Genomic DNA, 115343 nt, shown 5'->3' with positions numbered 1-115343 from the left:
GTCGGAAGAACATTTTCCTTCCGGCGTTAAACGCTCGCCTTCGCTTTTCTATGTGGACGCTTCGTTTTGTTCAGTTTTCAAGGAACATTTTCCGTTAAAACGACTTTTTCATTCTAATATTTTCATTCTCTGTTGTCAACTGTTTTTTTATCAACGTCTCGCAACAATCGCGGTTGCGACGACGTTTTATAATATATCATCTCCTTTTTTGTAAGTCAATAACATTTTTTATTTTTTATGATAACAAAAAAATAAACAGCCCTTTTACCGGTGAAAAGCAAGGCTGTCATGTTTTCAAAAACAAAAACGTCGCCCTCCAGCATGCAAAAAATGCATGTTCTCTTCCTGCTATTCGTTTTGCACTGAATAATAACGATGATATATATGACGACTTTTTGTCGGTATCTCTTTCACGGACAAAACTTTTTTCTCTGCTAAATATTCCAACATGATAATAAGATCTACCGAATACGGGGAAAGCTCCGGATGCTCTACAATTTCGGCAATGCTCCACGCCCCTTCTTTCTCACCTAACACTTTATACAAATGGGCGGCTCCTGATGAAATTCGTGAATGGATCAAAAATTCGTTTGCTAAAAATAAAAGCTCTAACCGTTTTTGCAACGGTTCTTCACTGCTCACAAGCTCCTCATACAACTTATAAATTTGTCCATCTATTTGTTTTACTTGGTCCCATACCGTTACTTCCGGATAAAATCCTTGTTCGATCACAGCAAGTCTTGCTAGGTGATGTAACGCATGAATAACATGATTATATGCATCTAATAATTGCCCTGCTTCAAAAAATGCCCTTCCATCCATATAGCGGCGAATCAGCTTTGCAAATTCTAACCCCATTTTTAATTGCCGCGTTTCCTCCGGAAATTCCTTCATACGGTTTCTCAGATGATGGATATAATCATTTCGGTCAAACAAAACTTTTCCATTGAATATCCAGTCAATCACTTTTCGATGGGAACCGAGAAGAAGCCATTCATTTAGCTTTGCTTCACTAACTGCATATAAGGCCGCTTTTTCTTCACCTAATGCATAATGTTTCATAAAGACGGGAGCATTCCCATCAGTGGTAATTACTAATAAAACCCTATCAAACGTATCAGTGACCGCTGAATTATTTACTTTCTTTTCAATCATTAAAATTCCTAATGTATCGCGGCGGCTAGCCCATTCTTGGTAGATGGGACGAAGCAAATCCTCCATAATCGTTTCCTCCATCTCCTTTATGCTGTCATTGCTTATTCGACAAAAATCGAAAAAATCCTCTTTATTGTTTTGCCCAACAGGCCAAAAACATGCATTGGGAAGAAAAATGTTAAAATTAACGGATTTTCTGCACTTTATGATATAGTGGTGTATATAGGAGGGACAAGCATGGGCATTAAATATTCAAGCAAAATCAACAAAATTCGTACATTCGCCTTAAGCTTAATCTTTGTCGGCATTTTTGTCATGTATATAGGTATATTTTTCCGCACCTCTCCTTTAGTAATGACACTGTTTATGATCTTAGGACTCCTTTTTATCATCGCTAGCGCGGTCGTTTATTTTTGGATTGGAACATTATCAACAAGAGCTGTACAGGTGGTATGCCCTTCTTGCGGCAAAGTGACAAAAATGCTTGGCAGAGTAGACTTATGTATGTTTTGCAGCGAACCGTTAACATTAGATCCGGAGTTAGAGGGTAAAGAGTTTGATGAAAAGTATAACAGAAAAAAAAGAAAAAGCTGATAGCTATTTCCCTGCTATCAGCTTTTTAATGTTGGCGATGTCCGTTTTTCTGGCAGTCCGGACATGTTCCGTAGATCTCCATACGGTGATGATCCACTTTGAATCCGGTTACATGTGCAGCGAGCTGCTCCACTTCATCCAGCGCTGGATAGTGAAAATCGACAATTTTGCCGCATTGTTCACAAATAACGTGGTAATGGTTTGATGTGACGAAATCAAAGCGGCTTGATGCATCACCATACGTTAATTCTTTTACTAATCCGATCTCTTTAAAAACGCGCAAATTGTTATAGACGGTTGCTACGCTCATGTTTGGAAATTTTCCTTCCAGCGCTTTATATATTTCATCTGCTGTCGGGTGTGACATCGAATTAATCAAATATTCCAATATCGCATGACGTTGCGGAGTGATGCGTATGCCCGTCTGCTTTAACATATCAAGCGCTTCTTTTAACTGTTGGTTGTCAGACACCGTCATGCACCTCGCTTCCTAACAAAATAAAAAGAATTATTATTTTATAATTTTTATAATTAGTCTACAAGTATTTTATATCATTTGTCAATATTCATACCATTAATATATGAAACCGCCATATTTTTTTTACATTTTTCCCGAAAAGTCTCCCTTCCTCTAAACGGAGTAAAGAAGGGAGAGGAATCGGGAAGTCTTTGATCCCCCCAAAAACGAACATATGTGCTATAATCAAACTATCCTATCACGCAAAAAAAGAAGGGATTCTCATGCTTCGTGGCCAAAAAGTATTCTTCCGGGCATCGAAAGTGGATTTGGAACGATTGTACTCTGCAATCGGGAATCCGCCCGTGTGTGGAACGAATGCCTCCGCTTAGCCAAAGAATACTTCCTCCAACATGGATGTTGGATCACCAAAAGCAAACAAAAAGAAAGTTCCATCTTCACAGCCAATCGGTTCAAGCGGTCTACCACAAATATCTCTTCGCAAGGCAAGCTGCGCACCAAGCCATCCAACAAGGACATGCTGCCCGCTACCCCTACAAGAATAAAGAAGTACTTCCCTACGAAATGGTCAAAAGATGGATTCAAAGTGTATGAAAACAGAAAAATCGAATTGTCCATGGGCATTCATCACGGAAAACGGGAAAAGCCGATCGTCGTGTATGCGTCGCATCTACCAAAGGGAACGATCAAAGAAATCGAATGCTGCTTTGATCATGGTCTTTATTTAGCCGTGACGTATGAAGATGGACAAAAGGAAAAAGCGTATGAACCAGGAAAGGCCGTTGGAGTCGATCTTGGAGAAGTGCATACCATTGGAGCATTTTGCGAACACGGTCAGGCTATTCTCATCACCGGAAGAAAAGTACGCTCCCTTCACCGGTTGCGGAATAAAAAACTGGCGGAGATTCAGCGTCGTCAATCCAAGTGTCAAAAAGGACCCCGTCAATGGAAAAGTACGAACAGGCGAAAAAATCTGTATTATCCAAATCCGAAAGACAGCTACGGATGCGTTGCATCAAACGACGAAACAGTTTGTCGACTGGTGCTTAAAGCAGTCCGCCTCCGATGTGTATATCGGAAACGTCAAAGGAGTAGAGCGGAACACAAGAAAGAATATACAAGCAGACATGTCCTGTCTGCCAAAAGAGACAAAAAGTGTCTTCCCGCCTGTTTGTGTGCCGGTGTGGGTATGAGGAACATCGTGACGTTCACGGCGCGAGAAATATCTTAAGCAAGGCGCTGCATGGCACCTTTGTTCATTGGGACGTGCAAACGAAGCTGACATATCTACGGATTGCGTAAGCAAGAGGTAGTAGAAGGGTTGGACCGCCCTATCGGTGCAAAGGCGATATTTTACTTGACCCATCCAGAAGGCTTCCGATGCATTCATCGAGTGGAAGGAGGCCGCCTTCTTCCACGCGGAAGCTTCTTTGATGGAGATGGTAAGAAACTCCTGCCTCTTCATGGAATGAAGGTAGGAGAGGTTCATCAAAAAAAAATGTGCGGAAGAACGTTCCGCACCCATGTCACCCTTTCATTCATTTGAGGAGGTTACTATCCATTATACGTAGCCTTTTTTGTTTTGTATGGACTTCTACCCAATTAACGGTACGTTAATGCAAATTTTTAGAAATATACTCGAGCGCCTCCTCGACATGACCCTTTACTTTGACACCTCTCCATTCTTTTACCAACTTGCCGTCGCGATCGATAATAAACGTGGATCTCTCGATGCCCATGTATTCTTTGCCAAAGTTTTTCTTCAGCTTCCAAACGCCGTACATTTCCGCTACCTTGTGATGCTCATCAGCAAGCAACAAAAACGGCAGTTCGTACTTTTCAATAAACTTTTTATGCCGCTCGAGCGGATCGGTGCTAACCCCTAAAATAACCGTGTCCAACTTGGCAAACTGCTCGTAATGATCACGAAAATCGCATGCTTCTGTCGTGCACCCCGGCGTCATGTCTTTCGGATAAAAATATAGTACGACATGTTTACCGCGGAAATCCGAAAGGGAAACCATTTCCCCGTTGCTTGCCGGCAATGTGAAATCCGGTGCCTGTTGGCCAATTTGCAAAGCCATACTTTTCCCTCCGCAATATATTTTTCTTTTAGCGTAACGGAAGGAATGATAAATTGCAACGATTACCGCTTATCCCAGTCAACCATCGTTCTAACAACAAGCACAGCAGGCATAATATAACCTAACAAAGCTTCAATGATGGCAAGCCATCTTCCAATCCCCATTGGCGTAATGTCTCCATATCCGACTGACAATAACGTCATCCCGCTTAAATAAAGGCTGTCTTGAAGGATAGAAAAGCATTCGTTAGCTGTTTGATTGGCAGATGGAGCAAATACGTTATGCCCATTAATTTGGAGCACCATATATATCAGAGCGAAACCTAGCATCATTGTGATATACCATTGGATAAGAACAAATAAATTTTCTAAGGAAATACGACGGGTCGTTTTTATACTTGTCGTCCAAATAGACGCAACGCTGGCAAGTAACACCGTCGCTACAATTCCAATGAACACGTACTCCATCGCTCCCACCTCGCATACTTGTCCATAACCATATATACAAAAACAAAAAGCCGATTATTCATATAATAAGTGGATTAGATATAATAAAAAAAGATTAATGAAAGAATGAAGGGGAGAAAACAATGCATACGATTTTGATTGTCGAAGACGATGATAAAATCGCATCCATGCTGAAGGAGCGTATGGAAAAATATGAATATCGCGCACATATGCGGAACAGTTTGACGATATTAAAAAGGAATTTATAAAGTTCCGTCCTCATCTTGTACTGCTCGACATTAATCTACCTCGATTTGACGGTTTTTAAAGGAAAACAAATTATGTTTGCCGCCCAACATAGCGATAAAACGACAACAGTTTCATTAACAAAACCAATTAATCAATTTGGTTACTATTTTTTGATTCGTTCGCTTTACACGAAAAAGATGGAGCAAGTAATGTAAAATTAAACGTTTTGCGGCCTTTTCCAGGTATATAAATCGGAAAAAGGCCGCAGAATCATCTTTTTTCGACTATACACAACACAGTGCTTAACTTAATAAACAAACTATCATTATCTAAATTCTAATGATCGAAAGAACATATGTCCAGACTCCCACAAACAATAGCAGGATCAAGCTATAATAGATCGTCATTTTAAACAAGTTAGATTCTCTGCCAGTCTCTTGCACCGCGGCTGTTGCAATCGCGATAGATTGCGGAGAAATGAGTTTTCCCATAACTCCCCCGCTTGTGTTGGCAGCAAGCAATAACGAAGAGTTTGTCCCTATTTGCGTTCCTGTAACGACTTGTAAATGGCCAAATAAAGCATTGTTGCTCACGACAGATCCTGTTATAAACACACCAAGCCACCCTAATAACGGGGAAACGAACGGAAATGCATTTCCCGTCTTTGCTAATGCTAAACCAATCGCAGAGGATAAACCCGCATAGTTAGCCAAGTTGGCAAATCCCATGATAAAACAAATAGTTAATACAGGAATCCATAGTTCTTTACATGTTTCTTTTAAACTTTGTACTCCTTCGGCGAACGTAATGTTTTTGCTAAACATACCTGTGAACAGCACCGCTAATAAAATTGCTGTACCTGTTGCTGACACAAGATCCAGCTTAAATATTGCATCTAACGCAGTCTGTGTCGGCGCCACCGGAGGAATTTTTACAACTTCTCCATGCAAAAACGGCACTTTAAATAAAAGCGTAGTTTGATGAAACATTCCACCTTCAGCAAACAAAGCTTTAAAACTCGGCAGACTCCATATAATAACGATTACCGTTAAAATATAAAAAGGAGACCATGCATGGATGACCTTTTTCAAGCTGTATTTAGATTTTTCAACAACTTTCCCATCCTGATTCACCCGATATATCTGTGACGGCTGCCATTTTTTTAAGAAAATAGTTAGTGCTCCCATACTGACAAGTGCTGCTAAAATATTAGCTAACTCAGGACCGAATACAATGATTGTCAATGTTTGTACAATGGTATAGCTTCCGCTTACCACTAAAAGAGCAGGCAATGTTTCTCTAATACCTTTCGATTTATCTAAAATAAACACTAATAAGAACGGAATAAGAAACGTAATAAATGGTAAAATCCATGCAAGTGTGCGAGATAACTCAATCGAAGTTAAATCCCCCATTTGTGCTCCGACAATAACCGGAATTCCAATTGCTCCAAACGCGCCAGATGCAGCATTGGCAATTAAACAAAGAGCAGCTGCTTTTAATGGATGAAACCCGAGTTCAGCAAGTAAAGCAGCAGAAATAGCAATCGGAACACCAAATCCCGCGGCTCCTTCTAAAAATGCGTTAAAGCTAAAACCAATGAGCAACAGTTGAAGCCGCTGATCTTCAGAAATGTTTGCGATACTCCCACGGATAATGTCAAATTTCCCTGTTTTCACAGCGATTTTATATAGCCAGACAGCCATGATCACAATATAGCCAATGGGCCATAAACCGTTCGCGATTCCATAGATGGAAGCGGCAAGCGCCTTTGAAACCGGCATATGAAAAAACCAAACAGCTGTCACTAATCCAAAACAAAGAGTGAGAAAAGCGGCTTTTATTCCCTTCATCTTAAACACCGTTAAACATAATAAAAATAAAACAATTGGAAGCGCCGCAATGAATGCAGAAAGATACGCATTATGAAAAGGATTGTAATGTTGTATCCACATGATGTTCACCTTGTTGTTATTCTAAGTCAGTATTTATTGCTTTACCTCATCAAAATAACGGGAAAGAATGTCTTTTAATACGGTTACGCTATGATGAAATTGCTGTTGTTCTGTTTCATTTAGCTTCAATTCCATTACCTCGCGAATACCGTTTCGGTTGATAATGGCAGGTACGCCGATATAAACATTTTGCTCGTTATATTGGCCGTCCAGATAAGCGGAAACGGTGAGTATCGCATTTTCATTGTGCAAAATAGCGCGTGTAATGCGGACTAGCCCCATCGCAATGCCGTAATACGTCGCGCCTTTTTTCTCAATAATTTGATATGCCGCGTCACGAACATTGATAAAGATATTTTCTAAATCCTCTTTTCGGTAGCTATCGTTTTGCGACAATATTTGCTCAACTGGAATACTTCCAATTTCCGCACGGCTCCAAACAGGCAGCTCTGTATCCCCATGTTCTCCGATAATATACGCATGCACATTGGTTGGAGCTACTTGAAAGTATTCACTCAGCAAAAAGCGGAATCTTGCCGTATCCAGAATCGTTCCCGAGCCGATCACCCGTTCTTTCGGTAAGCCGCTGAATTTCCAAGTAGCATACGTTAAGATATCTACTGGATTCGTTGCAACAAGAAAAACGCCATCAAACCCTGATCTCATCACAGAATCGACAATCGTTTTAAAGATATTTATGTTCTTGTCAACAAGATCGAGTCTTGTTTCCCCTGGTTTTTGGTTAGCACCTGCACAAATCACCACCAAATCGGCATCTCGACAATCTTGATAATCTCCATGCCATATATTCATTGGCTTCGGCGCAAATACTTTTCCGTGATTGAAGTCCATCACGTCGCCCTCCGCCTTCTCTTTATTCACATCAATCAACACTAGTTCATCCGCTATTCCTTGATTCATAAGGGCAAACGCATAGCTGGAACCAACGAATCCTGTTCCTACAAGCGCCACTCGATTCATGCATTGTCTTTTCATCGTTGTCTGTCATCCTTTCCAAAAATCAATTTGTGAAATTATTCACAAATGTATTGTCCATTATTTCACAAACTTTATCAAGTATCAACTATAAGAGAAATTTGTCTTTTTTGTTAACAGTTTGCTCACACAACAACATCCAATAAACGAAAAAACGGTCTGTCATTATTAACCTCCGTAATACCCTATAAAAAATAAGAGGGCGGATCCGTTAAAGGAATTTTTACTTCCTTTTGGATTCACCCTCTTTCTCAATTCCCCGCACCCCGATATCGCTTTACTCCTGCGTTCCATAAAACGACCGCAATCGCAAAAAAGATAACACCCATGATTGGAGTAAAAAATGCATAGCCGTACCATTCTTTTTTACCAAGAAAATACGATGCGGGATATACGCCAACAAACGCAAACGGCAAAATCCACGTTAAAATATAGCGGATAACGCGATGATAAATATCAATTGGATAGCGCCCGTAGTTGCTGATATTGTACATCATCGGCATGATCGATGTACGAGCATCAGACCAAAAACTAATAGTTGCCAATGACACAAATACTCCCGCGTAAATAAACGCTCCCCCTAAAACAAACAGAATAAACATCAAAATGTCATACCAATGAAACGAAAGAGATAAACGCGCACTTGCATACGCCATAATGATGATGCCCGTTACTCCGCCAAGCAACGATTCAAGTTCCATCCGCTCGAGAATAATTTGAAACAAGCTGTGCACCGGGCGCGTCAACACGCGATCCATTTCTCCACGCACAATATAGCGCTCATTAAAATCCCACAAATTAAAAAATGCTCCGAACACCGCATATGGCACTAAGAAAAAGCCGTAAATAAATAAAATTTCATCGCGCGTCCAGCCGTGCAATAACGACGTATGCCCAAACACAACGAGAAGAAAAACAAGATTGACCGCTTGTGACATCAAATCAGAAATAAACTCCACCAGCAAATCGGCACGATATTGCAGCTTTGTTTTCATGTATTGTGCCATATATTGAAAAAAGATCGATACGTAAAACACGACTCACCCTCCTTGAATGACAAGCTGTTTTTTCGCCGCTCGCCACAACAGCTGAATCGGGATGAGCAACAGCACACACCATACAAGCTGAAACAAAAGGCCATGGAGGATTGCTTGCCCTTGAAAACTTCCTGTTACAATCATACTCGGAATATAGCTAATTCCTTGAAACGGAAAGTATTTCATTGCCTCTTGCGCCCAATCTGGATAAAAGCTGATTGGCAAAATAAGTCCGGAAAACAAGTCGATCACAAATCGCTTTGCCCGCAATAACCCTTCATTGTTAAGGGTAAAAAATGCTATGATGCCGGCAAGCAAATTTAATTCTGAATTAATAACAAAACTAAGGGCAATCGACAAAGTGAAAAACATCCATGTATGAACATCGGCTGGAAAACGAAGCGGCAAAAATAAAGCGACAAGAAAAATTCCCGGAAGAGAAAGAAACAACAAACGAAAGATTCCTTCCCCTAATCCTTGCATCGTTTTCATTCCGAGATAACTGTAAGGACGAATCAGCTCTGTCGCCACTCTTCCTTCTTTAATCTCCATGGCGATTTCACGGTCGATATTATTGAAATAAAACGCCCGCGCCATCCATGAGATGGCGACATACGTGGTCATTTGAGCCATCGACATTCCTTGCATCGTCGATTTGCTGCCGTAAATCGCTGACCAGAGAAAATAGTACGCGGCGATATTAATGGTGTAAATAAGAATGCCCGTATAATAATTGGTCCGGTAAGCAAGCATCATTAAAAAGCGGATGCGGATCATCTCAATATATTTATCCATGCACAACACCTTCTTCATAGATGTTGCGGATAATTTCTTCTGTAGAAATTTCATTAATGTTCATATCTTGAATCGAATAGCGGGAGACAACGCGACTGATCACTTCCGGCAATAACGCGGAAGGCACTTGTGCTGTCCAGACATTGTCTTGCTCCCCTTTTTTCCATATCACTTGCAGACCATTCGTTAGTTCTCGTAACGCATGAAACGTGATTTCGCCCGCAAACGTAAACTGGATTTGCTTTCCTTCTCCCCATTTTTCTTTGAGACGCTTAAGAGAACCATCGTAAATGATTTTGCCTTCATCAAGCATAATGACACGCTCGCATAACGCTTCGATATCGGAAATATCATGTGTCGTCAATAAAATCGTCGTGTTGTATTTTTCATTAATTTCTTTTAAAAACTGGCGGATTTTCAGTTTTACAAGCACATCGAGGCCAATGGTCGGCTCATCCAAAAACAACAACGGCGGATTATGAATGAGCGCCGCTGCCAGTTCACAGCGCATCCGCTGCCCGAGCGACAGCTTGCGCACCGGCTTGTCCAAGAGCGGGCCGATATCTAGGGCCTCAATAATATGTTCCATATGTTGCCGATAATCTTCATCGGAAACGCGATACACTTTTTTCAAGAGCCGAAACGATTCTTGCACCGCAATGTCCCACCACAATTGGGAACGCTGTCCGAATACCACACCGATCGTCCGCACGAACTTTTCCCGCTCTTTATGCGGATTCATGCCGTTGACGATCACTTTTCCCGCCGTCGGCGTCAAAATTCCCGTCAGCATTTTAATGGTCGTCGATTTTCCTGCGCCGTTTTCGCCGATATAGCCAACGATTTCCCCTTGCTTTACGGTAAACGAAATATCATTCACCGCACGAATGATTTTATGGTTTCGCGTAAATAAATCGCGAAACGCACCGATTAAGCCGGAGCGGCTTGAATACGATTTAAACTCTTTTCGTAAGTTTTCCACTTCGATGGCGTTCATAGTTCTCCTCCCTGTATATAGACACAGAAAAAGGTATGAAATTCCTTTTTTCGTAAAGCGGAATGATTTTCGCTACGTATTGCATTATACATAAACACGCCGATATTTCATCTTTTTTGTTTTGTTATCATTTTCCATTCGTGTATCGTCCAATCACCACCATGCGAAGCGCCAAAAAGCTCCAATCACTATAAATATGTTAGAATAGGAAGGTAAAAGACTATGAGGATCACAGGAGGCTTTAGAACATGAATTTTACGAAATCGGAACAATTGTATCAGGAAGCGCTCAAGCATATCGTCGGCGGCGTAAACAGCCCATCCCGTTCGTATAAAGCGGTCGGCGGCGGAGCGCCGGTCGTCATGGAGCGGGCGCAAGGCGCTTATTTTTGGGACGTCGACGGCAACAAATATATTGACTATTTGGCGGCATACGGACCGATTATTACAGGCCACGCCCATCCACACATCACGAAAGCGATTCAGCGCGCTGCAGAGACAGGCGTCCTTTATGGCACTCCAACTCCTCATGAAATTACGTTCGCGAAAATGCTAAAAGAAGCGATCCCATCCTTAGAAAAAGTACGTTTTGTTAACTCAGGGACGGAAGCGGTCATGACGACGATTCGCGTTGCGCGCGCCTATACCGGCCGTGATAAAATCGTTAAATTTGCTGGCTGCTACCACGGACATTCCGATCTTGTCCTTGTCGCTGCCGGCTCTGGTCCGTCGACGTTAGGAACCCCAGATTCTGCCGGCGTGCCAAAAAGCATTGCCCAAGAAGTAATTACTGTACCGTACAACGATGTTGACTCATTCAAACAAGCGATGGAAATATGGGGAGGCCAAGTCGCCGCCGTGCTTGTCGAACCGATCGTTGGCAACTTTGGCATCGTTACACCAAAACCTGGCTTTTTAGAAGCGATCAATGAGATCGCTCATCAGGCAGGGGCACTTGTCATTTACGATGAAGTCATCACGGCATTCCGCTTTATGTACGGCGGGGCGCAAAATTTATTAGGGATTGAACCTGATTTAACGGCAATGGGCAAAATTATCGGCGGCGGTCTGCCGATCGGCGCCTATGGCGGCCGTCAAGACATTATGGAACAAGTCGCCCCACTCGGTCCGGCCTACCAAGCGGGGACAATGGCAGGCAACCCTGCTTCTATCCTTGCCGGCATCGCCTGCCTTGAAGTACTGCAGCAAGACGGCGTGTATGAATACCTTGATAAACTTGGTGCGATGTTAGAAGAAGGCATTCTTCACCATGCCGACAAATATGGCATTCCAGTAACAATCAACCGGTTAAAAGGCGCACTTACCGTTTACTTTACGACCGAAAAAGTCGAAAACTATGAACAAGCACAGCGAAGCGACGGCGAAATGTTCGCGAAGTTCTTTAAACTCATGTTAAAACAAGGCATCAACCTCGCTCCTTCGAAATATGAAGCGTGGTTTGTCACGCTCGCACATACAGAAGGCGACATTGAATATACGCTTCAGGCGGTAGAAAACGCATTTAAACAATTAAAAAATGCATAATTATACAAACCATCCAGGAAAGATCCTCTTCTGGATGGTTTGCTATATTATATGAAAACGGTTACAAACACACAATAAAAAACTTGACAATTTTGTGAATAATATATCCAATAAAGTGAATAATTAATTGATTTGAACTTTCCGACATGGTATGATAAGTTATAAATTCTGAAAATTAAGACGTGATTTGCCGCTTACCATTCGGAAATCCGTCACTGACATTATCAAGATGAAGCGGGGATCGGTTTTATAACGGGCTGACAGGACACGTATTTGTCCATGAAAATCTAGCGGAACAAGAGGAAGCATCTATACGAAGATGCAGTGCGCTAAAGCATGCCGATTCCGTTGTACAGAGGTTTAGGGAATACAACAGGAGGTGAACGGCGAAGGCGGGTTCCTTCCCGCTGGATCACGCCACTTGCATATGAAACAACGCTGGAATCCGAATCTTTTCAAAAACTTTCATCAGGCCGAGCATGACGCCTGTGGTATTGTCGCCGCCATTGAAAAGCAGCGCATCCCGACGCGCGAAAACATTATGACATGCATTGATGCACTTGTCAAAATGAACCACCGCGCCGGCTTTATTAACGGCGAAGGAGACGGCGTCGGCATTCATATGGATATTCCGAGAAAACTGTGGATGGAAAAACTCGCAAATGCCGGCCAAAACCCGGAGATTGCCAATGACGAAAGCTTTGCCGTCGGCCATGTTTTCATCCATCGATCTGCAGATGTAGACAATGTCAAAGCACAAATCAAACAGCTTTGTAAATGTTATGGTTTCTCATTGATTTTTGAATCGGACCGAGTCACTTCATCGAACGCATTAGGTCCAATCGCGCTTCGACAAGAACCGGTATTTTGGCAAATCGCCTTGCTGCCAAACGACAAGATGCAACTTTCGAAACGGTTATTTGATCTCGCTATTGACATCGAGCAAGATGAACATGTCCATGTCGCCTCTTTAAGCAATTTCCACGTTGTCTATAAAGTGATGGGAGCCGGAGATATTTTGCCAAAATACTATCATGACTTGGCCCACCCGTTTATCGCATCGACCATGACATTAGGGCATAACCGTTACTCGACCAATACGCTGTCTAACTTTTTCCGCGTTCAGCCGTTTAGCGTATTAGGACATAACGGAGAAATCAACACGATCGCAAAGCTGCGCGAGGAAGCGGTGATGATCGGCGTTCCGCTGACAAAAGACGGCAGCGATTCCCAAGATTTAAGCCGCACGATAGAAACGCTTATTTGCCGCTATGGCTATAGCTTATTTGAAGCGATGGATATACTATTCCCGCCTATTTTGAATGAAATCAAGAAATATCCGCCACACTTGCAAGATTTATATGCATACATCCGCGAGGCGTGGGGACATTTCGCCCAAGGGCCGGCGGCGATTATCTCCCGCTACGCCGACGAAGCAGTATTCAGCGTCGATGCCCTTGGTTTGCGACCGCTGTGGAAATTAGAAACGGAAAAGCGGTTTGTGTTTACGTCCGAACCGGGAATTATCCCGACATGCGAATATACTGGCGACCCCAAACCGCTTGCGCCGGGGGAAAAAATCGGTTTGATGTGGTCCGGCAGCGGAGCCATTCAAGTGTTGGAATATGAGCAATTCCAAGAAGAAGTATACACTCGTTTTTCAGGGCGGTTTGATATCGCAAACTTTCGAAAACGCCTCGATATTCCGAAACTAGAAAACTATACATTTTCCCCCGCTCCGACTAAAGTGCATAACAGGCAATATGCGGCATTTGGCTGGGACAGGGAGCATATTCAGCTGTTAGAGCAAATGGCAGAAAAAGGTGCGGAGCCGATTCGCTCACTTGGTCATGACGCGCCGCTGGCAGCGATTGATCCGAACCGCAAAAATCTTGCCGACTTTATTAAAGAAAGCGTCGCTGTTGTCACCAATCCGGCGATTGACCGCGACCGTGAGATGGAACATTTCTCCACAAGAACCGTCATCGGAAAACGGCCATCTCTCGTAAAAAAAGCAGAATCTTCCTATGTAATCGAGCTTGGCTCGCCGATTCTCATCGAGGGAAAAATCGGCAGTGATTGTTTAGCGGAACTAGGCCATCCTTCGTATGATCAAATCGTTCATTCGTTCCAAGAAAAACAGCTAACGCACATCTTGTCAACGACATTTACAAGCGAAGAAACAATTCCAGAAGCGCTAGCGCGTCTTGCCGCTGAAGCATGTAAAGCGGTCCGTTCCGGCAAAACCTTGCTCGTTTTAGACGATGCAGAGGCACACCAAAACGGAAACTTATGGATTGACCCGTTGCTTGTTACATCGGCGATTGATCAAGCGCTGACAAAACAAGATTTGGGCCGCGACTGTTCGCTTTTGCTTCGTTCCGGTGCGATTCGCTCTCTTCACGATGTGATCGTCGCCTATGGGTTAGGAGCAAACGCCATCAGCCCGTATCTCATGTTTGCGACGGTTGCGGCAGAAGAATCGATTACGCCTGTAGTAAACTTATTTAAAGCACTGAATAAAGGATTAGAAAAAGTCATTTCTACCATCGGCATTCATGAATTGCGCGGTTACAGCCGTCTCTTCTCGTCGATCGGACTGCATGATGAAATCGCCGATGTGTTAAACATCATCAACTTCTTTGGTTCAGATTCATTGCAATACGATTTCGCGGCACTAAAACAAGACGCCATCGCCCGCGCCGAAGACTACGCCAACGAAAACGCCAAGCCAAGAAAAACGTTCCACCTCTTCCCGCGCATTTGGAAGGCGATTGGTGAAGTCGCACAAACAGGATCGTATGACAGCTACCGGGAAAAAGCAAACGAGCTGGAAAGCGAAACGCCGACAACCATTCGCCACTTGCTGGATATGAAAAAATCCAACAAGCCGGTTCCGGTCGAAAAAGTCGATATTAGTGTCGGTGAACATAGCCTGCCGTTTGTCATTGCTTCGATGTCGTTCGGCTCGCAAAATGAAGTGGCGTTCCGTGCTTATGCGGAAGCGGCAGACCGATTAAATATGGTCAGCCTCAACGGCGAAGGCGGCGAAATTAAAGATATGCTCGGCAAATACCCGCGTACGCGCGGCCAGCAAATCGCCTCCGGCCGTTTCGGAGTCAACGCGGAGCTGTTGAACTCTTCGAATCTGCTCGAAATTAAAATCGGCCAAGGGGCAAAACCAGGCGAAGGCGGACACCTTCCAGGTTCAAAAGTGACGGCAAAAATCGCCGAAGCGCGGAACGCGACAATCGGTTCCGACTTAATTTCGCCGTCCAATAACCACGACATTTATTCGATCGAAGATTTAGCGCAAATGATTGCCGAGTTGAAAACAGCAAACGACAAGGCAAAAGTTGCCGTTAAAGTGCCGGTCGTGCCAAACATTGGAACGATTGCCGTCGGCATCGCCAAAGCAGGGGCGGATATTATTACATTAAGCGGCTTTGACGGCGGAACCGGGGCGGCGCGCATCCATGCCCTGCAGCATGTCGGCCTGCCGGTGGAAATCGGAGTAAAAGCGGCCCATAACGCGCTCATAGAAGCCGGCTTACGACATAAAGTCGAAATTTGGGCAGACGGCGGCATCAAGAGCGCGCTGGACGTTCTTAAAGTGATGCTGCTTGGGGCAAACCGCATCGGCTTCGGTACATTATCGATGATCGCGATCGGCTGCACGACCTGCCGCGGCTGTCATTTAGATACGTGCCACGTCGGCATTGCTACGCAAATTGAATCGGTAGCACAAGCAAAAGAGCATGGGCTGCGCCGTTTCGTACCGCGGCAATTCGAGGCGGCGGTGCAAGGATTAGTCAACTTATTCACCGCTTTTGGAAACGAGCTAAAAGCGTTAACAGCCGTTCTCGGGGTTACTCGTCTGCAAGATGTTGTCGGCCGCTCTGACTTATTGGAACAAACAAGAGGGCTGGGGCAAATGAATCTAGCAAACCTGCTCGAAGTGCTCGAGGTCGAGCAGCTAGCGCCAAAAGAAGCAGCCGCAAACGCGGAAGAACCAGCATTGCTCGTGGCCGCTGGAGCGGAATATCTCGATTATCATGCAGAAGATTTGCACCGCTCCCGTGAATTTACGACTGTGACATCGGAACAGCGCGTTCTTGGCAGCCGTGTTTCATGCCACCGCGTGCGCGGACGTCTGGATGGTTCGTACAAAAAATTGCCAAACGTCACCTTGTGCTATACGAAAGGCTCGATCCCAGGGAACGGCCTTGGAGCTTATAACACTCATGGTATTCACATTCATGTTGACGGCGGCGGCCAAGATGGCGTCGGAAAAACCTCATTTGGCGGCAGCATCTTGATTTTTAAAGCAAAAGGAAAAGACGGAAAATTTTATAATGGGTCTGTCGGTAAAGGGTTTGGATACGGTGCGCAAAAAGGGCTTCTCGTCGTGCAAGGAAACGCCGATGCACGTGCCGGCATCCGCCTCTCCGGCGCCGATATGATCATCGGCGGCCAAGTAACCGTTCCGCTTCCAGATGAAGAACACGGAAACATCGGAACACGCTCCAATATTAAAGGGTTTGCTTTTGAATACATGACAAATGGACGCGGTCTCGTCCTTGGCGACCCAGGCCCATGGATTTGCGCCGGTATGACAGGCGGTGTCGTCTACTTGCGCCATCAGCCTGAAATGGGCTTAACCAAAGCGGCGTTAGAGCGCCGCATCGCCAAAGGAGCGCAAGTACGCCTCGAGCCATTAAACGAACGCGGCAAAGCAGATGTCGAAGAACTGTTATCGACATACATTGAACTGTTAAAAGAACATGATCAGCACGAAGAAGCGCAATCATTACAGCCGCTTCTTAAAAACGTAGAAGACCATTTCTTCCAAATCATCCCGACAAAAGAACAAGCAGACCCTTCGATTTCGACGGAATGACGAAAAGAGCATCCTGCTCACGGCGGGATGCTCTTTTTTGATTTGCTCTTACATCCATTGTTCTCTCCTGCCGACACTTCTTTATCGATCGTTTCATAGTATATTGTTGCTGTGCCCTTACTAGCCTATCATCAAAGATTGTCATATTTATTTTTTTACCTTTTGCATCGATAAATGTTATTGTATATTTGCACCCCTTGTTATCCGTTGTTTGTTTTTTTCGCTTCATTTCATGTTTCTAGCAAACGTCTTATTTTGCGTAAATCGTTGACAGTGACGCTTTTCCCTAACTTCCCTTCCTTGATTTGCAAAGAAACAATTTTTTCATGCAAAAAGGACTTCATCGTAACAGGCGCGGCGCAGCCAACACGACCAATCATGCCAACAGCCACCATCCATTTCACAAGAGAATCTCTCCTGCCATTTTTGAACCAAAATCCCCGGACACATTCCCCTTCTATCATGCGAAACATTTAGGCAGAGAGGTTCATATATTCCATGTATATTTCCTGCTTGATATCATATATAAAAGCGTGTATAGTACTAAATTGTTTACGAGAACGAAAGAGGAGAGGTTTGAAGATACTATGAAGCTCGGTGCCCGCATTTTTAAAACGGGAATCGCCGTTACATTGGCGCTTTTCCTCGCAGCACTGCTACACTTGCCTTCTCCCGTATTCGCGGGAATTTCGGCTGTGTTTGCGATGCAGCCGACAATCTACCGCTCTTACCTTTCATTGGTCGAACAAGTGCAGGCGAATATCATCGGGGCCGTCTTGGCAATCATCGCCGTCCTGTTATTTGGACGCGATCCATTTATTATCGGCCTTACGCTGATGATTGTGATCGCCCTATGCTTAAAAATGCGCCTAGAATCTACCATTTCAGTGGCGATGGTTACGGTTATTGCGATTATGGAATATACGGATAAACAGTTTATCGAATTTGCCGTTATCCGCTTTCTCACCATTATGCTTGGCATATTTGCTGCTTTTGTTGTCAATTTAATCTTTCTACCGCCAAAATATGAAAAGAAACTATATGAGAAAATTACCGAAAACACGGAAAACATTTTAAAGTGGATTCGCATCCATACGAGACACGCATCGGAACATCACATTTTAAAAGAAGATATTGAAAAAATGAAAGAAAATATGACAAAGCTTGAACATCTTTACTTAATGTATAAAGAAGAGCGCACGTATTTTCGTAAAAATCGCTTCCAAAAATCGCGAAAGCTCGTGTTATACAGGCAAATGATCGTCGCGACTAACCGAGCGCTCGAGACATTAAAACTTCTCCATCGTTTTGAAAACGAACTGTATCACATGCCGCTCGAATTCCAGCAAATCATCCGTTCACAGTTAGATTGCCTGCTTCATTATCACGAACAAATACTATTAAAGTTTATTGGCAAAGTAAAACACCTGCCGCATACTGACACAGTCAATGAAACACATCATGAAAGAATGCGGCTCATTGAGGCGTTTTATGCGCATCACCATCAATCGCACGAATATTATCTTTTCTCGTTGGTTGGCACGATTATCGATTATAGCGAGCAGTTGGAACGTCTTGATAAGCTGATTGACAGCTTCCATCATTATCATCATGATTCTTCCTTAGCGAAAACTTTAGTCAATGACTAAAAGGCTATCTCCGCTGGAGAGATAGCCTTTTTCGTTAACTTTTCATGCGCGGGTCTAGCGCGTCGCGCAACCCGTCGCCCATTAAGTTAAAGCCAAGCACCGTAAGCATAATGGCCAGCCCCGGAAAAATCATCGTCCATGGCGCCTGTGTCAAAAAGTCTTTCGAATCAGCAAGCATTTTCCCCCACTCCGGGTTTGGCGGCTGCGCCCCTAATCCTAAAAATCCAAGAGCGGCCGCTTCAATGATGGCCGTCGCAATCGCCAACGTCCCCTGTACAATAATCGGCGCCATGCTGTTCGGCAAAACATGGTGGAACAAAATGCGCGTATCACTCATTCCGATTGCTTTTGCCGCCATGATGTATTCTTCTTGTTTAATGCTTAAGACGCGCGAGCGGATCAAGCGCCCAAAGTTCGGAATGTTGATGACGGCAATCGCAATTAATGCATTTTGCAAAGACGGCCCGAGCACGGCGACAATACCAATAGCCAACAAAATGCTTGGAAAGGCGAGCATAATATCAAACAAACGCGAAATAATGCCGTCGATCCAGCGCCCGTAATACCCGGCGATAATACCGAGCAGCGAGCCGACAATGACTGAGCCAAGTACAGAGAAAAAACCGACCCATAGCGAGATTCTCGCCCCGTAAAGGACACGCGAGAGAATATCCCTTCCAAAATCGTCCGTTCCAAATAAATGTTTCGATGACGGCGGCTGCAGCCGCTCTGCTAAATTTGGCTCTTTAAAGTCATAAGGTGCCAGCAGTGGAGCAAAAATGGCCAGCAAGATAAAAAAGACGACGATGCCAAGTCCGATAAGAGCAATTTTATTTTTGCGAAATCGGCGCCATCCTTCTTTCCATAGGGAAGCAGACTCTGTTTTCTCTTGCACCGTATGCATCGGTGTTTGATTGCGTGCTAGTTCCGCCATATCCGCTTTCCCCCTTCCTTAGTTATATTTGATGCGTGGATCGATCATCGCATAAAGCAGATCGACGATTAAGTTAATAAAAATAAAGATGGTAGCGATCACCAAAATTCCCGACTGAATAACCGGATAATCGCGATAGCCAATCGCGTCGTAAATGTAGCGTCCAATGCCAGGCCAGCTGAAAATCGTTTCCGTTAAAATCGCGCCGCCAAGCAATAGGCCTGTTTGCAAACCAATAACGGTCAACACTGGAATGATGGCATTTTTCAATGAATGCTTATACACGACCCAAAACATGCTTAACCCTTTTGCTCTTGCCGTGCGGATGTAATCCGATTTCATCACTTCGAGCATGCTCGAGCGCGTAATCCGGGCGATAATCGCCATTGGAATCGTCGCCAAGGCGACGCTTGGCAAAATTAAATGCTGCACGACTTGCATAAACTGCTCCGTATTTCCTGCTAGAAGCGTATCAAGCAAATACAGGTGGGTAATCGGCTCAATCGGATTTCTCACGTCTTCCCTTCCTGATGTCGGCAGCCAATCTAACTGAATCGCAAACACCCACTGTTCCATCAGGCCAAGCCAGAAAATCGGCATCGAAACGCCGATAAGCGCCAGCACCATCGCGATATAGTCAAACCAGGAATTTTGAAACCAAGCACTAATAATGCCAGCATTGACCCCGATGACGACTGCGATGATCATCGCGGCAAGCGACAGCTCTAGCGTCGCCGCTAAATACGGCCAAATTTCATCCGATATCGCGGCACCGGTGCGGATCGACTCTCCTAAATCTCCATGCAGCAGGCTGCCTAAATATTTAATGTACTGCACATACCAAGGTTGATCTAAGCCCAGCTTATGCGTTAACGCGGCAACCGCTTCCTTCGTCGCTTTTTGTCCTAAAATAACTTGCGCGGGATTGCCCGGTATCGCGCGAATCATGAAAAAAACAACAAGTGACATTCCCAACAATACAGGGATGACCATGAGTATTCTTCTGACTGCATATGAAAGCACTTCTCTCCCTCCTTTTGCCGATCATGAAAAAGAGGGGAGGATGCACTCCTTTCCCCTCCGCATATCGTTATTTGAATTCGACTTTTGTAAATTTATCGGAGCCAGTTGGATGCGGCTTAAACCCTTTAATGTTTGCTTTGCCGGCAAGCAGCGGTGTCGAGTGAACGAGCGGAATCCATGGAGCATCCTCTTTAATAATCTCTTGTGCCTTTTTGTACAGTTCATTTCGTTTGTTTTCGTCACTGACTGTTTGCGCCTCAACTAAAATTCTATGAAGCTCATCATTCGAATAATACGTATAGTTGTTGCTCCCGATGCTGTCTTTGTCGAGCAGCGCGTACAAGAAGTTGTCGGCGTCGCCGTTATCGCCGGTCCAGCCAAGCAAGAATGCATCGGCTTCTCCTTTGGCCAATTTATCTAAGTAAGTAGCCCATTCATACGTAACGATTTTCGCTTTGACGCCGATTTTCGCAAAATTCGCTTGCAGCGCCTCAGCGATTTTTTTTCCGTCCGGCATATATGGACGCGGCACCGGCATTGCCCATAGCTCCATTTCGAAGCCGTTTGGATATCCTGCTTTTGCGAGCAATTCTTTCGCTTTATTTAAATCAAACGGATAGTCTTGAATGGCATCATTATAGCCAGGAATGCTTGGCGGCATCGGGTTTTTCGCCGGTTCCGCCTGGCCGGCGTAGAACGCGTCAATAATCGCCTTTTTGTCCACTGCATAGTTCAATGCTTGACGGACTAATTTGTTTTTCAACGGCCCTCTCGTCGCCGTCAACCCGACGTAACCGACGTTCATCGACGGACGTTTGAAAATCTGAAAATCTTTATTTCCTTCCACTTGTTTCAAATCAGATGGATTCAAATCTTCCATCAAATCAATTTCACCTTTTAACAACGCATTGAGACGCGCAGAGTTATCTGGAATGGAAACAAAGATTAATTGATTCAGCTTCGGATACCCTTTTTCCCAATAATCTTTATTTTTTTCTAAAACAATGCGCTCGTTGCGCTTCCATTCTTTAAAAATGAACGGGCCGGTTCCAACTGGATTTTCCCCAAATTTGTCTCCATATTTTTTAATCGCTGCCGGGCTGGCGATCGCAAACGGCGGCATGGCAATATTTTTCAAAAACGGCGCCTGTGGACGCTTCAACACAAATTGAACCGTGTAGTCGTCCACTGCCTTTACTTCTTTAATGACATGGCTTTCGTCGTTTTTATAACCGCCAAACATCGAGCCGTAATACGGAAATTTGTCCGCGTTGCCATTGGCCCAACGTTCAAAGTTAAAGACCACCGCTTCAGCGTTAAAATCCGTTCCATCATGGAATTTCACACCTTTGCGGAGCTTAAACGTATAGGTCAGCCCGTCTTTGGAAATCGTCCATTCAGTCGCCAATGCCGGTTTTACCGTCGTATCTTCGTCATTATAGTCTAACAGCGTGTCAAAAATATTTTTCGTTACCTTTAACGATTCCCCATCCGTAACCGTAGCCGGGTCAAGCGAGACAGAATCGCCGCCGCGTCCGTAGACGAGCGTATCTTGTGATGATGACTTGTCTTTTGCGCCGCTGCTTGTTTTTTCCGACTTTCCGCAGCCGATAAGCGCCATTGACACCGCAAGCATCAAGGCAAGCAATGTCATCCACGTTTTTCTCCTCATTCTTTGTTCCCCCTTAAATGAAATTTCTATCATTTCGTTGGTTGCCATCCTGTTAATACAAGTGGCAAGCAACGTAATGCCCTTTTTCTACTTCTTTCATCTCCGGCCGCTTTTGCTTGCAGATATCCATGCAAGCGCTGCAGCGCGTATGAAACGCGCATCCTTGCGGCGGATTGGCCGGGTTTGGCAAATCTCCTGATAAAAGCTGGCGTTCTCTTTTATACTCCGGGTCCGGAATCGGCACAGCAGAAAGAAGCGCCTGCGTATACGGATGTTTTGGCGATTGATATAATTGATCGCTATCGGCCAATTCCACTAGGCGTCCTAAATACATCACGCCGACGCGGTCGCTGATATGGCGGACAACCCCTAAATCATGGGCGATAAAAATATAGGTAAGTCCAAATTCTTTTTGTAAATCTTCTAGTAAATTTAATACTTGCGCCTGAATCGACACATCGAGTGCAGACACTGGCTCATCGGCGATAATCAGCTTCGGATTGGTCATCAAAGCGCGCGCGATGCCGATGCGTTGCCGCTGCCCGCCGCTGAACTGATGAGGATAGCGCTTGGCATGATATTGTCCAAGCCCGACCACTTCCAGCATCTCCCGAACGCGCTTTTTCCGCTCCTCTTTGGAGCCTATTCCATGTACGATTAGCGGCTCTTCCAAAATTTTTTCCACCGTATGGCGCGGATTCAAAGAGGCGAAAGGATCCTGAAAAATCATTTGCATATCGCGCCGCATTTTCCGCAATTCTGCTTTAGGCAATGTCGTTACTTCTTTTCCTTCAAAAATGATCGACCCTGCTGTCGGTTCAATTAAACGGAGGAGCATCCGCCCTGTCGTTGACTTGCCACAGCCGCTTTCCCCGACAATGCCAAGCGTTTCCCCTTTATAGACGGTAAAAGTAACATCATCGACTGCTTTCACTTCGCCAACTTTTTTGCCAAACACTCCTCCCGTAATCGGAAAATACTTTTTAAGCCCTTTCACTTGCAACAGCGGCTCGCTCACGATTTTGTCCCTCCTCTCCGAGCGGCAAAAAACAGCGGACGCGATGGCCGCGTTCTCCTGCTTCGTATAGTTCTGGATCTTCTTGAAGGCAACGGGAAAAAGCATGCTCGCACCTTGCCGCAAACCGACATCCTTGGCGAACCGACCCCGGCTTCGGCACATTGCCTGGAATGGAATATAACCGTTCTTTTTTGTCGCGAATGTCGGGAACCGATTGAATCAGGCCGATCGTATACGGATGTTTCGGATTTTTAAAAATCGTCCGCACATCGCCCTCTTCCACAATCTTTCCCGAATACATGACAATCACACGGTCGCATATTTCAGCGACTACTCCCAAGTCGTGTGTAATCATCATGATCGAGGTGTGAAAGTTTTTATTCAGCTCTTTCATCAACGCCAAAATTTGTGCCTGAATCGTCACATCGAGTGCCGTAGTCGGCTCGTCGGCAATGAGCAGCGCCGGATTGCACACCATCGCCATCGCAATCATCACACGCTGGCGCATCCCGCCGGAGAGCTGGTGCGGATATTCGTCGATGATTTGCTCCGCGCGCGGCAGGCCGACCAGCTTTAACATCTCGACGGCTCTTGCTTTCGCTTCTTTCTTGCTCACCTTCATATGTATTCGAATCGCCTCTATTAACTGATTGCCAATCGTAAACAGCGGATTTAAGGATGTCATTGGCTCTTGAAAAATCACCGCGATTCCATTGCCGCGAATCTGCTTCATCCGTTTTTCGGAGGCATGAACGAGATTTTCTCCTTTAAAAAGAATTTCACCATCGATAATGCGCCCGACCCCTTTCGGCAACAAGCCCATAATCGACAGCGAGGTGACGCTTTTTCCGCATCCCGATTCGCCGACGACTCCTAAAATTTCACCTTCATTTATGTAAAAATCAACGCCATCAACGGCGGGAATTTCTCCTTCATCCGTAAAAAAAGACGTTTTTAACCCTCTCACTTCCAGCACACGTGCATCTGCCATTATTTCACCTCCTATCCCGATTGAACCGAATTGATAAAATATTTTTATTTTAATTAAAATTATGCCACGCAATTTTTCATAATACAATATAATATTATAAAAAATTAAAATTATCGAAATAGATGGAACAATAATAAAAAACGGTCTTACAGTGCGTAAAACCGTTTTTATCTTTTATTTTCCAATAATATAAATATTTTTCTTTTACTTATTGATGGAGTTGCTGGATTGTAAATAAATGGTAATAACTCCCTTGTTTCGCCATTAATTCCTCGTGGGTGCCGCTTTCGACAATCTTGCCGTTTTCAATAAGGAAAATGCGATCCGCATGCGTAATCGTCGAAAGGCGATGGGCAACAATAAACGTTGTGCGATTTTTGGCAAGCCGTTCCAGCGCCTCTTGAATGTAATGCTCATTTTCGAGATCGAGCGCCGATGTCGCTTCATCGAAAATAAGCAAAGGCGGATTTTTTAGAAAGACGCGGGCGATAGCGATCCGCTGTTTTTGCCCTCCGGACAATTTTATGCCGCGCTCCCCGACTTTTGTGTCATATCCATCCGGCAGGCTCATAATAAAATCATGAGCATTGGCGGCTTTTGCGGCGGCAATGACCTCTTCATCCGTCGCATCCGGCTTTCCGAGCAAAATGTTGTCTTTCACTGAGTCGCTGAATAAAAAGCTGTCCTGAAAAACGATGCCGATTTTATCACGAAGACTGCGCACGCGTATATCGCGAATATCGATGCCATCCAATAAAATCCTCCCCTCTGTCACATCATAAAAGCGCGGGATCAGGCTTACTAACGTAGATTTTCCGCCTCCGCTCATGCCGACAAGGGCGATCGTTTCCCCTGCTTTCACGGAAAACGAAATATCGCGCAGCACCGGCGTTCCATTTTTATGATAAGCAAACGTAACGTGATCAAATACAATATCGCCTTTTACTTCTCGACAATCGACCGCGTTTGGCGCATCTGTAACATCATACGGCTCATCGAAAAACTCAAACATTCGATCCATCGAAGCGAACGACTGCGTTAAGGTCGTTGACGAATTCACAAGACGGCGCAGCGGGCTGTACAGCCGGTCGATATATCCGACGAAAGCAACCATCGTTCCGACGGTAATATGGCCGAGCAGCACTTGGTAACCAGCATAAATAATCACCACGATCGGAGCGATATCGGTGACCGTGTTGACAACCGCAAACGATTTGGCGTTCCAGCTCGTATGCATCAGCGCCTTCGTTAAAAAATGGTTGTTTTGCGCAGAAAACCGCTTCTGCTCCGCTTCTTCGATCGCGAAACTTTTAATGACCGACATTCCTTGCACCCGCTCATGCAAATAAGCTTGAAGCTCTGCCAAAGCTTGGGAGCGCATTCTTGTCCGCTGCCGGAGACGCCCGAAAAAATATTTTACTGAAAATGCATAAATCGGCAGCGTACTAATGGAAACAAGCGTTAATTTCATATCCATCTTCATCATAATAACAAGTGCAATTATAATTGTTGCCATATCTAACCAGAGATTCATCAGTCCCGTAATAATAAAATCTTTTGTCTGTTCGACATCGTTAATGACGCGCGAAATAATTTCACCGGTGCGGTGATTCGAATAATATGTAAAACTTAGTTTTTGCATATGTGTAAACAACTGGTTGCGAATGTCATACAGCACTTTGCTCGCCGTCCACTGGGCAAAATATTGCCGATAATATTCGACAATCGGACGAATTAGAACAAAAATAACCAACATAATCACAAGCGCCCACCAAAGCCGGGTGGTTTTCACCGACATTGGTATCGCCTCATTTCCAATGATTTCATCCACCACATATTTCAGCAGCAATGGAATAAGAAGCGGGATCGCAAACTTAATAATGCCGATGATCATTGTAGCGATAATATACCACTTGTATGGGCGGACAAATTGCATATAGCGGCGAATACTTTCCATAAAAATCCCCCTTAAAAGCAGAAAAACCTGTTTGCGGCGACGAACAGGCTTTTTGCTTTCTTCTTTTTTATTCACTTTCGATATGACTGAAACTTTTCATACCACTTGTCAATAAAATCAGGCGCAAACGGGCCCTTTCGTTCTTGAATCCAGCTGATCAGCTTTTTTACGTTATTTTTTAAAATACGGTCGATCACATCGGGATAATTCATCTCTTTGCGGTGCCATTCATACTCATCTTCATCAAGCAAAATATATGTCATATCCGGGAATACCTTAATATCCAAATCATAATCGATATATTTGAGCGCTTCCTCATCCCATACAAATGGCGAACTTAAGTTGCAATAATAATAAACCCCGTCATCGCGAACCATCCCAATAATGTTAAACCAATGTTTAGCATGAAAAAAACAGATGGCTGGCTCGCGCGTCACCCATGTCCGGCCGTCCGCTTCCGTCACCAGTGTTTTGTCATTCGCCCCAATAATATATGTAGAAGCTCCTTTTAGCACCAATGTTTTTTCCCATATACGGTGAATCATCCCATTATGTTTATAACTATGGATTTGAATAATCTCTCCATCTACAGGATATCCAGACATCATTCTCCCTACTTTCTCATGGGAACTTCTCTTTCCTATTATAACGATTGGACAGATAATTGAAAACAAAAGAGAGCCATCCTACCAAGCTGAAGATGGCTCGCATGTGCGGCGATACTGGTTTTGATAAGAAAGAATAACTTCTTCCGTTTGCCTTTCAAACGTTTGTTGAATTTCCTTTAACTGTTGTTTCATCTGTTGGATTTCTTCCTGAATCGATTGAAGTTTTGCTTCTTGCTGTAGTTCGATCAATTGTTTTTTAATTTCTTGGCAGCGCTCGATTTCCGACTGTAGAAACAAGAGCTGCTCCATTGTTTTTAATTGTTCATTCACTAAACGTTCAAACAACTCCATGATCGTTTTCTCCCTTCCCCTGTGATTCCGCTGGTAAGCGTGCGTCAAAACTGTAAGCACTTTTCCATATTGTGCAGCCGCTAGCTGTTTATATATTTCGGGGAAGGGCTTGTAAATTCCTTTGACTATATATGTAAAGTTGTGGCAACTTTTGTCGTCGCTCCGATCATATTGCAGTTGCAACTTACGTTGGCGTTTTCGCGGTGAGGCAACATGAAATAAGCAGAGGCTTCGCGCCGCCTCCGCTTTTTTTTTTTGCCTAACTTCAGCGGCTAGCTCTCTTGCGCAAAATAACCTTCTCCCTTGAAGTGCAAGCACTTCAGCGGGCGAAGAACATTTCGCTTCGAGAGCTATTCTCGCCGCTTCCGCTTTTTTAACTGTCTAGCTCGGCTCGCAAACCGCTCGGGGTCAAATAACCTTCTCTCTCGGGGTGACAAGCACCCCTGCGTGCGAAGAACATTTGCCCGTCGCGGTTAAACGGCTCGCCTTCACTTTTCTATGTTACTTGCTGGAGTTTTGCGCTTTACGAGCTTCCGCTTGCGCGTTTTGTTGTTGTACTTGTTGCACGTTAGTTTCTGCAGCAAATTCAGTGCCGAATTGGCCTGCTTGTGCAGATTGTGCGTTTTGTTGTCTTACTTCTTGGATGTTAGTGCCTGCAGCTGTTTTGTTTGGTTGTTGTTTTGCCACTGTTATCACCTCCACGTGACTTACTGTGCCCAGGAGGCGATAGTTTTATCCATTCAAATTACAAAAGTAAAGATCTTCCACCATCCACAATGATCGTTTGACCGCGGATCATTTCTGCATCATCGGACAGCAAAAACATTACTGCATTAACAATATCTTCTGGTTTTACCATGCGACCGGCAGGTGTTTTTGCGATAGCGTCAGACAACAACTCTTCACGGTTTGGAAAATGTTTCAACGCATCTGTGTCGACTGCACCGCCTGATACAGCATTGACAGAAATATTTTTCGGTGCTAGTTCGACCGCTAAATAGCGCGTCAGTGATTCAACCGCCGCCTTCGAAACACCGACAGCCGTATAATTTTCCAGATAGCGGATTGCCCCCAATGAACTGATGCTGACGATTTTGCCGCCGCCGACTTTTTCCATTCGTTTTGCCGCCTCTTGGGCGCAAAATAAAAGCGCTTTGCTGTTAATATCCATTGTCCAATTCCAATGCGACTCCTCAAGTTCCATCGCCGGCCGCAGCACGCCTGAGGCGGCGTTATTAATAAGAACATCCACACGTCCAAATACTTCATCCACTTGCGCGAACATCTCTTGAATTTTTTCGACTTTGCCCACATTTGCTTTCACGACAAGCGCTTTTCGTCCTAACGCTTCGATTTCCTGTGCCGTTTGTAACGCTGCTTCTTTACTGCGCGCATAGTTTACAACAATATCATATCCTTCTTTTGCAAGACGAAGGGCAATCGCTTTGCCGATTCCACGGCTGCTTCCTGTAACTACCGCCACTTTTTCGCTCATATTTTTCTCTCCTTTATGCATAAATGAATAAGTACTTTTTAAAACTAGAAAAAAAAGGGGGCTTTTATCATGTACGTTGGTCGTGATATGACAGAGCTGTCCATGATTCCAAAATCGGAATGGACGGACAGCGAACTTGCTTATTTCCATCATTCCTTTCAGCAAATCGCTCCATATTTAAACGCGGAAGGCCAGACGATCCATCGTGAAATCATCGAAGAAATCGAGGCGCGCGGCGGGCTAAGAAACAGCGAAGCCACGTATACACAAGGCACGAGACAGACGTATGACTAAAACGGGTGGAACAATCCGCCTGTTTTCTGTTTATACTCTTCCCAAACGCGCTGATGGGAAACGGGAAACGCGTACGATTCGATCTCCTTCTCACCCACCAGCTTCAGCTGTTCCGTTTCAGTAAATTTGCCGGCTATTTTTCCGTCATAAACCGTAATATCCCAAATCAAGTGGGAAAATGCATGCTCTAGTGCAAGGAACGGTTGGCCAAGCTGTGCCTGGACCCCATATTGTTCCTTTAAAAATGCTTCCAGACGCTCTTCTGGACTCGCTTGTCCGTCCGCCGCTTCACAGTTTGGAAATTCCCATAAGTTCGCGAGCAGGCCTTCGCTTCCGCGCTTATGGATCAATACCTTTCCATTTTCGTCCTTCAACACCGCAGCGATGATCGGCACTTGTTTTACGTTCGTTTTTTTGGTTTTGACCGGCAGCTCTGTCTGCACTCCTTCGGCAAACGCGCGGCAATGCGCCTGCACCGGGCAGAGCAGGCAGGCGGGGTTGCGCGGTGTGCAAATAAGCGCCCCTAACTCCATCAACGCCTGGTTAAAATACGAAGGGTTTTCGCGTGAAATAATTTGCCGGACAATCGCTTCAAACAGCTTTCTCGTTCCTGTTTTAGCAATATCTTCCCAGACAAGAAAAATCCGTGATAATACCCGCATCACATTGCCGTCGACCGCCGGTTCAGGAATGCCGTAGGCGATGCTTAGCACCGCACCGGTCGTATACGGTCCGACCCCTTTTAATTTCGCAAATTGTTCGCGGTTAGCAGGAATTTTTCCGCCGTATTGCTCTTTCACTTCTTTTACCGCCGCATGCAAATTGCGGACGCGCGAGTAATAGCCGAGCCCTTCCCACGCTTTCATCACTTCTTCTTCATCCGCTTCCGCAAGCGCTTCAAGCGTCGGAAACTGCTCGATAAACTTTTGAAAATACGGAATGACCGTATCCACTTTTGTTTGCTGAAGCATCACTTCTGACACCCATACTTTATACGGATCGTTATCTTTACGCCACGGCAGGTCGCGCTGTTCTTTTTCAAACCAGCCGATTAAATCTTGCTGAAACTGTTTGATGGCAAATCCGCCAAGCAATGTTTGTTCTTTCACCTTATTTCCTCCATGATGCCCTTATGTCCGTTTTGCATGTTTATTATAACAAAAAACACCTGATTGCGCCTTTCGCAGCATCAGGTATTTCACTGTTATTATCTTGCTTCTTTTTTGACTACTTTCACATGAGCAACGTTTTGTTTCGCATGGTCCTTCACATATACAAACCAGTATAATAACGCGACAAAGATGCTTCCGCCAACGGCGTTGCCAAGGAAGACAGGAACGAAATTTCGGAACCAGTCTGTCCATGCCGCATGGCCCTCAAAAATCGCCGCAGGAATAACGAACATATTGGCGACGACGTGCTGAAAGCCGATGGCGACAAACGCCATGACCGGAAACCAAATCGCAAGTATTTTGCCGCCAATATCTTCCGCGCCGTATGACAGCCAAACCGCCAACGTCACCAGCCAGTTACAGCCAATCCCTGAAATAAACGCCTGTATAAATGTATCGTGAAGCTTCGCATTGGCAATGGCAACCGTCTTGGCTAAAAACGGACCTTCCGCCGTTAAACCGACGACATGGCCAAACAAATAGGCGACAAAGACCGCGCCAAGGAAATTGCTTACAGTAATCCAAAACCAGCCTTTGATTAGCTTCCCCAACGTAATCGTTTTTGCTAACGCCGCCAAAGTCATTGACATCATATTCCCCGTCAGCAGCTCGCCGCCTGCAATAATCACCAGCACAAGCCCTAACGGAAACACCGCCGCCCCTAAAAAATTGGCAAAGCTTCCCCATTGCGGCGGAACGTTGCCAATTACGCGAATGTCCAATAAAAATCCAAGTGCAATAAACGCTCCTGCCAAAAAACCAAGAACGATTTGTGATAATAACGGTAAATTCGCTTTCCGCGTTCCCGCTTCAATGGCGAGTTGCGCAATTTGTGACGGATTGCGGTAAGCCATTGTTTGATCCCCCACTTAGTTCCATGATTAGTTATCAAATTGCAATGTTTTTTCTTCTAACCCCGCTATTTTATTCGGATGGGTGTATACATTAAACGTATGGCCGCGAAGAAATCCTACCACCGTAATGCCTAAATCATTTGCCAGTTCAAGCGCTAACGTCGTCGGCGCCGATTTCGACAAAATCATGCCGATTCCCATTTTAGAAACCTTTAACAACACTTCGGATGATACTCTGCCGCTAAAAGCGATCACTTTATCTGACAATGGCAATCCTTGCTGCAGGCAATATCCATAAATTTTATCGAGCGCATTATGTCTGCCGATATCCGAGCGAACAATGACTAATTCGTTTGGCGTACAAAGTGCCGCATTATGAATGCCGCCGGTTGCCTGGAAATCCGTTGATTGCTCCTGCAATAGCTGCATCAGGCGGATGCATTGCTCTACCCGGATGTTCGTGCTGTGAACAATCGTCTTTGCCGTCTTCATGTCATTATAAAAGTAAAATTGTCGGCTTTTTCCGCAGCAGGAACCAATAAAACGCTTAGCGTAAAACTCTTTTTGAATCGACTGTTTCGTGACCAGCTCCACGTAAGCAAACCCGCGATGTTCATCCACAGCTATCGCTTTTATTTCCTTGCTGGAGCGAATAATCCCTTCTGAAGCTAAAAAACCAATCACTAATTCCTCTAAATGCGTCGGGGTGCAGACCATCGTCGCAAACTCTTGTCCGTCAACGACAATCGTAAGCGGAAATTCCACGGCAATTTCATCATCGACTTCTTCAAAATGATTGCCACGATACTTGATAATGTTTTGCCGCCGCATAACAAAGCTTTCCATCCAATCCCCCCTCGTTCCTAATTTCGCAAAAAGAAAACCGCCATCTTTTCTATGACGAAGGCATATGCATCCTTCTCTATCCATAGAAAAGTGGCGGTAGTTTCCACACAGCATTTCTGTGATAAAACCAACGCTCTCATCACACTACAAACGGAAACTTAACTACCAATAGCCCTTTCGCTATTGTATAGCCGAGCTTCCTACCGTATTCATCATGTTAATCTACTTTTAGCATAACATGAAAGCGCATTAAAAAACAATACAGAAATCATTATATGTTATTGCCTAATCGGTTTTTCAAATACAAACACAGAAACGGCAATATCTTCTTCGACTTTAATATCATTGAACAAATATAACAGCTTCGATCCGGCCAGCTCCTCGAGACCTTCCGGAACTTTTTGCGCATATACCTCCTGAATCATCCGCGTGCGGGCGGTATGCACCATCTCTTTTCCTTCCGGCGACCGGGCAATAAATTTTTCTGTCGGCGTTAAATTTCCTTGCAATATCGTGACAGCGAGATTATCAACAAAATAAGTTTTAATCCGTTCCGGCCCTTTTCCAAACAGCTGTTTGCGAACTTTTCGCACCAAATCATTAAATGCTGCTTCTTTTTTCGACATAGGAAAGCCCCCTTTCCAGCTCTGATTCATTTGCAAAAAACAGAGGCCAGCGGTTGTTTTATGAACTATATAGTACTATAATTATAATAAAACAACATATACATAGTGGAAAAATAATAAGGATATCCTTGTTATTTTTCTACTAGTCTATTTTTAGGATGCGGATTGGTTCTTTTAGTATCATTATGCTAAAAAACTACTCCACCATGACTGAGCACAGCTTTCATTCATGGTGGAGTTTTTATTTTAGGAGGAGGTATCACGCATGAGCGAACCCTGGGTCACGATTACGATCAACGGAAGCGATTACAACGCCAAACAAGGAATGACCATTTTACAGGTCATTAATGAAAACAACATTCCCCATCCGCAAGTTTGCTATACTCCCGAACTGGGAGCCATTCAAACATGTGACACATGTATTGTCGAAGTAGACGGAAAATTAGTGCGCGCCTGTTCCACTCCTGTAAAAGATGGCATGAACGTCGAGCTCTCTTCGCCGCGGGCGAAAGCAGCGCAAAAAGAAGCGATGGACCGTATTTTAGAAAACCACCTATTATATTGTACGGTCTGTGATAACAATAACGGAAACTGCAAATTGCACAATACGGCGGAACTGATGGGAATTGAGCATCAATCGTATCCATATCGCCCAAAAGTAGACCCATCGGAAGTCGACATGTCCCATCCGTTCTATCGCTATGATCCAAACCAATGCATCGCCTGTGGTCAATGCGTGGAAGTATGTCAAAACTTACAAGTGAACGAAACATTATCGATCGACTGGGAAGCGGAACGTCCTCGTGTCATTTGGGATAACGGTGTTCCAATTAATGAATCTTCCTGTGTTAGCTGCGGACAATGCGTTACCGTTTGTCCATGCAATGCATTAATGGAAAAATCGATGTTAGGCGAGGCCGGTTTTATGACCGGTTTAGATAAAGAACTTTTAAATCCGATGATCGATTTTGTAAAAGAAGTCGAACCTGGCTACAGCAGTATTTTTGCCATTTCTGAAATCGAAGCGGCGATGCGGGAACAGCGTATCAAAAAGACGAAAACGGTTTGTACGTTCTGCGGTGTCGGCTGTTCATTTGAAGTATGGACGAAGGGACGGAAAATTTTAAAAATCCAGCCTGTCTCCGAAGCGCCGGTCAACGCGATTTCCACATGTGTAAAAGGGAAATTTGGCTGGGATTTCGTCAACAGCGAAGAGCGCCTAACCAAACCGCTCATTCGTAAAGGCGATGCGTTCGTAGAATCCACATGGGAAGAAGCGCTTTCGCTCGTTGCGGAAAAACTTGGCGAAATCAAGCAAAAATACGGCGGCAACGCCATCGGCTTTATTTCGTCGTCGAAAATATCTAATGAAGAAAACTATTTAATGCAAAAATTGGCTCGACAAGTGTTTGAAACGAACAATGTCGATAACTGTTCGCGCTATTGTCAATCGCCAGCAACGGACGGCCTGTTCCGCACGGTAGGAATGGGCGGCGATTCCGGAACGATTCAAGATATCGCATCCGCAGGATTAGTGATTATTATCGGCGCTAACCCGGCAGAAGGACACCCTGTTTTGGCGACTCGCGTCAAACGCGCACATAAGCTATTCGGCCAAAAATTAATTGTCGCCGACTTGCGCAAAAATGAAATGGCGGAACGCGCCGATCTATTTATCCGACCAAAACAAGGCACTGACCAAGTATGGTTGATGGCCGTCACGAAATATATCATCGACCAAGGCTGGCATAATGAAAAATTCATTCGTGAACGCGTTCATTTCTTCGATGAATTCAAAGAAGTGCTCGAAAAATATACGCTCGATTACGCGGAAGAAGTAACAGGCGTTGCGAAAGAAGACTTAATTCGCATCGCTGAAATGATCCATGAGGCGGATGGCACGTGCGTCCTCTGGGGAATGGGCGTTACACAAAACACGGGAGGAAGCGATACGTCCGCGGCCATCTCGAACTTATTGCTCGCAACAGGTAACTACGGGCGCCCAGGCGCTGGAGCGTTCCCGCTGCGCGGTCATAACAACGTGCAAGGCGCTTGCGATATGGGCTCTCTGCCTGGCTGGCTTCCAGGATATCAACATATTACGGATGACGTTGCGCGGGCAAAATTTGAAAAAGCATACGGTGTTCGCATTGATGGAAAACCAGGACTTGATAATATTCAAATGCTCGAAGCTGCGGAACAAGGAAAATTAAAAGCAATGTATATCGTCGGTGAAGATATGGCGTTTGTTGACTGCAACGCCAATCATGTCCAAAAAGTGCTTTCAGAGCTAGATTTCGTGGTGGTACAGGACATTTTCTTATCGAAAACAGCGCAATTTGCTGACGTTGTTTTACCAGCAGCGCCAAGCTTAGAAAAAGAAGGAACATTTACCAATACGGAACGGCGCATTCAACGTTTCTACCAAGCGCTTGAACCGCTCGGCGATTCCAAACCAGACTGGTGGATCATTCAAGAAATCGCGAAACGGATGGGCGCTGATTGGAACTACTCTGGTCCGAAAGAAATCATGGATGAAATTGCAAGCCTCGCACCGCTATTCTCGCAGGCGCAATACGAAAACTTGGAAGGATGGAACAGCCTCTGCTGGGGTAGCTATGACGGTGCGCATACGCCAATTCTTTATAAAGAACGCTTTAACTTTCCAGACGGAAAAGCACGCTTTGCGCTTGCCGATTGGGTACAACCAGTAGAGTATCCGGAAGAATACGATTTGCTTGTCAATAACGGGCGATTGCTCGAACATTTCCATGAAGGAAACTTAACATACAAATCGCAAGGCATTCAGAAAAAATTCCCGGAAGTGTTCGTCGAGGTATCGCCGGAATTGGCAAAAGAACGCGGCATCAAAGACGGTTCGCTCGTTCGTTTAGAATCACCGTTTGGCCAAGTAAAAGTGCGGGTGCTGGTCACGGATCGCGTCAAAGGAAAAGAGTTATTCTTACCAATGCACTCGGCAACAAACGAAAGTGCCATTAACATCCTTACCGGTCCTGCTACTGACCATCGCACAAATACGCCGGCATACAAGCAAACAAAAGTACGGATGCAAGTGTTAGAAGTCGATGGAACGCCACCGCTTCCACGTACAAACCCGCGCTTTAAAAAGCGGAATCCGAGAAGAGGCGTCGAAGTCGAGCGAAAATGGCAGCGTCCTGACTACGTTCCTCTAACAGACGAATGGAAGGAGGCAGAGCCGCGTGGCTAAACCAATTACAACGATTCAAAAACAAATGGTGACGGAGGAAGAAAAGCGGGAGAAAACGATCGAGGAGCTTAAAGCTTCTCTGACGGAAAAGGAAAAAGCGGTTCACGAACTGCTTGCCATCGTAGGGGAGCTGCACAAAAGCGGCCTCCTCGAAGCCGCCAACGCGATGCTGAAAGCAAGGGAAGACATCGCGAAAATCGTCATTGGGCAAGCGAATCGCAAGCCAGTGACAACAATGATTAACCATGTGATCGGGATTGCGCAGCTGTTCGCCAATCTCGATCCGCAATTAACCTCTAAATTATTGGAAAGCACCGCTTCCGGCTTTGCCGAAGCCTATAAACAAACAAAAGAAACCGATAAAAAAATCGGCATTTTTGATCTGCTAAAAGCAATAAATGATCCTGACATTAACCGCGCCATCCGTTTTATTCTTTCCTCTTTAAAAGAAATTGGAAAACGTCTGCATGACGACAAAAGCTAAACATTCGCCTATTTCAGCCATCTTTCCTGAACAGGAAAGATGGCTTTAGTATTTCCACCCCTCGCTAATGAATACGAAATATGTTACACTGGCAATACATCATTCCCTTTTCATACGCTCACTTGTCCAATGATCGGAAACGGACTGGGTATACTAATGAACGAGACTAACAAAGGAGGCTTACTTCGTTTGGATACAGGTACGCACATTTTGATGGGGGTAGCACTAGGCAGCATTGCCACATTAGACCCCGCTGTCGCACATGATCCTTTTTTGTCTCACGCTGTACTGATTGGAACATTAGCCGGCTCCCAAGCACCGGATATCGATACCGTGCTGAAATTGCGCAACAATGCCAAATATATTCGTAACCATCGCGGCATTACTCATTCCATCCCTGCCGTATCGTTATGGCCGCTCCTGATTACCGCGATTATCGCTTTTCTTTATCCAGCGGTCAACTTATTTCACCTATGGCTATGGACGTTCATTGCTGTCGTGTTTCACGTGTTTGTCGACATTTTCAACGCTTATGGCACCCAGGCGCTGCGTCCGTTTACAAAAAAGTGGATTGCGCTCGGCGTGATTAATACATTCGACCCAATCATTTTTGCCCTGCATCTCATAGGGGTCGGCCTTTTGTTTCTTGACGTTCATCCTGGTTATACGTTTTTAGCAATTTACGGTGTCATCGCCGTTTATTATATGATACGATTCCGCCAGCAGGCAGCGATTAAAAAAGCCGTCCGCGCCGAAATGAACGATGTCGAACAGATTATTACCGTTCCGACGTTCCGCTTCCGAGAGTGGCATTTAGCAATTACGGCAAAAGATTACTTTTATGTCGGACGGGCAAAAAACGGGCGCATCTATATATTGGATCAATTTGAAAAATGCCCTCTTCCCGACGATCCCGTCATCGAAGCGGCCAAGCGGGATGAAAACGTTGCCGCCTTTTTATCTTTTTCCCCTGTTTATCGCTGGGAGCTTCATGAATATGATGATTATTATGAAGTGCGCCTTACCGATTTACGCTACCGAAGCAAAGGCCACTACCCATTTGTGGCCATAGCACAATTGGATCGCAATTTAAATGTTATCAGTTCCTACACAGGATGGGTGTTTAGCGAAGGAAAGCTGCGGAAAAAACTGGATCTCGCGCCAAACTAAACAAAACCGGCGGACGCTTTAAAAGCACCCGCCTATTTTTAATGCTTTGGGTAATCATTGCGATTTAGTAAATGTTTGTATTTGGGGTTGTTTGTTTGGAACTCATGCAGCGTTGCACCGTAGCGGTCGATCCATTGCCGAACGACTTTTTCGGTCAGCTCCTTTCCTCTGTACTCGTGTCCGGCGCGGGCGTATGTCGTTTCGAAATCTTCCCAAAGCAATTCGACCCATGTTCGCGCCTGGGCATAAGCAAGGGACGGGTTTTTCTCAAGCAAATAATTCGTAAGCCGTTCAAAATATTCGTGCATCGCCATTTTTTTCACCTCTTGTCCCAACAATTTGCATACATAAGCCGGCCAAGTTGCATCATAATAAGAATACGTGTTGGCCATCAACACGAGCAAGAAAAAAGGAGGAAATGTGCAATGCGGAATAAAAAGCACAATTTCCCAAACCAAAACAATAACAAATTCGAGGGAGAACCGCGAGCAAAAGCGGAATATGCTTCCAAACGGGCAAACGGCACGATAAACACCCATCCGCAAGAACGGATGCGCGCCTCTGGCGAACGCGGAGATTATTTTTAAAAATCTTCCTTGATGTTGAGGGGTGTTCGACAATGGGTCACCATTCGCGCAAAAAGTTTTATGATAACTTCTACTCTAACCCTTTTCAGCAGCCATGGGCAAACCCGAAACATGCCCACTCTCAAGTAAACGGGGAGACGCAGCAGACACTCGATTTAATTATCCTGGAACGCCAGACGCGAAAACAGTCGTAGCTGATGAAACCTAGAGAATTCCTTCATTCTCTAGGTTCTTTTTTACCTATTCGACTTGCGGAGCAGCGAAATCGGCAATGCCTCTTCTTCCCCATTTCCTTTTAGACGATAGCCCCAAGCAAACACACCTTTTAAATAACGCACTTTAAAATACTCTCCCGGATCGCCTTCAATTTCATATATCTCACCAGGCTGGAAATCGTTCGGGTCAAGCAAATACGCTTTGGCCATGGCAATTTTTCTTTCATATACGGCGTATTCGTTAACCATCCCCATCCGTTCTGCTTTGCGTGCTTTTTCTGTTAATGCGGCGATTTCTTGCTGAAGTTCTTGTTTTGTCATTTCACTATATCGTTTTTGTTCCCCAAGAGTGCTCATTGTTTGTTCCTCCTTTGAATTGTATTATATGATAAAAACGTCAATCGAACAGAATGGAGAGACAGATAATGGACATTATTGCGATTACCGGAGCTGGAACTGGGTTAGGAAAAGAATTGGCGTTGCAATACGCCAAGCAAGGGCATACGATTATTGCCATTGGCCGGCGGCTATCTCCGCTTATGGATGTCGTTTGGCACATTGAACATAGCGGCGGAAAAGCATTTGCCTATCCGCTTGACATCCGCTGCTATGAAGAAGTGACCCACACGGTAAATGAGATTGTAAAGCAACATCGTGTTACACGTTTGGTAAATAACGCCGGCATCGGCTATTTTGGTCCGCTTTCTTCCCTTTCCCAGCAGCAAATTGACGAGATGATTCAAACGAATGTTAATGGCACCATTTATATGACAAAAGCATTTTTGCCGCATCTTCTCGCCATGCCAAAAGCAAAAATTGTAAATATTATTTCCACCGCCGGTTTGCGCGGCAAAGTAAACGAAGCCGTTTATGCGGCGACCAAATTTGCGATTCGCGGTTTTAGCGAAAGCTTAGTGAAAGAACTGGAAGGAACCAATGTTTCCGTTACCGCCGTATATATGGGCGGCATGGACACACCGTTTTGGAACGGAAGCGACCATATAAAAGACCGCTCGCGGCTGCGCCCGCCAAAGGAAATCGCAAAGCAAATTATTGCCTGCGAAAACGGTCAAACGGAAATCATTTTATCTTAACGTTCCTGCTCGCTTTTTAATTGTCTTAAAAACTGCTCGATCATCTCGAGTGGGAAACCTTTGCGGTACAGTGCCTGCTTCATTTTTTGCTCATACAGCGGGCTTTCGTATTTTTCATAGCGGCGATGCGCTTTTCTTCCTTGATACTGTAAAGCTTCCCACTCCTGTTCCTCCTTTTCATCACGTTCTGACGACAGCACCTCATCGATGACTTCCTGTGGAAATCCTTTTCGATATAAAAGCTGCGCGACCTGATATTTCCATTGCCGCAACGACTGCTTCGCCCGTTGTTTTTTTGCCTTTTCATAAAGTGAGCGCGCCGTTTCCACTTGTTCGGTAAAGGAGTAAACAGCCAGGCTTTGTTCAATCCATTTCGCCGCGATCCCCATTTTTTCCAGCTCGTTGCGGATTACATACGGGCCTTTCGCCGATGTTTGCTTTTGCGTGCGCACATAGGCGAAAGCGAATTCGCGGTCATCGACATATTTGTTTTCTCTCAACTTATGCAGCACTTCTGCAATCACATCTTCGGGTGCACCTTTTTTCTTCAGGTGTTGGATTACCTCGTGTTCAGACCGCATGCGGTGCGATAAAAAATATAAAGCCTGATTATATGTTTTTTTGACTTGATCCGCATATACTATTTCTTGTAAGGAATCCTCATCGATCTCCATTCCTTTTTTCAAGCGAAATTGAAGCAACACGTCTCGATCAACGGTAAAAACATCTATTTCTCCATTTTCTTTTTGCATCGTGACACGAAAACGTTCGTGGCTGTTTGGCTGAACGGCTATATTCGTGATAATTCCCATCGGTTTTTCCCTCCGCTTTTATCGTATCATAAGAAGGAATGTTGCACATAAAAAACGAAATGAATAATGCAATGTCAAAAAATAGGGAGGGAATTGGATGCATATCGCCATTGCCGGCGGCACCGGTTTCATTGGGCAAGCGCTCACTAATTACTTTGCGGCGCAAGGACACCGGATTTATGTCTTAACTCGACGCCCTAGACCATCTTCCTCTGCAACCATCCACTATCTTGCATGGGCGCCTGATACCCGCCCCAACATGGATGTTCCTGCCTTTGATGTCGTCATTAATTTAGCCGGCGAGCCAATTAACCGCAAAAGATGGACAAAAACACAGAAAGAGCGTATCGTTAATAGCCGCATATCGACCACGGCATCCATCATCGAACTAATGAAATCGCTGTCAATCCCTCCGAAAGCATTTATTAACGCTAGTGCAATCGGGATTTATGGAACCTCTCTTACCGCTTCTTTTACCGAAGAAAGCCCTGTTGCCGGCAGCGATTTTCTCGCCCAAACAGCAATAAAGTGGGAACAAGCAGCCAAGCAGGCCGAAACAATCGGCGTCCGCACCATAATGGCGCGATTGGGTGTCGTTCTTGGCAAAAACGGCGGCGCGCTTCCAAAAATGGTTCTTCCTTATCGCTTTTACATCGGCGGTCCCATCGGCACAGGACAGCAATGGCTTTCTTGGATCCATATTGACGATGTTGTTCGCGCCATCGCCTATATGATCGATCATGAGGAGCTCGCGGGACCGATCAATATTACCGCCCCATCTCCAGTCCGTATGGAACAGTTCGGGGAAACGGTCGCCCGTACACTTCACCGCCCTCATTGGCTTCGTGTACCAAATGCGATGCTGCGCGCCCTTCTTGGTGAAATGAGTATGCTTGTGACCGAAGGACAGCAAGTAATTCCGAAAAAACTGATGGAAGCTGGGTTTATCTTTTCCTTCCCTACGCTGGAAAAAAGTTTAGCCGATTTATTAGCCGCATAACTATTTCGCTGTCGAAAATTAAAAAAATATCCATAAAAAATTAACAAAAGACCTATTTCTTTTTTCTTTATCATCGTGTATGATGATGAAGACTTCATCCACTCATTACCTATAACCATATAGCGACGCGACAAAGGGGAAGGCAAATGGTGCGCCACCAGCGGATCCCGCTGGTTCTAGTGGGTTCGATTCCCACCCCGAAATTTTTTGATGAATATATATTAAAAAATTTCGAGGGTGGTTTTGCCCACAGGTAAACTGCCCTCGGTAAGGAGGGAAAAGCATTGCTAAAAAAACGTGAACTGCAAGATTGTCATGTGCTTTACGAGCTGATGGTGCACCCAGAGGTCTTCCCTTTCGTGCGCCAAAAAGCGGGCTCGTACGAAGAATTTTTGTTTATGACGAAACAAGTGATCGAAGCAGAAGAGCGCGGGGAACTTATCTCTCGCACCATTTTAGACGAATGGGGCAATCCGATCGGCACGATTAGCTTATTCGATATACAAGATAACACCGGATTTTTAGGCACATGGCTAGGAAAGCCGTATCATGGGCAAGGGTACAATCGTCGTGCGAAAGAAGCATTTTTCCATGAACTATTTTATGAACTTTCCATCGAAACGGTATTTATGCGCATTCGCAAGATAAACACCCGCTCCATTAAAGCGGCGGAAAAACTGCCGTACGTCACTTCGGCAAACGAGACAAGAAAAAGCCTGCTCGAACAAATTGGAGCGGATATATACAATCTATACGAAATTACAAAAGATAATTATACGCTATATACGCTTCGCCATCCTTCTTTAATCGAAGAGGAACAACGTAAAGAAGCGTAACGGGGCTGACGAAGGCAGCCTTTTTTATTCACGTGCATAAAAAAGCAGGGCGGCGGGCAAACTAAAAATAAACAAATTTTTATAAAAGTGAGGGGCAGAATATGACGGAAAAACGAAGACGTGAAAAAACAAAAAGCACGTTAACAAGCGCACAAGAAGTGAGCTATGCCCACGACTTTAAACTGGCTGACCAGGCAGGCGGCTACACGGCAAAAAAAGCAAAGCATTAGAAAACATTGTTATTTATACTTTTCAATAAGGCCCGCCATCCTAAGTAATGAATCGTACGATTCACATTATGGCTTAGGAGGCATAGACAATGGGCCGATCTCGCGGACAAAAAACACGCGATAAAAATAAAGCTACTTTGCCGCAAGTTCCGAAACAGCTAAAATCCGACGGACTCGATGTCGAATACTCCCGAGAATTTGCTGATCACGAAGACCTTGAAGCACAAGCGCGCGCCCAAGCCGCAGGAATTCGCCAAAGCAAAGCGCGCAAAAAATAACATTCGCAAGGCAGCGGTTGACGCTGCCTTTATGTTTTCTCCTCTTCGAACTGCAAAACATCGCTATACTGTTTATAGAACAGGCCGAGCTCCCCTTTATAATTTTCCTTCCATGGCTTATCTTTTCCGCAATAATGAATAAATACAGTGTTTTCCTGAATCCAGTGCAAATCATGTTTCGGATTTGGCAGCAGCTGAATCATATCATAATAGCGGGCATCATAATTATAACGATAGCCATCAACTGGTTTAATTTTGTCCCAATATAAGCCGTTCAGAACATCTTGGTCAGGAAGCACAAGCTTAAAGCGATTATCGCGGATAAACTGATAAATATCTTCTAGACGAACCTCTTTTCTCATCAACGGCAAGTTCATCATCATCACACCAGTATTAAAATATCCCTTTGCATTCGGCGTTTTCAGCCTCAGCTTATTAAATAAATTCGCTACTTTCGTGGAGTGGGTATGCTCCGCGGCGATAAACATATTTCCTTCAAAATCCATATCGTACAATTCGTCGATTGGATTAATGGCGACAATGTCGGGGTCAAGATACAAAACACGGTCTAAATGCGGCGGCAAAAACTGATGAGCGGCAAGCCGATAGTACATCTCCGCCGTGTAATGACGAAATACAGGCGCATCGGCAAACAAATCTGGATCTACAAAAATCGGCGCGAGCTGATGTCCTTGCCTCTCCACAAACTGTTTTAATAATTCGATTTCTATCTCGGGGATGCGGGAATACAATAAATAAAACGTAAATGACCGGTTGTTATTGCGAAACAAAGAATTCATCAGCACTTTGAGCGGAGGAAGATAATTGGCGTCTAGCGTCACAAGAACATGAAACATCAACTATCACTTCCTTGTCCATATCGTTCAGTAAAAACTAGACCATTCCCTCCTTACAATTATATATAAATATCGCTTGATGTTTCTTCTTTTTCATGGTTTCCGGTAAATTTTTTAGTAACGCAAAGGAAACGCGTTTGATGCTTATGTGCAAGACATCGTTCAATAGGCTAAAATAGCTATCCGATGAAGAGGCAATTCCCTTATGGATGGAAAATAAAAAAGCAGCTATAGGCTGCCAGCTAGTACATTAGCCACGGTGCGGACGGGAAAATCGTCGAAATAGTTTCATGATCAACAAAGATATCACCAAAGCCAGCACGGCAGATATAAACAGCATGCCAAAGTTTGGTCCGACAAATTGCACTTCCGCTGGTGCCTGTGCGGCTTCTGACCATAGTTTTGCCGGATCAGGCGTATACAGCCACGTCAAGACAATTCCAGATCCTATTTGAATCGCCATAAAACTAAACAAAAATACAATATATTTTTTCATTCTGTCCCTCCTTCCTTTCATTACGTTTTACGAAGTTTGTTTTTAAAAGTTTCGTGTTTCTTCCAAAAAGAAACAGCAGCGCACCGCTGCTGTTTTTTCATCCGTGAACCGCTGCAAATCCCGGTTCGCCGTCAAATAAATAAAGGTTTTCCGTTTTAATACAATCATATCCCGCCGCAACAAGCTGGTTGTATAATTCAACAATTTGCCGATGTTCAATCGTTTCACCTGGTTCTGCATGGAAACGGCAGCGCCAATGGTCAGTGCAGAACGTTTCCGGAAGTCCGCCTGGATATACTTTCACACCACGGTTCGTAATGGCGCGAAGCTTGAGATTGCCTGCTTTAAATTGCTCCAACGCTTTGCCCAGCTCTTCTGCCGTCCCTTTATCCCAGTCAAGGAAAATGTCAACGCCAAATAATTCTTTCTTTTGTTTTTGCCGTTGTTTCAGCACCGCGCGAAGCTTTGGCGCTTCTTTGTAGGCAACAGGCGGAAGTTTTTCCGGAAGCTGGCCGAGACGATCGATTACCGCTTCGGCAAATTCTTTCGTTCCTACTTGCTGTTTGCTGATTCCTTCGCGGTAGATGTCAAACGTGTGAATGCCGTCTTCAATTGTTTTTAGCCAAGCGTTATGCACGCGTGCAGCTACTTCCGGCTGGCCGATATGTTGCAGCATCATCACCGCTGCTAAAAGCAATCCCGATGGATTGGCAAGATTTTTTCCAGCAAGCGGCGGCGCCGATCCGTGAACAGCTTCAAACATCGCACATTGATCACCGATATTCGCCGAACCGCCAAGCCCAACAGAACCAGAAATCTGCGCCGCAATATCGGACATAATATCGCCGTATAAGTTCGGCATAACAATGACATCAAATTCTTCCGGGCTATTGGCCAATTTTGCTGCGCCGATATCGACAATCCATATTTCTTTTTCAATATCCGGATACTCTTTGCCGATTTCGTCAAACATACGGTGGAAAATGCCGTCTGTCAGTTTCATAATGTTGTCTTTCACAAAACAGGTTACTTTTTTACGGCCATAGCTGCGCGCATATTCAAACGCATAGCGGATCACTTTTTCCGAACCAGGCTGGCTAATCAGCTTCAAGCATTGATATACTTGTTCCGTTTGGCGATGCTCGATGCCAGCGTACAAGTCTTCTTCATTTTCGCGAATAATGACGACATCCATATTTGGATGTTTCGTTTCGACAAACGGATAATACGCCACCGCCGGACGGACGTTCGCATAAAGACCGAGCGCCTTGCGAATCGTGACGTTTAAACTTTTATAGCCCCCTCCTTGCGGCGTCGTAATCGGCGCTTTTAAAAACACTTTCGTTCTTCTTAGCGAATCCCACGCGCTCTCTTCCAATCCCGTCGTGCCGCCGCGGAGATACACTTTTTCCCCAATCTCAATCGTTTCAATATCTAGTTGCGCACCGGCAGCGTCTAAAATCTTTAGCGTCGCGTCCATAATTTCCGGACCGATTCCATCTCCATACGCAACCGTAATCGATGTTTTGCTCATCTGAATCCTCCTTTGACGATGATGGTGTGATCTATTGCCAACCCGCTGCCGCGCAAGCAGCGGAAGACCACCCTTCGCCTAAAAAAGCAACCGTTTGCATCCTATTGCCCTTTCTCATGCGTATATTGTATCCTAAAACGTTCTATGTCAAAATCGCCCCTTTATGATAATAACAAAGTATTGTTAAAATTTCCTCAAAAAAAATTTCATTTTTTCTTATATATTAATTTTTTCTATTAAGGGTAGTGATTTATCCGTATTAATATTTTGAATAGTAGCAAAAATATCTACATTTTCATAAATGACTATCGTCATAACTTCACTAAATGATAGTAAGCAAATCATATCAATATAATTTTACAGTTATTCCAATATTCATTCTCCTCTCTTTTTCTACTATTTTTGTTGGCTATTCGTTCCTGCGCAATGGTATATTTGACATAGAAACGAAACTGCCCGGAATATACTTCACTATAATGGGAGGGAATGGAAAATGAAGAAAAGACGAAGCCTATTATTTTTTGCTGCTTTGTTTCTATCCATTGCATTATCTTCCTGCAGCAAACCGCCATCCCCGCATGACGCGCTGCAAAAATACACAAAACTATGGACTGATGAGCGGTTCGAGGATATGTACGCAATGCTGTCGAAAAAGGCGAAAGAAAACATATCCAAGGAAGAGTTTGTAAAGCGTTACAAAAAAATTTATCAAGACATCGAAGCAACGAATTTATCGGTAACACCATTGCCGGTGAAAGAAAAAGAAAAAGAAGAAGATAGCGACAAAGACCAAATGAAGCTTCCTTTTTCCGTAAAAATGGATACGATCGCCGGCCCTATCCAATTTAAACATGAAGCACTGCTTGTGAAAGAAAAAGGGCAGGATCAGGAACAATGGCATGTGCAATGGGATACCACCTACATTTTCCCGCAATTGCAAAAAAACGATAAAGTCCGCATTGCCACTACGCCTGGAAAACGCGGCGAAATATACGACCGCAACGGACTGCCGCTCGCCGTCAATGGAACCGCTTATGAAATCGGCATTGTTCCTGGGAAAATGGGCGAAAACGAGGAAGCCATTAAAAAACAGCTTGCCGATCTGCTCCATATCCCTGTGGAATTCATTAATGAAAAACTGAATGCCGACTGGGTGCAGCCTGATTATTTTGTTCCCATTCAAAAAGTGGCAAAATCAGAAACAGCGCTATTAGAAAAAGCTCGCAACATTCAAGCTGTGGCAGTAAAAGAAGTATCAGAAAGGGAATATCCATTCGCGGAGGCCGCCGCCCATCTGATTGGATATATCGGCAATATTACGGAAGAAGAACTACAAAAATTCAAAGACAAAGGTTATTCGCCATCCGACCGCATCGGAAAACGCGGGCTCGAGGAACTGTTTGAAGAACGTCTCAAAGAACAAGACGGAGCCAAAATCTATATCGAAAAAGAAAATGGATCGACGGTGACGATTGCTGAATCAAAACCAAAAAATGGAGAAACGATTACGCTGACGATCGATGCCAAACTGCAAAAAACAATTTATGAAAATATGAAAGGGAGAGCTGGAACCGCCGCCGCCATTCACCCGTTGACCGGCGAAATTCTCGCCCTAGTCAGCTCCCCTTCGTTTAATCCGAACCAGTTTGTACTCGGAATTTCATCAGAGGAATACAAAAAATTAGAGAATAATCCGCTAAAACCATTGATTAATCGTTTTGCTGCCACCTACGCACCTGGCTCGGCCATTAAGCCGGTGACAGCGGCAATCGGTCTCGAACTAGGCGTGATTACTCCTGAACAGCCAAAAACGATTACCGGGAAAAAGTGGCAGCCAAAGGACGGATCATGGGGAAATTATTTCGTCACCAGGGTAAGCGATCGCCTGCAGCAAGTCAATTTACGAAACGCGCTCATTTATTCCGATAATATTTATTTCGCCATGGTCGGTCTGGATCTCGGACCGGATAAATTGAAAGAAGGGTTACACTCATTCGGATTTGGCGAAAAATTGCCGTTTCCATACCCGATTCCAGCTTCGCAAATTTCGAATACAGGCGAGCTGAAGCCGGGGCCGCAGCTGGCGGATACCGCTTACGGCCAAGGAGAAATGCAGATGAGCATGCTTCACCTTGCCGCCGCGTACACGCCGTTTATCAACCATGGCGATTTACTGCAGCCTATTTTGGAAAAAGGGAAGCAAAAAGCCGTTTGGAAACCGCAATTGATTTCATCCAAAACAGCCGCTACGATCGCAGACGCATTAAAACAAGTCGTCGCCGATCCAAACGGAACGGCACACGGAGCTTATATGAACGACATCCCGTTGGCTGGAAAAACTGGAACGGCTGAACTGAAAGGGCAAAAAGGAGAACAAGGAAAGGAAAATGGACTGTTCGTCGCCTATAATACAAACCATCCCGACCTCCTCCTTGCTATGTTAATAGAGGATGTACAAAATGATCATGGCAGCAAATACGTTGTCAATATCGTGAAACACATTTTTCAAACAGTAAAATCGCATTAACGGGGCTCCATCACGAGCTCCCTTTATCCTGGATAATTTTTCGACTATTTACAATTGTAAATCTATTATTTATAATAAAACTTAACAAAGCCGTCTCCCGTCAGTTTTGCCGCTGACGCGCCCAGACGGTAATGATGAGACAAGAAGACAGCCATTTTATCAATATCATAAATGGAGAACTGTGACGGTCTGATCAGCATTTCCTCACCGAAATGCTTCCTCAGTCCGTTTGGCCGGTTCCTTTCTTGATAAAGAAAAGGAGCCGGCTTTTTATTTTCCTGCATAAGGAGGGGAATCCATGCCAGGAGCGTTAGATGGCATCCGCATTCTTGATATGACGCGCGTGCTTGCCGGACCGTATGCGACGATGATTTTAGGCGATCTTGGCGCCGATGTCATTAAAGTGGAAGCACCGGGAGGATCGGATGACACAAGATTTTGGGGCCCTCCCTTTCAAAACGGGATGAGCGCCTATTATACGGCGATTAACCGCAATAAACGAAGCATTACCGTCAACTTAAAAACGGAAGAAGGCCGAAAAATCATCCGTCGCCTTGCCAAAACAGCCGACATTGTCATCCACAACTTTAAAACGGGAACGATGGAAAAGTTCGGGCTTGGTTATGACGATTTGTCGTTGTTGAATCCGCGCCTTATTTACTGTTCCATTACCGGCTTTGGCGAAACAGGGCCTTGCTCCCACCTTCCTGGATACGATTACATTATCCAGGCGATGAGCGGATGGATGAGCATTAACGGCACCCCTTCATCCGGGCCGCTTAAAGTCGGAGTGGCCATTACCGACGTTTTTACAGGTTTATATGCGGCAATCGCTATCCAAGCAGCTCTCCTCGCGCGTGAGAAAACAGGACGCGGGCAAAAAATAGACCTTTCTTTATTTGATTCAGCTGTCAGCACGCTCGTCAATGTCGCCGCCAACTATTTAATGTCCGGCGACATTCCGACGCCGTTCGGAAACGGACATCCTAATATTGTTCCATACTCGACGTATGAAGCAAGCGATGGCCCGATCGTGATCGCCATTGGGAACGACCGGCAATTCAAAGCGTTTTGCAAACTTTTGTCAGACCCGACGATCGGAACGGACCCTCGCTTCCAAACGAATCCAAGCCGCGTCGCCCACCGCGAGGAGCTCAACAGACGCATTAATGAAGAAGTGAAAAAACGGACGCGGGCCGAGTGGCAGCACCTGCTTGCCGAAAAAGGAATACCGTGCGGCCCAGTGCAAAATCTTGAACAATTGTTCCAACATCCGCAGACGCTAGCCCGCGACATGGTCATTACGATGCATCATGACAAGATCGGACCGCTAAAGCTTGTCGGAAGTCCGATCAAACTATCGGATACAAAAGTATCGTACCGTCTGCCGCCTCCGCTTGCCGGAGAGCACAACGACGAAATTATAAAAGAAATCATCAATGAAACGGGGGAGAATTCACTATGATGAATTTCGATTTTACTCCAGAACAAGAAATGCTTCGCAGCACCGTGCGCAAATTTGTCGACAAAGAAATTATGCCGTACATCAAAGAATGGGATGAACGCGGATATTTTGATCCAAATATTTTCAAACGGCTTGCGGAATTAAACTTAATGGGCGTATGCATTCCGGAAAAATACGGCGGAATGGGCATGGACTATAACTCGCTCGCCATCGTCTGCGAGGAGCTGGAACGCGGAGATACCGCGTTTCGCACTGCCGTTTCCGTGCACACCGGCTTAAACAGCTTAACCTTGCTGCAATGGGGCACGGAAGAACAAAAACAAAAATATCTTGTTCCGCAGGCAAAAGGGGAAAAAATCGGTGCTTTCGGCCTGACGGAGCCAAACGCCGGTTCTGATGTCGCCGCCATTACCACCACCGCCGTCCGCGACGGGGACTACTACGTTTTAAACGGGCAAAAAACGTGGATTTCGCTTTGTGATATCGCCGATCACTTTATCGTATTCGCCTATACGGACAAATCGAAAAAACACCGTGGCATTTCCGCCTTTATTGTCGAACGGACGATGCCAGGCTTTTCATCAAGAGCCATTAAAGGAAAACTAGGCATCCGCGCCGGCAACACAGGCGAACTGTTCTTTGACAATGTCCGCATACCGAAAGAAAACCTACTTGGCGAAGAGGGCGAAGGATTTAAAATCGCTATGTCCGCCCTTGACAACGGAAGATTCACGGTTGCCGCCGGAGCAGTCGGCCTGATTATGGCTTGCTTAGAAGCAAGCGTCAAGTATTGCCATGAGCGAAAAACGTTCGGCAAAGAAATCGGGAGACATCAGCTCGTGCAGCAAATGATCGCTAGAATGGAAGCGGGTCTGCAAATCAGCCGCTTGCTCGTCTATAAGGTAGGCTTTTTAAAAAATCAAGGCCGCCGCAACACGAGGGAAACATCCCTCGCGAAATGGATCGCCTGCGACTTTGCCAATAAAGCCGCCGATGATGCGGTGCAAATTCACGGCGCATATGGCTACTCGAACGAATATCCTGTCGAACGATACTTGCGCAACTCGAAAGCGCCGGTCATCTACGAAGGAACACGGGAAATTCATACGATTATGCAGGCGGAATACGTGCTCGGCTACCGCCAGGACAAACCACTGCGCAAAACGCTGCCGCCTTGGAATCCGGAGTCGATGAAAATGTAAAAACCCCCGCTTGAAGCGGGGGTCTATTCTTTTTCCTCCTGCATTTTACAATATTGCTTGTACAAATCTTTTAGCGCCGCACACAGCGCCGAATTCGCCTTTCCTAAATACCCTTCATTCAGCTGCTCTAAAATCGAATCAATTCCGCCCCTTAGAGAATGGCCTTTAAGCAAGCGGGCGACATAATCGCGCCCGTGCTCCGTTGCCAGCGTACACGAAGCATCGACAATCACCCCATACTTTTTATCAATCTCCGCCGTAATCGTCAGCGTATCATATACGCTTTTTGCCGCCATTCCCGCCGGCAGTCGTGCGTGTCCTGCGATAAATTGTGTGTTCATCTTCCTCTCCCCTTATGTAAAGATGGTGTGTCTAATAAGATTATAAAACATAACTAATCACAATTTTCGAAAATATATCGGCAAACTTTGTTCTTTTTCATCATAAATTTGGCTAGACTGTCCCCCCATTGATTTCCTTATCCGCCCTTTATGGGCGAACGACATAATGCTATAATGATGCTCAAACGAACATCTTCGGATGGAAGGTAAGCGTAAGGGGGCTTGTATGTCGCTGCCGTTTAGCAAAAACATACAAGTCGTCAGAGCCCCGCTTCAAACGAAGTAAAGTGGCAAATCGTTCACTAGGGGTGATAACATGGATTCATTTACTGTTTTCTCTATCGCAAAAGTAATGAATGAATTATTTCCTACAGAAGCGTCTTTCGTGATTTCTGATGATAAGCGCTATATTTACTACCAACCAAGCAAACAGATCGATTTAAAAATTCGTCCCGGAGACCAAATCAAACCGGAATCGGTCACTTACAAGGCCTTGGCCGTCCAACGAAAAATTGCAGAACAAAAAGATAGCCGCGTTTTTGGCGTACCTTATTTCGGGATATCCGTCCCAATTTTAGATGACGGCAGCCCGAGAGGCTGTGTTACCGCAATATTGCCGAGAAAGCCAATGCTTACAATGCCGTATTTAACGATCCGACTGACAGATCGTTGGCTGCCTATTCCTTTTGAGAGCGTTATCTATTTAGAAGCCCAAAACCGGAAAACGTTCGTAAAATCGAGTTATGCGGAAGGCTATCATAAATATAACTTAACAGAACTGGAATTTTCCCTTCCTGATGATATATTTGTTCGGTGTCACCGATCATATATCGTTAACATTCATCACATTACAGAGATTCATCCAGATTCACATTCGACTTTCTTATTGATGATGAAAGACGGCTCGAAAGTGCCTGTCAGCCAAACATACGCAAGACATTTTCGGAAACTGCTCTGCTTTTAGTAATATAATAATTTATCTGCTTTTCTCCCAATGTACGGTTCCTTTTACCAATCCCCTTTTCTCTAAAGAGCTCATGGAAGTGAGCTCTTTATTTATTTTCCGCAACTATTCACTGATGCTTTGCCATCTATGTATTTATTTTCGTTTATAGGTAATGTTTGTTCTGGTTTATCCTTATCCTTTTCGAAGTTATTTTTTATTTTTTCTTTTTTATGTATCAAAAATTCTTTTTTATTCCTAAAGAAAGCCTTTTTATTCAATTTTAAATGATTTTTTACAGCTAAATCGATAGAATATTTTAAAAAAAACAAAAGAGGTGATGTCGCGTTGGATAAACATATTTCAGAGCTAATCGGTCATTCCCGTTTAAGAGACCGAATTGTAACGGCGGAAACAGCGGCTTCATGGATAAAAAACGGCATGACGCTCGGTTTGAGCGGATTTACCCGCGCGGGCGATGCCAAGGCAGTTCCTTTTGCACTGATCGAGAAAGCGAAACAACAACACTTAAAAGTAAACGTATATACAGGCGCTTCACTAGGCTCGGACGTTGATAAGATGATGGCAGAAGCAGGAATTGTCAACAAAAGGCTTCCATTCCAGGCTGATTCTTCTATGCGCAAAAAAATTAACGAAGGGGAAATTTTATTTATTGACCAACATTTATCCCATACAGCAGAATTAGTGCGTTCAGACGTATTAAATCCTATCGATTTCGCAATTGTGGAAGCGGTTTCGATAACGGAAGATGGAATGATCATCCCGTCGACTTCCGTAGGAAATTCTTCTATCTTTGTGAAAAAAGCCCGACATATTATTGTTGAATTGAACACAGCACAACCAAAGGAACTCAAAGGACTTCATGACATTTACGAAGTCGGCAAACAAGGGGAACGAGAACCGATACCTTTGACAAAAATAGACGATCGAATCGGAACGATTGGCATTCCAGTGGATGAGGATAAAATTATTGGAATTGTTTTGACAAACCAACTTGATTCACCATCCACAATTGTACCTCCAGATGCGGAAACATCTGCTATAGCGAATCATTTAATCAATTTTCTGCGAAAGGAAGTGGCAGCAGGTCGTCTTTCTGAACATTTAGCTCCGCTTCAAGCAGGTATTGGTTCGGTTGCAAATGCTGTCCTTTACGGTTTGTTAAATTCCGAATTTTCCAATTTGGAAGTTTATTCAGAAGTTCTTCAAGATGCCGTGTTTGATCTCATTGACGCTGGAAAAGTCCGGTTCGCTTCCGGCTGCTCTATTACTTTGTCTCAAAACAAAATGAAACAAGTATATTCCAATTTAGATGCTTACCGAGACAAGCTTATCCTTCGTCCTCAAGAAATTTCTAATCATCCGGAAATCGTTCGCCGTCTTGGACTCATTTCCATCAACACAGCTTTGGAAGCAGATATATACGGAAATGTTAATTCTACACATGTTCGCGGCACAAACATGATGAACGGCATCGGCGGTTCAGGCGACTTTGCGCGCAATGCACGTCTTACCATCTTCGTGACAAAATCCGTTGCAAAAAATGGGGCTATTTCAAGCATCGTTCCATTCGTATCACACGTCGACCATACCGAACATGACGTAGATGTGATTATCACGGAGTATGGTTACGCTGATCTTCGCGGATTGGCGCCAATTGAACGAGCGCCACTTATCATTGAAAATTGCGCACATCCAGATTACCGTCCGCAGTTGCGTGAATACTTCAAGGAAGCACTTAAGCGCGGAGGCCAAACACCGCACGTACTTGAGAAAGCGTTCTCTTGGCATGTCAATTACGAGAAATACGGAACCATGATGGAACCAAAATATCAATTGCAAACTCAAGAATAAGATATGAAGAGCGGGGTAACCTTCACAGGGATACCCCTTTCATCAAACCACACGTGCTCTATTAAAACTTTCGATAGGATTTGTGAGATGCGTTGAGGTGCTTTTCTGGCACATTTTAGGAATCATAACATCCTTCGCCTTTATATTTTTCTATACGTTCAGAGATACAGAAACGATCATTTTGATAAACGTTTTTTTCCTTCCCTAAAGGTGAACACAATGAAGATCATCAAATTCACTAAAATACCCCTGCCCTTTCCTTCAACAAAAAAGCATTACTTCTGCTTATCGAAGTAATGCTCCCATCAGCGACCCGCTCCACACTTCCCAGCGATACAGATGATGAAAGAATTTTGTACTTTTTGAGAGTTAAATTATAAAAAAGGAAGGTTGCCTTGATTCTGCTGAGTACTGTGCATATAAGTTTCTACATAAATTCTTTCCGAATCTGAAACATTTTTTGCTCCCTCTTCAGGGTCTATTTTTATATTTCTTTTTCTTGCGATAAAATCCATAACGCCCCCCACGAGAAGCAGTCCAACGATTAATATAATCCATCCCACAATTTTATTGCCTCCCGCTTTATTTTATTATATTTTAGCACTTATTGATAACGATTACATCTATTGGATAAAAAGAAAACGCGGCTTAATGTAGGGTATAAATGATAAAGCTCGGCAAAAACCTTCTCATCCCCTTGCTGAATCCTTTGGACGATTTCCTTCTCTATCTTCTCGCCTCCTCAGTGCTGTTTTCACTTTATATACCCCGGCAAAAAGCAAAATGTTTTCGTTTTCGATAACAAAATCTTATCTGTATAAAGCCATTCATGAAATTTTTTATTTGCAATAGCAATTTCCTATAAACTCTTTCATACGATAAATAAAGCTTACTTGACATATCGGTTTTTAATCATTAGAGTAATTTTACGTGTCAGGAGGGATTGACGATGAATGTTTACCTAATCATTTTGAACATTGCTATATTGCTGTTATTGATTGGTGTTTTGGCCTATATGCAAAAGAAACATGTTTCCTTCTCCAAACGGGTGTTTACTGCTCTTGGACTAGGAATCGTCTTTGGGTTCGCATTGCAGGGAGTGTACGGGGCCGGTTCCGCTATCGTCCAGCAGTCCACCCAATGGTTTGACATTGTCGGCACAGGATATGTAAAGCTATTGCAAATGATTGTTATGCCATTAGTTTTCATTTCTATCGTTATGGCGTTTACTAAACTTTCTATATCTAATCATTTAGGAAAAATTGCCACGCTCATTATTGGGCTATTATTGGGCACTACGGCGATAGCCGCTTCGATCGGCATCATGGCCTCATTAGGATTTCAATTAGAGGCGATGGAAATTCCTTCAGGAGAAGCGGAACAGACACGTGGACAGGAGTTAGAACAAAAATATGAACAAATTCAAAACCTGTCTTTCCCGCAAAAAATTATCGAGCTGCTTCCGGCAAATCCATTTTTAGATTTCACGGGACAACGCAGCACATCCACCATAGCGGTTGTTATTTTTGCGGCCTTTGTCGGCATTGCTTATTTAGGGGTTGCCAGAAAACAGCCTGAACAAGCGGAAATGTTCAAAAAAATAGTGGATGCCTTGTACGCTATTGTCATGCGTATCGTCACGTTGGTGCTCCGTTTAACGCCTTACGGAATTTTAGCCATTATGTCCCGAGTGACTGCGACAAGCGATATAGACGCAATCGCAAAACTAGGAAAATTTGTCGTCGCTTCCTATATTGCACTTTTCGTTATGTTTGCCATTCATTTGCTAATTTTAGCGCTGGCCGGACTAAACCCTATTACTTACGTAAAAAAAGTGCTGCCGGTACTGTCGTTTGCATTCACTTCCCGTTCAAGCGCGGCCACTCTTCCATTGAATGTGAAAGCACAAACAACCGCGCTTGGCGTTCCGGAAGGCATTGCCAACTTTGCCGGCTCATTTGGGCTGTCAATTGGGCAAAATGGCTGTGCCGGCATTTATCCTGCCATGCTTGCAGTGATGATCGCGCCAACCGTCAACATCGATCCAGCTTCCCTTTCCTTTATTTTGACGCTTATTCTAGTCGTCACCATCAGTTCGTTTGGGGTTGCAGGCGTTGGCGGTGGGGCTACGTTTGCGGCGATTTTAGTGCTATCGACTATGAATCTGCCAGTAGCATTAGCAGGATTGCTCATTTCCGTAGAGCCGTTGATTGACATGGGAAGAACTGCCTTGAACGTCAGCGGAAGCATGACCGCCGGTGTAGTCACCAGCCGCATCACTAAAGAATTGAATTTAAATGTCTATAACGAAGAAACGCAAAAACTAGAAGCATAAGGCTTGGATATGTTTCTCGCTTTCCCGCACGTCAAAACATCCAGCTGCACTTGCACGCGGTAAATGAAAGAAGAAGGCCTAAATATGATGAACGGGCATCGGTCAAACAGATACGTGTAAAAGAATTACGGCATGGGTTCAGTATTCAACAGAACCCATGCCGTATTCATTTGTGCTTCTTCAACAGTTTGCAGCGAAACGGAAACATGTCATGGCACCACAGATTATAGAAAAAATTCTGTTCTTCGATGGGAGTAAGAAATCGTTCACATTTTTAAATTCCATCCTGTATAAACACCTGCTAAAAATATTGTCGTAATCACAATAAAATGGAAGACAACCCATCCCCATCTTCCATAGCGAAAAGATTTAGATTGTATCGGTTTTCTTGAATGAGTTGGAACAATTTTTCCACCAATCCACTCAAAAAGAAGCAAATAAATCCACCACCATGTATAAGAGTCCCAAGCATCCCAGTTTTCTTTGTAATCCATTATCTTAACTGGGGGGAATAACACGAAAATTTCTAAAAGCATCGCGATATGAACCATCCCCCAGTAAAAGGGGATCTTCCATCCCCATTTAGCCGGACTATATCTCACTCCGAAAAGAACATAAAAAGGAATGACCGTAAACATTTCAATGATAGGTATTGGTGATATAGGGATAAGTCTAGCCGGAAAAGAGTAAAATCCGATAGAAACAAATACAAAACAAAGGAAAGCTCCCGTCAAACTGCTTATAAAATAGAGCAACCCATATCGTTTGAAATTGTTTCTTAATATAAAAAAACTTCCAATAAGACTAAGGATCACTGCTGTTATTTCCATCATTTGTGTCGCTTTTAACCCATATATCATCAGTACTTACCCCTTTGCAATGACCTCATTTGTATAACATCCCCAATTATCAGCTATTTAATGAAACTGCTCAGAGTTGAACATTCAACGTGAACCAGTCTATCTTAGTATTTCTAATGAATGCTTCTTCCCCTTTCCCATTATTCCCTAACAAAAAAAGAGAAACAGGAGCCCATCCCGTTTCTCTTGAAAAATTGTTTATTTTTCATCCTAACCAGTTCAGTCAACTGGATGGAGAAGGATTTTCCTGTTATTTATCAAAACTTTACTTCGGTTTTGGCAAGAAGAGTTTTTTATTTTTAGCAAGAGTTTATTTATGCTCTTATCTTTAACACTAATCGCGCTACACTTTCTACATGAGCGGTATGCGGAAACATATCGACCGGCTGGATGTAATCGACATGGTAGCTTTCCGAAAGCATATCGATATCGCGCGCAAGGCTTGATGGGTTGCAGGAGACGTACACTACCGTTTTCGGTTGGACGCGGAGAATGGTTTGCAACAGCGCCCTGTCACATCCAGTGCGTGGCGGGTCGACGATGATGACGTCCGGCTTCCAGCCTTCCTTCACCCATTTTGGAAGCAGCGTTTCCGCTTTGCCTGTCGTATACATCGTATTGGCAAACCCATGTTTTTTCGCGTTTTTTTTGGCATCTTCAATCGCTTCTGGAATGACGTCCATGCCGCGCACTTCACGGGCGTCTTTGGCAAGCCAAAGCCCGATCGCGCCGACGCCGCAATAGGCATCGACGACTTTTTCTGTTCCGGTTAAAGCGGCGGCCTTTTTCACTTCGTCGTACAGTTTTACCGTTTGCACCGGATTCAGCTGAAAAAACGCCCGCGCTGACAGTTCAAACGATAAGTCGCCGAGCACTTCTTGGATGTATTCTTCTCCTTCCAGCAGCTCTGTTTCTTCCCCGAAAATGAGGGATGTCTTCCGTCCGTTAATATTTTGCACAATCGATTTTACTTCCGGAAGACGCCGCTTTATTTCGTCAACCAGCAATTGTTTACGCGGAATATCTTTTGTCGCCGTAATGAGCACGAGCTGCACGTCCCCCGTATGAAACCCGACCCTAGCAACAATCGTGCGGACAACCCCGGTCTGCGTCCGCTCGTTGTAAATCGGAATGCGCAGATCTTGGAGAATCATTTTCACAATGTTGGTCACACGGTTCGTAGCCGGATGCTGGATGAGGCATTCGGAAATGTCAATGAGCTGATGGGAATTCAAGCCGTACAAACCGGCGATGACCGTTCCTTTTTTGATACCGACTTGAAACTGGCTTTTATTGCGGTAATGCCACGGGTCATCCATTCCAATCGTCGGGCGGATCGACAGCGTTTCCACCGGCAGCCGGCAATGCCGCTCGAGCGCCTGAATGACGATATCGCGTTTTTCGCGAAGCTGCGCTTCGTAATCAAGATGTTGCAGCTGACAGCCGCCGCATTGTTCGTAAACAGGGCATCTTGGGGTGACGCGGTATGGGGAACGCTTGCGAATTTTTTTTATTTTCGCTTCCGCGTATTTCGGATGAATGTTCGTCGCCTCTACGACGACTTCCTCTCCCGGGAGCGCGCCTGGGACAAACACCACTTGCTTTTTAAAATAGCCGACTCCTTCCCCATTGATGCCGAGCCGCTTAATCGTTAACGGAAACTGTTGCCCCTTCTTGATCGTAATTGCTTGCTTCGCCATATGCATGCCACTCCTCTATTCAATGCTTCTCCATAAGTATAACGATGCGTAGCTTAAATACGGCTCCCATCGCTTGCTTAGCTCTTCCATTTGTTGGGCTGACGGCTTTTCCGAAAGACCGAAGAGGCGCTGGATTGCCCGCTGCAAGCCGATATCTGCTTTTGGAAACACGTTTCGCTTTCCAAGCCCAAACAGAAGAAAATTTTGCACTGTCCATGGACCGATACCTCGAACCGATAACAATGTTTTCATCACTTCTTCTTCGCTTTTGTGTGCAAGTCCCTCTAATGAAAGCTTCCCTTCGGCAATGAGCCGCGATGTATCAACGATATACTCTGCCTTTCGTCCGCTTAACTTCAGCTGTTTCAGTTCATCATAGGGAAGAGCGGCAATGTCTTCCGGCCGTGGATAAAACCAAACGCCATCGATTTGCGTTCCAAACGTTTTCACAAACCGCTCTGTCAGGCGGTAAGCAACTTTCAAATTTAATTGCTGATGAATGAGACATTTGATTAGACAAAAATAAAGGTCAAAATCTAAAATAAGCGGCATTCCTTCATATTCGGCAAAAAGCGGCTGTAATTCGGTCCGCTGGAAATGTTTGTGAATCGGGGCAAGCGGCGTATTCCATTGAAACAGATAAGAAACCCTCTCGATAATTTCCTTTTTTCGTTCTGGATATGGCGCCGTAACAAGAAAGCTCGGCTCCTCCTTTGTCCCAATGCTTTCGACCGTAACGGCGATTGGGATCTGTTGAGCATAAAGCGGAACAACGACCTTCTGTTTCGCTATATCCACCGATATAAGAGGATCGAGCGCAAGCCGCTTCAACGCGTGGGAAAAATCATACGGCGGGGCGACATCAACTTGCTGTTGCCACATAACCAATCACCTTATTCATCATCGTTAATACCCACATTATAACGAAAAATACCCCTTTAAACAAAACGTTCAAGGGGTAAAAAGCCATGGATGTAAATTCATTTTTTCGATCATCAGATCATCAAGGCTTTTAAACGTGTAACCTTGCTTGCGCAAATCGTCAATTACTTTCGCAAGCGCATCCGCATTGTCTTTCGAGACGGTATGAAGCAATAAAATCGCGCCCGGATGAATTTGTTTCATAATGTTATCGTATGCGTACTTCCACCCTTTTTGATTGTTCGTCTGCCAATCAACAAACGCAAGCGACCAAAATACATGGTAATAACCAAGCTCGCGGGCGATCGCCATCGTTCGTTCGCTGAAAATGCCTCTTGGTGGTCGAAGATACATCATTCCTTTTTGCCCCGTCAGCTCTTCCGTTTTTTTACGAACGGATTCCAGCTCCTCCCGCAGCTGTTCATCGCTCACTTGCGTTAAATCAGGATGATGCCACGAGTGATTGCCGACAATATGCCCTTCTTTTGCCATTCGTTTTACTAAATCAGGTGCGGTGTTTAAATAATGCCCCGTCACAAAAAACGTCGCTGGCACTTTTTTTTCTTTTAAGACATCTAAAATTTTTGCTGTATAACCGTTTTCATAGCCGTTATCAAACGTTAAATAAATTTCTTTTTTATTTGGATTTCCTAAATAAAATGCGTCGTATTTGGCAAGCAGTTGATCCAACTCTTTTCCCGCGGAAGGAGGCTCGTGATTCTCGCTTCGCTTAAACCCCCAATGAATCGCTTTATTGCTTGCGGCTTCCGCAGAAGCAGGAACAAATGATAAGATGATAGCACTGAAAAACAACCATATCGTCCATTTTTTCATCCGTCTTTCCTCCTTGTCGTGCTGCTAACCATTAGTTTTTTCCACCATTGCCGCTTTAACCGCGCCATTTTTTGCATAAAAAAATCACCGTCAGCACTTAGCTGACGGTGATATATTTTTCTTATTTAAAAACCGGCTCTTTAAATTGCGCGAGTTTTTCTAATGACGATTTTTCTACATCTTCATGCAGACTGTTGCCATGAGAGTCCATCGTGACGACGGCCGTAAAGTTTTCGACACGCAAGTGCCACATCGCTTCTGGGATGCCGAACTCCAATAAGTCGACTCCTTCTACCGACTTAATACAGTCCGCATAATATTGCGCCGCGCCGCCGATCGCGTTCAAATAGACGCCGCCGTGTTCTTTTAGGGCTTGCAGCGTTTTCGCGCCCATTCCGCCTTTGCCAATGACCGCGCGGACGCCGAATTTTTTCATAATGTCGCCTTGATACGGCTCCTCGCGGATGCTTGTCGTCGGGCCGGCTGCTTTGACTTGCCAATTGCCGTTCTCATCTTTCAGCATCACCGGGCCGCAGTGGTAAATAATTTGTCCGTTCAGATCGACAGGCGCATCATGATCCATTAAATATTTATGAATCGCGTCGCGGCCGGTATAAATAATGCCGTTAATGCGCACGACATCGCCGACTTTCAGCTGGCGGATTTGCTCTTCTGTAATCGGCGGCTCGAGAACGATTTCACGCACTTCGCCAAGCTCCGCCGTCGCGGCTGTTTCCGCTTTTTCCAGCTCTTTTTCAAAGTCGACGTCTTCGCCTTCCTGATACAGCCATTCGATAATCTCGCCGGTCGCTGGATCAATTTTCACGCCAAGGCGGCGGAACGCCCAGCAGTTATAGGCGACAGACACGAAGAAGCTGGCCGGAATGCGGTGCATCACGCCGATTTTACAGCCTAACAGCGTCGATTCGCCGCCAAATCCCATCGTGCCGATGCCAAGCTTATTGGCGTTTTCCATAATATATTCTTCTAGGCGGCGCAAATCTTCATTCGGATTGACATCGTCAACGGAACGGAAAAGCTGGTCTTTCGCCAGTTCATAACCGGAAGCGCGGTCGCCGCCGATGCCGACGCCGATAAACCCGGCGCTGCATCCTTGTCCTTGCGCTTGGTATACCGCATGCAAAATGCATTTGCGGATGCCGTCTAAATCGCGGCCGGCGCGGCCGAGACCTTCCAGCTCGCAAGGCAGGCTGTACTGAATGTTTTTGTTTTCACAGCCGCCGCCTTTTAAAATCAGGCGGACATCAATGTAATCGTTTTCCCATTGTTCAAATTTAATAACCGGAATGCCGACACCAAGATTGTCACCGCTGTTTTTGCCAGTTAGCGAATCGACAGAGTTCGGACGGAGCTTTCCGTCTTTTGTCGCCTGCACGATCGCAGCATGGATCGCTTCCTTCATTTTAATTTGGTTGACGCCGACCGGCACTTTAATTTTAAATGTCGGCAGCCCGGTATCTTGACAAATTGGCGACACGTTTTCTTCCGCCATCTTGATGTTTCCGGCAATCGTCGTCAGCGCCATCGCCGCGCGCGTTCCCGCGTTTTCCCGCGCTTTTGCTCGGGCGATCGCTCGACGCACATCCTTTGGCAGTTTCGTGGACGTCTCCACGATGAGTTGATACATGCTCTGCTGGAATTGTTCCATGTTCAACGCCCCTTCCCCTTTTGGTCGTCCTATGTAGTTGACTATCACTACAATCTTTATTTATTATACTCCTTTTCACTCTCTTGTGTAAAAACAAAAAGTTGTTACCATATTATTTATTCGTAAAATTCCACTTATTTTTAATACTTTTATTTCCTGCTCCTTTCTAGCGGAATTTTGCATATTCCCGTACAATGATAAATAAGTTGATTTTAAGGAAAAACGAGATTTGTTATTTCTTAGAATGAATGACGGGACGCAACTTCGATGAAGGAAGAGGAGAAGGCTATGAGTTCACTTACACTTCAACCGATTACCCCATCCTATGATCCGTGGGAAGCGTATTTGGATATCGAACAATACGGAGAACTTCAGTTGACAAATGTGGAATTCACCACAACTGCGTTGTGCAATATGCGCTGTGAACATTGCGCCGTCGGCTACACGCTGACAACAAAAGACCCGGAAGCACTCCCGCTTGATTTGCTTATCAAGCGTCTCGAGGAAATCCCTCATTTGCGCTCGCTGAGCATCACCGGCGGCGAGCCGATGCTATCGCTGAAATCTGTAAGCGACTACGTCGTTCCCCTGCTAAAATATGCCCGCGAGCGCGGAGTGCGGACACAGCTCAACTCCAATTTGACGCTCGATTTAGATCGCTATGAAAAAATTATTCCTTATTTGGACGTCTTGCATATTTCCCATAACTGGGGGACGATCGAGGATTTTATCGAGGGCGGGTTTGCAATGATGGAGCGCAAACCAAGCATCGCTCAGCGCGAAAAGTATTTTCAGCGCATGCTCGATAACGCCAAAACATTGTCGAAGGCGGGAGTCATGGTTTCTGCAGAAACTATGCTAAACAAACGGACGGTCCCTCATTTAGAAACGATTCATCGGCAAGTGGCCGGGGAAATGCAGTGCAAGCGCCATGAAATCCATCCGATGTACCCGAGCGATTTCGCCAGCTCGCTCGAGGCGTTAAATTTAGACGAATTGCGCCAGGCGATTCACCACCTTTTGGATATTCGTGATGAAAACGTATGGATGTTGTTTGGAACACTGCCGTTTTATCCTTGCAGCGCCAACGAAGAAGACTTAGCATTATTAAAGCGGCTTTACACAAGCAAAAACGTCACGGTTCGCAACGATCCGGACGGGCGGTCACGCTTGAATGTCAACATTTTTACCGGCGATATCATTGTCACCGATTTCGGTGATGAGCCGGCACTTGGCAACATTCAGCATGATACCCTGCTTGACGCATACAAAAAATGGCGGAAGTCCTCCCTTGCCAAGCAGCTCCTTTGTCATTGCCCTTCCGTTCAATGTCTCGGACCAAACGTACTCGTCAAAAACACTTATTATAAAGATGTTGACTTTACAAAGCGGAAAGCGCGGATCCAAAAATAAAACGTCAAGGTTTTTCCTTGACGTTTTATCTTGGCTGCTCGCTGACAATGTATGAAAAATAAAGGCGGTCTTGCACCGGAATCCAGGCGCCGACTCCGCGTGTCGTTACGTTTTTCACAACAATTTTCTTTTTATTTCCTTTCAGCACGATATACACTTCGCCATACGTCACTTTCCCTTTTTCATTGACAGCTGGTGCATATGCATACAAATAGCCGATCTTTTTTGCCGGCACTTGATACGGCTGATCTTTTTTTGTCCCAATCCCTACTACCGTACTAAACGCCAGCGGTAAGTTCGTCTTTTCCATCGCCTTATTTAGCATCATTTTTTGCACCGCTTCTTCGTTTGGAATTTGCGCCGTCAGCCCGCCGCGCACATGCTTTTGTGTTTCCTGTTTATAGTACAATTTTTGCGAAACATTCCCGCCACGGTTATCGAGAAAATTCGTATTAACTTTTTGATATTCCCAGTTCGTTGACGTTTCGAGCGACTGATAATTCAGCGGCCACTGTCCTAAATAAATCGTTGCCCGATATCCAAGTGCAAACGGAGTGCTCGAAACAGAAGATTCGTTAAGAAGATGAATCAATTCCGGGTTTTCAATTTTTACGTTGGCTGAATCCAGGAGCTGCTTTGTGAATTTGCTTGGCTCTAAATGCGGCAAATCTTGCGTCGGGTTTGGGTACGTATTTTCTTTTGTAATATCCACCACCGTGCTCGGCTGCGCTTGTCTAGAAGCCGCATCGGCGGTAAAAGCCGCCATATACATCGTTAATACGCTAATAAAAAAGCAAATACTCCATTTTTTCATCCTATCGACTCCTTTCACCGCTATTTTCACCGTTATTTTCTTTCAAAAAAATAGTGTTTATCCGTATAGAAAAAATTTATCATCTTTGTTCAGAATATTTTTTAATTCGCGATAAATCATTAGTTTATTGCCAGATAGAAAGAGGCTCTGCCGTCCAAGCAGAGCCTCTTTCTTATCCCTGACTACAACAAATAAAAACCGATGCCCATAATCGTGTAGGCGGCAAGCAGCGTTGCCCCTTCAAACCAGTTTGTATCCCCATCGTTGGACAGAACGATCGTCAACAATACCGATACCACCATGGCGATTAACTCTGGAAGCGAAAAAACAAGCGGCATCTTCTCTGGAAAAAGCAGTGAAACAAGCACCAGCACCGGCGCGACAAACATTGCGATTTGCAAGGTCGAGCCGACAGCGATTTCGACCGCGACATTCATTTTGTTTTTGTATGCCATAATGACAGCAGAAGCATGTTCCGCCGCGTTGCCAACAATGGCGACAATGATAATCCCGATAAACAATTCACTCCAGCCGAAAGATTCCGCCACCGTTTCAAACGTATGGACAAGCCGCTCGGATATGTATGCGACCGCAATCGTCGCCAGCGCCAAAATCAATATGGATTTTCCTTTCGTCCATTCCGGTTTCTCATGTTTCTCGATGATTTCGGATTTTTGCTGATACACGCCGCGATGCGTGACAAGCCTAAAGTATAAGGCAGCTAAATATAAAATAATCATAATGATCGAAATGCCGACGCTAAGCGCTAGCTTGTCCTGATCAGACATGTCCATTGTAAACACTTCGGGAATGACAAACGCCACCAAAATAGCAAACGTAAGCAGCCCCGCGTTATGACGGGCATCATACACGTTAAATTCCTGGCGCTTATACTTTAGGCCGCCAACAAAAAAGGACAACCCTGCGACTAATAACAAGTTGCCAAGCACCGATCCGGTGAGAGAAGCAAGCACCACTTCGACGAGCCCCGCCTTTAACGCAAAAATAGAAATAATCAGCTCTACCGCATTGCCAAACGTCGCGTTCAATAGCCCGCCGACGCGCGGTCCGGCTACAATCGCCAAACTTTCCGTAGCGCACCCCATATAACTAGCGAGCGCAATGATTGTTAAACAGTATATGACAAACATCAACAACGCAGACCAATGAAAAACACTCCCGATCACAGATAAGGGAACACCTATCCACGCCATCCATGTAAATACTTTATTCATCTTTTCTTTCCCGCCTTTCTCTTCTGAAGTTTTCTAGACAAATATCAGTCAAGCCGTGGAATGTGTATGAAAAAATAAACGGATTCATCTCCTATGAATGAGGCAGACCTTCCATATGTGCACAATCCCTACCCTTTTTGCTTGCCTTACGCTCCCATCCTATGTACCATGGATACGGATATCCAATGTTCGAAAACGAGGTATCATGCGATGCGCTTTTGGATTTTAATCACCATTGTTGCCATTTCCGGCCTTTCGCAAGGAATGCTGCTGCCATTGCTTTCGATGTTGCTTGAAAAGCAGGGGGTTTCCTCTTCTGTCAACGGCATGCACGCGGCGGCGCTGTACATTGGCGTTTTATTGATCTCGCCGTTTTTAGAAAAGCCTTTGCGCAAATATGGATATCGTCCCATGATTATCGTCGGTGGTTTTATTGTAATACTATCACTCGTCTTATTTCCGGCTTTTCCATCGTTTTTTCTTTGGTTTTTTCTGCGCCTTTGCATCGGAATTGGCGACCATATGCTTCATTTTGCCACGCAAACGTGGATTACTGATTTTTCGCCGCCAGACCGGCGCGGGCGCAATCTATCCTTATATGGATTATCTTTTGGCCTTGGTTTTTCAGCAGGCCCGCTGCTGGCATCGCTTGCTTCTTGGCACAAATGGCTTCCTTTTTATGTATCATCGCTATTTAGTCTTGTCAGTTGGTGTGCCATCTTTTTCCTGCAAAACGAACAGCCAAAGGAATGGGCGCAATCCGATTCAACGAATGTTGCCCATCGTTTGCTTCATGTTTGGAAATACGCATGGGTGGCGTTATTGCTTCCGCTCACTTACGGCTTTTTAGAAGCGACCATTCATACGATTTTCCCTGTTTATGCTTTACGCGAACATATTGGGCTAGACCAAGTCGCATTGGTTTTGCCCGCCTTCTCCTTTGGAGGGATTGCATTCCAGCTGCCGCTCGGGGTATTAAGCGACCGCTTCCCGCGGAAACAGGTTATTGCAGCTGCTCTGTTCATCGGCAGCGCCAGCTTTTTTAGCGCTTATCTGTTTCACCACTCCCTCATTGGGATTGCCATTTGCTTTTTTATTGCCGGTATGTTTGTTGGCTCTTTGTTTTCCCTTGGCATCGCCTATATGGCTGATTTGCTGCCGAAACAACTGCTTCCCGCCGGGAACTTGCTATGCGGCATGCTGTACAGCATTGGCAGCATGATCGGTCCGTTCGTGACCGGCCTGGCGATTCAGATCGGCACTAATCAAAGCTTTTTCTTTATGCTGTTTACTCTTCTTTTTCTCCTTTTTCTTATTATGCTTCAAAAGCAGCAAAAGAAGCGGATTAATTAATCCGCTTCTTTTTTTATTTTTCAAAAAATTATTGACCTTTTTATTTATACTGTTATATAATAATACCAACAAATAGATAGTCTGTTTTAAAACAGAATAAATCATGAAGGGAGTTGCTTATTTTATGATTAGAGCAGAGCGGAAAAATATGATTGAATTTATTGAGAAAGTAAGAGGGATTACAAAAGAACAGCTTGCGTATATGACGGATGCGGAAATCGAATATATTTACGAACTGTACTACTACAATCATGAAGAAATCGCTGAGTGAAAAAGAATCATTCGCTTGACCGCTTTATTTTTTAGTCTCACCCAGCTTCGTCCATCATCGAAACATCCTCGCCAAGAATCCCAAAACTTAGGACAAAAAGGTTCTCGCCTTCCCGAGAACCTTTTTTTTTGCGCGCATCGCCAATTTTTCTATCATCTTCCACAGATTAATGATATCCGTTTTGGCCGTTGGCACTGCCGCTTGTTTTATGCTTCGGCTTATTTTTTCCCTTTTGTTTTGTGCCGCCATCTTTTTTTGTATGTTTGGTCATAGCAATCCCCCTCTCATCCTCATTAATCCCCCTTACAATTGTTACTATTTCCCCGCCGCTTCCGTTTATGAAAGGAAGTTTATGCATCATTAACGTTCGCGCCTTCTTCCTTCCCGCTCACAATCAAAAATCGCATTCATTTCGCCGCCTAATACAATAATCATTCCCGACAAATAAAACCAAACCATTAAAATAATGATTCCTCCAAGGCTTCCGTACATAGCAGTATAGTTAACAAAATTATTAACATAATAAGAAAACGCAAGCGATGTGATAATCCAGCCAATCGTCGCAAAGATAGCGCCGCGGATGACATTGGCGCAACGCAGCTTTTTATTGGGAGCAAAGTAATATAAAGCCGTAAAGACAATCAGCAAAATTAGCGAACTAATCACCCAGCGAAAGGCATTCCAAAGCATTAAAAATTCTTTAGAGAAGCCGAATACGGAAAATAAAAACAGACCGATCATCTTGCCGAATACAGGCAATACCAAGGCGACAATGATGACAAAAATTAATCCGAAGGTAAGCAAAACAGACACGCCGCGGGCAAGCCAAAAGGGGCGGTTCTCTTCAACGCCGTACGCGCGGTTAAACGCGCGCACGATCGCATTCATTCCGTTTGATGCCGACCAAATGGCACCGACGATGCTAATCGACAGCAATTTTCCATTTTGATAATCCATAATGCGGCGAATGTTTGTCTCAATTAAATGAAGCGCTTCCTCCGGAGCATACTGGCGGACCACGGAAAGCACGTCTTCATGCGGAATCGGCAAATAAGCAAGCAACGTCATTAAAAAAATCAGGAAAGGAAATAGAGAGAGAAGAAAATAATAAGCCAACTCCGCTGACAGCCGGGGCACCTCATCTTCATAAAACCTTCGCACCAATTCACGGACAAATGTTAAATTAATCAGCATTTACTGTTTCCCCCCTTGTCATTTTATTCGGGGACGATCATCCTCTTTCCAGTTATATAATTCTTTAACCAGTTGTATAACTTCCGGTGTTTTTTCCGCTATTTCCTTCAGTTTTTCCATGATAAATGCAGTATCTTCCGCCATTTCCTCTACGGACTGACGCCACTGTTTCAACCTCATCGGCCAGGAAAGCCGCTCTTGTTTTGCTTCTTTTTTGCTCATCAAGAAGGAAAAAGCAGCGCCCAGCGCCGCCCCAACCATCATTCCCTTCCATATGTTTTTTCGTTCCTTCATTTATTCTCTCCCCTTCACTTCTAATTTTTTCTCTTTTATAATCGTCTCTAATAAATGTTCACATCCTTTTTGAATCAGCTCATATACTTGTGCAAAATTCCCGGTATAATACGGATCCGGCACATCAGCCATCTCGCTGTCAGGAACAAAGTCAAGCAGCCGGCCGATAAACCCCGTTTTAGTGTACCCGGCCAATCTCCGCAAATTTCCTACATTTTCTGCATCCATCGCAATAATGTAATCAAATGTCTGCAAGTCCCTTTGATCGATTTGCCGGGCGCGAATTCCGGAAAAATCAATATTATTTTTCTTTAATATGAGTTGGGTGCCTTCATGCGGCGGTTCGCCAACATGCCAATTTCCCGTTCCCGCTGAATCTACAGTAATTTTTCCTTCCAATCCCTTCTCCTTCACTAAATGCCGAAAAATCGCTTCCGCCATCGGCGAGCGACAGATATTCCCCAAACAGACAAACAACACTTTTACCATCGTTTCACCACTCCTCTCGACCTCATTATATACAAAAACAGTAGTACAATGTATTTCTTTCTGTGGTACAATACATATAACCTGGCAAAGAAGGGAGTAAAAAAATGGATTTGTCAAAAAAATCAACAGAAAATGTCGAGTATATGGTAGAAAAAATAAAAGCAAAGTTAAAAGTATTAAATTTAGACGCAATTAAACCTTCCCATTTTTCGGAAGAGTGGTATGATGAGTTGAAAGAAATATATGACATGGTAATGAAAAGAGAGACGTTCAGCCCGAGCGAAATGCAGGCGATTGCCGAAGAGCTGGGAAATTTGCGAAAGAAATGAAATTCCTTTTTCGTTTCTTTCCAATGTGGCAGGAAGCTTTATATCACGGCTTTTTCGCTTCGGTAATCGCGCTGACCAATGCCGGATTTGATATTGCCGGTTTGTCCCTCATTCCATGATTGCGATGCTTATGTTTATCGGCCACATCGGCATTTTATCCTTTCTTTTTCTCATCCTCGGCAAAGAAATAAAAGAAAAACATACCATTCCCCAAAAGAACGCGTCACTGATCGGATCAACCAAGGTACAGCAAAGTACCTTGGTTTTTACATGTGAAAAACAGATCAACAAAGAAAGCTGATTCTTGATGCCCATAGCCCAAAAATAGTTCCTTTTTCCCTTTACAAAAAAATAAATTCCCATAGAAAAACTAGGATTGACTTCCGTGTGAATTGTGTTAAAATTTTAATCAATTACAATTACATAAAACTTATCAAGAGTGAGGGAGGGACTGGCCCGATGAACTCCGGCAACCTGCTTGGCCGAAAGCAAGGTGCTAATTCCAGCAAAATGGGTACCATTTTGGAAGATAAGGCGCTATCAGTGACCGGCTGGCTCTTCCAAAATGGGAGAGCGTTTTTATCAGCGCTCGTTCTCTTTCTATTCCAATATAACCAATTAATCCGCTTTATTTTCTTTGACTTCAAAGGAGGGAGAAAGATGCTCACTTATCAAACGTGGGAAACGGAAGAAAAACCGTCATTTCCTCACGATAATGAAACAAAAGGGGCGCTTGATGTCCTCGCTTGGGCATACCGCCAATATGAGAACAATATTGTGTATGCCTGCAGCTTCGGCATTGAAGGAATCGTGTTAATTGATTTAATTTCGCAAGTAAAGCCAGATGCGGAAATCGTATTTCTCGATACCGGTCTTCATTTTCGTGAAACATACGAGACAATCGAAAAGGTAAAAGAAAAATATCCTTCCCTCCGCATTGTAATGAAACAGCCGAGCTTATCCTTAGACGAACAGGCAAAACAATTCGGAGACGAATTATGGAAGCACCATCCAAATAAATGCTGTGAATTGCGGAAGGTGATTCCACTGCGCGAAGTATTGACCGGGGTAACCGCTTGGATTTCCGGCCTGCGCCGCGAACAATCGCCGACACGCAGCCACGTCCAATACATTAATAAAGATGACAAATTCCAATCGATCAAAATCTGCCCGCTCATTCATTGGACATGGAAAGACGTATGGAACTATGTATATAAATACGAGCTTCCGTACAATGTGCTTCATGATCAAGGTTATCCAAGCATCGGCTGCGCGCCATGCACAGCCCCTGCTCTCGATCCGAACGACTTGCGTTCCGGCCGCTGGGTCGGTCACAAAAAAACGGAATGCGGGCTTCATATCTCATAGGGAGAGACACGAATATGCTCCTTGTTGTTGCTTTTATCGTATCCTTTTTCTTTGCGATGAATATCGGTGCCAGCGGCGCCGCCGCCGCAATGGGAGTGGCGTACGGATCCGGCGCCATCAGGCGGAGATCAACTGCCCTTGTGCTTTGCGGATTAGGAGTGTTTCTTGGCAGCCTCGGCGGCGGCGAGGTCGTCAAAACGATCGGTTCCGGGATTATCCCGTCTTCCATCTTGACCATCAAAATTGTCGTGATCATTTTAACTGCCGCGACAATATCCTTATTCGCCGCCAATATCATGGGCATTCCGCTCTCTACGAGCGAAATTACGGTCGGTTCGGTTGTCGGCGTCGGCATTGCCTATCAAACCGTATATTTTCATAAATTGCTGTTTATTGTTTCCATATGGATCATTATCCCCATCATCGCCTTTGCATTTACGTTTTTCGTAGGAAAATGGTTTTTATCGCTAAAGCGAAAATATCCACAATTAGAACAAGGCAGATGGGGAAAAACGTTCGTCACGCTTTTAATTGTGACCGGCTTTTTTGAAGCTTTTTCAGCTGGAATGAACAATGTTGCCAATGCGGTCGGCCCACTTGTCGGCGCCGGATTAATTTCCGTTTCCCATGGAACGATATTCGGCGGTATATTCGTCGCCCTTGGCGCCATATTGCTTGGAAGACGCGTTTTAGAAACAAACGGAAAAAAAATCACGAACTTCTCTCCGTTTGAAGGCAGCGCGATTTCCGGCACCGGCGCAACACTCGTTATTCTTTCGTCCATTTTCGGGCTGCCCGTACCGTTAGCCCAAATTACTACCTCTGCCATCATTGGCATCGGGACAGCAAAAAACGGCTTTTATATTTGGCAAAAGCGCATTGTCATTCAGCTATTAAAAGTTTGGTTTGTATCACCTATTTTTTCGCTAGTTATTTCGTACAGTCTCGTTAAACTGCTGCTTGACAGCGATCTTTATACAATCATCGCCATTTTCAGCGTTTGTCTCGCTACCCTTGGCATTATTAGCCTAAAGAAAACCATCGCCGAAGAACAGCGGTCCTTGCATGAAAGCGGCGGTGGCATTTAACTAACGATAAAACTCATTTTTCCGATAAAATAAATAAATTTAGGAGGTATCAATCAACATGAGCTTAAGCATTCCACATGGCGGCACTTTAGTGAATCGTTGGAACCCTGACTATCCAGTAAATACCGTCACAAAAACGATTGAGTTGTCTAAGGCGGAATTAAGTGATTTAGAGCTAATCGGAACGGGAGCTTACAGCCCGCTTACCGGCTTTCTGACAAAAAACGATTATGATTCTGTTGTCGAAACCATGCGGCTCACTGATGGCACCGTATGGAGCATTCCGATTACCCTTGCTGTAACCGAAGAAAAGGCAAAAGAGCTTTCTGTCGGCGAAACGGCGAAACTCGTTTACAACGGAGAAGTATATGGAGTCATTGATATTCAAGAAATCTATCAACCTGATAAAACAAAAGAAGCAGTTCTTGTCTACAAAACAGATGAATTCAAACATCCAGGCGTACAGAAACTATTTGAAAAGCCAAATGTGTACGTAGGCGGGCCAATTACATTAGTTAAACGGACCGACAAAGGTCGGTTTGCTCCGTTCTACTTTGATCCGGCAGAAACACGCAAGCGTTTTGCCGAGCTTGGCTGGAACACGGTAGTCGGCTTTCAAACGCGAAATCCTGTCCATCGCGCCCATGAATACATCCAAAAATGTGCGCTCGAAATTGTCGACGGTCTCTTTTTAAACCCGCTCGTCGGCGAAACGAAAGCGGATGACATCCCGGCGGACATTCGCATGGAAAGCTATCAAGTATTGCTAGAAAACTATTATCCGAAAGACCGTGTTTTTTTAGGCGTGTTCCAAGCAGCGATGCGCTACGCCGGACCGCGGGAAGCGATTTTCCACGCGATGGTGCGCAAAAACTTCGGCTGCACCCACTTCATCGTCGGACGCGATCACGCTGGTGTCGGCAACTATTACGGCACGTATGATGCGCAAAAAATCTTTTTGAATTTCACTGCGGAAGAACTTGGCATTACTCCATTGTTTTTTGAACATAGCTTTTATTGCACGAAATGCGAAGGCATGGCGTCAACGAAAACATGCCCGCATGATCCGAAATACCACGTTGTATTATCCGGCACAAAAGTGCGGGAAATGCTGCGTAACGGACAAGTGCCGCCAAGCACGTTCAGCCGCCCGGAAGTCGCAGCGGTATTGATTAAAGGACTAAAGCAGCGCGAAGCTGTCACCTCATCTACACGTTAAAGGAGGAGCGAGATTGAGCACGAACATCGTTTGGCACCAAACAGCGGTTACAAAAGAAGACCGCCGCAAACGCAACGGGCATCACAGCTGTATTTTATGGTTTACCGGGCTTTCCGGCTCCGGTAAATCGACGGTCGCAAACTCCGTATCAAAAAAACTATTTGACCTTGGCGTGCAAAACTATGTATTAGACGGAGACAACATCCGCCATGGTCTCAATAAGGATCTCGGCTTTTCCGCCGAAGACCGCACCGAAAATATTCGCCGCATCGGCGAAGTCGCCAAGCTGTTTGTCGACAGCGGCCAATTCGTCCTAACGGCATTTATTTCTCCTTTCGCGCAAGATCGCGAGCTTGTGCGCAATTTAGTAGAAAAAGACGAGTTTATCGAAATTTATGTGAAATGCCCGCTAGAAGAGTGTGAGAGACGCGACCCAAAAGGGCTGTATAAAAAAGCGAGAAACGGCGAAATTCGCGATTTCACCGGCATCGATTCTCCGTATGAAGCGCCTGTCTCGCCGGAACTGACGATTGAAACACATCGCTACACGATAGACGAATGTGCCAATCAAGTGATTGCTTACTTGCGCGATCGAAATTTTATAAAGGGGGAATCTTAAAATGGCGTATGAAAAAGTATGGGCAAATAACCCAAATTTAAACAAAGTGGAATTAAAAAAGCTAAAAAAAGACGGATTAAAAATTTTTGATGATATTCCTTATTATGCAAAACACGGATTCTCTTCTATCCCGCAAGAAGAATGGGATCTTTTCAAATGGGCGGGGCTTTACCTGCAGCGCCCTAGAGAAGCCGGCTATTTTATGATGCGCGTTTGCGTTCCTTCCGGGATTTTGAATAACGAGCAACTCGAGACGCTAGCAGGCATCGCCCGTGATTACGGACGCGGTTTGTTTGACATTACAACCCGTCAATCTGTTCAATTCCATTGGCTGCGAATTGAAAACATTCCTGATATTTTTGAACGCTTAAAGCGGGTGGGGCTATCTACCGCCGGTGCCTGTGGCGACATTACGCGCAATATCGTCGGCAACCCGCTTGCCGGTATCGATCCGGACGAACTGTTCGACACGAGAGAAATCGTCCGCGAAGTATATGAATTTTTCCAACGCAATGAAGATTTCTCCAACTTGCCGCGCAAATACAAAATTTCAATCAGCGCAAACGTCTATAACACGGTTAACGCGGAAATCCATTGCTTGTCGTTTACGCCGGCGAAAAAAGTAATCGACGGTAAAGAAGTTCTTGGATTCCATGTGAAAGTCGGCGGCGGTTTATCGTCTGCTCCATATCTTGCCCAAACACTGGATGTGTTCGTGACGCCAGATCGCGTGAAAGACGTCGCTGTCGCGGTCACAACGATTTTCCGTGACTACGGCTACCGCGAAAAACGTCATCGCGCCCGTCTCAAATTCCTTGTCGCCGACTGGGGCATCGATAAATTTAAAGAAAAATTAATCGAGCTGACTGGTCCGCTTCCATCCAAAGGGGAAGATGTGCAAAAAGGATGGAACCCTGGCTATTTCTACGGCGTCCATCGCCAAAAACAAGAAGGATTAAACTATATCGGCTTCAACGTTCCATTAGGCCGCTTAAGCGCGGATGAAGTATTCGAAATCGCAAGAATCGCTCGTCAATATGGCACCGGCGAAGTCCGTACTTGCAATTCGCAAAACTTAATTATTCCAAATATCCCAGATGAATACGTCGACGCAGTGTTGCAAGAGAAAGTATTCGAGCGGATTTCCATTCGTCCAAAAACGTTTACCGGATACGCCGTTTCTTGCACAGGCACCGAGTTTTGCAATTTGGCGCTCGTCGAAACGAAAGAACGGATGCGGCGCGTCGCTGAATATTTAGACGAACGTTTGGAACTAGACGTTCCGGTACGCATTCATATGGTCGGTTGTCCAAACTCATGCGGTCAACGGCAAATCGCAGATATCGGCCTACAAGGCATTAAAACAAAAACAAAAGACAAAGGCATGATCGAGGCGTTTGAAATTTACGTCGGCGGCACGTTGCTCAACGGCGGCAAATACAATCAAAGCCAAAAATTAAAAGGAAAAATAGACGCGGAACAAATTTCCGAAGTGCTTTTACATCTATTAACCTATTTCAAAGGAACAAAATTGCCGGGCGAAACGTTCTTGGCTTATTTGGACCGCGTCGGAATAGAGCCGCTGCAAGCAGAGCTAGACCGCATTTTGGCGCAAGTCAGCACAGTGGCATAAAAGGTGGGCGGCAATGTTTCTGTACCGGCTTGAAGTAACAACGAAAACAGAAATCATTTATGTCGTCATTGCCGCAGACGATGATGAACAAGCATTTCGCCTCGCCGAAGTCGAATTGGAAAAACATTTCTTTAAAGTTCCCGATTATACAGATATCTCACTTCACGAAAAAAAACCGATTCGTCGCGGCGGCGGGTTCGTTGTATACAGCGAACCTCGCCGTTCTTCATAAAAACACGAGAAAGGGCTGAAATGAAGATGGGAAAAGTATACTTAGTTGGGGCTGGTCCCGGCGATCCCGAGTTGATCACCGTAAAAGGCCTTAAATGCATCCAGCAAGCCGATGTCATTTTATACGACCGCCTCATTAACGAAGAGTTGCTTTCCTACGCAAAAAAAGATGCGGAACTCATCTTTTGCGGCAAATTGCCGGGCTATCATACGATGCAGCAAGAAACGATTAACCATTTCCTTGTTCGGCACGCCAAAAAAGGAAAGACGGTCGTCCGTTTAAAAGGCGGTGATCCGTTTGTGTTCGGCCGCGGCGGTGAAGAAGCGGAAGCGCTGGTCAAGCATGGCATCGAGTTTGAAATCGTTCCTGGCATTACCTCAGGAATCGCCGCTGCTGCTTACGCCGGCATTCCGGTCACCCATCGCGATTTCAGCTCTAGCGTTGCTTTCATCACCGGCCATAAGCGGAAAGGAAGCGAAGAAGAAATCAAATGGGAAACCCTTGCAAAAGGCATTGATACGCTTGCTATTTACATGGGCATTAGCAATCTCCCGTATATTTGCAACCAGCTGATGAAATACGGGAAATCTCCTTCCACGCCTGTGGCCGCTATTCAATGGGGAACGACTGTAGATCAGCGGACGGTAACGGCTACTTTAGCGACGATTGCCAATGTCGTCGCTAAAGAAAAAATCGAAAACCCAAGCATGATCATCATTGGGGACGTCGTGAAACTGCGGGCAAACATTCAATGGTTTGAACAGCTGCTTGCCAAACAAAACGCGGCCGCCAATACGGCGTTGTAACGAGGGGAAAGATGGAAGCGGTATTGTATGTTTCTCACGGCAGCCGCGTCCCCCGGGCGCGGCAGGAGGCGGCTGCGTTCGTCGAAAAATGCAAAAGTAGTATCGACGTCCCCATTCAGGAACTTTGTTTTCTTGAACTGGTTAAGCCGGATATCATCACCGGAATTGATATTTGCGTGCAAAAAGGAGCAACCCGCATCATTGTTCTCCCGCTCCTGCTTTTATCTGCCGGACACGCTAAACACGATATCCCGGAGGCGCTCCGCCAAGCGAAACAGCGTCATCCCCATGTGGAAATCGTATGTGGGAAACCGTTCGGCGTCCATGAAACGATGATTGACATCGTCATCGCCCGAATCCATGAACAAGGGGTACCATTAGACGGCAAATCAATGATTCTCCTTATCGGAAGAGGCAGCAGCGATCCGGATACAAAGCGCGATATCGAGAAAATCGCCAACCGTCTGCAGTCAAAAACAGACGTTCCGTGTGTGGATGTCTGCTTTTTAGCCGCCATCCGTCCAACGCTGGAAGAAGGTTTGGATAAGGCAAGACGTTCATCTTATAAAAACATCTTTGTCGTTCCTTACTTATTATTTACCGGCGTATTAATGAAAACGATTGAACGAAAACTGCACTCTTTTCAGTCGCTGCATCAGCAATGGATTTTATGTCATTACCTAGGATACCATCCTTTTTTGCAACAGCTGGTCAAAAAAAACATCGAAACATTATTGCGCGCTGCGAAGGGAGCCTAATCTCCACTTAGGCTCCTTTTTTCTTCTCTCCGATTGCATACACAAAATCCCTTGCTTATTGTATGATGAGAATAGAAACATAGTTGGCAAGGAGAGGGATAGATGAAGCGTTTTCATCTTATCGTTCACGGACGCGTCCAGGGCGTCGGGTTCCGCTATTTTACACAGTATGAGGCGCTAAAGCGGCAGCTGACCGGCTGGGTCAGAAATAATGACGATGGCACAGTGGAAATGGAAGTTCAAGGAAATAAAGAAGCCATTCAGCTATTTATGGACACCATCCGTGAAGGAACGATGTTTGCCAAAGTAACAGAGATGTCCGTGCAGGAAATAGCAGTGAATCCAAAAGAAAAACAATTTCGCATTATATATTAAAGGGCTGCCAATAAAGACAGCCTCTTTCTTCTATTACGCCAGAAGCGGGTGCGTCGATGCATAGTGAAAACACGTTTCCATAATTAAGCGATTGGCATGCTCATTTTTCCGATTGGCTTCCCGGCAAGTAGGATGAAAGATATCAATGGAAGCTTGCGGGTATTCACCGCATACATCCACGCCGACAACCTTTTTATGGAGTAATAAATGGCGTAAACAAGCAAGCAAAAACGATAACGGCATCGTCCCTTGATCCCAGTTTGTTACCGCATCATCGCGGCGAAGCACATCTTTATCAATACTAATATATACACTGTGAGTTGGAATGATGGAAAAAAGCATACTTGGAGAAACATTGTAACGATCCGGCGAGAAGACAGTAATGTTAGGAGATAGACGAAGATGCTGTGGTGAAGATTTTGGACCGATCATAACGACCTTTTTTAAATAAGGATGCTTTAGCGCATATGATATCCATGAACCACAGGAAATAACAGGATCATCCCCGCTTCCAACATCGGTATGATGATCGAAAAGTACAAGAGTAAAAGGTTCTTTGATTTCTTGAAGAAGCAAATAAGAAACATAATGATAGTTTCCGTTGCCGATGAACACCGCTCCTTTTTGGCGGCGAAGGCGCAGCCGTTTTTCGATTTCCTGCAAGGACTCCGGCTCACAATACAAGTTCGTATGGGCTAAATCAGTGAAATCAATCCATTCATGCGGAAAGCGAAACAGCTGTTTTTGCGACGGGTACGTATGATCAAAATTTAAAAATGTTATACCATTCCCTTGAAAACTCATCAATACCACCTCTTTTTCATATTGGTGCGTATTTCTCTATTGACGAGTCTTAGATGCGTATTCTTTTTTATTATAATAAAAAATTTTGTAAAACGAAATATTTCCGTTCTTTCGCTTGTTTCAGGTAAAATAGTAAAAAATGAACGACTAGGGAGGAGATTGGCTTGCAACCCATTGACGTTCGCGAAGTGCAAGCAGCTATCAGCCGCTTTGCCAACCAAGACGTATATATTCATTTAGAAACAACGAACGGTGCGTACGCCTCCCATCACAACGAAGGATTTTTTTCCGCCGGAGCCTACATCCGTAACGCGCTGATTCGTTTCAGCCGCGGCAGAATCACAGGAAACGGACCGTACCGCGTCGGTCTGAAATTAGATTTTGGCTGGGTTTATGCGGAAGGATTAACCCATTGGGAAATAACCGAGAAAGGGCAGCTGCTGTTAGCCGGCCATGATTACGAAGGAAGATTGGCGGTTGCCCTGCAGCTGAGCCACGAGCCGTTTTAATGCATGGAGGGAGGGCTGGAGCATGAAGGAAAAACACGTACTCGTTGTATTTCCTCACCCTGACGATGAAGCGTTTGGAGTGTCAGGAACGTTGGCACAGCACATCGAAAACGGAACGCCTGTCACCTATGCCTGTTTAACGCTCGGCGAAATGGGACGAAACATGGGGACGCCACCGTTTGCGAACCGCGAAACGCTGCCGCTGATCCGCAAAAAAGAATTGGAAGAAGCATGTAAAGTGATTGGCATTCATGACTTGCGGCTGCTCGGTTACCGCGATAAAACGGTGGAATTTGAAGATGAAGAATTGCTCGCCGACCGCATCGGCGAAATTGTCTCTGAAACAAACCCATCGCTTGTCATTACGTTTTACCCAGGCTACAGCGTCCATCCGGATCATGACGCATGCGGCGCTGCCGTCATTCGCGCTCTTAAGCGCCTGCCAAAAGATAAGCGTCCGGCCGTTCACTGCGTCGCGTTCGCGAAAAACTGTGAGCAAGACTTAGGCAAGCCAGATGTCATTCGCGATGTCAGCTCGGTCATCGAGAAAAAACTTGCTGCCATCCAAGCGCACCGCTCGCAAACGGAAGGATTGATGAAAGCGGCGAAAAAACGTGGCGGCGACGCGTTAGAGTGGCTGAAGACCGAGCGGTTTTGGACGTATAAATGGGAAGATTGAACCAACGAGCAACTTTCTCCATAGAGGGAAGGTTGCTTGTTCCATATTTCTATCAGTCTACTAACTCACCTTTCCATACGGCTACTGCTTGTCCAGACAGCCCCACCCTATCATGATTTACTTTGACTTTGACTACTCCTCCTCTTTTCGACGCCTGATAAGCTATAAGCAATGATTTTCCTAACTTTGTCTTCCAATAAGGCCCCAAGCAGCAATGCGCCGAACCGGTGACGGGATCCTCCGGGATGCCAATCGCAGGGAAAAAGCAGCGGGAAAAAAAGTCAAATTTCTCCGTTGAGGACCGGCTTGTGACAATAACCCCGCGTGTTTTGACTTGCTGTAATAAGGTGAAGTTCGGCCGCAATTCCCTCAGCTGTTGTTCTGACTCTATTTCAATGAGGTAGTCAAACCGATTTCTTCCAACAAACAGCGGCTCCACTCCAAGCGCTTCGACTAGTTCATCTGGATAGGCAGCAATCGGTGCCGGCGGCTCGCTCGGAAAATCCATCTGTATCCACTCACCATCTTTGCGGGTTGTTAAAGTGCCGCTTTTCGTATAAAACGAAATCATCTCATCAGGATCGACCTTCCCGAGTTCCCACAATATATGTGCGCTCGCTAATGTCGCATGGCCGCATAAATCCACCTCTGCATTTGGCGTAAACCAACGCAGCAAGTATCCATTTTTATACGGGGACAGAAACGCCGTCTCTGATAAATTCATTTCCGCCGCTACCTTTTGCATCCATTCTTCTGGCATTGGGGCAGAAAGAAGACAAACAGCAGCCGGGTTTCCGCTGAATCGCTCGTTCGTAAACGCATCTACGACATAGATTGGTATCGTCATCCTACTCTTCCTTTCGCCTAATTTCCTCTTTCATAGCATTCTCCAGCAGCTGTTCAAACTCCTCCTCCCAATTTCCCCTCTTGCAAAATGATTCGTCAGCAATTGCTTTAAATAATTCTTTCCTTTTTTGTTCATCGCGCACATGCCGTAAAATCCATTGCCGGCATTCGTAAAGAAAATCGATATACCGCCCGTAGTCATCATCGTACAGTTCCTCAAGCCGGCGGCGGATTTGCCGCGCGATGGTCGGGCTTGCGCCGCCTGTCGAAATCGCAATCGTCAATCTGCCGCGCCTTACGACCGCAGGAACATGAAAATTGGACCGTTCCGGGTCATCAACAATGTTGATAAGCTGATAAGGCTTCGCCGCTTTCGCCACCGCTTCGTTCACAGCCCGATTGTTCGTTGCGGCAATCACGATCCACGCTTCTTTCATATCATCAGGAGAAAACGTTTTTTGCCGCCAAATCAGTTTTTTATCTGCGGCTAACTGTTCAATCCCCGTTGTAATCGTGGGGGCCACTACCGTAATTTTTGCCTTTGCTTCCAGCAAGCCGTAAATTTTCCGTTCCGCCACCTTTCCTCCGCCGACAACGAGAACGCTTTGATTTGCGACATTCAGCATAATTGGATATCCCATACCATTTTCCCCTTTACAAAAAACGGCCGTGTAGAAATCCACGGCCTTTTTCTTCATTATATTATCTTTGCGTCGCTTCTTGAATCCATTCTGCTAACCGTTCATTTTCTTTTTTCATATGCTTTAGCCATTGCGGAAGCAACTCAGCAAGCGCTTCTTTATCATTTTCTTTCATCGCCTCATATGTTTTATGATGAAGCTCGCGCAGTTTTTGCTTTTCTTCTTTGGACATCCATTTTTTCTTCTTGTGTAATTGTTTCAACTCTTGCTTAAATTGTTCTTTCGTTATTTCTTGGTTTGCAAGGCGGTCAATCAGCCGATCGAGCGCTTGCTCTCGCTTTTGTTTCATCTCTTTGCATTTTGCTTTCAACGCTTTTTTCACTTGTTCATCTTGCAGTTTTGCCCGCAATTGTTTGCGCTCATTCAGAACTTTTTTCCATTCATCGGCTTGGTCTGGCGTATATTGTTTGACTATTCCCATCCATTTTTGTTCATCGAGCTCTCCGTGCTTGAACATATGTCCGGCAAATGAATGTTCCATCGCGTGGTTAGCTTTGACAATACTGCCTTGTTGCGCCGAGTTGGAATCCGGATTGGCGGCCAGCACTCCTGCCGGGATGGTCAGCATTAAAACAGTTAGGAAAGAAATCCACGTTTTTTTCATCTGACTCACACTCTCCTTTTTCCTTTGTATTGTTCACACCATTTTGGCATTAGCCGTTGAAAAGTTCCATCTGCTAATACGACAACAATTTTTGTTCATCGGAAACGCACCGCTTCTTTTGCTCCCATAAAAGCAGGAATGCCATTCACCAGCATCATCCCTATTTTCCCCATTTTTCCACGCTCCTTTCACATAAAATGAAAAAAAGAACTTGCTGCTTTTTCACAGCAAGCTTTCCCGTTGATTACCGGAATTTCTCGTCGATTCGCCGCTGATAGTCGCGCAATGCTTGGGAATTTGTTTTATTTCGCTTTTTCATGAGCGCATTCCAGCGCAACAATTTCTCATTTAGCTTCTTCTTCAATTCCTTTTTTTCCTCTTCATCTTCACAACAGCGCAACAAATCTTCTAACGTCATTAAATCTTTTTTTAACTCGACTTCCTCAGAGACGTAGCCAGCATTTTTTAATATCAAATAACCGATTCGCAAGTCTTCGGGAATATGAGATAAATCCTCCAGTTCAAGCGGTTTTCCAAAGCCAGGAAGATTATTGAATTCTCCGTTTTTCATCGCTTCGCGAATTTTATCTTCCGCTATTCTCCAAAAAATATCCATCATTTCATCTCCTGTATCCGCAATTCATTCCGGTGCTGTCCGCGCAGAAAGATGAGAAACGCTTCATACGGCAGCGGCGGGGCAAAATAATATCCTTGCGCCTCATCACAACGCTTATTTCTTAAATAGGCCGCTTCCGTTTCCGTCTCTACTCCTTCAGCGAGCACCTTCACACCAATATTATGCCCGAGACGAATAATCGCCGGCAAAATCGCATCTTTTTTTCCTTGAATATTTCGAACAAACGAACGGTCAATTTTTAAACGGTCAATCGGCAAGTCGGTTAAATAACTGAGCGAGCTATAGCCTGTGCCAAAATCGTCCATGCTGATCGTAACGCCGATTGCTTTCAGCTTGGTTAAAATCGCGATCACCCGCTCTGTATCCATCGCCATCCGCTCCGTAATTTCCAAATCTAAATGATGCGGTGGCAACCCTGTCTCCTCAAGCAGATTCGCCAGCTTATCGACAAAACGACGGTTTTCAAACTCATAACAAGATAAATTAACAGATACTGATAGGTTAGGGAAATATTCCAATAATTGTTTTGTTTGCCGACAAGCGGTACGAATCACCCATTCGTTAATCGGGATAATAATGCCAGTTTGTTCGGCGACAGGGATAAATGTATGGGGCGATATAATCCCTTTTTCCGGGTGGTTCCAGCGAATTAACGCTTCCATGCCGGTAATGGCACCGTTATCTAGCCGAATTTGCGGTTGATAATAAAGTTCAAATTCCCTTTTTTCCAGTGCCCGGCGCAATTCTCGCTCCATGGCAATCTTTTTGTGAAGCACGAGGGCCATTGGCTCCTCAAAAAACAAAAATTCGCTTGCTACCTTTTTCCGGGACCGGTATCTCGCAATATCTGCTTTTCGAATTAATGTTTTTGAATCCATTCCATCCTTTGGATATAAACTAATGCCAATTTTTATTGTAACATATAATTTTAGGCCTTCTACCACAATTGGTACATCAGCAATTTCACTAAACTGTTTAGCAACCATTTCCGCCTTTTCTTTCGCGCTTTTGGGCAAAATCGCAATAAATTCATTGCCGCTCCATCTTCCTAGCAACACATTTTCGCCGCTTCGTTTTTTCCATTCCGTTGCGATTCGCAGCAGCACCTGATCGCCTACGGCATATCCGTAAAAATCGTTAATCGTCTTCATCCCGCTAATCTCAAGAAACATAATAGCCACTTCTTCCTGGCGGGAAGATGCCTCCTGAATACTTTTCTCAATGGCATGGTGAATTGCTTCCTTATTGGGCAGTCTGGTTAAATCGTCATGCGTCGTTATATAGCGCATTTTTTCTTCATTTTTCTTCTGTTCTGTAATATCGCGAATCACCGTGAAATTTACCTTTCTACCATCATGGTCATACTTGCGCTGCACGATTTCTGCCGGCAAAACGGTGCCGTCTTTCCTCCGAAGTTGAATTTCGTAGCGTTCTTCCTGGCAATCATCGTGCTCCATTTTCTTCAACGAACCGGCGACTATTAAATCGCCAATCGGCATATGGATCAGCTCGCTTTCCACATATCCAAGCAGCTGGCAGGCAGCGCGGTTCGCTTCCATCACTTGGCCGTGCCCATGAACAATAACTCCTTCCATTGTCATTTCCATGAACCGTTTAAAACGATTTTCGCTTGCTTCTAATTCCCGCTTATATTTTTCCAGCGATTTTCGTTTTACTTGGATATATATCGCCAGCAAATAGACAAGAAACACGAGAAAACTCATCCATAAAATATATTCGATTTCTTTCGACATAAACAATCACCATCATCTATTATTCGATTTCTTTATGAACATTATAGAAAGGTTGTTTGTCCCCTTCTTTCCTACCTCATTCCTATTCATTCGACAATTTACGACATAATCGGTGTTCATTTTAGTACATAAGTATTGATTTGTAGTGAACTTTTACATTATTAATAAAGAAAAAATTTATATAAGGAATTAGGACTAGGTTATATATTTGTAACTTGGCTGTAACATTATTTAATTCAACTGTAAAAAAAATGAGTCCTATCCTTTGTTATACTATAGTCAAGTTAAGTCGAATCGGAAAATTTGTTGTCGGGGGTTTAGGGAAAATGAAGAAATTTATCGCACTAGCTTCACTATCGTTTTTAGTTCTATTTTCCTCTTTATTTGTAAACACTTCCAGCACTGAAGCAGCAGGGAACACGAAGTTATTAATTGCTGAAGCGAAAAAACTGATTGGCACTCCATATCGATATGGCGGCACTACACCAAGAGGGTTTGATTGTTCCGGGTTTGTATATTATACACATAAAAAAATTGGAATAACTTTGCCTCGTTCTTCTAAACTGATGTACCAAAAAGGGAAAACCGTATATAAATCAGGATTAAAGCCTGGAGATTTAGTATTCTTTAATACATCCAAAAGCAAAAAAGGCGTTTCCCACGTAGCGATTTACATCGGGGGCAACCGCATCATCCACGCCGTATCAAAAGGAGTGAAAATTGACAATTTAAATAATTCTTATTGGAAGAAAAGATATGTCGGAGCAAAACGATTATAAGGAAATAACAAAAACTCTCTGGCATATTAAGCAAGCGTGCTTAATGTGTAGAGAGTTTTTATATTACAAAAAAGTTGCCCTCCCGATATAGGAGGGCTTCTATATATTCATAGGGGATCGGGGGAATACTTGGAAAACTTTACGCTACTATTCATTTCCCCTTTTTTATTATTTTATACATGGAAAGAAAAAAATTTTTTTCCATCCGTTAGGAATTTTTCCCCTTAGCCATACTACCTATCGACATATTTTTCTCTTTTTCACATTTCATCGTCATAAAAGAAACAATGGGATCGAAAGTTATATATGTATGAATGGAACTCTGCTTATCTGATTCAAACTGCTGCTTACGCTTTCGGTAAATCCATTCTTGTATAAGGCAGGTGTTAAGCATGTTTGCTTCTTCGGAAATTGGGATTGATTTAGGAACAATGAATATACAGCTGTATAGTAAAAATAAAGGCATTATTTTTAACGAACCAGCAGTGATTGCCTATGATGTTCAAACGAACGAAGTACTGGCGATTGGCAACGAGGCAAAAGTGATGATCGGGAAAACCCCAAATCATGTCGAAACGACTTATCCATTAAAAAATGGGGTGATTGCTGATTTTGACAAAGCGGCAACGATGCTCAAACAAGTGTTGAAACTTGCCGGCAAACGCATCGGTTTTTCGGTCAAAAAGCCAAACGTCGTCATCAGCGTCCCATTTCACGCTACTTCCGTAGAACGCCGTTCCTTTTATGAAATCGCCAAACATTGCGGAGCGAAACACGTACACCTAATTGAAGAACCGGTTGCTGCGGCGATCGGCGCTGACTTGCCGGTCGATGAGCCGGTGGCCAATGTCGTCGTCAATCTAGGCGCCGGCAAGACGGAAGCGGCAATTATTTCGTTTGGCGGAGTCGTTGCCTGCCAGTCGCTTCGTGTCGGCGGCAATCAGCTAGATGATGATATTATTCAATATGTAAGACAACATTATAACTTATTAATCGGCGAGCAGACAGCGGAACAAATTAAAATGGAAATTGGCCATGCTCCTGGCATCCATGAAGAACGAACCATGGTCATTCATGGCCGCGACTTGGTGACCGGCTTTTTAAAAGCGGTGACGTTGAGTTCTACAGAAGTGCAAAAAGCCATCGAAGAATCGCTTTTCGAAATTCTTGGCGCCATCCATACGGTACTGGAAGAGTGTCCGGCAGAACTAAGCGGTGATATTATTGACCACGGCATTGTGTTAACCGGCGGCGTCGCCCTTCTTCACGGAATCGAACATTGGCTTAGTTCCGAGCTGCACGTTCCGGTTTACACTGCACCTAATCCGATTGAAGCGGTAGCGATCGGTACCGGAAAAGCCCTCCAGGCCGTACCAAAGATGATCAGCACGGTTCTATAAATGCTTCGGTGAAGAAGCCCCGCGTTACTGTTGATGTAACGCGGGGTTTCACTTTAAGCAAGGCTTGTCCACTCTTTCCTTTTGCGATTATGACGTTTTGCGAATGGGTTCTTCCTGTTCAGACGCCTGAATTCCTTTGGCTGCTTCGAGAAGAAAATCAACAAGATGGACGGCTCGGACGCGACCCGCAAGCCCCGCCCGCTCAATGCCAAGCTTCACTTGCAAAAGACAGCCGGGGTTGGCCGTCACAATCGTGGCCGCCTTTGTCTGTTTGGCCATTTCCATTTTGTAATCGAGAATCTGCATCGACATTTCCGGCTCGACGATATTATAAATGCCCGCCGACCCACAGCAGCGGTCGGCATCTTTCATCTCTCGAAACTCCACTCCTTCAATCGCGCGAAGCAGCTTTCTTGGCGCTGCAGAAGTCTTCATGACGTTGCGCAAATGGCAGGAATCTTGATACGTCACGATTTGCGGCGGAACTTTCAGCCGTTTTTGCTGAAAATCCAATTCAACGAGCACTTCGGAAATATCTTTTATTTTCGCCACAAAAGCTTTCGCCCGTTCGCTCCACTCCGCCTCGTCTTTCAGCAAATGGTCGTATTCCATTAAGAAAGCGCCACAGCCGCCGGCATTGGTCACAATATCATCGACTTCTAACCGTTCAAATGCTTCGATGTTTCGTTTTGCCAGCTCTTTTGCTTTTTGTTTCTCCCCTCCATGTCCATGCAGCGCGCCGCAGCACGTTTGCGCCGGCGGAATAATCACTTCGCATCCGGCTAACTGCAATAAGCGCATCGTCGCGTCATTCGTTGCCATAAACATCGTGTCCATTAAGCAGCCCGTGAAAAAAGCAACACGCCGCTTTACTGGCCCTTCCGGCGCAAGATGATGCGGCCGCTCTTTCATCTCTTTTAGCGGTGGCACATTTGGCAGTACTTTTTCCATTTGTCGTAACGAAGAAGGCAAGATGTTTAGCAGGCCGGTTTTCCGCGCGAATGACTGCAGGCCGGAACGCTGGTAAAAGCCGATCAGTCCCATCGCCATCCGCATCCGCTCCGGGTATGGAAACAGCTCATGAAATACAAGCTTGCGAACAACGCGGACTAGAAAAGAATGTTTTTTATGCTGCTGAATAATGTCGCGTGCTTCTTCAAGCAAGTGCCCGTAGCGGACTCCGGAAGGACAGACCGGCTCGCATGCCCGGCAGCCTAAACACATATTTAACGAGCGCTCGACATCCTCATCCGGCTCAATCAGCCCGTCGACGACTGCTTTCATGAGAGCGATGCGCCCTCTTGGGGAATGGGATTCCTGAAACCCCGATTCAATGTACGTCGGGCATGTCGGCAGACAAAATCCGCAACGCATGCAGTTCATCAGCTCGTCTTCATCCATCCGCTCCTGAAACTGCTTCTGGATGATCTCCCTTTCTTTTTCCGTCGTCATCGTGTCACCACCACCCGTTTTCTTGTGCTTTTCGCGAATACTTTGCCCGGGTTCATAATGTTATTCGGGTCGAGCGCCTGCTTAATAGCCTTCATCGCGGCAATGCCCGCTTCGCCGAGCTTCCACTCTAAATACGGCGCTTTCATCGCCCCGACTCCATGCTCGCCGGTAATCGTTCCGCCAAGTTCAATCGCTTTTGCGAAAATTTCCTCAAACGCTTTTTCAACCCTTTCCATCTCATCGCGGTCACGTGCATCTGTCGGACAGGTCGGATGCAAATTGCCGTCTCCGGCATGACCAAAAGTGCATATTTTCACATTGTATTTTTCCGCGATTTTATTAATCGCTTTTACCATTTTCGCAATCTCGGAACGCGGCACGGTCGCATCTTCCAAAATGGTGGTCGGTTTGAGGCGGGCAAGTGCGGACAAGGCTGTGCGTCGTGCCGTTCGCAGTGCCTCGGCCTCTTCTTCGGAGCGGGCGAGCTGTACGGAAACGGCTTGTTCCTTTTTGCAAATTTCCGCCATTTTTTTCATATCCCGCTCCACCACTTCCTTTGGCCCGTCCTGTTCAATTAACAGCACCGCTTGAACATCGGTTGGCAAGCCGATTTGCGCGTATGCTTCTACTACTTCCAATGTCGGCTGATCAAGAAATTCAAGGGTGGCTGGGATAATTTTGTTGGCGATAATTTTCGAAACCGAGCGGGCCGCCGCCTCCAGATCTTCATATAGTGCAAGCATTGTTTTCTTCGTTTCCGGCATTGGAATCAGCTTTAACGTTGCTTCCGTAATAACGCCAAGCGTCCCTTCCGAACCGACGAACAGACGGGTTAAATCATATCCTGCTACGTCTTTGGCTAATTTGCCGCCGGTGCGAATAATTTCTCCGTTGGCAAGCACCACTTCAAGCCCCATGACATAATCGCGGGTAACACCGTATTTTAGCCCGCGCAGGCCTCCCGAATTTTCATTAATGTTTCCGCCGATCGTCGAAATTTTCATCGAACTCGGATCCGGCGGGTAAAACAATCCTTTCGCCTCGACCGCATTCATTAAATCGAGCGTAATCACGCCTGGCTGAACGGTAACCGTTAAATTTTCTTCGTCAATCTCTAAAATTTTGTTCATATGTTTGAACACAAGAACGATTCCGCCTTCGACCGGACACGTGCCCGCACAAAGGTTCGTCCCTGACCCACGCGGAACGATGGGAATCCGGTGTTCATTGCAAATTTTCACAACTCGCGAAACTTCCAGCGTATTTCTTGGCGCAATCACCGCATCAGGCAGCGATTGAAATTGCGGGGTGGCATCATAGGAATAAACAAGTCTTCCTGCTTTGGAATCATCGTAATTTTCCTCCCCGACAATACGGATCAGCTGCTGTTTTACTTCGTTAGAAATCAAGTTTCTCATCCTTTCATTTCTCTTTTTCGGCTGCGCAACATGCCGGTTTCACCATGCGCGCAGAAAAGGGACAAAGCCTAGCGCACCCTTCATGTCGTCCGCTAAGCACCGTCCCTAACCGTCTAAACACGCTATGGAATCATCCATGATAAAACATTAGACTGCAAGAATACAAGAATGCCAATCAAAATAATTAAGAAAATGCTATGCTTCACGGTAAACCGGAATAAATCGGACTCCTTTCCGGCCAGACCTACCGCTGCACACGCAACTGCAATGGACTGCGGCGAGATCATTTTCCCGACAACCCCACCGGAAGAGTTCGCCGCCAGCGCTAAAACTGGATCCATGCCGATGGATGTCGCCGTTACCTTTTGCAAATTGCTAAACAACAAGTTCGAAGACGTATCAGAACCAGTAATAAACACGCCGAGCCACCCTAAAAATGGCGAGAAGAACGGAAACAGGGCGTCTGTCTTAGCCAACGCCATACCAAGCGTCGTGCTCATACCGGAAGCGTTGGTGACATAAGCAAAGCCGACCACCGAAGCAATTGTTATAATTGGGAACTTTAATTCATCCAACGTTTCAATAAATGTACGCCCCCAGTCTTTCCAAGACACGTTGACAATAAATTTCGTTACGAACGCTGCTAACAAGATGGCTGTGCCGGCCGCGCCGAGCAATTCTAATTTATATACTGCCGCAATCGGCTGACCGCTCGCATTGATAATTTTATTGTTCAATCCCGGCACTTCCGGCATAAATGTCAGATGGTAGCCAATCGAATTGATTAACTTTAACAATCCGTTTGTGCCCTCATAATGCCCTGTCAACGCCGCTTTTACTTGCGGTATCCCCCATAGAGAAATAAACGCTGTTAGCACCAGAAACGGAGACCAAGCTTTAAACACTTGCCCGCCTGTGTAGGAAACAGCTTTAGCCTGAGCAGTCGCTGCTACTTCCGATTCCGTTGAAAAACGATACGTGCTTTTTGGCTTCCAAAATTTCAAAAAAACAGCCAACGCAAACATCGAAACTAAAGCGGATAAAATATCAGGAAGCTCAGGACCTAGGAAGTTCGAGCTAAAGTATTGGGTAACCGCGAAAGAAACTCCTGATACAATGATTGCCGGCAATACTTCCATTGTTTTTTTCCATCCAGCCATAATAAGCACAAGATAGAATGGAATAAATACGGATAGAAAAGGCAATTGCCGCCCTACCATTTTTGAAATTTCCATTGCCGGAATACCTGTCGGTCCTTCCATCGAGATAATCGGGATTCCAATCGCGCCAAAGGCAACCGGAGCGGTATTAGCAATTAAACAGATTCCCGCCGCATACAACGGATTAAATCCTAGCCCGACAAGCAGCGCCGCGGAAATCGCTACCGGCGCTCCGAATCCAGCAGCTCCTTCCAAAAATGCTCCGAATGAGAACGCAATTAATAATGCCTGCAGGCGGCGGTCTTCTGTAATCGACGTCACCGAATTGCGAATAATATCAAAATAGCCGGATTTAACGGTCAGTTTATACAAAAAGACAGAAGTAATAATAATCCAGCCAATCGGCAACAACCCGTAAACCGCCCCTTGTGTGATCGACATGGCAGCCATTCCCACCGGCATTCTGTAAGCGATTACAGAAATTAGCAAAGCAAGGAGCAATGTTGTAACCCCAGCAATATGCCCTTTCATTCGCTTGACAGCGAGCGCCCAGAAAAAATATAAAATTGGAATTAATGCTACGATGGCTGACAGCCAAAGATGATCTGCGATGGGCGTAAAATCCTGCTTCCACTGCATAAACAATCCTCCCCCTTTGTGTAAATGTAAGTGAAGCTATTCTCCCATCCCTATAATGAGGCTCATCCTTAGTCATCAGATGACCGGATAATAAAATATTACTCGTCTCAAATTATAGAGGTGGTTACTGAAAAAGACAATAGTTGTTTTTTAATATTTTTAAATTTTCGTCCGATTGCTAAAATTCTCTTAGACAAAGAAATTGCTTGTTTCCTCTATATTGGGTGTATAATATAAACAACGCGAATTCTGAATTCTCTTATGTTTAACGAAACGATGTATCCACAAGTCCATAGATTTAGAATGCAAAATATTGAGTTTCGCGATATCGGGGTGAATGCATTGAATTTTAAGCGCATTAAAACAAAAAAGATTTATGAGGAAGTAGCGGAAGCGATTTTTGATATGATCAAAACCGGTGTACTAAAGCCTGGAGATAAATTGGACTCTGTCCAACAGCTTGCCGAAAAGTTCCAAGTAGGACGGGCCGCCATCCGCGAGGCGCTGACCGCGTTAAAAGCAATGGGATTGATCGAATTAAAGCAAGGGGAAGGCACCTACGTGCGCGAATTTGACCCGACGATGCTCATGTTCCCGCTTTCCATGGCCGTGCTGATGAACAAAGAGGATATTTGGCACTTGCTTGAAGTGCGCAAGCTTCTTGAAGCCGGTGCCGCCTCTTTAGCCGCGAACAAACGGACAGAGCAAGATTTGCATGCGATGGAACAAGCACTTCGCGACATGAAAGATGGCATCGGTAACGACGAGCTTGGCGAAAAGGCGGATCTTGCTTTTCATATGGCCGTTGCTGTCGCTTCCCATAATCCCATTTTAGTCAGCTTAATGAACAGCGTATCGGAAATGATGGTCGAAACAATGCGGGAAACGCGGCGGATTTGGCTGTTTTCGAAGCAGACGACAACGGAAAAGCTTCTGCGCGAGCATACGGAAATTTTCCAAGCGATTAAAGAAGGAAACGCAGAAGCCGCGCAGGAACGAATGCTTCAGCATCTGACCAATGTAGAAAACGTGCTTCATCGATATATAAGCACTCAGCGAAACAACTGAGTGCTTTTTTATTATTTTACAAAAATTGCGTCAAAATATACTTCTATTCTCTGAAAATAGTATATAATAAATACAAAGTCATCTGATGACCTGTTCACTTCATCCTATGACAATTATTATGTGGAAGGAGATTTACCATGAAAGTTTCCTTGTTCGTCACCTGTCTCATCGATTTGTTCTATACGAACGCGGGAAAAGCAACGGTAGAGCTGTTGGAACGGTTAGGCTGCGAAGTGGACTTTCCAGAAGCGCAAACATGCTGCGGACAACCTGCCTACAACAGCGGTTATGCCAAAGAAGCAAAGGAAGCAATGAAGCATATGATCCGCACGTTTGAACATGCCGACTACGTAGTTACTCCTTCCGGCTCGTGCGCATCCATGTTTAAGGAATATCCGCACATTTTCCGCGGTGATCCGGAATGGGAGCCAAAAGCGAAAGCGTTGGCTGCAAAAACGTATGAACTAACACAATTTCTTGTTGACGTGCTGAAGGTCGAAGATGTTGGCGCCAAGCTCGAAGGACGCGCCACTTACCATACGTCATGCCATATGACAAGGCTGCTTGGCGTGAAAGAAGCGCCTTTCCGGCTATTAAAAAACGTAAAAGGGCTGGAACTTGTTCCATTGCCGAATGCCCATCAATGCTGCGGATTTGGCGGAACCTTTTCCGTAAAAATGGGGCCAATTTCCGAACAGATGGTGGACGAAAAAATTGAACATATTGAAGAGACACAAGCCGATTATCTGATCGGAGCCGATTGCGGATGTTTAATGAATATCGGCGGACGCATCAAGCGGCAAGGAAAGCCGATTAAAATCATGCACATTGCCGAAGTGTTAAACAGCCGTTAAAAGGAGGGATTCGCATATGCCAATGAAAATAGGAAATCAACCGTTCTGGGAGCGAGTAGAGACAAACCTGCATAACCAATTTATGCGCGGTGCGGTAGCCGGCATGCAGGACCGCGGGTACGAAAGACGGATCGGGGTTACGAAAGAGCTTGGCAACTGGGAAGAATGGCGCTCTCTCGGCGAGGAAATTCGCCAGCATACCCTAGAAAATTTGGACTATTATTTAATGCAATTGAGTGAAAACGTTGCCAAACGGGGAGGCCACGTCTTTTTCGCAAAAACGGCGGAAGAAGCGAATAATTACATCCGCAATGTGGCCATGCAAAAAAAGGCGAAAAAAATCGTGAAATCGAAATCGATGGTAACGGAGGAAATTAACTTAAACCCTGTGTTAGAAGCAATCGGCTGTGAAGTGATTGAAACAGACCTTGGCGAGTACATTTTGCAAATTGATGACCATGATCCTCCTTCGCACATCGTTGGTCCTGCCCTTCATAAAAATAAAGAGCAAATTCGCGACGTTTTCCGCCGCAAACTTGGCTATCAAAAATCGGAAAAACCGGAGGAGCTGGCGCTTCATGCACGGAAAATGCTGCGTCACGAATACCTCACGGCCGATATCGGCATTACCGGCTGCAATTTTGCTATTGCGGAATCCGGATCGATTACGCTGGTGACGAATGAAGGAAATGCGGATTTAGTGACGTCGCTGCCAAAGACACAAATTACCGTCATGGGAATGGAGCGCATCGTGCCAACATTTGAGGAAATGGAAGTGCTTGTCAGCATGTTGACGCGCAGCGCGGTCGGGCAAAAATTAACGAGCTATATTACCGTATTAACCGGCCCGCGCGATGAAGGAGATGCCGACGGCCCGGAAGAATTTCATCTTGTGATTGTCGATAATGGCCGATCCACCATCCTTGGCACAGAATTTCAGCCCGTATTGCAATGTATCCGCTGCGCAGCTTGTGTCAACGTCTGCCCAGTGTACCGCCACATTGGCGGACATTCCTACGGCTCGATTTATTCCGGACCGATCGGCGCTGTCCTGTCGCCGTTGCTAGGCGGATATGACGATTATAAGGAACTGCCGTACGCCTCCTCCCTTTGCGCAGCCTGTACGGAAGTTTGTCCGGTTAAAATTCCGCTTCATGAATTGTTGCTAAAGCACCGCCAAGTCATTGTCGAGCGGGAAGGAAAAGCGCCGGTGGCGGAAAAGCTGGCCATGAAAGCGTTTCGGTTAGGAACCTCTTCACCTTTTCTCTATCAATTCGGCTCGAAAGTCGCATCAAACGCCTTGGCGCCATTTACAAACGATGACCGCATTTCTAAAGGCCCCGGCCCGCTGAAGGCGTGGACGGAAAGCCGTGAATTCCCAGCGCCGAATAAAGAACGATTCCGTGACTGGTTCCGCAAACATCAAAAAGGAGGCGACAAGCGATGAAGACCGGAACGATTCATAACCGCGACGCTTTTTTACAAGCGATTGCCGACCGGCTCGGGCGGCAGCGCCGTGTATCAGGAGTATCTCGCCCGCACTGGAAGTATCAGCCGCAATGGAAAGTATTTGAAGGCTACAGCCAAGACGATTTATTGGCCGTGTTAAAAGCGCAATGCGCACTCATTCACACACAATACGTAGAAACGACATGCGACACGCTAGCGGAAACGGTAAAGCAGGTCGTTGCCCAATACGGGGGCGGCCCGGTTGTCACGTGGGACGATCCGCGCTTTGGCGAATACGGATTAACCGGCTTGCTGCGCCGCGAGTGGCCAAACGAAAACGTGGAGGTTCACATTTGGAACGCTGCGCTAGGCAGAAAAAATATCGATTTTGCCGAAAAAGCGAACGTCGGCATTACGTTTAGCGATATGACGCTGGCCGAATCAGGGACAGTCGTGCTGTTCAGCGGAAATGGAAAAGGGCGCACCGTCAGCTTTTTGCCAAAAACATATATCTCGATCATCGCTAAAAGCACCATTGTGCCGCGCATGACCCAAGCCGCTGCTTATATCCATGAACAGATCGAAAAAGGGCATCTTGTCCCTTCGTGCGTCAACTTTATTACCGGCCCAAGCAACTCGGCCGATATTGAGATGAATTTAGTCGTCGGGGTTCACGGTCCGATGAAAGCGACTTATGTGGTCGTTACCGATCGTTAATATCTTATATCTTAAAATGAAAACGGGCATGTCCCAAAATGGACACGCCCGTTTTTAGTACCCTTTTTCGATATCTACCCGGTTGAAAAGCGGCTGATTGTTTTCCATTCGCCACAGCGTTTGCAAAAAGCAGTCCACCGCTTCTTCCGCCGATGTCAGCGCAGCGATATGCGGCGTAATGATGACGTTTGGATGCAGCCATAACGGTGATGTCGGCGGCAACGGTTCCTCTTCAACCACGTCTAAAACAGCAAGACGAACATGACGGGTTTCCAATGCGCTCCATAGCGCCGTTTCATCGACCGTCGCTCCTCTGCCAACATTAATGAAGCAAGCATTATTTAAAAGAGAAAAAAACCTTTCATCAAACAGATGATACGTTTGTTTTGTCAGCGGAAGTGCGGCAATAATCCAATCTGCTTTTGGCAGCACCTCTTCCGCCTGTTCCGTGGAACACACCTCGGAAAAATACGGTTTTTTCTGCCCGCTTAGTGAAACACCGATCGGTGCAACGCCAAACAGGCGCAGGTGGCGGGCAATCTGCTGTCCGATCTCGCCCGTTCCATAAATAACGACACGCTGCGTCCGCAGCAGCGTTGGTGCGACCGTCTTCCATTGCCGCTGGGATTGGTACCATCCATATACATCATGGCATTGTAAATCCCGCAGCATATAGCTAAGGCAATATTCGCTAATTTGTTCGCCAAACGAGCCGATCGTCCGCGTCAGTACCACATCTTCTTTCCACTCCCGGTTCCATAAAAACGCATCGACCCCGGCGCCAAGTGAGTGAACCCAGCGAATGTCGCCAAATTCAAAGGAAGGAACCGGACGAAAACCGACATACACATCCGCCCAAAAAAAATCATCGCGGCAAACCGCTTCTTCCGCAACAAAACGGAAGTTTTTATCCGGTCTCTTTTGTTGCAATAATGGCGCCATCTCCGCATACAGCCTTCCGGTCACCAAAATATTGTCGATCTTCATTGTGGTTCTTCTTCCCCCCATCCGCGGACAGAGAAAGGACTATTTTCCTCCCTTAGACAATCGTTCCTTCCTTGCTTTCCGCTTTTTTATTGGTCGCATATCCGACAGCTAATACGAAAATGGTTAATCCTACGGTAATCGCGTAAGTGAGCGGTCCTTTCTGAAGATGAAGAAGACGCATAAATCCTTCATCTTCCATCACCATTTTTCCACCTGTCCATGCTAAAATTCCTGATCCGACATAAGCGATCCAGCGATGTTTTTCCATCACCTTCATAATGGCTTTTGAACCGAAAATCATAATGGGAATGCTGATGGCCACACCGAAGGCGATCATGCCGACATGTCCTTCTGACGCCCCCGCCACCGCTACAACATTATCCAAACTCATTACCGCATCGGCGGCGATAATCGTCATAATCGCTTTCAACAAGCGGTCTGATGACTGAACATGCGCTTCTTCCTCCCGTTCAACCAGCACTTTATAGGCAATCCACAGAAGCAATAGTCCGCCTGCTAAATGAACGAACGGCATTTCTAGCAAAAAGACAATGACAGTGGCAAATAAAATACGCAAGAGAACTGCGCCGCCTGTCCCCCAGAAAATCGCCTTGTTTTGCTGATGCTTTGGCAGCTTGCGAGTTGCCATCGCAATGACCACGGCATTGTCACCGGATAAAATAATATCAATCGCAATGATTTTCAATAATGCCAACAGCGCTTCTGAAGAAATAGTCAAACAAATGCACCTCTTCTCCTCTTTTAATGCTGCTTGTCCTCTCATAATCAAATAGTTTGTTCTTCTTCATCTTATCGTAAATATTTTCGGTCATCAACTTTGGCAAGACTGGTTTTTCGCAGCCGCATAAAAAAGAGCAAGGGCCGATGCGCCTGGCTGCTTGCTCGATCATTAGCGTTGAGGAAACTATTATTCTCGCCTGCCTCTCTTCCTCTTTCCTCTCTATTTTTTCTATTTCCATTTGCCATTCCTGTTCTTTACGAATACTGATTTTCCTTTTGCCAAAACGTCTCATCCATCTGCTTTAGCCATTGCGCGATAGCTTCGATGTCACCGGAAAATACACGGTCATGGGTAATCGATGGTACGATGTTGCGCGCTTCTTCGTAAAGCTGCCGCGTTTTTGCCGCCATTTTTTCTACGCCGCGGTACTCGACCGCCTGCAATGCGCAAATCAATTCAATGGCTAGCACCCGTCTTGCATTTTGCACAATCGCATAAGCGTGGCGCGCTGCAATCGTCCCCATACTGACATGATCTTCTTGGTTGGCCGACGATGGAATCGAATCGACGCTGGCCGGATGAGCGAGCGTTTTGTTTTCCGAGACGAGCGATGCCGCTACATACTGCATAATCATCGCGCCCGACTGCAGACCGGGCTGTGGGCTTAAAAACGGCGGTAGATCATTTAGCTGCGGGTTGACAAGACGCTCAATGCGCCGTTCCGATATGTTGGCCAGTTCCGCTACGGCAATTTTCATAAAATCCATCGCCAAAGCAATTGGCTGTCCATGAAAGTTTCCACCCGAAATAACAGCGGAGCCATCGTCAAAAATAAGCGGATTATCGGTGGCCGCGTTGATCTCGATTTCCAGTTTTTCTTTAACGTACTCGAGCGCCTGCCACGATGCCCCATGCACTTGTGGAATGCAGCGGAGCGAATACGCATCCTGCACGCGCAATTCCCCTTGTTTCGTCACCAGCTGGCTGCCGGCCAAATAACCTCGGATACGCATAGCGACGTCGATTTGCTGCGAAAATCCACGGGCAACATGAATCCGTTCATCCAATGCATCAATAATGCCGCGCAGCCCTTCCATCGTCATCGCAGCAATCAGCTCGCTTTCATACGCCAGCTTCTCCGCTTCGATATAAGCCACCACTCCCATGGCCGTCATCGCCTGTGTTCCGTTAATCAACGCCAGCCCTTCTTTTGCTTTTAGCACAATTGGCGCAATTCCTTCTTTCGCCATCGCTTCAAACGCCGTCATTCGCCTGCCGTGATAAAACACTTCTCCCTCCCCTGCTAACACAAGAGCTAAATGGGCAAGCGGCGCCAAGTCTCCGCTGGCCCCGAGCGAACCTTGCTGCGGAATGACGGGATGAATGCGCGCGTTAAGCAAATCGAGCAGCCGTTCAATCACGATTGGCCGAACTCCCGAGTACCCTTTTAATAACGCATTCGCCCGCAACAAAAGCATCGCTCGCGACACCTCTTCCGGAAACGGCTCACCGACTCCGCATGCGTGCGAATGAATTAAATTGACTTGCAGCTGTTCGACGTCGTTGGCGTCAATCAGCACATCGCTAAACTTGCCAAACCCGGTATTAATGCCATAAACGATTTGCTGTTTTGCGACAATGTCTTCGACTGCTTTCCGGCTCTTTTCCACCGCCTTCATTCTTTCTTCTGAGGCAATGACGAGTTCGTTATGATAAAGAACTCTCTTCACTTCTTCGATCGTCAATGTGTTTCCCGTTAATACGACCATTTTATCTCCGCTCCTTTTTTCGTAAAAATCAAAAAGGAGGCTGCCGCTGTGAATTTGAACGACACAGCATTCAGCCTCCTACTAAACTCATCGCTATAGGCTTTATATATGATTGATTCCTAATCCGACCGTCTCGTGCTCCAACCCGCGAATCGGCGCGCCGATCGTCCCGTATAAAGCAACAGCAATCCATTCTCCTTCCGCCGCATTTTCATACGGCGTCCCTCTGACAACAGCGAAACGAAGGCCGACCGTTCTCATTAAATCTCCTAGCTCCACTTGCCCCCTCGTTACTCCTTGCACTGCCTCGACAACCGCATGATAGAGCGCGTGCATTTCCCGATACAGCTCACCGTCAACAACATGGGTGCGCTTTGCCGCTGTTTCAATCGCAGCGACAATTTTTTGCAGCTCCATCGAGCCGACTTTTCCTTTACAATAACGCCATGATAAATAATCTAAATGCCTTGTGATCTCCAGTTCTTCTTCTCCGTCGAACATCGCCAGCAATATGGCGTTCCGTCCGATCCGCGCTTTTGCTTCTTTTAGCATGTGGTCATGCACCTTTTTTGTTTTAATTTTCTAAAAATATTGTATCGTTTATTTTCTCGTTTTGTCAATTTATTTTTACCATATTTTAACAAGTTGATGTGTTAGCAAATTATTAGAATAAAGGAAATAAAATATTTACATTTATTTCAAAAAGTGATATCATTTTAATATAAATTAGATATTAAAGAGGGGCGAAGTAAATGAAAGAAACAAAAACATGGTATATGAATGGATTTATCGGGATTGTATGCATCGCCGCCCTCGCTGCCGCAGCGTTGCTAAGCGTATTGCATGAACAAATCGTTGTTGCCGCTCTACTCCTTGTCGTCGCGGCCGTTTTCGCTACCGGCGTTACGATCGTGCAGCCAAATCAGGCAAAGGTAGTCATTTTCTTTGGCCGCTATTTAGGGACGATTCGCGACAGCGGGTTATTTCTCACCGTCCCGCTCACCATCCGTCAAAACGTTTCCATGCGCGTGCGCAACTTTACGAGCAGCAAGCTGAAAGTGAACGATGTACAAGGAAACCCAATCGAAATTGCCGCCGTGATTGTATTCCGCGTCATTGATTCTGCCAAAGCGGTGTTTGACGTCGATCATTACGAAGAGTTTGTCGAGATTCAAAGCGAGGCGGCAATTCGTCATGTAGCGACGAAATACCCGTACGATACATTCGGCGATGAAGATGAAATTACACTGCGCGGAAACGCCGATGTCATTTCCGATGTGCTCGCTGCCGAACTGCAGGAGCGGCTGCGAGTGGCGGGAGTGGAAGTGATGGAAGCACGCCTTACCCATCTTGCCTACTCTCCGGAAATCGCCAGCGCCATGCTTCAGCGCCAACAAGCGGCCGCTATTTTAGCAGCGCGAAAAAAAATCGTCGAAGGCGCGGTCTCCATGGCGCAAATGGCGATCGAGCAGCTTGACAAAGAGGGAATTTTGGAGTTAGATGATGAACGAAAAGCCAATATGGTCAACAACTTAATGGTTGCCATTGTTTCGGAACGGGCGACCCAGCCGGTCATTAACACTGGCAGTCTATATTAACGGTTGTGGAGTGCTATGGCAAAAAAGAAAAATTTCCCTCTTCGCATTGACCCAGCTCTGTATGAAGTCATTGAACAGTGGGCGCAAGACGAGTTCCGCAGCGTCAACGCCCATATTGAATTTTTGTTGCGTGAAGCCGCCAAACAAGCGGGACGGTTAAATAAGCGGAAAAGAAAAAATGATCCAGATGTGGAAAGAAGCTAGCGTTTCGAGATGATGAAACGCTAGCTTCTTTATTTTTCAGTCATCGCTATTTTCCAAAAGAATACAATGATAACAGAGCCTATTTCTCCGGTGAAATTTAGAAGCAAAATAATTTCCTCCTTAATGATCATACACTCAGTTCAATTGCAATCTACTTATTGATTTTCTCTATATGTGAACTAACGTCGTCATACTAAACAACCGCTTTACCACATAAAACGGACGGACGGGAAAATTTTTTATTTTTTAGTGAAAGCGGCAGACGTTTTGGCGGGTTTTGCGGCGAAATTCCGTCGAAGTTAAAAAGTTTGCTTGATGCCGCACCGCTTTTCCAGGGCAAAAACGGCATGCACACCATCCGGCATCCGATTTTACATCAAACATTAATGGCCAAAGCCGCACCTCGTGATTTTCGGCGCAACTCGGATGCAAAACCGCTCGTTTCTTTTTTCGATTTACTGCTTCTTGACGGCAACGAAGGAGCACGAAAACTCCTCCGCAACCAAAGCAGATGGAAAGGCATCACGCAAGAAAGCACCACAGAAAAGATATTTTTCGATATCGATACAAAAGAGGACTATCTACATGCCATCAAACAAAGCGAAAAAAGGAGGGATTCGATGGCTATCGGTAAAAGCGTCATCCGCAAAGAAGCATGGGACAAAGTGACCGGAAGAGCCAAATACACGAACGATTTCAAAGAAAAAGGCATGCTCCACGCCAAACTCGTTACCAGTCCGTACGCCCATGCGCGCATTCACGCGATCGATACCGAAAAAGCGCGCTCCCTTCCCGGTGTGCGCGCGATCATCACCGGCGAAGGGCTGCCGCTGACAGGAGAAGACTTGCGCGACCGTCCTCCCATCGCCTTTGATAAAGTGCGCTATCATGGCGAAGTCGTTGCCCTCGTCGTCGCCGATACACTTGTGCATGCAGAAAAAGCGGCCAACCTTGTTCATGTCGTCTATGAACCTCTTCCTGCCGTCGGCAAGCCAAGCGAAGCGCTAAAAAAAGGGGCCCCCCTTATCCATGAACAGCTAGAAAGCTACCAAAAGAACGAGCATACCTATCCCGAACCGAACACAAACATCGCCCATCGCACCAAAATCCGCAAAGGCAATATAGAACAAGGCTGGGCGGAAAGCGACGTCGTTGTGGAAACGAGCGTGGCCTTTTCCCCTTCCGACCACGTGGCAATGGAAACGAGATGCGCCACTGCGGAAATCCTTCCAGATGGCCATATTATCATTTCCGCTTCCTCCCAGTCCCCATTTATGATTAAACGGCTCATCAGCACCTATTTTGGAGAGGATGTTGGCAACATTATCGTCCATACTCCGCTTGTCGGCGGAGCGTACGGCGGAAAAGCGCCTGTGCAGCTCGAGCTTCTCGCCTATCTGGCATCGAAAGCGGTGGGGGGAAGAAAGGTCAGCGTCTGGAATACAAGAGAAGAAGATATGATCACCTCTCCGGTCCATATCGGTCTGGAAGCCACCGTCAAGCTTGGCGCCACAAAAGACGGCTATATCAAAGCGGCGGAAATCCTGTTTTTATTTGACGGCGGCGCCTATTCCGATAAAGCGATCGATGTCAGCCGCGCCGCCGCCGTTGACTGCACCGGACCGTACCATATCGAAAACGTTTGGTGTGATTCGTTATGCGTCTATACGAATCATCCATATGCCACCCCATTCCGCGGCTTTGGCCATAGCGAGCAAGCATTCGCCATCGAACGGGCCATGGACTTGCTTGCCGAAAAGTTAGGCATGGACAAATGGGAATTGCGGCGCAAAAACGCGATTCGCCCCGGCCATACTACCCCAACGCAAGTGCTGTTAAACCGCAGCAACGTCGGCAATTTGCCAGCTTGCCTCGATCGTTTACGCGAGCTAATGGAATGGGACGAATGGCAACGCATCGAAATCGATGCTTATACCGTACGGGCAAAAGGCATCAGCTGCGCGTGGAAGACGTCCACGATTGACCCCGATGCCAGCTCCGGCGTCATTTTAACATTTAATCCTGATGGAAGCGTCAATGTCATCTCTGGAGTGGTTGAAATCGGAACCGGAACGAAAACGATCCTTGCCCAAATCGTTGCCGAGAAATTAAAAATGGACGTTAACGATGTCTACGTCAAAATGGACATCGATACGCAAACGACCCCCGAACATTGGAAAACGGTCGGAAGCCGAGGCACCTTTATGTCGGGCAGGGCGGCGCTCGCAGCGGCAGACGATGCCATCCGCCAGTTAAAAGCGATCGCGTCTTGCGTGCTCCGTGCATCGGTGGAAGATTTAGAAGTTGGCTACGGAAAAGTATTTTTGCGCGATGATCCTAGCATCTATGTTCCGGTTAAAGACATCGCCTACGGCTACAAATATCCAAACGGCAATGCGATCGGCGGGCAAATCATCGGACGGGGAAACTATATTTTGCGCCACATGACCCCGCTCGACAAAGAAACGGGCGCGGGCAAACCGGGACCGGAATGGACGGTCGGCGCGGAAGGAGTGGAAATTGAATTCAACCGCCGCGACTACACGTATAAAATCCTCAAAGCGTTCGCTGTCATTGATATCGGCAAAGTTCTCAACCCGAAAGCCGCACTTGGGCAGGCGATGGGAGCAATGAGCATGGGACTGAGTTTTGCGAGCCGTGAAACGTTTTTATTCGATCGCTACGAACGTGTGCTAAACCCACAATTGCGCACTTATCGGCCCATTCGCTTCGGCGAACATCCGGAATATATTGTGGAGTTTATCGAAACGCCGCAAATCGATGCGCCATACGGGGCGCGCGGCGCCGGCGAACACGGGCTGATCGGCATGCCGGCTGCATTGGCAAACGCTTTGTCGCTCGCCGCCGAAGTGCCGCTCAATGAACTGCCGCTGATCCCTGAGCTGATTTGGCGGAAAAAGAAAGGTGACAGCCATGATTCCATTTGAGATTACTTATCATCGCCCTCGCTCCATTGAAGAAGCGGTGCATCTGTTTGACACCTTGCAGCAGCAAGGCAAAAAACCGCTCTATTATGGGGGCGGAACGGAAATTATTACGCTCTCCCGCCTCCATCTTGTTGCTGCCGACGCGGTCATTGACATTAAACATATTCCCGAATGCCGTACGCTGGAATTCAATCCGCACGAACTCGTGCTCGGGTCGGCATTGCCGCTGACCACATTAGAAGAGGCCAATCCATTTCCGCTCTTGACGAAAGCGGCGCGCGAAGTCGCCGACCGAACGGCGCGCAACCAAATCACCCTTGGCGGCAATATTTGCGGGCAAATTTTTTATCGCGAAACGGTATTGCCGCTTCTGCTTTCTGACAGTCAAGCAGTCATTGCCGGGAAAGACGGTGTAAAACAGTGCAGCATTCATGACGTCTTTTTACAGCACATTCGGTTAAAACCCGGACAATTTCTCGTACAAATGAAAGTCGACCGCTCCTGCGCATCGCTGCCCCATTTCCATCGCAAGCGCCGCAAACAAGGTAAAGTCGGATACCCGCTTGTCACTGCCGCCGCCATCAAAAAAGACGGGCAAATCCGTGTGGCATTAAGCGGCGTATGCCCATTTCCATTCCGTTCGAAAGAGATGGAAGAGCGGTTAAATGCACGCCATCTCCCCTTACATGACCGCATTGAGGGAGCGATCCGAGCTCTGCCGCGTCCAATTTTAGACGATATTGAGGGATCGGCAGCGTACCGTCTGTTTGTTCTCAAACAAATGCTTTTCGATATGATCGACGAGCTGGGAGGGGAGTAAGCAAATGGAATCCTCAACCAAATGTGAAATGCAGTTGCTAGTGAATGGGGAAACAAAATCTGTCGTCGCTCGCCAAGGAGATACATTGCTATTTGTTCTCCGTAACGAACTTGGTCTCACTGGGGCAAAACCTGGCTGTTTAAACGGCGATTGCGGCGCCTGCACCGTGTTGGTCGACGGAACGCCAATCAAATCGTGCATGATGCTTGCCATCGAAACGGTCGGAAAGGAGATTACTACGATCGAAGGACTTCATAACACGCCGATTCAGCGGGCGTTTGTCGAACATTTTGCCTTCCAGTGCGGCTACTGCACCCCCGGCTTTATTATGAATGCTTACGCCTTGACGGAAACAAAACCTGACGCCGATGACGCCACCATTCAAGAATGGCTCGAATCCAACATTTGCCGCTGTACGAGCTATCAGGAAATCGAAGCGGCGGTAAAAGAGGTGTTAAAGCAAAAGCGGAAAACCGAATAGTTTGCCTTTAAAAGCGGCTATCCCTCTTCAACAATAAAGGGATAGTCGCTTTTTTGCGTCCGTTGCAATATCGTTGCTCTTTTTTTACTATATTTTTCTAAATACAGTCTATTGCTTATTGACGAAATCTAACGTTAACGTTAATGTTATATTTATAGCGGCAACCTTTATGCATAAGTAAACGGAGTGTGAGGAACGAGGATGCAGCGATTCAAAATTGACGACGTCGCCAAAGAAACAGGATTAACAAAACGGACGATCCGCTACTATGAAGAAATCGGCCTCATTAAGCCCCCCGAACGCAGCGAAAAAGGGACGCGTCTTTATACTAAAGAAGATGTTGAACAATTAAAAAAAGTGATTGCTGCCCGCGAGGTACTAGGATTTTCGCTGCAAGAACTGCACCATTTTTTGACATTGAAAAAGGCGATCGAGTCTCATCATTTCGAGTATCGCAACGCTGTAGATCAAGACGAAAAAAAACAAGAACTGCAAAATATTGTTTCTATCCTTCGGAAACAAATTGACATGCTTGAGCAAAAGATGAAAAAAATGCTCGAACTAAAAAATGAGCTAGAACATCTCGAACAGCGAGTTCAAACGATTTTGCAGGAAGAGGAGAGGAGAGGATAAATCATGGAGGAAAGAAGACAAACACGCGCCCGCTGGATTACTGTGTTTGCGACATTTTTAGCATTTATGGGAATCGGCATTGTCGACCCGATTCTACCGGTCATTGCCAAAAGCATTGGAGCAACTCATTGGCAAGTAGAAATGCTATTTACCGCATATATTTTTACGATGGCAATCATGATGATTCCATCTGGAATGATGGTTAGCCGTATAGGAGACAAACGGATGATGGCAATCGGGCTTAGTATCGTTACTGTTGTTTCCTTATTGTGCGGCTTATCCAATACGATTCCGCAATTATCCATTTTCCGAGCTGGATGGGGGCTTGGAAACTCCATGTTTTTTGCTACCGCGATGACGTTATTGATTGCCTTAACCCCGCAAGCAAACACTGCCGTAGGCCTTTACGAAGCAGCCATCGGCCTTGGGATGGCAGGCGGGCCGCTTGTCGGCGGTCTTCTCGGTCAGCACTCATGGCGATACCCATTTATCGGAACGAGTATTTTCATTTTTATCGCACTTCTTCTGGTCGTCTTTTTTGTCTATGATCCGAATAAAGGAAAACCGAGAAAAGCAGTCGGCATGAAAGAAATGCAGCATTTATTAACGTTCCCGCCTTTTCTTAAAGGCGCAATCGGCGCGATGCTATATTATTATGGCTTTTTCGTTGTTCTTGCCTATTCGCCATTAATTATCGGGCTTTCTGCCATTCAAATTGGTTTTGTCTTTTTTGGATGGGGGCTTTGCCTTGCGTATGGATCAGCGATTTTGTCGCATCGCTTGGAAAAAACGTATACAACAAAACAAATTTTGCCATATAGTTTGTTGGTTTTTGCGGTGTTTTTGCTGCTATTGTTTATCACTAAAAACACATGGTTATTGATCGCTTTCATTATTTTATCCGGTCTTGTTTCCGGTTTAAACAATGCTTTATTTACAAGCTATGTCATGGAGGCATCTCCGTATGAACGCGGCATTACTTCCGGAATGTACAACTTCGTTCGCTGGATGGGTGCCGCTATCGCCCCGGTGTTATCGGGGATTATCGGTCATTCGGTTTCCGACAAAGCGCCATTTATGGTCGCAATGGTTTTATCCTTTATTGCCTTTGCCTTTTTAATTATCCGAAAACAACAACCTTCTCTGACGCAAACAAATTAAGACTGATTTTAGGTGGAGACTTTCCACCTAAAACCAGCCTTCTATTCATTCTTTTACATATCGTTTTTCTTTAATCACTACCCCCCGCTTTTCCATTTCCTTGATGTAAATGTCTCCTGGAACGATTTGCTCCGGCGGATAAACCCCCCGTTTTTGAATGACTCCGCTTCCGATCATTTGCGCGACGACCGAGATCGTATTGGCAGTAGTCCGTGCCATCGCTGTCACGTTGTTTTTGCGGTCTTTAAACGTTACCGTTTCATATTCCAAAATTGTCTCTTTGCCGTTTTTGACTCCGCCGACAATGACCCGCAATAGCACGACATCCTCTTTATCTTTTAAATCCAAGAGCGGCAATAAAACCGCTAAAAGCACGTCGCGCGGTTTCACTTTTTGTCCTTTTACTTCCACCTCGTAGTCGTCTCTTGTCAAATTCAAGTCGACGAGCAGTTTAAATTTTTCTGCGTGCCCAGGGTAGCGGATCGTTTTATATTCCAAGCATTCCAATTGCGGATAAGAATGGGACAGCGTCGAAGTCCCTCCTGATGTATGAAAAGCTTCCAGCGGGCCAAATTGATCAAAATAAATCGTTTCCACTTCCGATAACGACGGGATTTCTTGCTTTTTCCCATCGCGAATAATGAGAGATGGATCGGTATAATGATCAAGCAGCCCTTCTAGTGAAAATACATGGTTGTATTCGAGCGGCGGCTCCGGGCGTACAGGAATTCCGCCAACATATAGTTTGATCAATTTTAACTCGTCTAATTTGCTCGCACCGTACCCTGACAAAATATTGATCATTCCCGGCGCGACTCCTAAATCCGGAATGATCGTAACACCAGCTTGTTTGGCTTTTTCATTTAATTGTAATACTCTGTCGGTAATATGATCGATATGCCCCCCTAAATCAACGGAATGCACGCCAACTTCGATCGCCGTTTTCGCTACGATTTCATTAAAACGATAAAATAACGCGTTAATGACAACATCGTGCTCACGCATCAGCGCCGCCAACTCTTTTTCATTCGCCGCATCAACTTGCTTTGCTTCTATTTTGCTAGAATACAATTGTTGACAAGCTTTCTCCGCCTTTTTACGATCGACATCGGCTAAAGTTACGGCGGAAACGCTCTCGCTTTGCACTAAATCACGCGCCGCCTCTTTTCCCATCAGTCCGGCCCCAAGCACTAACGCTTTCATGGCATGCCCCTCCTTATTCTTTCGCTGATGAATTCGATTATTCGTCAATATCGATTTGCGCCCGTTGCAATTTGCCGCTGAAATCAATATAAACGCTTTTCCATTCGGTAAACACATCAAGCGCCGCAACGCCAGAGTCGCGATGGCCGTTTCCCGTTCCTTTCGTGCCGCCAAACGGCAGATGAATTTCCGCCCCCGTCGTACCGGCATTGACATAGACAATACCTGTATCTAAATCGCGCATCGCTTGAAACACTTTGTTCACGTCTCTTGTAAAAATAGAACTCGATAATCCATAATCAACGCTGTTGTTGACAGCGATTGCTTCTTCTAAACTGCTTACCGAAATAATCGAGACAACCGGGCCGAAAATTTCTTCGCGCGCAATGCGCATCGTTGGTTGAACATCCGTAAAGAGAGTAGGAGCATAATAATAGCCTTTTTGATACTCTCTATCCCGCAAAATATATCCCCCGGTTAATAGCTTTGCCCCTTCTTCCTTGCCGATTCGCACATAACGGTCAATTTTTTGCAGCGCCTCGTCGCTAATGACCGGGCCGACTTTGACGTTTTCGTCCAATCCGTTTCCAATCGTTAATGTCTTCATTGCTTCTAGCAATCTATTTTCTAATTCTTCCTTCACCTCTTCATGAACAATGACACGGCTGCATGCCGTACATCTTTGTCCTGACGTACCAAATGCGCTCCACAAAATGCCTTCTACCGCTAACGATAAATCGGCGTCATCCATGACAATGACAGCATTTTTTCCGCCCATTTCCAGCGACACTTTTTTCAAGTGGCGGCCGCACTTTTCGGCAATAATCCGCCCGACTTCGTTTGACCCGGTAAAGGAAATCACTTGCACGTCCGGATGCTCTACCAACGCATTTCCTGTCGTTGGGCCGTCACCGTGAACAACGTTGAACACCCCTTTTGGCAATCCTGCTTCTTCGAATATTTTCGCCAGCTCCTGCGCCATAAATGGTGTTTCCAACGCTGGCTTCCATACGACCGCATTGCCGGCAACAATAGCCGGAAACGATTTCCACGTTGCGATCGCAATTGGAAAATTCCACGGAGTGATGATGCCGACAACTCCAACTGGCACGCGAACGCTCATCGCAAATTTATCTTTTAATTCCGAAGGAGTCGTGTCGCCGAATAACCGTCTTCCTTCGCCAGCCATATAAAACGCCATGTCAATTCCTTCTTGCACTTCCCCGCGCGCTTCCTCGAGCACTTTTCCCATTTCCTTCGTTAATAGTCTAGCAAGCTGTTCTTTTCTCTCTTTTAATAAATAGCCGACTTTATATAACACTTCCGCCCGTTTTGGCGCCGGTACGAGCGCCCACTCTTTTTGCGCGGCTTTCGCCGCTTTTACCGCTTCATCGACATCCGCTTCGATCGAAACCGTTACTTCTCCAATCGTTTCGCCGTTTGCCGGATTGATCACCGGAGCAAATTGTTTGCTAATCGACGCTTTCCATTCCCCATTAATAAAATTCAATACTTTCACAAGCCAGATTCCTCCTTAATCATTTATTTTTCTATTAAGAAATTTATGCATTTACTATCATGGCTATTATGCAAATGTTTACCGAGAGTTCGACCGCTTTCGCAGCTCGTCGATCGTCGCGGTCACGGAAATTTGGTTTGGATCTGTCATGACTTCGATCACCGTTGGTTTTGTTTCGTTAAAGGACTGAATAAGCGCTCTAGTAAATTGGTCTTCTGTTTCTACGCGAATGCCGTTGGCGTTTAAACATTTCGCCAATTCGGCAAACGAAACATGCCCTAAGTCCGTCCCGATGACCCGTTCTGGAAAGTGAAGCTCTTGATGCATGCGGATGGTTCCATACATGCTATTATTAAAGACGATACTAATAATCGGAATATGATATCTAGAAGCGGTTTCTAGCTCTTGCATCGTCATCATAAAACCGCCGTCTCCTGATAGAGAAACGACGACTCGCTCCGGAAAAGCAAGCTTAGCGCCAATCGCCGCCGGCATGCCGTATCCCATCGCGCCGGAAGTAGGACCGATATACATCTGTGTTTCGGTAAATTGGAAAAAGACATGAAGCCAGCCGGCGAAATTGCCAGCATCATTCGTAATGATCGCATCGTTTGGCAAATGTTGTTGCAAGCTGGCGATGATCGCTTCATTAAAGTTCCGTTTTTCCGCCGGAAGCGCCGATGCTTGCTCATATTGTTTCCGTCTCGCTGCCGCCCAATCGCCCCAAGATGGCTCTACAGCAGTTTCCAGCAGTTTGGCAAGCGCCTCTTTGCAATCTGCTACAATCGCTGCAGCCGGCGGGTATACTTTTCCTAACACATCGCTGTCGATATCGATATGAATCAGCGTCTGATCCGGCGAAAGCAAACGATAATCTTGTGTCGTCACTTCCGATAATCGCGTCCCAAGGGCGATCACGACATCGGCCTGTTGTACCGTTTCGGTGATCGATTTGGGCGTTCCTAATCCAAGATGGCCGGCATAAAGCGGATGGTCGTTTGGAAACACGTCATGCCGCCGGAAAGCAGCCATCACAGGAATGGAGTATTTTTCAGCAAATAACCGCAATAGCTGTTCTGCCTTCGCTAGCTTGACTCCTCCACCGGCAATGACAACTGGCCGCTTCGCCCTTTGCAATATTTCCTGCACGCTCCGCACATCCTCTGCGCTTGGAGCAGGTCTCGGTATATCTATATCCGAAATTACCGCTTTTCCAATATCTTGAAGAAATATATCTTCCGGAAGCGAGATGACGACAGGTCCTGGCCTGCCCGTTTGGGCGATGCGAAACGCCCGCTGCACCAGCTCCGGTATTCGTTCCGCCTCGCGAATTTCCACGGTCCATTTCGCAATCGGCTGGAAAAACTGGTCTAAATCGACTTCCTGAAATCCTTCCCTGCCGCGGAAATGGCGGTGTACCTGTCCTAACAATATGACCATCGGCGTGGAATCCTGTTTTGCTGTATGGACACCGATTGCCAAGTTAGCGCCTCCGACTCCCCGCGTCGCCAGAACAACACCCGGTTTTCCCGACGCTTTTGCATAGCCTTCCGCCATAAAGGAAGCGCCGCCTTCATGGCGGGCCGAAATCAGTTGAAGTGAAGGTTCATCAAAAATGGCATCCATCAGCGGCAAATAGCTTTCTCCCGGCACGCAAAATATGTGAGAGATGCCCTCCCGTTTCAGACAATGAACGATCGCTTTGGCCGCTGTGATGTTGCGGATCGTCTGTTTCATCGTTTCTACGCCTCCCAATTGACTTGTTTCAACCGCTCAACCGCCTGCCGCAGCCGCTCTATCGGCGCAGATAAGGATAATCGGACATATCCTTCCCCCGACGGCCCAAACGCTGTTCCTGGAGTGACAATCACGCCCGCTTCTTCGAGCAGCTTCGCGGCAAATTGCGCGGATGAATATTCTTTGAAAATAGGAATCCATAGAAAAAATGTTGCTTTCGGACGCTGCACTTTCATTCCCAATGCCTGCAGCGCTTCGACCATCATATTCATTCGCTGCTCATAGATTCGGTTATTTGCTTGCACAGACTTGTGATCGCTCATCAGTGCTGCCGCAGCCGCTTTTTGAATAGGAATAAACTGGCAAGTGTCCGTGTTGCTTTTAATAATTGAAAGCGCTTTAATCACATCTTTGTTTCCGACGATATAACCGATGCGGCAGCCCGCCATGTTGTAGCTTTTCGATAAGGAACCGAATTCGACCGCTACTTCCTTTGCCCCGTTTACTTGTAAAATGCTTGGCGCTTTAAATCCTTGGAAAGTAACAAACGAATAAGCGGAGTCATGGACGATGAAGATGTGGTGCTTTTTTGCCAGCGAGACCGCCTCGGTGAATGTATCCATGCCGACAGTGGCCGTCGTTGGATTGCTCGGATAATTTAAAAACATGATTTTGGCATCCTCATAAATGAGCGAAGGAAGCTTGGAAAAAAGAGGAACATAGCCATTTTCCGCATCGAGCGGCAAATAAACACTTTTCCCTCGCGCGAAATGCACAGCGGTGCGGTAAACCGGATATCCTGGATCGGGAATCAACACCATGTCTCCCGGATTGAGCATAGCCTGCAGTAAATGTACAATTCCTTCCTTTGACCCGATTAACGCTAACACCTCGGTATCGGGATCCAACTGTACTCCATATTCCCGCTCGTAAAAATGTGCCACCGCTTCCCGATATTCTTTGCACCCCGCATACGGCGAATACGTATAATTGGTTGGCTCGTTTAACTCTTCTTTTAACTTTTCCACCACAAAAGACGGCGGCGGTAAATCAGGAGCGCCGATTCCTAAATCAATGACATCGATCCCCTTCTTGATCAACTCTTCTTTCTTCTTTTGAAACTGCGAAAATAAATAAGGAGGCATCGTTCGGACGATATCGGAAAACATATTCATCCCTATCCCCTCGTATGAAATAAATACCTTCTCTCTTAATCTATGCTTTTGCTTGCTTATTTAAACATTTTTCCCAAGAAGTTTCCTTCCTCTAAATAGAGAAGGGAGAAATGAATCGGGAGGTTTTTGATTCCTGAAAACGAACATATCTACAGATTGAGTATGCAAGAAGTAGTAGAAGGGGCTGAACCGCCCCATCGGTTGGGTGCCGATGTTGCTTACGAAATCCATCGATGCAGGCATCGAGTGGAAGGGGAAAGCGATCGCCTTCTTCTATGCAGAAGCTTCTTCGATGGAGATGGCAAGAAACTCCCTCCTCTCAAAAAATGTAGGAGGAATCGGTTCATCCCACAGCATCCTAAGTTGACGAACCTGTAAACAACCTAACAGAAACCGTTTTGGCCAAATAAAAATAAACGGCCAGTATCATCAAACGATGATGATGAAACTGGCCGTTGTCTACGCATGCAGATCGCCGATAAAGGCGCCGCAATAGACTACGCAGTTTTTTCACTATCATACTTATGCAACCAGGAAGTCGGTCATGAATATTTTTTATATCGCTGCTCTTGCCATGAGTGGCGGCAAAAACGTCATGTTACAAGGATCGGATCCCCATCGATACGTATTTCAATTCGACGAATTCGAAAATCCCTTCTTTGCCGCCTTCTTTCCCCAACCCTGATTGCTTCACGCCGCCAAACGGCGCTTCGGCCACAGCCGGGAATACATCATTAATGCCGACGATGCCATATTCCAGCTTCTCCATCACACGATACGCGCGGTGAAGTGAGTCGGTAAAAATATAGGCAGCTAGACCGTACGGCGTATCGTTCGCCTGACGGATCACTTCTATCTCATCGGCAAACGGCTGCAGCGGCAGAAGCGGGCCGAACGTTTCTTCGTTCATCACTTTCATCTCTTTCGTTACGTTCGCCAACACCGTTGGTTCAAAGAAATACCCTGGATACGCCCCTTCCCATCGTTTTCCGCCATAAAGAACGGAAGCTCCTTTTTGCACGGCATCGTCTAAATGGTCTTGCACTTTTCTTACCGCTTCTTCGTTAATCAATGGACCGATATCGGTTGTTTCATCCAATCCGCTGCCAATGGAAAGCTGTTGTACTTTGGCTATTAGTTTTTTTACAAAAGCGTCCCAAACCGTCTGCTGCACATAGACGCGATTGGCGCAAATACACGTTTGCCCACAGTTGCGGAACTTGCTCGCCAGTGTCAGTTCCGCCGCCAAATCCAAATCGGCGTCCTCAAATACGATCACCGGCGCGTGGCCGCCCAGTTCCAGCGACAGTTTTTTCACTTGATCCGCGCTTCCTTTCATTAACAAACGCCCGACTTCGGTCGAACCAGTAAACGTAATCAGACGCACGTCTGGATGGCTCATCCAACACTTCCCGATCGAAACGGCATCACCAGTGACAAGGTTGACCACGCCAGGAGGAAGCCCCGCTTCTTCAAGGATTTTCACGATTCGATACGCGGTCAGCGGCGTCTCCGGCGCTGGCTTCAACACGACCGTACACCCAGCGGCAAGAGCCGGCGCGAGCTTTCGCGTAATCATGGAAGCCGGGAAATTCCAAGGGGTGATTGCGGCGACAACGCCAATTGGCTGCGGGATGACCATCAGCCGTTTATGCTTGTTCGAGGAAGGGATGATTTCTCCATAAAGACGGTTCGCTTCTTCCGCGTACCAAAGGAAATAGCTGGCGGCGGAATCGATTTCGGCGCGCGCCTCTTTCAGTGGCTTTCCTTGTTCGGACGTCAAAATAGCGGCAAGTTCTTCTTTTTGTTCCTTCATTTTTTCATAGGTGGCGTATAAAAATTGGGATCTCTCTCTTGCCGTTTTCCCTGACCATTCCGAAAACGCTTGACGGGCGGCACGCACCGCTTGCTCTGCGTCTCTTTCATCCCCATGCGAAACTTCTGTAATCGCTTCCAATGTTGCGGGATTTTGTACTAGAAGCGTTCTTCGGCTTTTGGCGTCCTGCCACGTTCCATCAATAAAAATTGTTTTTGTGTAGCGAGAAAAGGTAGTCATCGCCAATTTCCTCCAATAAAGAACAATAGTGTTTGAGCGCCTTGCCTACGACACAAATTCACTAAATAAGAGGTGATCTTCATTTCAGATGTACCATAAAAACTTCATTATCGAAATGATAGGACTACTAAAAGTCAGGAATGGATCTTTGTTCATTAAAAGAGAATTCCGCATTAGCTATTTTATTAAAGAAAAGGCTTCACAAAATGATATACCTCATTAAAAAAACAGAGATCCCTACATCAATGCTCTTTATTCGCTATGGAAAGTTAGATAGCACAATGAAACTATTAACTTCTATCAATATAGACTATTTCGATACTTATTTAGAAATATATTTTATGCTTGTTTAAACAAATCCGGAATGAATTGGTACTCGAGCTAACAATATGATAATAAATTTTGAATAATTTGTAAATATATTCTTGGTATTTATTTTAAAAATTACAATATTTCTAAATAATAAAAATGTTTGATTAGAGCTTTTTGATCATCGTTGAATAAACAGGAGGTGAGTTGATGGAGCAAATATTTGAACATATAGACGAAAATTAGAAAGCGCTTACAATCATGTGAAATAAAAAATTTTTTACCCAAAAGCATTCCCAATTCCTTTGCTTAATTCTGTTCATTCCCAAACTCGTCATTTGATAAAAAGGAGTGATTTATTGATGGAAACATCGACAAAATCAATGGTTACCGCTTCTGCTGTTTTACATTCCGAAAGCGGGCTAAGACGAAAATTAAAAACCCGCCATTTAACGATGATTTCCCTCGGCGGCACCATCGGCACAGGTTTGTTTTTAGCCAGCGGCGGAATGGTGCATGCCGCGGGACCGGGCGGGGCGCTTGCCGCTTATATTGCCATCGGCGTTATGGTGTACTTTTTAATGGCAAGTCTTGCCGAAATGGCTGCCTATATGCCCGTTTCCGGATCGTTCAGCACCTATGCGACGAGATTCGTCGACCCTGCGTTAGGATTTGCGTTAGGCTGGAATTATTGGTATAGCTGGGCGATTACCATTGCGGCGGAGCTTTCCGCGGTGACGATGATTATGAAATTTTGGTTTCCGAACAGCCCATCGCTTTTATGGAGCGCGCTTTGTTTAGCGATTATGTTCTTATTAAATTATTTA

117 protein-coding genes, 1 pseudogene and 1 riboswitch are annotated in these 115343 nt (G+C 45.5%); of the genes and pseudogenes, 55 read left to right on the top strand and 63 right to left on the bottom strand.

Going from position 1 to position 115343, the window contains the following annotated elements; translation table 11 throughout:
* Positions 1 to 348: 348 nt before the first annotated feature.
* Positions 349 to 1221 carry a nucleotidyltransferase-like protein gene (locus HT574_RS17150; protein WP_175245534.1) on the bottom strand — a complete coding sequence of 291 codons (873 nt, stop codon included), beginning with the start codon at positions 1219 to 1221 and terminating at the stop codon, positions 349 to 351.
* Positions 1222 to 1392: 171 nt separating this feature from the next.
* On the opposite strand from HT574_RS17150, the gene HT574_RS17145 reads away from it, so the two are divergent.
* Positions 1393 to 1749, top strand: coding sequence for a YgzB family protein (locus HT574_RS17145; protein WP_175245533.1), 357 nt, complete (start codon positions 1393 to 1395; stop codon positions 1747 to 1749).
* Between the two features lie 25 nt (positions 1750 to 1774).
* Here the strand turns inward: HT574_RS17145 and perR are convergent, their stop codons facing one another.
* The gene (perR, locus tag HT574_RS17140; protein WP_017436531.1) at positions 1775 to 2227 is read right to left on the bottom strand and encodes a peroxide-responsive transcriptional repressor PerR; all 453 of its coding nucleotides are present in this window, start codon (positions 2225 to 2227) and stop codon (positions 1775 to 1777) included.
* A 586-nt stretch (positions 2228 to 2813) separates the two neighbouring features.
* On the opposite strand from perR, the gene HT574_RS20080 reads away from it, so the two are divergent.
* Both HT574_RS20080 and HT574_RS20075 read left to right on the top strand, forming a co-directional pair.
* Entirely contained in the window at positions 2814 to 3458 is a 645-nt protein-coding gene (locus HT574_RS20080; RefSeq protein ID WP_254698713.1) for a hypothetical protein, read from the top strand.
* The gene (locus HT574_RS20075) at positions 3395 to 3529 is read left to right on the top strand and encodes a transposase (RefSeq protein ID WP_254698712.1); all 135 of its coding nucleotides are present in this window, start codon (positions 3395 to 3397) and stop codon (positions 3527 to 3529) included. Before HT574_RS20080 ends, HT574_RS20075 begins: the two co-directional genes overlap by 64 nt.
* 311 nt (positions 3530 to 3840) lie before the next feature.
* Here the strand turns inward: HT574_RS20075 and bcp are convergent, their stop codons facing one another.
* On the bottom strand, positions 3841 to 4311 hold the full coding sequence (gene bcp, locus HT574_RS17130) for a thioredoxin-dependent thiol peroxidase (RefSeq protein ID WP_042410766.1): 471 nt from the start codon (positions 4309 to 4311) through the stop codon (positions 3841 to 3843).
* Between the two features lie 62 nt (positions 4312 to 4373).
* Positions 4374 to 4778 carry a potassium channel family protein gene (locus HT574_RS17125; RefSeq protein WP_175245532.1) on the bottom strand — a complete coding sequence of 135 codons (405 nt, stop codon included), beginning with the start codon at positions 4776 to 4778 and terminating at the stop codon, positions 4374 to 4376.
* Between the two features lie 122 nt (positions 4779 to 4900).
* Between HT574_RS17125 and HT574_RS20275 the strand changes: the two genes are divergently transcribed.
* On the top strand, positions 4901 to 5026 hold the full coding sequence (locus tag HT574_RS20275) for a response regulator (RefSeq protein WP_256411317.1): 126 nt from the start codon (positions 4901 to 4903) through the stop codon (positions 5024 to 5026).
* A gap of 72 nt (positions 5027 to 5098) precedes the next feature.
* The gene (locus HT574_RS20270; RefSeq protein ID WP_256411315.1) at positions 5099 to 5221 is read left to right on the top strand and encodes a hypothetical protein; all 123 of its coding nucleotides are present in this window, start codon (positions 5099 to 5101) and stop codon (positions 5219 to 5221) included.
* Between the two features lie 114 nt (positions 5222 to 5335).
* Here HT574_RS20270 and HT574_RS17115 read toward each other — a convergent pair whose 3' ends face one another.
* From HT574_RS17115 to HT574_RS17095, 5 genes are all read right to left on the bottom strand, one after another.
* Positions 5336 to 6961 (bottom strand): L-lactate permease, encoded by a 1626-nt coding sequence (locus HT574_RS17115; protein WP_175245531.1) that lies wholly within the window; start codon positions 6959 to 6961, stop codon positions 5336 to 5338.
* Between the two features lie 33 nt (positions 6962 to 6994).
* Complete coding sequence (locus HT574_RS17110; RefSeq protein WP_175245530.1) at positions 6995 to 7957, bottom strand: L-lactate dehydrogenase; 963 nt, start codon at positions 7955 to 7957, stop codon at positions 6995 to 6997.
* A gap of 251 nt (positions 7958 to 8208) precedes the next feature.
* The gene (locus tag HT574_RS17105) at positions 8209 to 8994 is read right to left on the bottom strand and encodes an ABC transporter permease (RefSeq protein ID WP_175245529.1); all 786 of its coding nucleotides are present in this window, start codon (positions 8992 to 8994) and stop codon (positions 8209 to 8211) included.
* A 3-nt stretch (positions 8995 to 8997) separates the two neighbouring features.
* Positions 8998 to 9789 (bottom strand): ABC transporter permease, encoded by a 792-nt coding sequence (locus tag HT574_RS17100; RefSeq protein WP_175245528.1) that lies wholly within the window; start codon positions 9787 to 9789, stop codon positions 8998 to 9000.
* Complete coding sequence (locus HT574_RS17095) at positions 9782 to 10786, bottom strand: ABC transporter ATP-binding protein (RefSeq protein WP_175245527.1); 1005 nt, start codon at positions 10784 to 10786, stop codon at positions 9782 to 9784. Before HT574_RS17095 ends, HT574_RS17100 begins: the two co-directional genes overlap by 8 nt.
* A 248-nt stretch (positions 10787 to 11034) precedes the next feature.
* Here HT574_RS17095 and HT574_RS17090 point away from each other — a divergent pair, with 248 nt between their 5' ends.
* Together HT574_RS17090 and HT574_RS17085 are read left to right on the top strand one after the other, a co-directional pair.
* Positions 11035 to 12330 (top strand): glutamate-1-semialdehyde 2,1-aminomutase, encoded by a 1296-nt coding sequence (locus tag HT574_RS17090; RefSeq protein WP_175245526.1) that lies wholly within the window; start codon positions 11035 to 11037, stop codon positions 12328 to 12330.
* Positions 12331 to 12757: 427 nt separating this feature from the next.
* Positions 12758 to 17230 carry a glutamate synthase-related protein gene (locus HT574_RS17085; protein ID WP_175245525.1) on the top strand — a complete coding sequence of 1491 codons (4473 nt, stop codon included), beginning with the start codon at positions 12758 to 12760 and terminating at the stop codon, positions 17228 to 17230.
* 230 nt (positions 17231 to 17460) lie between these two features.
* Here the strand turns inward: HT574_RS17085 and HT574_RS17080 are convergent, their stop codons facing one another.
* Positions 17461 to 17634, bottom strand: coding sequence for a hypothetical protein (locus tag HT574_RS17080; protein ID WP_175245524.1), 174 nt, complete (start codon positions 17632 to 17634; stop codon positions 17461 to 17463).
* A 183-nt stretch (positions 17635 to 17817) separates the two neighbouring features.
* On the opposite strand from HT574_RS17080, the gene HT574_RS17075 reads away from it, so the two are divergent.
* On the top strand, positions 17818 to 18879 hold the full coding sequence (locus HT574_RS17075) for an FUSC family protein (RefSeq protein ID WP_175245523.1): 1062 nt from the start codon (positions 17818 to 17820) through the stop codon (positions 18877 to 18879).
* Positions 18880 to 18913: 34 nt separating this feature from the next.
* On the opposite strand, the gene nikC is transcribed toward HT574_RS17075, so the two are convergent.
* The 10 genes from nikC to fabL form a co-directional block, all read right to left on the bottom strand.
* Complete coding sequence (nikC, locus tag HT574_RS17070; RefSeq protein ID WP_175245522.1) at positions 18914 to 19813, bottom strand: nickel transporter permease; 900 nt, start codon at positions 19811 to 19813, stop codon at positions 18914 to 18916.
* Between the two features lie 18 nt (positions 19814 to 19831).
* On the bottom strand, positions 19832 to 20836 hold the full coding sequence (locus HT574_RS17065) for an ABC transporter permease (RefSeq protein WP_175245521.1): 1005 nt from the start codon (positions 20834 to 20836) through the stop codon (positions 19832 to 19834).
* Between the two features lie 67 nt (positions 20837 to 20903).
* Positions 20904 to 22508 carry an ABC transporter substrate-binding protein gene (locus HT574_RS17060; protein WP_175245520.1) on the bottom strand — a complete coding sequence of 535 codons (1605 nt, stop codon included), beginning with the start codon at positions 22506 to 22508 and terminating at the stop codon, positions 20904 to 20906.
* Between the two features lie 52 nt (positions 22509 to 22560).
* A complete protein-coding gene (locus HT574_RS17055; protein WP_175245519.1) occupies positions 22561 to 23526 on the bottom strand; it encodes an ABC transporter ATP-binding protein in 966 nt (321 codons plus the stop codon).
* Positions 23492 to 24517, bottom strand: coding sequence for an ABC transporter ATP-binding protein (locus HT574_RS17050; RefSeq protein ID WP_175245518.1), 1026 nt, complete (start codon positions 24515 to 24517; stop codon positions 23492 to 23494). The genes HT574_RS17055 and HT574_RS17050 overlap by 35 nt, the downstream gene beginning before the upstream one ends.
* 208 nt (positions 24518 to 24725) lie before the next feature.
* Positions 24726 to 26474, bottom strand: a complete 1749-nt coding sequence (locus tag HT574_RS17045) for an ABC transporter ATP-binding protein (protein WP_175245517.1) — start codon at positions 26472 to 26474, stop codon at positions 24726 to 24728.
* Positions 26475 to 26545: 71 nt separating this feature from the next.
* On the bottom strand, positions 26546 to 27079 hold the full coding sequence (ntdP, locus tag HT574_RS17040; RefSeq protein WP_175245539.1) for a nucleoside tri-diphosphate phosphatase: 534 nt from the start codon (positions 27077 to 27079) through the stop codon (positions 26546 to 26548).
* An 81-nt stretch (positions 27080 to 27160) separates the two neighbouring features.
* Entirely contained in the window at positions 27161 to 27433 is a 273-nt protein-coding gene (locus tag HT574_RS17035; protein WP_175245516.1) for a YgaB family protein, read from the bottom strand.
* 501 nt (positions 27434 to 27934) lie between these two features.
* A complete protein-coding gene (locus tag HT574_RS17030; RefSeq protein WP_017436555.1) occupies positions 27935 to 28120 on the bottom strand; it encodes a gamma-type small acid-soluble spore protein in 186 nt (61 codons plus the stop codon).
* A gap of 58 nt (positions 28121 to 28178) precedes the next feature.
* Complete coding sequence (gene fabL / locus HT574_RS17025; RefSeq protein ID WP_017436556.1) at positions 28179 to 28928, bottom strand: enoyl-[acyl-carrier-protein] reductase FabL; 750 nt, start codon at positions 28926 to 28928, stop codon at positions 28179 to 28181.
* Between the two features lie 69 nt (positions 28929 to 28997).
* On the opposite strand from fabL, the gene HT574_RS17020 reads away from it, so the two are divergent.
* Positions 28998 to 29222 (top strand): hypothetical protein, encoded by a 225-nt coding sequence (locus tag HT574_RS17020; RefSeq protein ID WP_042410748.1) that lies wholly within the window; start codon positions 28998 to 29000, stop codon positions 29220 to 29222.
* On the opposite strand, the gene mutY is transcribed toward HT574_RS17020, so the two are convergent.
* The 4 genes from mutY to HT574_RS17000 form a co-directional block, all read right to left on the bottom strand.
* A complete protein-coding gene (gene mutY / locus HT574_RS17015; protein ID WP_175245515.1) occupies positions 29219 to 30331 on the bottom strand; it encodes an A/G-specific adenine glycosylase in 1113 nt (370 codons plus the stop codon). The genes HT574_RS17020 and mutY overlap by 4 nt on opposite strands.
* A gap of 98 nt (positions 30332 to 30429) precedes the next feature.
* Positions 30430 to 31248, bottom strand: coding sequence for a formate/nitrite transporter family protein (locus tag HT574_RS17010; protein ID WP_175245514.1), 819 nt, complete (start codon positions 31246 to 31248; stop codon positions 30430 to 30432).
* Positions 31249 to 31275: 27 nt separating this feature from the next.
* Complete coding sequence (gene fdhD, locus HT574_RS17005) at positions 31276 to 32094, bottom strand: formate dehydrogenase accessory sulfurtransferase FdhD (protein ID WP_017436560.1); 819 nt, start codon at positions 32092 to 32094, stop codon at positions 31276 to 31278.
* Between the two features lie 278 nt (positions 32095 to 32372).
* Positions 32373 to 32720, bottom strand: coding sequence for a Na-translocating system protein MpsC family protein (locus HT574_RS17000; protein WP_017436561.1), 348 nt, complete (start codon positions 32718 to 32720; stop codon positions 32373 to 32375).
* A 265-nt stretch (positions 32721 to 32985) separates the two neighbouring features.
* Here HT574_RS17000 and fdhF point away from each other — a divergent pair, with 265 nt between their 5' ends.
* From fdhF to HT574_RS16985, 3 genes are all read left to right on the top strand, one after another.
* The gene (fdhF, locus tag HT574_RS16995; protein WP_175245513.1) at positions 32986 to 35949 is read left to right on the top strand and encodes a formate dehydrogenase subunit alpha; all 2964 of its coding nucleotides are present in this window, start codon (positions 32986 to 32988) and stop codon (positions 35947 to 35949) included.
* Positions 35942 to 36433, top strand: a complete 492-nt coding sequence (locus HT574_RS16990) for a helical membrane plugin domain-containing protein (RefSeq protein ID WP_175245512.1) — start codon at positions 35942 to 35944, stop codon at positions 36431 to 36433. The genes fdhF and HT574_RS16990 overlap by 8 nt, the downstream gene beginning before the upstream one ends.
* A 189-nt stretch (positions 36434 to 36622) precedes the next feature.
* The gene (locus HT574_RS16985; protein WP_175245511.1) at positions 36623 to 37603 is read left to right on the top strand and encodes a metal-dependent hydrolase; all 981 of its coding nucleotides are present in this window, start codon (positions 36623 to 36625) and stop codon (positions 37601 to 37603) included.
* A gap of 38 nt (positions 37604 to 37641) precedes the next feature.
* On the opposite strand, the gene HT574_RS16980 is transcribed toward HT574_RS16985, so the two are convergent.
* On the bottom strand, positions 37642 to 37917 hold the full coding sequence (locus HT574_RS16980) for a YfhJ family protein (RefSeq protein WP_254698711.1): 276 nt from the start codon (positions 37915 to 37917) through the stop codon (positions 37642 to 37644).
* Positions 37918 to 38028: 111 nt separating this feature from the next.
* Here HT574_RS16980 and HT574_RS16975 point away from each other — a divergent pair, with 111 nt between their 5' ends.
* A complete protein-coding gene (locus tag HT574_RS16975) occupies positions 38029 to 38190 on the top strand; it encodes a small, acid-soluble spore protein K (RefSeq protein ID WP_017436566.1) in 162 nt (53 codons plus the stop codon).
* 32 nt (positions 38191 to 38222) lie between these two features.
* Complete coding sequence (locus HT574_RS16970; RefSeq protein WP_017436567.1) at positions 38223 to 38384, top strand: YpzG family protein; 162 nt, start codon at positions 38223 to 38225, stop codon at positions 38382 to 38384.
* Between the two features lie 42 nt (positions 38385 to 38426).
* On the opposite strand, the gene HT574_RS16965 is transcribed toward HT574_RS16970, so the two are convergent.
* Complete coding sequence (locus tag HT574_RS16965; protein WP_175245510.1) at positions 38427 to 38762, bottom strand: YfhH family protein; 336 nt, start codon at positions 38760 to 38762, stop codon at positions 38427 to 38429.
* Positions 38763 to 38830: 68 nt separating this feature from the next.
* Between HT574_RS16965 and HT574_RS16960 the strand changes: the two genes are divergently transcribed.
* Positions 38831 to 39499 (top strand): SDR family NAD(P)-dependent oxidoreductase, encoded by a 669-nt coding sequence (locus HT574_RS16960; RefSeq protein ID WP_175245509.1) that lies wholly within the window; start codon positions 38831 to 38833, stop codon positions 39497 to 39499.
* Here HT574_RS16960 and recX read toward each other — a convergent pair.
* A complete protein-coding gene (gene recX, locus HT574_RS16955; RefSeq protein WP_175245508.1) occupies positions 39496 to 40311 on the bottom strand; it encodes a recombination regulator RecX in 816 nt (271 codons plus the stop codon). The two genes, HT574_RS16960 and recX, sit on opposite strands and share 4 nt — an antisense overlap.
* A 97-nt stretch (positions 40312 to 40408) precedes the next feature.
* Here recX and HT574_RS16950 point away from each other — a divergent pair, with 97 nt between their 5' ends.
* The 4 genes from HT574_RS16950 (at position 40409) to HT574_RS16935 (ending at position 42655) form a co-directional block, all read left to right on the top strand.
* Complete coding sequence (locus HT574_RS16950; protein WP_175245507.1) at positions 40409 to 41311, top strand: TIGR01777 family oxidoreductase; 903 nt, start codon at positions 40409 to 40411, stop codon at positions 41309 to 41311.
* A gap of 284 nt (positions 41312 to 41595) precedes the next feature.
* A complete protein-coding gene (locus HT574_RS16945; RefSeq protein WP_175245506.1) occupies positions 41596 to 42147 on the top strand; it encodes a GNAT family N-acetyltransferase in 552 nt (183 codons plus the stop codon).
* 101 nt (positions 42148 to 42248) lie between these two features.
* Entirely contained in the window at positions 42249 to 42377 is a 129-nt protein-coding gene (locus HT574_RS16940) for a YfhE family protein (RefSeq protein WP_175245505.1), read from the top strand.
* Between the two features lie 89 nt (positions 42378 to 42466).
* On the top strand, positions 42467 to 42655 hold the full coding sequence (locus HT574_RS16935; protein WP_017436575.1) for a YfhD family protein: 189 nt from the start codon (positions 42467 to 42469) through the stop codon (positions 42653 to 42655).
* Positions 42656 to 42684: 29 nt separating this feature from the next.
* Here the strand turns inward: HT574_RS16935 and HT574_RS16930 are convergent, their stop codons facing one another.
* The 3 genes from HT574_RS16930 to HT574_RS16920 all read right to left on the bottom strand — a co-directional run bounded on the left by HT574_RS16930 (position 42685) and on the right by HT574_RS16920 (position 45542).
* Positions 42685 to 43512, bottom strand: coding sequence for a glycosyltransferase family 8 protein (locus HT574_RS16930; RefSeq protein WP_175245504.1), 828 nt, complete (start codon positions 43510 to 43512; stop codon positions 42685 to 42687).
* A gap of 250 nt (positions 43513 to 43762) precedes the next feature.
* Entirely contained in the window at positions 43763 to 44008 is a 246-nt protein-coding gene (locus tag HT574_RS16925; RefSeq protein WP_175245503.1) for a hypothetical protein, read from the bottom strand.
* A 97-nt stretch (positions 44009 to 44105) separates the two neighbouring features.
* On the bottom strand, positions 44106 to 45542 hold the full coding sequence (locus HT574_RS16920) for an NADP-dependent isocitrate dehydrogenase (RefSeq protein ID WP_175245502.1): 1437 nt from the start codon (positions 45540 to 45542) through the stop codon (positions 44106 to 44108).
* Between the two features lie 493 nt (positions 45543 to 46035).
* Between HT574_RS16920 and HT574_RS16915 the strand changes: the two genes are divergently transcribed.
* Entirely contained in the window at positions 46036 to 48069 is a 2034-nt protein-coding gene (locus HT574_RS16915; protein ID WP_175245501.1) for a penicillin-binding transpeptidase domain-containing protein, read from the top strand.
* Between the two features lie 65 nt (positions 48070 to 48134).
* Here the strand turns inward: HT574_RS16915 and HT574_RS16910 are convergent, their stop codons facing one another.
* Positions 48135 to 48353, bottom strand: a complete 219-nt coding sequence (locus tag HT574_RS16910; protein ID WP_175245500.1) for a hypothetical protein — start codon at positions 48351 to 48353, stop codon at positions 48135 to 48137.
* 14 nt (positions 48354 to 48367) lie between these two features.
* On the opposite strand from HT574_RS16910, the gene HT574_RS16905 reads away from it, so the two are divergent.
* Positions 48368 to 49534, top strand: coding sequence for a CaiB/BaiF CoA transferase family protein (locus HT574_RS16905; protein ID WP_175245499.1), 1167 nt, complete (start codon positions 48368 to 48370; stop codon positions 49532 to 49534).
* Positions 49531 to 50736: an acyl-CoA dehydrogenase family protein gene (locus HT574_RS16900; RefSeq protein ID WP_175245498.1), complete on the top strand. Its 1206-nt coding sequence runs from the start codon at positions 49531 to 49533 to the stop codon at positions 50734 to 50736. Before HT574_RS16905 ends, HT574_RS16900 begins: the two co-directional genes overlap by 4 nt.
* Positions 50737 to 50759: 23 nt before the next feature.
* Here HT574_RS16900 and HT574_RS16895 read toward each other — a convergent pair whose 3' ends face one another.
* The gene (locus HT574_RS16895; RefSeq protein ID WP_175245497.1) at positions 50760 to 51077 is read right to left on the bottom strand and encodes a DUF3870 domain-containing protein; all 318 of its coding nucleotides are present in this window, start codon (positions 51075 to 51077) and stop codon (positions 50760 to 50762) included.
* 316 nt (positions 51078 to 51393) lie between these two features.
* On the opposite strand from HT574_RS16895, the gene HT574_RS16890 reads away from it, so the two are divergent.
* Both HT574_RS16890 and scpC read left to right on the top strand, forming a co-directional pair.
* Positions 51394 to 52041: a LytTR family DNA-binding domain-containing protein gene (locus tag HT574_RS16890; RefSeq protein ID WP_175245496.1), complete on the top strand. Its 648-nt coding sequence runs from the start codon at positions 51394 to 51396 to the stop codon at positions 52039 to 52041.
* 327 nt (positions 52042 to 52368) lie between these two features.
* Complete coding sequence (gene scpC / locus HT574_RS16885; RefSeq protein WP_175245495.1) at positions 52369 to 53895, top strand: succinyl-CoA:acetate CoA-transferase ScpC; 1527 nt, start codon at positions 52369 to 52371, stop codon at positions 53893 to 53895.
* Between the two features lie 374 nt (positions 53896 to 54269).
* On the opposite strand, the gene HT574_RS16880 is transcribed toward scpC, so the two are convergent.
* Positions 54270 to 54458, bottom strand: coding sequence for a hypothetical protein (locus HT574_RS16880; protein WP_175245494.1), 189 nt, complete (start codon positions 54456 to 54458; stop codon positions 54270 to 54272).
* A 386-nt stretch (positions 54459 to 54844) separates the two neighbouring features.
* On the opposite strand from HT574_RS16880, the gene HT574_RS16875 reads away from it, so the two are divergent.
* Positions 54845 to 56230 (top strand): L-cystine transporter, encoded by a 1386-nt coding sequence (locus tag HT574_RS16875; protein WP_175245493.1) that lies wholly within the window; start codon positions 54845 to 54847, stop codon positions 56228 to 56230.
* A gap of 266 nt (positions 56231 to 56496) precedes the next feature.
* On the opposite strand, the gene HT574_RS16870 is transcribed toward HT574_RS16875, so the two are convergent.
* From HT574_RS16870 to HT574_RS16850, 5 genes are all read right to left on the bottom strand, one after another.
* Positions 56497 to 57090 (bottom strand): CBO0543 family protein, encoded by a 594-nt coding sequence (locus tag HT574_RS16870; protein WP_175245492.1) that lies wholly within the window; start codon positions 57088 to 57090, stop codon positions 56497 to 56499.
* A 314-nt stretch (positions 57091 to 57404) separates the two neighbouring features.
* Positions 57405 to 58790 (bottom strand): 23S rRNA (uracil(1939)-C(5))-methyltransferase RlmD, encoded by a 1386-nt coding sequence (gene rlmD, locus HT574_RS16865; protein ID WP_175245491.1) that lies wholly within the window; start codon positions 58788 to 58790, stop codon positions 57405 to 57407.
* Between the two features lie 15 nt (positions 58791 to 58805).
* The gene (locus HT574_RS16860) at positions 58806 to 59672 is read right to left on the bottom strand and encodes a DNA-3-methyladenine glycosylase family protein (protein ID WP_175245490.1); all 867 of its coding nucleotides are present in this window, start codon (positions 59670 to 59672) and stop codon (positions 58806 to 58808) included.
* Between the two features lie 69 nt (positions 59673 to 59741).
* Positions 59742 to 60545 (bottom strand): delta-lactam-biosynthetic de-N-acetylase, encoded by an 804-nt coding sequence (gene pdaA / locus HT574_RS16855; protein ID WP_017436589.1) that lies wholly within the window; start codon positions 60543 to 60545, stop codon positions 59742 to 59744.
* 121 nt (positions 60546 to 60666) lie between these two features.
* Complete coding sequence (locus tag HT574_RS16850) at positions 60667 to 62214, bottom strand: fumarate hydratase (RefSeq protein WP_017436072.1); 1548 nt, start codon at positions 62212 to 62214, stop codon at positions 60667 to 60669.
* Between the two features lie 288 nt (positions 62215 to 62502).
* Between HT574_RS16850 and yfkAB the strand changes: the two genes are divergently transcribed.
* Complete coding sequence (gene yfkAB / locus HT574_RS16845) at positions 62503 to 63627, top strand: radical SAM/CxCxxxxC motif protein YfkAB (RefSeq protein ID WP_175245489.1); 1125 nt, start codon at positions 62503 to 62505, stop codon at positions 63625 to 63627.
* Positions 63628 to 63652: 25 nt separating this feature from the next.
* Here yfkAB and HT574_RS16840 read toward each other — a convergent pair whose 3' ends face one another.
* Together HT574_RS16840 and cax are read right to left on the bottom strand one after the other, a co-directional pair.
* Positions 63653 to 64441: a YfkD famly protein gene (locus HT574_RS16840; RefSeq protein ID WP_017436074.1), complete on the bottom strand. Its 789-nt coding sequence runs from the start codon at positions 64439 to 64441 to the stop codon at positions 63653 to 63655.
* Between the two features lie 182 nt (positions 64442 to 64623).
* A complete protein-coding gene (cax, locus tag HT574_RS16835; protein ID WP_175245488.1) occupies positions 64624 to 65676 on the bottom strand; it encodes a calcium/proton exchanger in 1053 nt (350 codons plus the stop codon).
* A gap of 210 nt (positions 65677 to 65886) precedes the next feature.
* On the opposite strand from cax, the gene HT574_RS16830 reads away from it, so the two are divergent.
* Together HT574_RS16830 and HT574_RS16825 are read left to right on the top strand one after the other, a co-directional pair.
* The gene (locus HT574_RS16830; protein ID WP_175245487.1) at positions 65887 to 67029 is read left to right on the top strand and encodes an MFS transporter; all 1143 of its coding nucleotides are present in this window, start codon (positions 65887 to 65889) and stop codon (positions 67027 to 67029) included.
* Positions 67030 to 67153: 124 nt separating this feature from the next.
* Positions 67154 to 67300: a BH0509 family protein gene (locus tag HT574_RS16825; RefSeq protein WP_017436077.1), complete on the top strand. Its 147-nt coding sequence runs from the start codon at positions 67154 to 67156 to the stop codon at positions 67298 to 67300.
* 360 nt (positions 67301 to 67660) lie between these two features.
* On the opposite strand, the gene HT574_RS16820 is transcribed toward HT574_RS16825, so the two are convergent.
* From HT574_RS16820 to HT574_RS16810, 3 genes are read right to left on the bottom strand one after another with little or no spacing between them, the layout of a single operon-like run.
* On the bottom strand, positions 67661 to 68494 hold the full coding sequence (locus HT574_RS16820) for a YihY/virulence factor BrkB family protein (protein WP_175245486.1): 834 nt from the start codon (positions 68492 to 68494) through the stop codon (positions 67661 to 67663).
* An 18-nt stretch (positions 68495 to 68512) separates the two neighbouring features.
* A complete protein-coding gene (locus tag HT574_RS16815) occupies positions 68513 to 68788 on the bottom strand; it encodes a hypothetical protein (RefSeq protein WP_017436079.1) in 276 nt (91 codons plus the stop codon).
* Positions 68789 to 69277, bottom strand: a complete 489-nt coding sequence (locus HT574_RS16810; RefSeq protein WP_175245485.1) for a low molecular weight protein-tyrosine-phosphatase — start codon at positions 69275 to 69277, stop codon at positions 68789 to 68791.
* Positions 69278 to 69381: 104 nt separating this feature from the next.
* Here HT574_RS16810 and HT574_RS16805 point away from each other — a divergent pair, with 104 nt between their 5' ends.
* The 10 genes from HT574_RS16805 to HT574_RS16760 all read left to right on the top strand — a co-directional run bounded on the left by HT574_RS16805 (position 69382) and on the right by HT574_RS16760 (position 77704).
* Positions 69382 to 69606, top strand: coding sequence for a DUF1128 domain-containing protein (locus tag HT574_RS16805; protein WP_017436081.1), 225 nt, complete (start codon positions 69382 to 69384; stop codon positions 69604 to 69606).
* 427 nt (positions 69607 to 70033) lie between these two features.
* A riboswitch (SAM riboswitch) is annotated at positions 70034 to 70142 on the top strand.
* Positions 70143 to 70266: 124 nt separating this feature from the next.
* A complete protein-coding gene (locus HT574_RS16800; RefSeq protein WP_175245538.1) occupies positions 70267 to 70974 on the top strand; it encodes a phosphoadenylyl-sulfate reductase in 708 nt (235 codons plus the stop codon).
* A 14-nt stretch (positions 70975 to 70988) separates the two neighbouring features.
* A complete protein-coding gene (locus HT574_RS16795) occupies positions 70989 to 72062 on the top strand; it encodes a sulfate permease (RefSeq protein WP_175245484.1) in 1074 nt (357 codons plus the stop codon).
* Between the two features lie 58 nt (positions 72063 to 72120).
* Positions 72121 to 73281 carry a sulfate adenylyltransferase gene (gene sat, locus HT574_RS16790; RefSeq protein WP_175245483.1) on the top strand — a complete coding sequence of 387 codons (1161 nt, stop codon included), beginning with the start codon at positions 72121 to 72123 and terminating at the stop codon, positions 73279 to 73281.
* 13 nt (positions 73282 to 73294) lie between these two features.
* Positions 73295 to 73900 (top strand): adenylyl-sulfate kinase, encoded by a 606-nt coding sequence (gene cysC, locus HT574_RS16785; protein WP_175245482.1) that lies wholly within the window; start codon positions 73295 to 73297, stop codon positions 73898 to 73900.
* A 1-nt stretch (position 73901) separates the two neighbouring features.
* The gene (locus tag HT574_RS16780) at positions 73902 to 75533 is read left to right on the top strand and encodes a nitrite/sulfite reductase (protein WP_175245481.1); all 1632 of its coding nucleotides are present in this window, start codon (positions 73902 to 73904) and stop codon (positions 75531 to 75533) included.
* A gap of 13 nt (positions 75534 to 75546) precedes the next feature.
* Positions 75547 to 75765: a DUF3906 family protein gene (locus HT574_RS16775; RefSeq protein WP_175245480.1), complete on the top strand. Its 219-nt coding sequence runs from the start codon at positions 75547 to 75549 to the stop codon at positions 75763 to 75765.
* Positions 75766 to 75791: 26 nt separating this feature from the next.
* A complete protein-coding gene (gene cobA / locus HT574_RS16770; protein ID WP_175245479.1) occupies positions 75792 to 76571 on the top strand; it encodes a uroporphyrinogen-III C-methyltransferase in 780 nt (259 codons plus the stop codon).
* A gap of 11 nt (positions 76572 to 76582) precedes the next feature.
* Positions 76583 to 77329, top strand: coding sequence for a sirohydrochlorin chelatase (locus HT574_RS16765; RefSeq protein WP_175245478.1), 747 nt, complete (start codon positions 76583 to 76585; stop codon positions 77327 to 77329).
* A gap of 102 nt (positions 77330 to 77431) precedes the next feature.
* Positions 77432 to 77704, top strand: coding sequence for an acylphosphatase (locus HT574_RS16760; protein ID WP_175245477.1), 273 nt, complete (start codon positions 77432 to 77434; stop codon positions 77702 to 77704).
* A 33-nt stretch (positions 77705 to 77737) separates the two neighbouring features.
* Here HT574_RS16760 and HT574_RS16755 read toward each other — a convergent pair whose 3' ends face one another.
* The gene (locus HT574_RS16755; RefSeq protein WP_175245476.1) at positions 77738 to 78508 is read right to left on the bottom strand and encodes an arginase family protein; all 771 of its coding nucleotides are present in this window, start codon (positions 78506 to 78508) and stop codon (positions 77738 to 77740) included.
* A 164-nt stretch (positions 78509 to 78672) separates the two neighbouring features.
* Here HT574_RS16755 and HT574_RS16750 point away from each other — a divergent pair, with 164 nt between their 5' ends.
* Together HT574_RS16750 and bshB2 are read left to right on the top strand one after the other, a co-directional pair.
* Positions 78673 to 79017 carry a YojF family protein gene (locus HT574_RS16750; protein ID WP_017436095.1) on the top strand — a complete coding sequence of 115 codons (345 nt, stop codon included), beginning with the start codon at positions 78673 to 78675 and terminating at the stop codon, positions 79015 to 79017.
* A gap of 22 nt (positions 79018 to 79039) precedes the next feature.
* Entirely contained in the window at positions 79040 to 79696 is a 657-nt protein-coding gene (gene bshB2 / locus HT574_RS16745) for a bacillithiol biosynthesis deacetylase BshB2 (protein WP_175245475.1), read from the top strand.
* 52 nt (positions 79697 to 79748) lie between these two features.
* On the opposite strand, the gene HT574_RS16740 is transcribed toward bshB2, so the two are convergent.
* The 5 genes and pseudogenes from HT574_RS16740 to HT574_RS16720 all read right to left on the bottom strand — a co-directional run.
* Positions 79749 to 80543, bottom strand: coding sequence for a PhzF family phenazine biosynthesis protein (locus HT574_RS16740; protein WP_175245474.1), 795 nt, complete (start codon positions 80541 to 80543; stop codon positions 79749 to 79751).
* Position 80544: 1 nt separating this feature from the next.
* Complete coding sequence (locus HT574_RS16735; protein WP_175245473.1) at positions 80545 to 81183, bottom strand: NAD(P)-binding protein; 639 nt, start codon at positions 81181 to 81183, stop codon at positions 80545 to 80547.
* A 61-nt stretch (positions 81184 to 81244) separates the two neighbouring features.
* Positions 81245 to 81847, bottom strand: a complete 603-nt coding sequence (locus HT574_RS16730; RefSeq protein WP_175245472.1) for a hypothetical protein — start codon at positions 81845 to 81847, stop codon at positions 81245 to 81247.
* A gap of 244 nt (positions 81848 to 82091) precedes the next feature.
* Positions 82092 to 82463 carry a DnaJ family domain-containing protein gene (locus HT574_RS16725; protein WP_175245537.1) on the bottom strand — a complete coding sequence of 124 codons (372 nt, stop codon included), beginning with the start codon at positions 82461 to 82463 and terminating at the stop codon, positions 82092 to 82094.
* Positions 82463 to 84214: pseudogene (locus HT574_RS16720) on the bottom strand (putative bifunctional diguanylate cyclase/phosphodiesterase); the annotation flags it as partial. The gene HT574_RS16725 and the pseudogene HT574_RS16720, both read right to left, overlap by 1 nt.
* Positions 84215 to 84564: 350 nt before the next feature.
* Between HT574_RS16720 and HT574_RS16715 the strand changes: the two are divergent.
* Together HT574_RS16715 and mreBH are read left to right on the top strand one after the other, a co-directional pair.
* Complete coding sequence (locus HT574_RS16715; protein ID WP_175245470.1) at positions 84565 to 85017, top strand: C40 family peptidase; 453 nt, start codon at positions 84565 to 84567, stop codon at positions 85015 to 85017.
* Between the two features lie 392 nt (positions 85018 to 85409).
* Positions 85410 to 86417, top strand: a complete 1008-nt coding sequence (gene mreBH, locus HT574_RS16710) for a rod-share determining protein MreBH (RefSeq protein WP_017436105.1) — start codon at positions 85410 to 85412, stop codon at positions 86415 to 86417.
* A gap of 87 nt (positions 86418 to 86504) precedes the next feature.
* Here the strand turns inward: mreBH and HT574_RS16705 are convergent, their stop codons facing one another.
* The 3 genes from HT574_RS16705 to HT574_RS16695 all read right to left on the bottom strand — a co-directional run bounded on the left by HT574_RS16705 (position 86505) and on the right by HT574_RS16695 (position 91086).
* Positions 86505 to 87869 (bottom strand): (Fe-S)-binding protein, encoded by a 1365-nt coding sequence (locus HT574_RS16705; protein WP_175245469.1) that lies wholly within the window; start codon positions 87867 to 87869, stop codon positions 86505 to 86507.
* On the bottom strand, positions 87866 to 89278 hold the full coding sequence (gene glcD, locus HT574_RS16700) for a glycolate oxidase subunit GlcD (protein WP_175245536.1): 1413 nt from the start codon (positions 89276 to 89278) through the stop codon (positions 87866 to 87868). Before glcD ends, HT574_RS16705 begins: the two co-directional genes overlap by 4 nt.
* A 131-nt stretch (positions 89279 to 89409) precedes the next feature.
* Complete coding sequence (locus tag HT574_RS16695; protein ID WP_175245468.1) at positions 89410 to 91086, bottom strand: L-lactate permease; 1677 nt, start codon at positions 91084 to 91086, stop codon at positions 89410 to 89412.
* A 342-nt stretch (positions 91087 to 91428) separates the two neighbouring features.
* Between HT574_RS16695 and HT574_RS16690 the strand changes: the two genes are divergently transcribed.
* The 4 genes from HT574_RS16690 to HT574_RS16675 all read left to right on the top strand — a co-directional run bounded on the left by HT574_RS16690 (position 91429) and on the right by HT574_RS16675 (position 95174).
* Positions 91429 to 92154, top strand: a complete 726-nt coding sequence (locus HT574_RS16690; protein WP_026078539.1) for a FadR/GntR family transcriptional regulator — start codon at positions 91429 to 91431, stop codon at positions 92152 to 92154.
* 137 nt (positions 92155 to 92291) lie between these two features.
* Positions 92292 to 93008, top strand: a complete 717-nt coding sequence (locus HT574_RS16685; protein ID WP_017436110.1) for a (Fe-S)-binding protein — start codon at positions 92292 to 92294, stop codon at positions 93006 to 93008.
* 16 nt (positions 93009 to 93024) lie between these two features.
* Positions 93025 to 94455: a LutB/LldF family L-lactate oxidation iron-sulfur protein gene (locus HT574_RS16680; RefSeq protein WP_175245467.1), complete on the top strand. Its 1431-nt coding sequence runs from the start codon at positions 93025 to 93027 to the stop codon at positions 94453 to 94455.
* On the top strand, positions 94452 to 95174 hold the full coding sequence (locus HT574_RS16675) for a LutC/YkgG family protein (RefSeq protein ID WP_175245466.1): 723 nt from the start codon (positions 94452 to 94454) through the stop codon (positions 95172 to 95174). Before HT574_RS16680 ends, HT574_RS16675 begins: the two co-directional genes overlap by 4 nt.
* A 54-nt stretch (positions 95175 to 95228) precedes the next feature.
* On the opposite strand, the gene HT574_RS16670 is transcribed toward HT574_RS16675, so the two are convergent.
* The 5 genes from HT574_RS16670 to hutP form a co-directional block, all read right to left on the bottom strand.
* Positions 95229 to 96161: a D-2-hydroxyacid dehydrogenase gene (locus HT574_RS16670; protein WP_017436113.1), complete on the bottom strand. Its 933-nt coding sequence runs from the start codon at positions 96159 to 96161 to the stop codon at positions 95229 to 95231.
* A gap of 52 nt (positions 96162 to 96213) precedes the next feature.
* Positions 96214 to 96945 carry a TerC family protein gene (locus HT574_RS16665; protein WP_175245535.1) on the bottom strand — a complete coding sequence of 244 codons (732 nt, stop codon included), beginning with the start codon at positions 96943 to 96945 and terminating at the stop codon, positions 96214 to 96216.
* Positions 96848 to 97141 (bottom strand): hypothetical protein, encoded by a 294-nt coding sequence (locus HT574_RS16660; RefSeq protein WP_175245451.1) that lies wholly within the window; start codon positions 97139 to 97141, stop codon positions 96848 to 96850. The genes HT574_RS16665 and HT574_RS16660 overlap by 98 nt, the downstream gene beginning before the upstream one ends.
* 16 nt (positions 97142 to 97157) lie before the next feature.
* Entirely contained in the window at positions 97158 to 98672 is a 1515-nt protein-coding gene (hutH, locus tag HT574_RS16655; RefSeq protein WP_175245465.1) for a histidine ammonia-lyase, read from the bottom strand.
* 102 nt (positions 98673 to 98774) lie between these two features.
* Entirely contained in the window at positions 98775 to 99224 is a 450-nt protein-coding gene (gene hutP / locus HT574_RS16650; protein ID WP_175245464.1) for a histidine utilization transcription antiterminator HutP, read from the bottom strand.
* Positions 99225 to 99424: 200 nt separating this feature from the next.
* Between hutP and HT574_RS16645 the strand changes: the two genes are divergently transcribed.
* Positions 99425 to 100270: an SPFH domain-containing protein gene (locus HT574_RS16645; protein ID WP_175245463.1), complete on the top strand. Its 846-nt coding sequence runs from the start codon at positions 99425 to 99427 to the stop codon at positions 100268 to 100270.
* A gap of 15 nt (positions 100271 to 100285) precedes the next feature.
* Entirely contained in the window at positions 100286 to 100474 is a 189-nt protein-coding gene (locus tag HT574_RS16640) for a type II toxin-antitoxin system antitoxin (protein ID WP_017436119.1), read from the top strand.
* A 246-nt stretch (positions 100475 to 100720) separates the two neighbouring features.
* Here the strand turns inward: HT574_RS16640 and HT574_RS16635 are convergent, their stop codons facing one another.
* Complete coding sequence (locus tag HT574_RS16635) at positions 100721 to 100960, bottom strand: hypothetical protein (RefSeq protein WP_175245462.1); 240 nt, start codon at positions 100958 to 100960, stop codon at positions 100721 to 100723.
* Positions 100961 to 101094: 134 nt separating this feature from the next.
* Between HT574_RS16635 and HT574_RS16630 the strand changes: the two genes are divergently transcribed.
* From HT574_RS16630 to HT574_RS16610, 5 genes are all read left to right on the top strand, one after another.
* Positions 101095 to 103422 carry a xanthine dehydrogenase family protein molybdopterin-binding subunit gene (locus tag HT574_RS16630; RefSeq protein WP_175245461.1) on the top strand — a complete coding sequence of 776 codons (2328 nt, stop codon included), beginning with the start codon at positions 101095 to 101097 and terminating at the stop codon, positions 103420 to 103422.
* Positions 103409 to 104242, top strand: a complete 834-nt coding sequence (locus HT574_RS16625; RefSeq protein WP_061580448.1) for an FAD binding domain-containing protein — start codon at positions 103409 to 103411, stop codon at positions 104240 to 104242. Before HT574_RS16630 ends, HT574_RS16625 begins: the two co-directional genes overlap by 14 nt.
* Before the next feature lie 4 nt (positions 104243 to 104246).
* Positions 104247 to 104723 carry a (2Fe-2S)-binding protein gene (locus tag HT574_RS16620; protein WP_175245460.1) on the top strand — a complete coding sequence of 159 codons (477 nt, stop codon included), beginning with the start codon at positions 104247 to 104249 and terminating at the stop codon, positions 104721 to 104723.
* Positions 104724 to 104924: 201 nt separating this feature from the next.
* Positions 104925 to 105356: a MerR family transcriptional regulator gene (locus tag HT574_RS16615; protein WP_175245459.1), complete on the top strand. Its 432-nt coding sequence runs from the start codon at positions 104925 to 104927 to the stop codon at positions 105354 to 105356.
* Between the two features lie 3 nt (positions 105357 to 105359).
* A complete protein-coding gene (locus HT574_RS16610; RefSeq protein WP_017436128.1) occupies positions 105360 to 106517 on the top strand; it encodes an MFS transporter in 1158 nt (385 codons plus the stop codon).
* Positions 106518 to 106562: 45 nt separating this feature from the next.
* Here HT574_RS16610 and HT574_RS16605 read toward each other — a convergent pair whose 3' ends face one another.
* From HT574_RS16605 to HT574_RS16590, 4 genes are all read right to left on the bottom strand, one after another.
* The gene (locus tag HT574_RS16605; protein WP_256411269.1) at positions 106563 to 107837 is read right to left on the bottom strand and encodes a saccharopine dehydrogenase family protein; all 1275 of its coding nucleotides are present in this window, start codon (positions 107835 to 107837) and stop codon (positions 106563 to 106565) included.
* On the bottom strand, positions 107758 to 109239 hold the full coding sequence (locus tag HT574_RS16600) for an aldehyde dehydrogenase family protein (protein WP_175245457.1): 1482 nt from the start codon (positions 109237 to 109239) through the stop codon (positions 107758 to 107760). The genes HT574_RS16605 and HT574_RS16600 overlap by 80 nt, the downstream gene beginning before the upstream one ends.
* 78 nt (positions 109240 to 109317) lie before the next feature.
* A complete protein-coding gene (locus HT574_RS16595) occupies positions 109318 to 110976 on the bottom strand; it encodes a thiamine pyrophosphate-binding protein (RefSeq protein ID WP_175245456.1) in 1659 nt (552 codons plus the stop codon).
* 5 nt (positions 110977 to 110981) lie between these two features.
* Positions 110982 to 112151, bottom strand: a complete 1170-nt coding sequence (locus HT574_RS16590) for an LL-diaminopimelate aminotransferase (protein ID WP_175245455.1) — start codon at positions 112149 to 112151, stop codon at positions 110982 to 110984.
* Between the two features lie 211 nt (positions 112152 to 112362).
* Here HT574_RS16590 and HT574_RS16585 point away from each other — a divergent pair, with 211 nt between their 5' ends.
* On the top strand, positions 112363 to 112518 hold the full coding sequence (locus tag HT574_RS16585) for a hypothetical protein (RefSeq protein WP_175245454.1): 156 nt from the start codon (positions 112363 to 112365) through the stop codon (positions 112516 to 112518).
* Between the two features lie 231 nt (positions 112519 to 112749).
* On the opposite strand, the gene HT574_RS16580 is transcribed toward HT574_RS16585, so the two are convergent.
* On the bottom strand, positions 112750 to 114207 hold the full coding sequence (locus HT574_RS16580) for an NAD-dependent succinate-semialdehyde dehydrogenase (RefSeq protein ID WP_175245453.1): 1458 nt from the start codon (positions 114205 to 114207) through the stop codon (positions 112750 to 112752).
* Positions 114208 to 114878: 671 nt separating this feature from the next.
* Here HT574_RS16580 and HT574_RS16575 point away from each other — a divergent pair.
* On the top strand, positions 114879 to 115343 hold a 465-nt coding region (locus tag HT574_RS16575; protein ID WP_175245452.1), incomplete at its 3' end, for an amino acid permease.

It is taken from the genome of Parageobacillus sp. VR-IP (genome assembly GCF_013357975.1).
Lineage (GTDB): Bacteria > Bacillota > Bacilli > Bacillales > Anoxybacillaceae > Saccharococcus > Saccharococcus caldoxylosilyticus.
This window is presented reverse-complemented; position numbering and strand designations above follow the sequence as displayed.

Bases quoted from the DNA above. Each gene is read 5' to 3' on its own strand.
- HT574_RS16660 (WP_175245451.1), bottom strand. From the start codon at position 97,141: ATGGAAATAGAAAAAATAGAGAGGAAAGAGGAAGAGAGGCAGGCGAGA.
- HT574_RS16930 (WP_175245504.1), bottom strand. From the start codon at position 43,512: ATGTTTCATGTTCTTGTGACGCTAGACGCCAATTATCTTCCTCCGCTC.
- HT574_RS16940 (WP_175245505.1), top strand. From the start codon at position 42,249: ATGACGGAAAAACGAAGACGTGAAAAAACAAAAAGCACGTTAACAAGC.
- HT574_RS16840 (WP_017436074.1), bottom strand. From the start codon at position 64,441: ATGAAAAAATGGAGTATTTGCTTTTTTATTAGCGTATTAACGATGTAT.
- HT574_RS16780 (WP_175245481.1), top strand. From the start codon at position 73,902: ATGGCGTATGAAAAAGTATGGGCAAATAACCCAAATTTAAACAAAGTG.
- HT574_RS16810 (WP_175245485.1), bottom strand. From the start codon at position 69,277: ATGGTAAAAGTGTTGTTTGTCTGTTTGGGGAATATCTGTCGCTCGCCG.
- cobA (WP_175245479.1), top strand. From the start codon at position 75,792: ATGGGAAAAGTATACTTAGTTGGGGCTGGTCCCGGCGATCCCGAGTTG.
- HT574_RS16755 (WP_175245476.1), bottom strand. From the start codon at position 78,508: ATGAGTTTTCAAGGGAATGGTATAACATTTTTAAATTTTGATCATACG.
- HT574_RS17035 (WP_175245516.1), bottom strand. From the start codon at position 27,433: ATGGAGTTGTTTGAACGTTTAGTGAATGAACAATTAAAAACAATGGAG.
- HT574_RS16870 (WP_175245492.1), bottom strand. From the start codon at position 57,090: ATGATATATGGGTTAAAAGCGACACAAATGATGGAAATAACAGCAGTG.
- HT574_RS16910 (WP_175245500.1), bottom strand. From the start codon at position 48,353: ATGCAGGAAAATAAAAAGCCGGCTCCTTTTCTTTATCAAGAAAGGAAC.
- rlmD (WP_175245491.1), bottom strand. From the start codon at position 58,790: ATGGCGAAGCAAGCAATTACGATCAAGAAGGGGCAACAGTTTCCGTTA.
- HT574_RS17060 (WP_175245520.1), bottom strand. From the start codon at position 22,508: ATGAGGAGAAAAACGTGGATGACATTGCTTGCCTTGATGCTTGCGGTG.
- HT574_RS17150 (WP_175245534.1), bottom strand. From the start codon at position 1,221: ATGGAGGATTTGCTTCGTCCCATCTACCAAGAATGGGCTAGCCGCCGC.
- HT574_RS16775 (WP_175245480.1), top strand. From the start codon at position 75,547: ATGTTTCTGTACCGGCTTGAAGTAACAACGAAAACAGAAATCATTTAT.
- HT574_RS16815 (WP_017436079.1), bottom strand. From the start codon at position 68,788: ATGAAGGAACGAAAAAACATATGGAAGGGAATGATGGTTGGGGCGGCG.
- HT574_RS16605 (WP_256411269.1), bottom strand. From the start codon at position 107,837: ATGTGTTTACCGAATGGAAAAGCGTTTATATTGATTTCAGCGGCAAAT.
- fdhD (WP_017436560.1), bottom strand. From the start codon at position 32,094: ATGGAAAGCTTTGTTATGCGGCGGCAAAACATTATCAAGTATCGTGGC.
- HT574_RS16805 (WP_017436081.1), top strand. From the start codon at position 69,382: ATGGATTTGTCAAAAAAATCAACAGAAAATGTCGAGTATATGGTAGAA.
- HT574_RS17090 (WP_175245526.1), top strand. From the start codon at position 11,035: ATGAATTTTACGAAATCGGAACAATTGTATCAGGAAGCGCTCAAGCAT.
- HT574_RS16625 (WP_061580448.1), top strand. From the start codon at position 103,409: ATGATTCCATTTGAGATTACTTATCATCGCCCTCGCTCCATTGAAGAA.
- HT574_RS17095 (WP_175245527.1), bottom strand. From the start codon at position 10,786: ATGAACGCCATCGAAGTGGAAAACTTACGAAAAGAGTTTAAATCGTAT.
- HT574_RS16820 (WP_175245486.1), bottom strand. From the start codon at position 68,494: ATGCTGATTAATTTAACATTTGTCCGTGAATTGGTGCGAAGGTTTTAT.
- HT574_RS16675 (WP_175245466.1), top strand. From the start codon at position 94,452: ATGAAGACCGGAACGATTCATAACCGCGACGCTTTTTTACAAGCGATT.
- HT574_RS16975 (WP_017436566.1), top strand. From the start codon at position 38,029: ATGCGGAATAAAAAGCACAATTTCCCAAACCAAAACAATAACAAATTC.
- HT574_RS16875 (WP_175245493.1), top strand. From the start codon at position 54,845: ATGAATGTTTACCTAATCATTTTGAACATTGCTATATTGCTGTTATTG.
- sat (WP_175245483.1), top strand. From the start codon at position 72,121: ATGAGCTTAAGCATTCCACATGGCGGCACTTTAGTGAATCGTTGGAAC.
- HT574_RS16905 (WP_175245499.1), top strand. From the start codon at position 48,368: ATGCCAGGAGCGTTAGATGGCATCCGCATTCTTGATATGACGCGCGTG.
- HT574_RS16695 (WP_175245468.1), bottom strand. From the start codon at position 91,086: ATGCAGTGGAAGCAGGATTTTACGCCCATCGCAGATCATCTTTGGCTG.
- HT574_RS16795 (WP_175245484.1), top strand. From the start codon at position 70,989: ATGCTCCTTGTTGTTGCTTTTATCGTATCCTTTTTCTTTGCGATGAAT.
- HT574_RS16765 (WP_175245478.1), top strand. From the start codon at position 76,583: ATGGAAGCGGTATTGTATGTTTCTCACGGCAGCCGCGTCCCCCGGGCG.
- ntdP (WP_175245539.1), bottom strand. From the start codon at position 27,079: ATGTCTGGATATCCTGTAGATGGAGAGATTATTCAAATCCATAGTTAT.
- HT574_RS16980 (WP_254698711.1), bottom strand. From the start codon at position 37,917: ATGGCGATGCACGAATATTTTGAACGGCTTACGAATTATTTGCTTGAG.
- HT574_RS16735 (WP_175245473.1), bottom strand. From the start codon at position 81,183: ATGGGATATCCAATTATGCTGAATGTCGCAAATCAAAGCGTTCTCGTT.
- HT574_RS16850 (WP_017436072.1), bottom strand. From the start codon at position 62,214: ATGGAACAATTCCAGCAGAGCATGTATCAACTCATCGTGGAGACGTCC.
- HT574_RS16800 (WP_175245538.1), top strand. From the start codon at position 70,267: ATGCTCACTTATCAAACGTGGGAAACGGAAGAAAAACCGTCATTTCCT.
- HT574_RS16620 (WP_175245460.1), top strand. From the start codon at position 104,247: ATGGAATCCTCAACCAAATGTGAAATGCAGTTGCTAGTGAATGGGGAA.
- HT574_RS17010 (WP_175245514.1), bottom strand. From the start codon at position 31,248: ATGGCTTACCGCAATCCGTCACAAATTGCGCAACTCGCCATTGAAGCG.
- HT574_RS16580 (WP_175245453.1), bottom strand. From the start codon at position 114,207: ATGACTACCTTTTCTCGCTACACAAAAACAATTTTTATTGATGGAACG.
- yfkAB (WP_175245489.1), top strand. From the start codon at position 62,503: ATGAGTTCACTTACACTTCAACCGATTACCCCATCCTATGATCCGTGG.
- bcp (WP_042410766.1), bottom strand. From the start codon at position 4,311: ATGGCTTTGCAAATTGGCCAACAGGCACCGGATTTCACATTGCCGGCA.
- HT574_RS16640 (WP_017436119.1), top strand. From the start codon at position 100,286: ATGGCAAAAAAGAAAAATTTCCCTCTTCGCATTGACCCAGCTCTGTAT.
- bshB2 (WP_175245475.1), top strand. From the start codon at position 79,040: ATGAAGGAAAAACACGTACTCGTTGTATTTCCTCACCCTGACGATGAA.
- HT574_RS16670 (WP_017436113.1), bottom strand. From the start codon at position 96,161: ATGAAGATCGACAATATTTTGGTGACCGGAAGGCTGTATGCGGAGATG.
- HT574_RS16705 (WP_175245469.1), bottom strand. From the start codon at position 87,869: ATGACGACGGAAAAAGAAAGGGAGATCATCCAGAAGCAGTTTCAGGAG.
- HT574_RS16665 (WP_175245535.1), bottom strand. From the start codon at position 96,945: ATGAGAGGACAAGCAGCATTAAAAGAGGAGAAGAGGTGCATTTGTTTG.
- HT574_RS17145 (WP_175245533.1), top strand. From the start codon at position 1,393: ATGGGCATTAAATATTCAAGCAAAATCAACAAAATTCGTACATTCGCC.
- HT574_RS16685 (WP_017436110.1), top strand. From the start codon at position 92,292: ATGAAAGTTTCCTTGTTCGTCACCTGTCTCATCGATTTGTTCTATACG.
- HT574_RS17050 (WP_175245518.1), bottom strand. From the start codon at position 24,517: ATGGCAGATGCACGTGTGCTGGAAGTGAGAGGGTTAAAAACGTCTTTT.
- HT574_RS16935 (WP_017436575.1), top strand. From the start codon at position 42,467: ATGGGCCGATCTCGCGGACAAAAAACACGCGATAAAAATAAAGCTACT.
- HT574_RS16825 (WP_017436077.1), top strand. From the start codon at position 67,154: ATGATTAGAGCAGAGCGGAAAAATATGATTGAATTTATTGAGAAAGTA.
- HT574_RS16615 (WP_175245459.1), top strand. From the start codon at position 104,925: ATGCAGCGATTCAAAATTGACGACGTCGCCAAAGAAACAGGATTAACA.
- HT574_RS16590 (WP_175245455.1), bottom strand. From the start codon at position 112,151: ATGAATATGTTTTCCGATATCGTCCGAACGATGCCTCCTTATTTATTT.
- fdhF (WP_175245513.1), top strand. From the start codon at position 32,986: ATGAGCGAACCCTGGGTCACGATTACGATCAACGGAAGCGATTACAAC.
- HT574_RS16950 (WP_175245507.1), top strand. From the start codon at position 40,409: ATGCATATCGCCATTGCCGGCGGCACCGGTTTCATTGGGCAAGCGCTC.
- HT574_RS16895 (WP_175245497.1), bottom strand. From the start codon at position 51,077: ATGAACACACAATTTATCGCAGGACACGCACGACTGCCGGCGGGAATG.
- HT574_RS17085 (WP_175245525.1), top strand. From the start codon at position 12,758: ATGAAACAACGCTGGAATCCGAATCTTTTCAAAAACTTTCATCAGGCC.
- hutH (WP_175245465.1), bottom strand. From the start codon at position 98,672: ATGGTCGTATTAACGGGAAACACATTGACGATCGAAGAAGTGAAGAGA.
- recX (WP_175245508.1), bottom strand. From the start codon at position 40,311: ATGGGAATTATCACGAATATAGCCGTTCAGCCAAACAGCCACGAACGT.
- HT574_RS16920 (WP_175245502.1), bottom strand. From the start codon at position 45,542: ATGAGCAAAACATCGATTACGGTTGCGTATGGAGATGGAATCGGTCCG.
- HT574_RS16915 (WP_175245501.1), top strand. From the start codon at position 46,036: ATGAAGAAAAGACGAAGCCTATTATTTTTTGCTGCTTTGTTTCTATCC.
- HT574_RS16645 (WP_175245463.1), top strand. From the start codon at position 99,425: ATGAAAGAAACAAAAACATGGTATATGAATGGATTTATCGGGATTGTA.
- fabL (WP_017436556.1), bottom strand. From the start codon at position 28,928: ATGAGCGAAAAAGTGGCGGTAGTTACAGGAAGCAGCCGTGGAATCGGC.
- HT574_RS20275 (WP_256411317.1), top strand. From the start codon at position 4,901: ATGCATACGATTTTGATTGTCGAAGACGATGATAAAATCGCATCCATG.
- HT574_RS16965 (WP_175245510.1), bottom strand. From the start codon at position 38,762: ATGAGCACTCTTGGGGAACAAAAACGATATAGTGAAATGACAAAACAA.
- HT574_RS16585 (WP_175245454.1), top strand. From the start codon at position 112,363: ATGTTGCTTACGAAATCCATCGATGCAGGCATCGAGTGGAAGGGGAAA.
- HT574_RS17110 (WP_175245530.1), bottom strand. From the start codon at position 7,957: ATGAAAAGACAATGCATGAATCGAGTGGCGCTTGTAGGAACAGGATTC.
- HT574_RS16970 (WP_017436567.1), top strand. From the start codon at position 38,223: ATGGGTCACCATTCGCGCAAAAAGTTTTATGATAACTTCTACTCTAAC.
- HT574_RS16715 (WP_175245470.1), top strand. From the start codon at position 84,565: ATGAAGAAATTTATCGCACTAGCTTCACTATCGTTTTTAGTTCTATTT.
- nikC (WP_175245522.1), bottom strand. From the start codon at position 19,813: ATGGCGGAACTAGCACGCAATCAAACACCGATGCATACGGTGCAAGAG.
- HT574_RS16730 (WP_175245472.1), bottom strand. From the start codon at position 81,847: ATGAAAAAAACGTGGATTTCTTTCCTAACTGTTTTAATGCTGACCATC.
- HT574_RS16630 (WP_175245461.1), top strand. From the start codon at position 101,095: ATGGCTATCGGTAAAAGCGTCATCCGCAAAGAAGCATGGGACAAAGTG.
- perR (WP_017436531.1), bottom strand. From the start codon at position 2,227: ATGACGGTGTCTGACAACCAACAGTTAAAAGAAGCGCTTGATATGTTA.
- HT574_RS16610 (WP_017436128.1), top strand. From the start codon at position 105,360: ATGGAGGAAAGAAGACAAACACGCGCCCGCTGGATTACTGTGTTTGCG.
- HT574_RS17020 (WP_042410748.1), top strand. From the start codon at position 28,998: ATGTACGTTGGTCGTGATATGACAGAGCTGTCCATGATTCCAAAATCG.
- HT574_RS20270 (WP_256411315.1), top strand. From the start codon at position 5,099: ATGTTTGCCGCCCAACATAGCGATAAAACGACAACAGTTTCATTAACA.
- cax (WP_175245488.1), bottom strand. From the start codon at position 65,676: ATGAATAAAGTATTTACATGGATGGCGTGGATAGGTGTTCCCTTATCT.
- HT574_RS16760 (WP_175245477.1), top strand. From the start codon at position 77,432: ATGAAGCGTTTTCATCTTATCGTTCACGGACGCGTCCAGGGCGTCGGG.
- HT574_RS16960 (WP_175245509.1), top strand. From the start codon at position 38,831: ATGGACATTATTGCGATTACCGGAGCTGGAACTGGGTTAGGAAAAGAA.
- HT574_RS17075 (WP_175245523.1), top strand. From the start codon at position 17,818: ATGAAGCTCGGTGCCCGCATTTTTAAAACGGGAATCGCCGTTACATTG.
- HT574_RS16725 (WP_175245537.1), bottom strand. From the start codon at position 82,463: ATGGATATTTTTTGGAGAATAGCGGAAGATAAAATTCGCGAAGCGATG.
- HT574_RS17125 (WP_175245532.1), bottom strand. From the start codon at position 4,778: ATGGAGTACGTGTTCATTGGAATTGTAGCGACGGTGTTACTTGCCAGC.
- HT574_RS16595 (WP_175245456.1), bottom strand. From the start codon at position 110,976: ATGAAACAGACGATCCGCAACATCACAGCGGCCAAAGCGATCGTTCAT.
- HT574_RS17115 (WP_175245531.1), bottom strand. From the start codon at position 6,961: ATGTGGATACAACATTACAATCCTTTTCATAATGCGTATCTTTCTGCA.
- HT574_RS17000 (WP_017436561.1), bottom strand. From the start codon at position 32,720: ATGTCGAAAAAAGAAGCAGCATTTAATGATTTGGTGCGAAAAGTTCGC.
- HT574_RS17100 (WP_175245528.1), bottom strand. From the start codon at position 9,789: ATGGATAAATATATTGAGATGATCCGCATCCGCTTTTTAATGATGCTT.
- HT574_RS16925 (WP_175245503.1), bottom strand. From the start codon at position 44,008: ATGAAAAAATATATTGTATTTTTGTTTAGTTTTATGGCGATTCAAATA.
- HT574_RS16860 (WP_175245490.1), bottom strand. From the start codon at position 59,672: ATGTGGCAACAGCAAGTTGATGTCGCCCCGCCGTATGATTTTTCCCAC.
- HT574_RS16740 (WP_175245474.1), bottom strand. From the start codon at position 80,543: ATGACGATACCAATCTATGTCGTAGATGCGTTTACGAACGAGCGATTC.
- pdaA (WP_017436589.1), bottom strand. From the start codon at position 60,545: ATGAAAAAATGGACGATATGGTTGTTTTTCAGTGCTATCATCTTATCA.
- HT574_RS17045 (WP_175245517.1), bottom strand. From the start codon at position 26,474: ATGGAAAGTATTCGCCGCTATATGCAATTTGTCCGCCCATACAAGTGG.
- hutP (WP_175245464.1), bottom strand. From the start codon at position 99,224: ATGCTAAAAGAAGCAAAAGCGCGGATCGGACGGAACGCCATATTGCTG.
- mreBH (WP_017436105.1), top strand. From the start codon at position 85,410: ATGTTTGCTTCTTCGGAAATTGGGATTGATTTAGGAACAATGAATATA.
- HT574_RS16890 (WP_175245496.1), top strand. From the start codon at position 51,394: ATGGATTCATTTACTGTTTTCTCTATCGCAAAAGTAATGAATGAATTA.
- HT574_RS16680 (WP_175245467.1), top strand. From the start codon at position 93,025: ATGCCAATGAAAATAGGAAATCAACCGTTCTGGGAGCGAGTAGAGACA.
- HT574_RS16830 (WP_175245487.1), top strand. From the start codon at position 65,887: ATGCGCTTTTGGATTTTAATCACCATTGTTGCCATTTCCGGCCTTTCG.
- HT574_RS16900 (WP_175245498.1), top strand. From the start codon at position 49,531: ATGATGAATTTCGATTTTACTCCAGAACAAGAAATGCTTCGCAGCACC.